This is a genomic window from Streptomyces sp. HSS9-12, assembly GCF_054963655.1.
Genome location: NZ_JBUEGC010000015.1, coordinates 1 through 115343, shown reverse-complemented (window position 1 = coordinate 115343; position 115343 = coordinate 1). Strand labels below are relative to the sequence as shown.

The window sequence follows — 115343 nt, the reverse complement described above, 5'->3', positions numbered from 1 at the left end:
GATGGAAGCAGCGTTCCCGGACCTTTCCCGCGAACAAGAAGACGGCCGCGCGGGCGTACCAGCGCAGCCAGCGCGCGGCTGTCGACGAGGGACGCGACCCCTTGCCGCACAGGAGGCAGCGGGGCAGGAAGACTCCGACGATCGCCGGAGAGGCTCCTGCGGGAGCACGAGCTGCGGGGCCGGACGACGGAGGCGTACGGCTACCGGTTGCGCGGTCATGTGGTCCCCGCCCTCGGGCATCGCCCGATCACCGAGGTACGGCGCCCGGAGTACAAGAAATTCTTCGCCGAGCTGAAGGCCGACGGCATGACGGACGGGCACCGGTCCCGGGTGAAGAAGGCGCTGTCGGCGATGCTGTCGGCATCGCTGGGCGATCGGGAGTTCGGGCACCTGATGCCCGGAAATCTGGTGATCGGCATTCAAGGTGCCTGCCGGGCGCGGAGGAAGGCCCGGCTGGCGTGGGCGCACGTCGTCGCGCTCGCCGAGGAGATCATCAGATCACGGTGGACCGCTACGGCCGCCTCACTCCCGGCGACCTGACGGCAGCGAACGCTGCCGTCAGGTCGTCGAGGAGATCTTCGGTGAGCACATGCTCAGCGGATTCCCAGCTGCGCGAGCGCACGGCGCTGAGTTGGTGCTGGGTTAGCCGGCCAGTAGAGGTAGCAGATACCTCCTGTACCGCTTCTGACCTTGCCGTTCGCGTCGTAGCGCTTCGTGCGCAGCCAGATGTTCTCGAACTGCCGCCGCTTGTAGACGTGGCGGACCTTCTCGTTGTCCGCGCTCGCCGGGTCGTTGGCGATCACATCGCCGGCAGCCGTGAAGCCGACCAGGCACATCAGATGGCCGGAGGTCCCGTAACCCGCGCCGTCGAGTTCCGAGGCGAGGAAGGACTGGGACGTTATCACCGGGATTCCGGCGCCGATCAGCTTCTCGACGTCGTTCAGGGATCCCAGGCGCGTGATGATGCCCTGCATGCCCCGGTAGGTGGCGGCGTACGCGGCGTTGAAGGGCCAGTTGCCGCAGCCCTGGTACTGGTGGTCGTACGTGAAGCGCGCCGCGTGGCAGACCTGGGGGTCGGTGAAGTCCGGGTTGACCCAGGCCAGGTCCTCCTTCGTGGGCTTACGGCCCCAGTACTCGATGACCATCTGCGAGGAGGTGGGGCTGCACCAGGCCTCGCCGCCGTTGTCGTACTCCGGGTACTGGCCCTTGTGGATCTCCTGGGAATAGCGCGGGACGTCGAGCTCCCGGCCCACCTCCCCGGGCATCGAGGCGGGCACCTCGAAGCGGTCGGGGATGTCGGATGCCATCGCTCCCAGCCGCCACACCTTCGGGCTGCTGCCGCTGCCGGGCTTGCGGTAGAGCGTGAGCCGCAGCCGGTACGAGGCCAGGCGCAGCCCGCTCGCGGTGTCGTCGATGGAGAAGGTGTCGGTCCAGATGCTGCTCTTGCCGTCCTTCTGGTCGTCCACCGAGGTGCGCTTGATGTCGCCGTCGCCCGCGGCCCAGCGGCCCAGCACGTACCAGGGCGTCTGGGTGCCGTCGGTGTACGTACCGCGCAGCTCCACCTGGAGCCAGGTGCCGCTCGGGGTACGGGCGTTCCAGGAGGCGACGACCTCGCTGGCGGGGGTGGCGAGGGAGCGCACCGGACCGGTCCAGGTGGCGTACTCCCACGTGGTGGTGGTGCCGGTGTGCGGATCCAGGTAGTCGGTGCGGCCGAGCGGGCGGTCGATCACCACCCCGGGCCGCGCCCCGGCCACGACCCGAGTGCCGCGGGCGCCCCCACTGCGCCAGTCGGTGTAGGTCGTCCAGCCGTGGTAGTCGACGCGGGCTACCCCCTTGGTGGAGCCGGTGCCCGCGGTGGTTCCCGGTGCGGTGCGGGAGGAGGCGGCGCCGGAAGCATTGGCGCCGGCGGACGCGCCCGGCGCGGCGAAGGCCGGGTGGGCCGCCGCGGTGCCCGCGGCCGCCGCGATCGCAGCGGCCAGGAGGGTGCGCCGTGGGGTGGGTCTGGTCATGGCGGAAGGTCCCCCAGTCGTCGTAGGAGCGCCTGCAGGTGCACGACAGGTGCACAACTATCTCCGGTTCATGCCCTCTTCGGCCAGAGCTTCCCGGCGCGTCGACGCACCAATATTGGTCCAGTCCACTGGCACGCGCGTCCAGGGGCGGGGCGGGGGAGCCGTAGGGTGTGCGGGTGGAACACCCGACTGCCCTCGACCCCGCCCTCGACGCGATCGCCCGGCGGTTGCGCGCGCTGCCCCCGTCCTGCGGCCCGGTCCGGCTCGTCTCCGTCGACGGGCACGCCGGCTCGGGCAAGACCACCTTCACCGGCAGGCTGGCCGGTGCCCTCGGCGGCGCACCGGTGGTCCACCTGGATGATCTGGCCACGCACGAGGAGCTGTTCGAGTGGACGGGGCGGCTGCGCGGTCAGGTGCTCCTGCCGCTGTCCCAGGGCCACACCGCCCGGTACGGCATGTACGACTGGGTGCGGCGGCGCTTCACCTGCCAGGAGGAGCTGCCGCCCGCGCCGGTCGTCCTCGTCGAGGGCGTCGGCTCCGGGCGCCGTGCGCTGCGCCCCTATCTCGCGTGCCTGCTGTGGATGGAGATGCCCGAGGCCACGGCCTGGGAGCGCGGCCGCCGTCGCGACGGTCCCGGACTGCACGGATTCTGGGAGGGCTGGACGCGCGCCGAGCAGAAACATTTCGCCGCCGACCCCTCGCGGCCCTACGCGGATCTTTTGGTACTGCAGCGACCAGAGGGTTATCTGGTGCTGAACGGGCCTGCTGCGGCTGCCTAACCGGCCCAGTGCCTCACGCTGGGTGACCTTCACGCCCGCCCGTGCGCGTCTTTCGCATACCGGGATAAATGGAACAGCTTCAACTCGGCTTGACCTGGGGGCCGTCGAGGTCTTACGTTCTCAATGTGCGGTCTTACGGGATCGCCCACAGATGCGAAGCCCCCGGTTGTTCCCCCGTGATCGGGGGCTTCGTTCTGCCCAGGCTCCGCCCAGGGAGTGCATTTCGGGCGCATCGCCCCGCAGAGTCCTCACCCTCGGTCACCTTCCATGCGCCCCTTCGATGCGCCGAAGACCGTACACCTGCTCCCCCGTTCCACCGATCAGCACCGCGCTACTCTTCGGTGCCCAGCGATGCCGCAGGTACGATCGGTGCGGGACAATTTCGGAGCGGAGTGGGCAACTCCCCTTCATGGCACGGCAGTTCGGCAAGGATGCCGACAGGCGGACACCCGCCTGCGGCACACCACGGGGGCACTGTTTCTGGGGGCGCGATGGACTTCGGCACGCAGGGCTCGGACACCCCCGCCGATTTGGCCTGGCTGCGCGCCGTCGACGCGTACACCGTGGGGGCGTACGCCCAGGCCGAGGAGGAGTTCCGGTCCGCGGTCCGCAGCGACCCCGGCATGGCCGACGCCTGGCTCGGCCTGCACACACTACGCGTCGACACCACGAACGCGCTGCTGCGGATGTACCGGCACCGCGACCGCTTCGGCGAGCAGCGCGCCCGCCACCGCCGGCCGCTGAACTCCTGGTACTGGCTGGGCTGGTGGGTGCAGCCCGTTCTGGAGAGCCCGCGGGACCTGCTCCTCGCGCACGCCTCGCACTGGCTCGACGGCCGGCACGTACCCGAGCTGGACCGGGCGCTGGCCGGCTGCCCGCCCGTGGACACCGATCCACAGGTCCGCTTTCTGCACGCCTGCCGCGCCTATCTCGTCAAGGACTGGGAGCAGCTCGTACGGCACACCGAACCGCTGCTGGACGACCCGCTGCTGGGCATCGAGGCACGGCTGTTCGGCGGCATGGCCCGGGTACGGCTGGAGATGTACGGCCAGGCCGAGCCGCTGCTGTCGGGCGCCCTGATGCGCTGCCGCAGCGAACAGCCACAGCGCAAGGAGCTGCGCTACTGGCTGGCGCGCGCCTATGAGGGCACCGGGCGCAGTGCCGCCGCGCTACCGCTCTACCGGGCCGTCCACCGGGTCGACCCGGCGTTCATGGACACCGCCGCGCGGCTCGCGGCCATCTCCGAGAGCGACGGCCTGGACGAGGCCGGGGATCTGGCCGCGGTCACCCTCGCGGGGGTTGGCCAGGACACCCTCGATGCCACCGCGAACGACCCCGACCCGCCGGCTGCCCCCGCTGACGCCGGTGAGGCCGGCCGGGAGCTCCAGCCGGGCACGCCCGATCCGGACGGGCTCATCCCGGGCACCGCCCCCGTGGACGCCGACTCCATCCGCGAGAAGGCCGTCGTCCCGATCCGGCCGGCGCCCCCGCTGCTGCCCGCGGGCCCGCCCGATCCGGTGCTGCTGGCGGAGGCGCTCGGCGAGCTGGAGCGGATGGTGGGCCTGGAGCCGGTGAAGCGGCAGGTGCGGGCGCTGTCGGCCCAGCTGCACATGGCGCGGCTGCGCGCCGGCCAAGGCCTGCCCGTCCAGCCGCCGAAACGGCATTTCGTCTTCTCCGGGCCGTCCGGGACCGGCAAGACCACTGTGGCCCGGATCCTCGGCCGGGTCTTCTACGCGCTCGGGCTGCTCGGCGGCGACCATCTTGTGGAGGCCCAACGGGCCGATCTCGTCGGCGAGTTCCTCGGGCAGACCGCGGTGAAGGCGAATGAGCTGATCGACTCGGCGCTCGGCGGGGTGCTGTTCGTCGACGAGGCGTACAGCCTGTCCAACACCGGCTACAGCAAGGGCGATGCGTACGGCGACGAAGCGCTACAGGTGCTGCTCAAGCGCGCCGAGGACAACCGCGACCGGCTCGTGGTCATCCTCGCGGGCTACCCGGAGGGCATGGACCGGCTGCTGGCCGCCAACCCGGGGCTCAGCTCCCGCTTCACCACCCGCGTGGACTTCCCCAGCTACCGGCCGCTGGAGCTGACCGCGATCGGCGAGGTGCTGGCCGCGGAGAACGGCGACTGCTGGGACGAGGAAACCGTCGAGGAGCTGCGCAGCATCAGTGGCCATGTCGTGGACCAGGGCTGGATCGACGAGCTGGGCAACGGCCGCTTCCTGCGCACGCTGTACGAGAAGAGCTGCGCCTACCGCGATCTGCGGCTGTCCGGCTACAGCGGCACCCCGACCCGCGAGGATCTGTCGACGCTGCGCCTGCCGGATCTGATGCAGGCGTACGGCGAGGTGCTGTCCGGGCGCGGGCCCAGAGACCGCGGCCCGCAGGACCCGCCGTTCATCTGACGGTGGCCCTCGGCTGCGCCGCACGATCCGCGGTTGCATGCGCGCTGGCGGGCAGCGGGGGACGTCCGGCCCGTCGTCGGTCACCGCTTCACACTGGACATGCGGAGCTGGGGGCTCCAGCCGTTCGAGGTCATCGCGGTCGAGCCGGAGCGGATGATCCGCTACAGCTTCGCCGAGGGGGCGCTCGACACCACGACTGGCGGCTCGAACCGGAGGGCGACGGCACACGGCTGTTCCTCGAGCACACCGGATTCGATCTTGACTCCCCCATGGGCAAGGCGGCCTTCGACGGCATGGGTGAGGGCTGGCCCGGCGTCCTGCGCCGCATCGATCCGGTCCTGGCGGGCCTGACGACCTGACCCCACCGGCAGCCGCTTCGTACGAGAACGTCGGCCTCCACGACCGGTGGTCGCGGAGGCCGACGTCATGCGCAGCAGGGCGGCGTACGCAACGTCCGCCCGGCAGCGTTCACTTCACCGCAGGCCCGAGAAGTGCGGCCCGTCTCCGCGGTCAGCCGGCCGCAGCGGGGACGGACGTTTCGGCAGCGGCCGACGCGGTGCCCCTGCGCTCTGCCACCGACGCGGCCTCGTCGGCCGCCTGCGCGCCCTCGTCGGCCGCAGGCGCGGAGGCCTGCGTGTCATCGGCGGCTCCCGGGCGCTGGGACGCCACCCGGGTCTCCGCCTGCCCGGCGGGCCGCGGCGGACGCCGGTGCGACGGGTCGCGGACCTCGCCGACCAGCATCTCCAGGACGTCCTCAAGGGCGACCAGGCCCAGCACCCGGCCGGAGGCGTCGGCCACCTCCGCGAGGTGGGTGGCGGCCCTGCGCATCACCGTAAGGGCGTCATCCAAGGGCAGTTCGGCGCGCAGGGTCGTCATCGGACGCCACACGCGCTGCGGCACCGCCCGGTCCCCGTCCTCCAGCTCCAGTACGTCCTTCACGTGCAGATAGCCCATGAAGGCCCCGTCCGAGGCGACGATCGGGAAGCGTGAGTAGCCCGTTCGTACGGTCAGTTCCTCGACCTGCCGGGGAGTCACCGACGGGCCGACGGTGACGAGCGCCGCACGGTCGAGCAGCACCTCGGTGACCGGGTGGCTGCCCAGCTCGAGAGCGTCCGCCAGCCGCTCCTGCTCTCCCGGCTCCAACAGGCCCGCCTGCCAGGAGTCCTCCACCAGATGCGTCAGCTGCTCGCTGGTGAAAGCCGCCTCCACCTCGTCCCTGGGCTCCACCCGGAACAGCTTGAGCACACCATGAGCACAGGCGCCGAAGAAGGCCGTGACCGGCCGGCAGAGACGGGCGAAGGCCACGAGGGCCGGGCTCAGCCACAGCGCGGTCCGCTCCGGTGCGGCCATGGCGAGGTTCTTCGGCACCATCTCGCCGATGACGAGATGGAGGAAGACCACCACGGCTAGGGCGATGGCGTAGCCGAGTGGATGGATCAACTCGTCCGGCACATGGGCGAAGTGAAAAACGGGCTCGAGCAGGTGAGCGACGGTGGGCTCGGCCACCGCACCGAGGGTCAGTGAGCAGACGGTGATGCCGAACTGGGCGGCGGCCATCATCTGCGGCAGGCTCTCCAGCCCCTGTATGACCGTACGGGCCCGGGCCGAGCCTTCTGCGGCCAGTGGCTCGATCTGGCTGCGCCGTACGGACACCAGCGCGAACTCGGCACCGACGAAGAAGCCGTTCGCCAGCACCAGAAGGGCAGCGAACAACAGTTGCAGCACGCTCATCGCCGGTCCGCCTTCGCGCTCTCGGCCTGGACGCAGTCGGCGCTCTCCGTACGTATGATCCGGACCCGTTCGGCCCGGTGGTGCTCGACCATCCGGACCTTCAGCCGCCAGCCCGGCAGCTCGGCGGTGTCACCGGGGGCCGGGATGCGTCCCAGAAGGTCGGCGACCAGCCCGGCCACCGTTTCGTACGGGCCCTCGGGCGCCTCCAGACCGATCCGCCGCAGGGTGTCCACCCGGCAGCTGCCGTCGGCGTCCCAGGCGGAACGTCCCTCCTCGGCGGGGGCGACGGCCAGTTCGGGCGGATCGTCGTCGCCGTCGTGCTCGTCACGGACCTCCCCGACCAGTTCTTCGACGATGTCTTCCAGCGTGACTACCCCGGCCGTGCCGCCGTACTCGTCGACGACGACGGCGATCGGCTGCTCGCTGCGCAGCCGTTCCAGCAGCAGCTGGACGGGCAGCGTCTCGGGGACCAGCAGCGGGGGCACGGCGACCCGGCTGACGGGCGTGCGCCGGCGCTCCTCCGCGGGTACGGCGAGGGCGTCCTTGAGGTGGACCATGCCGACGACCTCGTCAAGCCGGTCCCGGTAGACGGGGAAACGCGACAGGCCGGTGGCGCGGGTGAGGTTGAGCACATCCTCGGCGGTCGCGGTGGACTGCAGGGCGCTGACTCGCACCCGCGGGGTCATCACATGCTGGGCGGTCAGCTCGCCGAGGGACAGTGTCCGGACGAACAGGTCGGCGGTGTCCTGTTCCAAGGCGCCGGCACGGGCCGAGTGGCGGGCGAGGGAGACGAGTTCGTCGGGGGTGCGGGCGGAGGCGAGTTCCTCGGTCGGCTCGATGCCCAAGGCCCGTACGAGCCGGTTCGCGACATCGTTGAGCAGAGCGATGACCGGCCGGAAGAAGCGGGAGAAGGCGTGCTGCGGGCCCGCGACGAAGCGGGCGACCTGCAGGGGCCGGGACACCGCCCAGTTCTTCGGCACGAGTTCGCCGATCACCATCTGGGCCGCGGAGGCGGTCAGCATGCCGACGACCACGGCGACGCCGGATACGGCGCCGGCCGGGAGTCCGGTGGCGGCGAACGGGCGGGCCAGGAGCTGGGTCAGGGCGGGCTCGGCGAGCATGCCCACCACCAGCGAGGTGATGGTGATGCCGAGCTGGGTTCCGGAGAGCTGGAAGGAGAGCTCGCGCAGGGCCTTCACCACGGTGTGGGCGCGGCGGTCGCCGGCCGCGGCGGCGCGTTCGGCGGCCGCTCGTTCCACGGTGACCAGGCCGAACTCGGCGGCCACGAAGAATCCGTTGGCGAGGATCAGAAGCAGGGCCGCGGCGAGCAGCAGCAGGGGGGTGGTCATGATGCCGCCGCCTCACGGAAGGGGGCGGCGCAGGTACTACAGGACGATCCGTCCATTGCCGGAGGGTGTCACTCCTCGGTTCGCAGGTGCCCCGCGGGGCCGGGCTGGCGCGCGGCTCCACCAGTGCGGGGCGGCGGCGCCTGTGGCACCGCCGGGACAAGAGTAATCACTGAGGTTTTCTGTGCGAAGCCAGCGTGCCCGATGGGGTGCGGGTCACGCTGACGCCGCGGGCGATCCCGTGCCGTACGCCTCGGCGAGGGCGCGCAGAGCCCGGGCGTCGTGGATGGCCCGGGCCTTGGCGACGCCGGGCTGGATGCCCATGGCGGGCAGGCTGGTGCCGTCGGCCAGGTCGAGGTGGACCCAGGCGTCGCCGGGGCGGAGGTTGACCCGTACGATCTCCGCCCAGGCCAGGCGGCGCCGGGTGGTGAGATTCACAACGGTGACGCCCCCGGTGTCCGCGACGACCTTGGGGCGGCTGAGCAGCAGCAGCACGCCGGAGAACAGCAGTCCGGTGACGAAGAAGCTCACCTGCTCCCCCGCGCTCATGGGCAGCAACAGCGCGATCACCACCAGGACGGCGAACAGCATGGCTCCGACCGTGAGCAGGACGACCCGGGTACGGGTGGGCCGGAAGGTGACCGGCAGTCGCGGCACTTCCGGCAGGCCGGGCTGAGGGGCGGGGGCGGGCACGTCGTCGGTCTTCCGTTCGGGCGTCGTGGAGGCGGGCCGGTCAGAGGCGACAGGCGTGGATGTTGGTGGTGAGGATCGCGCGGGCGCCGAGGTCGTACAGCTCGTCCATGATGCGCTGCGCGTCCTTGGCCGGGACCATGGAGCGGACGGCGACCCAGCCCTCGTGGTGCAGCGGGGAGACGGTGGGCGACTCCAGGCCGGGCGTGAGCGCCACAGCGCGCTCCACCTGCTCGACGCGGATGTCGTAGTCCATCATCACGTAGCGCCGGGCGACCAGGACGCCCTGCATACGGCGGAGGAACTGCTGCACCTTGGGGTCGTCGGCGGGCGCGCCGATGCGCCGGATGACCACGGCCTCGGACTCCAGGATCGGCTCGCCGATGATCTCCAGTCCGGCGTTGCGCAGGGTGGTGCCGGTCTCGACGACATCGGCGATGATCTCCGCGACGCCGAGCTGGATCGCGGTCTCCACGGCGCCGTCGAGGCGGACCACCTCGGCGTCGATGCCGTTGTCGGCGAGGTGCTTGCCGACCAGTCCGGCGAAGGAGGTGGCCACGGTCATACCGCCGAACTCGCTGACGTCCTTGGCGGTACCGGGCCGGGTCGCGTAGCGGAAGGTGGAGCCGGCGAAGCCGAGTTGCATGATCTCCTCGGCGTTCGAACCGGAGTCCAGCAGCAGGTCGCGCCCGGTGATGCCGATGTCGAGCTTGCCGGAACCGACGTACACGGCGATGTCGCGCGGGCGCAGGAAGAAGAACTCGACGTCGTTCTCGGTGTCGACCAGAACCAGCTCGCGACGGTCCTTGCGCTGCTTGTAGCCGGCCTCATGCAGCATCGCCGACGCAGGCTCGGACAGTGAACCCTTGTTGGGGACGGCGATGCGCAGCATGGGAGTGGGTTTCCTTCGCTCTGGGATGGGGTGCTGGGGTGACTGCGGAGCGCGCGGGCGGGCGGTGGCGCCCTGCCCGCGGTCCGATGTGCTCACAGATGAGCGTATACGTCCTCGAGGGAAATACCGCGGGCGACCATCATCACCTGCAGGTGGTAGAGGAGCTGCGAGATCTCCTCGGCGGTGCGGTCCTCGCCCTCGTGCTCGGCCGCCATCCACACCTCGGCGGCCTCCTCCACGACCTTCTTGCCGATCGTGTGCACCCCCGCCGCCACCAGCTCGGCGGTGCGGGAGGTGCTGGGGTCGCCGGTGGCGGCCTTGCGCTGGAGCTCGGCGAAGAGCTCCTCGAATGTCTTGTTCGCCATGGTGCCCCTTAACTTACCGGGTCGGCCTCACCCGCTGTTCAGCGCCATGGTTCGGCGACGGTGCGCAGCAGGGCCGCGGTCGCGACGGCGGCGGTGGCGGCCTCGTCGCCCTTGTCCTCGCTGGAGCCTTCCAGTCCGGCCCGGTCCAGCGCCTGCTCCTCGGTGTCGCAGGTCAGCACGCCGAATCCGATCGGGACACCGGTGTCGACGGACACCTGGGTCAGACCCTGGGTGACGCCCTGGCACACGTAGTCGAAGTGCGGGGTTCCGCCCCGGATGACGACGCCGAGAGCGATGATCGCGTCATAGCCGCGGCCGGCGAGGGCCTTGGCGGCGACGGGCAGCTCGAAGCTGCCGGGCACGCGCAGCACAGTGGGCTCGTCGATGCCCAGCTGGTGCAGCTTGCGCAGGGCGCCGTCGACCAGTCCGCCCATCACCTTCTCGTGCCACTGGGCGGCGATCACGGCCACCCGGAGGTCGCCGCAGTTCTTCACCGTCAGTTCGGGGGCGCCCTTACCGCTCATGATCTCTGTGTCTCTTTCCTCGTGGTGCTGATCTGGTACCTGGGTGGATGCCGGTTGCTCACTGAGGGGTGTGCCCGGCGTCCAGCCACGGCAGGTCGTGGCCCATCCGGTCCCGCTTGGTGCGCAGGTACCGCACGTTGTGCTCGCCCGCCTCGACCGGCATCGGCTCCCGCCCCGTGACGCGCAGCCCGTGCCGGAGCAGGGCATCGGTCTTCTCCGGGTTGTTGGTCATCAGCCGGAGGCTGCGGACGCCGAGGTCGGTGAGGATCTGGGCGCCGACGGCGTAGTCGCGGGCGTCAGCCGGCAGGCCCAGCTCGAGGTTGGCGTCGAGGGTGTCCCGGCCGCGCTCCTGGAGCTCGTACGCCCGGAGCTTGGACAGCAGCCCGATACCGCGGCCCTCGTGCCCGCGGAGGTAGATCACCACACCCCGGCCCTCGGCGCTGACCCGCTTGAGGGACTCCTGCAGCTGCGGGCCGCAGTCGCAGCGCAGCGAGTGCAAGACGTCGCCGGTCAGGCACTCGGAGTGCACACGGACCAGTACGTCCTCGCCGTCGCCGAGGTCCCCCTGGACGAGGGCGATGTGCTCGACGCCGTCCACGGTGGAGCGGTAGCCGTACGCCTGGAATGCGCCGAAGGCGGTGGGCAGCCGGGTCGCGGCCTCACGGCGGACGGTGGGCTCGGAGCTCCTGCGGTACGCGATCAGGTCCTCGATGGAGATGATCGACAGACCGTGCTTGCGCGCGAAGGGCACCAGCTCGGGCAGCCGCATCATGGTGCCGTCCTCGGCCGCGATCTCGACGATGGCGGCGGCGGGACGCAGCCCGGCGAGCCGCGCGAGGTCGACGCCGGCCTCGGTGTGGCCATTGCGGGCCAGTACGCCGCCGGGGCGGGCGCGCAGCGGGAAGATGTGGCCGGGGCGGACGAAGTCGCCGGCGATGCTGTCGCCGGAGGCGAGCAGCCGCAGGGTGGTGGCGCGGTCGGCGGCGGAGATGCCGGTGCTGACGCCGTGGGCGGCGGAGGCGTCCACGGTGATGGTGAACGCGGTCTGCATCGACTCGGTGTTCGTCTCGACCATCTGCGGCAGCTCGAGCCGGTCGAGGTCGTCGCCCTCCATCGGTGCGCAGATCAGGCCCCGGCACTCGCTCATCATGAAGGCGACGATGTCGGGGGTGGCCTTCTCGGCGGCGATGATGAGGTCGCCCTCGTTCTCGCGGTTCTCGTCGTCCACGACGACGACCGGCCGGCCCGCGGCGATGTCGGCGATCGCCTGCTCGACGGGGTCGAGGCGCAGGTCCTCGTCGTCGTACCAGTTGTGCGTGTTCTCCGTGGCGATCGCGGTCATGCCGCGCCCCTTTCGTTCTCCCCCAGAGCTGTCGCCTGGGTGGTGCCCCCATCTCCGCCTGCTCGGCGAAGGCGCGCGCTGAATTCCGTCTGCGGTCCGGCGGCCTCGCATGCTCCCGCTGGGGGTACCCCCACCCGGGCCGTCAGGCCCAGGGGGACTATCGCTGGGAGGTGGCTCCAGCTCACGGGAGAGCTCCTTCCAGGGCGGCTTCACTCGTACGGGAGCGCACCCACCAGTCGCGCATGCCCCACAGGACGAGCACGAAGTAGACGACGTAGACGAGGCCGGAGAAGGCCAGGCCGCTGCTGAAAGCGAGCGGGACGCCCACGAGGTCGACCAGGACCCAGGCGAACCAGAACTCGACCAGCCCGCGGGCCTGGGCGACCATCGCGGCAAGCGTGCCGACGAAGATGTACGCGTCCGGCCACGGGTTCCAGGACAAGTCGGGGACCGCGGTGAACAGAGCGCCGACGGCGAGCGTGCCCGCGGCCGTGGCGGCGGCCAGCACACCGCGCTCGCGCCAGGAGGCGAACCGTACGGCCACCTCGCCGCCGTGGTCGCGACGGCCGCGCTGCCACTGGGTCCAGCCCCAGACGGCCACGCCGATGACCAGGAGCTGCTTGCCGACGCCGCCGCTGAGGTGGGCCGAGGCGTAGGCGGCGACCAGGATCAGGCCGGAGAGCAGCTGAGCGGGCCAGGTCCATATGGACCGGCGCCAGCCGAGGGCGAGGGCCACCAGCCCGAGACTGTTGCCGATCAGGTCGGACCAGATGATGCGCTGGTGGAAGGCTTCGAGCGCCGGGCCGTTCAGCCAGTCGAGGGCACTCATGCGGCCGCCTCCTGCGGACCGTTGCCCAGCAGCCGCTCGACGTACTTGGCGAGGACGTCCACCTCGAGGTTGACCGGGTCGCCCGGCTGCTTGATGCCGAGCGTGGTGAGCGCCAGGGTGGTCGGGATCAGGCTGACGGTGAAGTGGTCGGGGCCCGCGTCGACGACGGTGAGGCTGATGCCGTCGACCGTGATGGAGCCCTTCTCCACGACATAGCGGGACAGGCCGGCGGGGAGCGAGATCTTGACGATCTCCCAGTGCTCGGCGGGCTTGCGCTCGACGATGGTGCCGGTGCCGTCGACATGGCCCTGGACGAGGTGACCGCCGAGGCGTCCGCCGAGCGCCATGGGGCGTTCGAGGTTGACGCGGGAGCCGGGGGTCAGGACGCCGAGGCTGGAGCGGTTCAGGGTTTCCGCCATGACGTCCGCGGTGAACTCGCCGTCCGCGGTGTCGACGACGGTGAGGCAGACGCCGTTGACGGCGATCGAGTCGCCGTGCTTGGCGCCTTCGGTGACGATCGGGCCGCGCAGTCGGAAGCGGGAAGCGTCGCCGAGATCCTCCACGGCGATGACCTCACCCAGTTCTTCGACGATTCCGGTGAACACGTCAGCTCTCCTGAGGGGTGGTGGGAACGGCGGTGATGCGGAGATCGGGACCGAGCCGGGTGGTCTCCGTTACGTCGAGGCGCAACGCCTGCGCGATGGTGGCGATCCCGGCGTCGGCGAGGGCGGCGGGCCCGGCTCCGAGCAGTGCGGGAGCGAGATAGCCGACCACCTGGTCGACGGCGCCTGCCGCGATGAAGGCTCCGGCGAGAGTGGGGCCGCCCTCCAGCAGTACGGAGCGCACGTCGCGCTCGTACAGGGCCCTCAGGAGGGCCGCGATGCTCAGGCCCGGGCCGTCGGCGGCGGCGCGCGGCAGCCGTACGAGGGGCGCGAGTCCTTCGAGGTGCGCCGCGTCGGCGTCCTCGGCGACGGCGATCAGGGTGGGCGCGGTGCCGTCGAGGACGCGGGCGCCGGGCTTCACGGCGGTGGCGTTGCTGTCGACGACGACGCGCAGCGGCTGGATGACCTCGTTATCGAGCAGGTCGAGCATGTCGAGGTGGCGGACGCCGAGTTGGGGATCGTCGGTACGGGCGGTGCCGGAGCCGACGACGACGGCGTCGGCCAGGGCGCGCAGCCGGTGCACGTCGGCGCGGGACTCCGGCGAGGAGATCCAGCGGCTGGTGCCGTCGGCGGCGGCGATCCGGCCGTCGAGCGTGGCGGCGTACTTCCACAGGACGAACGGGCGGCCGAGGCGTACGGAAGTCAGCCACGCGACGTTGCCCGCCTCGGCCTCCTCGGCCAGCAGTCCGCCTTCGACCTCGACGCCTGCGGCGGCGAGCGTGGCGGCGCCGCCCGTGGCGGTCGGGGTGGGGTCGGCGACGGCGTACACGACGCGGGCGATCCCGGCGTCGAGCAGGGCCTGCGCGCAGGGGCCGGTGCGGCCGGTGTGGTTGCAGGGCTCGAGGGTGACGACCGCGGTGCCGCGGCGGGCGCGCTCGCCGGCCGCGCGCAGGGCGTGGATTTCCGCGTGCGGTCCGCCGGCGCGCTGGTGCCAGCCCTCGCCGACGATCCGTCCGGAGGCGTCGAGGATCACACAGCCGACGACGGGGTTGGGGCTGGTGGAGCCGAGGCCGCGGGCGGCAAGCGCGATGGCGCGACGCATGGCGTCACGCTCGATCGATGCTGCGGTGGCCACCGGGTCCTCCTGCCTCTTCGGGCACGGACTCCGGGGCTGTCGAGATGACATGAGCGGAACGAGACACCGGGGGAACGCCGCGTAGGGGACGCGGGCCGCCGCGGGAGGCGGCCGCTGGACAGCGGCGCACCGGTGATCGCCCGCCGCGCACTGCCTCCCATCCGGACTTTAACCGTCGGCCCAGGAATTTCACCTGGTCAACCGGCCGCTGGATGCGACCGGGTCGCGGACTTTAACCGCCGGTTCGGACTTTCACCGACCCCGGAGTGCGCTGACGTCACTGGTACGGCTCCAGTGTGCCATGCCGGATCGCGATCTATACCGGGCGGCCGATGTGGCTTGGCTCACAGAACACGCCGTATGCGTCACGCACAGCAGCCCGGCGGCTGCGGTGATGGGCGCACAAGCCGCGCCAACTGCTGCGGGCGCTTGGGACGTTCTCGCTGGACGAGGTCAACCGGCCAGGCCGCGAACGTGTTTTTCCAGCTGCCGGACAGCGTGGTGCCTGTGCGGGTGCTCAACCTGTGCGCAGCGCGTACGTGTTCGCCCGCTGCGTCACCCGATACGGCCGGAGCGGCGCCCATCTCCGTCGGCACCGGGCCGCGCAGGCCCCGTAGGCCGACCCGGTGTCGTGGCCCCCCGCGCTGCGGGGCCATGGCGGGGTCGCCGGCGCGCGAGCGCGTTGCCACCGGCGCGGCGGGCGTGCCCTGGACCAGCAGCCGGCCTGAACTATCGGCGCTGCACGCCGGCGCTTCCTCCCGCCCACCTGCCCGTTCAAGGGGCAGGGGGCGGAGAAAGCCGCGCCGGAGGCGCGGGCTGGCGGCGGGCCGCGCCGGTCGCGCACCCGGCACGGGTGGGGGCTCTTGCCGCCGGGGGAATCGCGGTTGATGGCCCACGTCGTGCTGGGAGACGCTTACGGCCTGGGACGGCACGCTTCCGGGAGGGCTCGCAGGATGAAACGCACCAGTGCGCAGGGCACGGTCTCCGGGCCGGAAGCGGCAGCCGAGCCCGGCACTGCCCAGCGGCGGTTGCGGCGGGCGCACCTGGCCGTCGCCGCCGTGTTCGCCGTGCACGGGGCCGTCACCGGCAACTTCGCGACCCGCGTGCCCTGGATCCAGGAGCATACGGACCTCAGCGCCGGTCAGCTGGGCCTCGCCCTCGCCTTCCCCGCGATCGGAGCGTCGGTCGCGATGCCGCTGGCGGGCCGTATCAGCCACCGCTTCGGCGCCCGTGCGGCGCTGCGCGGGCTGCTGGCCCTGTGGACGGCCAGCCTCGTACCGCCCGCCTTCGCCCCCGGCCTGCTGACCCTGTGCCTGTCGCTGTTCGTCTTCGGTGCCACCTCGGGCATGGCCGACGTGGCCATGAACGCCCTGGGCGTGGAGATCGAGGAACGCCTCGGCCGGTCGATCATGTCCGGGCTGCACGGCATGTGGAGCGCGGGTGCGCTGGCCGGTTCCGCGGCGGGCACGGTCGCCGCGCACGCCGATGTGGACGCCCGGGTGCACCTGGCGGCCGCGGCGGCCGTCCTGACGCTGCTGGGTGTTCTCGCCTGCCAGTGGGTGCTCGATCTGCGCAGCGCTCCGGAGGAGCACCCGCCGCCGCGCTTCGCGCTGCCCCCGAAGTCCGCCCTCGCGATCGGTCTGGTCGGCTTCTGCGCGGTCTTCGCCGAGGGCGCGAGCCTGGACTGGTCGGCGGTCTACCTGCGGGACGTCCTGGAGACCTCTGCCGGTGTGGCCGCCGGCTCCACCACCGCGTTCGCCTGCACGATGACGGCGGCCCGGCTGGCCGGGGACGCCGTGGTGGGGCGCTTCGGGCCCGTACGCACCGTCCGTGTGGGCGGGGTGCTGGCGACGGCCGGCGGAGGGCTGGTCGTCGCGGCCGTGCATCCGGTGATGGCCATGGCAGGCTTCGCGCTGATCGGACTCGGTGTCGCGGTGGTCGTCCCGCTGGCCTTCGCCGCGGCCGGCCGGAGCGGGCCCGCGCCGAGCCAGTCGATCGCGGGTGTCGCGACGATCACCTACACCTCGGGGCTGGTGGCCCCGTCCGCGATCGGTTCGATCGCCAACGCGACATCGCTCACCGTGTCGTTCGGCCTGGTGACGCTGCTGGCTCTGGGGCTGGTGCTGGGTGCCGGCATGCTGCGGCCCGCTGCCCGCACGGCAGCGGAGGCCGCTCCCGCAGCCGTACCACAGCCGACCCGGGCCGAGCAGGGATAAGCCCGTCCAGGCCGGCCCGCCGTGCGGGGCCGCTGGTGTTCCACCAGCCCCTGGGCGGCCCAGGTGGGACAGGAGCGTCGCACACTCAGCGCTCCCAGATCTTGAAGGCGCGAATCTGGTACGGCGCCCCGACGACGTCGGCTTCGCGGACACGCGGGGCGGGGCGCGGCGCGCCGGGCCGGCGGGCCCCGACCAGCTACTCAGTCTTGGGCGCAGCCCTCTCCTGGCCGGTCGGCGGCTTCTCCCCTTCCCGCTTCTTGGCGTTCAGCGGGCATTCGGGGTTGCGGCACGGCCCCGGTCCCCACACCGGCACCACAGCCCCGAGCACCTTCCGCCGCTTCACCACGACGGGCTCGACGGGGTGCCCGCACACGGGACAGACGAACGAGGCCGCTGTCTCGCTCTGCCGCCCTGTGTCCTTGTCCATGCCTCCACGGTAGGTCTGAGCACGCCCACCGGCCAGGCCCGGCACCACAGGCGAGCCGCCGGGACTGCGCTCAGCCGCGCCCCGTCTGCCCGTGCCTCTGGCGCGGGCCGCCCGACGCGGCCGGCCGCGCGCTGATGTCGCCGACCAGGGCGGCAGCCAAGCTCTGTGACCTGCGAGCACCGTCTCATCAGGCACCCGGTTACGCCGTTCCGGTCATGCGGCGGGCATCGTCCCCAGCCTCAGCGGACCGGGCTGACACCCTGTGCCCCATGACGACGACTCGCCCGTCCGCGGCGGCGGACCTGGATGACGTGGCGGAGCGGATGCGCGCACTCGATGCGGAGCTGCCGGAGCGCGACGGGGTGGCCGTGTTCAACCAGGTGTATCTGTCGGTCACGAAGGAGATGGTCCGCCGTGGGGCGACGGGCTTCTTCCAGCACCCCTCGGCCGCACGGGAGTTGGCGGCGCGCTTCGGCAACCGCTATCTGGCGGCGGTCGAGGCGGCCGCGACCGGGCACCGTACGCCGGACTGCTGGCGGCCGCTGTTCCAGGCCCGGCGCCATCCGGGGGTGCGGCCGCTGCAGTTCGCGCTGGCGGGCATCAACGCCCATGTCGGGCACGACTTGGCCTTGGCCGTGGTCGACACCTGCACCGGCCTGGGCTGCGAACCAGCGGCGCTGGAGACGGACTTCGAACGGGTCGGGGATGTGCTCACCGCGCTGGAGGAGCGGATCCGCGAGGAGTTGATGCCCGGGCCCGACCTGCTGGAGGTGGCCGATCCGCTGACGCACCTGGTGGGTTCGTGGAGCCTGGAGCGAGCGCGGGACTCCGCGTGGGCCGCGTCCCGGGTGCTGTGGGGACTGCGGCACACCGACGACCTGTACGACGCGTTCGCCGGGCGACTGGACGCTGCTGCGGGACTGGTCGGCCGTTTTCTGCTCACCCCGCTGCGGACGGGTTGAGCGCGCCCGTTGGCGGACCGGCATGGATGCGGGCCGCCGCCGCGCTCTGAGCACTCACAAGCAGCACGGCGGCGGCCCGGGGCTGGGGCCGGAGCGAGGCCGGATCAGTCCTCCGGCAGCTCCACCGGGGCGATCTCGTCGTACACATCGCCCGGACCGGGGTTGGACGGGTCGGTGGCGCCACCGAAGTGCTTCATGACGCCCCACACGGCGTTGAGGGCGGTCTGCACGGCGCCCTCGGCCCAGCCGGCGGTCCAGGAGATGTCGTCACCGGCGAGGAAGATGCCGCGCTTGTCCTCGGGGAGCCGGTCCTGCATGAAGTGGGTGAACAGGCGGCGCTGGTAACGGTAGTGGCCGGGCAGGTTCGCCTTGAACGCGCCCATGAAGTAGGGCTCGTTCTCCCAGGAGACGGTGACCGGGTTGCCGATGATGTGCTTGCGGATGTCGACCTTCGGGTAGATCTCCGAGAGCGACTTCAGCATGACCTCCATCCGCTCGTTGGCATTCAGCGGCAGCCACTTGAGGCTGTCGTCGCACCAGGTGTAGGAGAGGCAGATCACGGCGGGCTTGTCCGGGCCGTTGTCCAGCAGGTACGTGCCGCGGGTCATCCGGTCGGTGAGCGTCATGCTCATCACGTCCCGGCCGGTCTCCTCGTCCTTGTCCAGCCAGAACGGCCGGTCGACGGGCACGAAGAGCTTGGAGGACTCCATGTAGTGGGTGCGCTCGATCGCCGTCCAGTGGTCGATGGGGAACAGCGAGTCGTCGCACTGGATCTTGCTGAGCAGCATCCAGCTCTGCGCGGTGAAGATCGCCGCCTGGTACGTACGGATGTCGCCGTGGGCGTCGGTGACCGTGATGCGGTTGCCCGCGGTACGGCCCAGCCGGGTGACGGCCGGGCGCGGCTCGCCGCCGTGCAGGGACTTCAGCGAAGTGCCGTACGGCCAGTGGACGATCTTCTCCGGCTCGCGCTCCCACAGCCGCAGCGGAAGCTGCTGGCTACCGCCGACGATGCCGCGGTGGTGATCGTCCGCCTCGGTGTAGACGACGCGCAGGATCTCCAGGATGGAGTTGGGGAAGTCGGTGTCCCAGCCGCCGGTGCCGAAGCCGACCTGGCCGAAGATCTCCCGGTGCCGGAAGGACTTGAAGGCCTTGGAGTCGCAGAGGAAGCCGTAGAAGGTCTGGTTGTCGAGCTTCTCGACGAGCCGGGCCCAGATCTCGCGGATGCGCGGGACATCGCGCTCGCGGATGGCGCGGTTCATGTCGGAGAAGTCCGCACCCTCCTCCAGACAGGCGTTCCACGCGTTCGCCACGTCGCGGTAGACCTGCGGCAGGTCGTCGAGCGTCTCGGCGTAGTGGGTCTCGCCCTTGAGGTCGATGACGGTCGAGGGAGTCTCCGGCGCGAGCGGGTTGGGGAACGGCTTGGTCTCCAGGCCCACCAGGTCGATGTAGTGCTGGAGGGTGGTGGAGGACGGCGGGAAGCGCATGGCGCCCATCTCGGCCGTCAGCTCCCCCTCGTCACCTTCGGCGGCACAGCCCTCGAAGCCGACGGTGCGCAGCCGGCCGCCGATCTGGTCCGCCTCGTACACGACGGGCTTGAGGCCCATCTTCATCAGCTCGTACGCGGCGACGATGCCGGACAGGCCACCGCCGATCACCGCGACCTCGGTGCCGTGCGCGGTGGCGGGAATCGAGCCGAGGCCCGCCGGGTGGGCGAGGAAGTCGTCGTAGGCGTACGGGAAGTCCGGCCCGAACATGGTGACGGGCGGCTGGGGTTCCCCATGCCGAAGGCCAGGGGAAGGCTGGGCGCTCGTCTCAGGAACGGCGGTGGGCACCGTGGACGTCATCGACTGGACTCTCCTACGTACGGACTTGGGTGGTGGGGCGGCTGCGTCGGCGCTCAGCCGAGGGATGCGTACAGCTCGGGGCGGCGGTCGCCCAGGTAGCTGTTCTCGGCGCGGCAGGCCTTCAGGAACTCCGGGTCGACGTCGGCGACGATCCGGTCCGCTTCCGTGCCGGCGCGAGCCCGTACGGTCCCGTCGGGGGCCGCGAGGCAGCTGAGCCCGGCGAAGTGGAAGTCGCCCTCGGGGCCGCAGCGGTTGGCGTAGGCCACGTAGAGCTGGTTCTCCCAGGCGCGGGCCGGGAGGATCGTCTGGGGGACGATCTCGTACGGCCGCATCAGCGCGGTCGGGACGAGCAGCAGTTCGGTCCCGGCGAGGGCATGCGCCCGTACGGTCTCCGGGAACTCGACGTCATAGCAGATCAGCAGACCGATCCGGACACCGTCGAGGTCGGCCTGGACGACCGCCTCGTCGCCCGGCCTGAAGTACGTGTGCTCGAACTCGCCGAAGAGGTGCGTCTTGCGGTAGTTCGCCAGCCGCCCGCCGTCAGGGCCGATCAGCTGGACCGAGTTGTACACCGCGCAGCCTTCGCGCTCCGGGTAGCCGTAGGCGATGGCCAGGCCCTGCTCGGCGGCGATCTCCGCCACGCGCTGGGCGCCCGGACCATCGGCGGACTCGGCGAGCTCGGGCACGGCGCTGCCGATGGCGTAGCCGGTGAGGTACAGCTCGGAGGCGAGCAGCAGCCGGGCACCGGTGCCGGCGGCCCAGCGGGCGGCATCGGCGAGCGCGGCGAGGCTGTCCTCGGTGTGGCTGGGAACGCCACAGGGACCTTGGAACAGCGCGGTGCGCAGCGACGCCATGGGACCTCTTCGCTGGGACGTGCGGAGCCTGCCGGAGACGACCGGGCAGACGTTTGGGGAACGCTTCGACGGTACGGTCGGGCTCGGGGCCGGACAAGGCGCGTCCGTTGCGCGCCGATGGGGCTTTCGTTGCGCGTTACCCGCCCTTCCGGCGAATTCATTGCGCCGCCATCTCGCGGCCACGCACCCGACCGCTCCCCGGCCGGCTTCTCAGCGCTCCCACGACCGGCTGGTCAGCGCTCCCACGACCGGCTGGTCGGCGCTCCGCTGCAGGTCACCGCGGCCCCACTGCTGGTTCCCGCCGCCCCTTCCGCTCCCGCCGGTGGCCGTCACAGCTTGCGCAGATGCGCCAGGACCTCTTCCAGCAGCTCGGTGTCCGGCTGGTCGGCGCGGGCCGCCGGAAGGCCGATCCGGACGAGTCCGGCGTCGAGGAGGTCACTGAGCAGGACCCGTACGACGGTGAGCGGCAGGTCGGCGTCGGCGGCGAGCTCGACGATGGGCCGAGAGCCGCGGCGTACCAGTGCGAGGAGGGACATCCGGGCATGGTCGAGCGCCAGCCGTGGGTCGGCCGCGTCCCCGGCTCCGCCCACCGCCGTGACCCGGGCCATCAGATCGAAGGCGTGCTCCTTGGCGGGGCGGGTGCGGCCCCGTGTCACGGTGTACGGGCGCACCATCGGCCCGGTTTCGTCCTCGTACCAGTGCGCCTCCTCGTCGTCCCTTCCTGTCATCCGTCGGCGCCCTCAGGCACCGATCGTGCCGGGGACGCCATGTGCCGCCCCGCCCGTTTGACGAGCAGCGACATCTCGTAGGCCAACTGCCCGACGTCCGTCCCCGCATCGGCCAGCACGGCGAGGCGGCTGCTCTCGCCGGCCTCGGTCACGAAGAGGTACCCGTCCTCCAGCATGACCATGGTCTGGCGTACGGCACCGGCCTCGAACCGTTCGCTGACGCTCTCGGCGAGACTGTGGAAGCCGGAGCAGACCGCGGCGAGGTGGTCGATGTCCTCTTCGCGCATGCCCTGGGACGCGCTCGTCGCGAAGCCGTCCGATGACAACAGAAGGGCTTGCCGGACGCTGTCGGTGCGGGCCACCAGCTCTTCCAGCAACCAGTCGAACTCGCCCGTACGCACTCCGGTTCCGGTACCGCCGTTGTCCTCGCGTGTCACCGTCCGCTCCCTCGCTCCTGCTCGGTGTCCGACCGCCGCGGCTCAGAGCCGCGCCCACGCTCCAGGCCACGCTGGAACGCTCCGAAGATAGCGCCCATTTGCTCAGGTGTGACCTCGTCGCGGTCACCGCCGGACGATGAGTGCAGGGGCTCCTGGCCATCGGTGCGCAACTGGGGCGCGATGCTCGCCTGGCGCACACGTGTGGGCAGCTTGGCCAGCCCCTCCCCCGGACCCTGCCCACGCGTCGGCAGCCCGCCCGGGCCGTCCGCCCCGCGACCCTCGTGGGAGGGCCGGGCGCTCGAGCCGTCCACCGCCCCACGCCGACGGGAAGGCAGCGCCGGCAGGCGGTCCGTCGCGCCGCCCTCACGCGAAGGGGGCCCGTCTGCGCCCTGCATGGCGTCCGGCTCCGTGACGTCCGGCTCCGGCATCCGCGCCTTGGCCACTCCCCCACGAGTCTCCTCCTCCGCGGCACGGGCCTCGGGCACTCTCGTACGTGCCGGGAGCGCGGGAAGTTCAAGCTCGCGCCGCGCCGTTCGCCCGTCCGGGATCTGCCCGGGTGCCACGGCCGTGGGACCGGCCATGGAGTCGGCCGTGACCTCGGCCAGGATGGCGTTGGGCAACAGAACGACCGCCGTGGTGCCGCCGTACGGGGACCGGGTGAGGGTCACGTCGATCCCGTGGCGCGCGGCGAGGCGCCCGACGACGTAGAGGCCCAGCCGATCGGTCTGCGTCGGGTCGAAGTCCTCCGCGCGGCGGAGGGTTTGGTTGGCCTCCGCCAGCTCGGAGCCGTCCATGCCGAGACCGCGGTCGTCGATCTCCACCACGAAGCCCTTCCGGGCGTCGCCCACCCGCATGGTGACCATGGTGTGCGGCGGGGAGAACGTGGCCGCGTTCTCGACCAGTTCGGCGATCAGGTGGACGATGTCCGCCACCGCGTCGCCGACGATCCCCACCGTGGGCATCGGCGGCACGACCACGCGCGCGTACTCCTCGATCTCGCCCACCGCCGAGGCGACCACGTCCACCACGGGCACCGGGTTGCGCCAGCGGCGGCCGGGTGTCGCGCCGGAGAGGATGATCAGGCCCTCGGCGTGGCGCCGCATCCGCGTCGTCAAGTGGTCGATACGGAAGAGGTCGTCCAGGACGTCCGGGTCGTTCGTGCGGCGCTCCAGGGTGTCCACCAGCTTCAGCTGACGGTGCACCAGCGCCTGGTTGCGGCGGGCGATGTTGAGCAGCACAGCGAAGACACCCCGGCGCAGACTCGCCTGCTTCACCGCTGCCTCCACCGCCGCCCGGCGGGCGGTGTTCAGGGCGTTGCCGACCTGTCCGATCTCGTCCTGGACCGCCGCGTCATCCCCGTATGAGAGCGGCGGTGCGGCCGCGGCCGCGTCGACCTGCTCCCCCGCGCTCAACCGCCGCATCACCTCCGGGAGCTGACGGGAGGCCAGCATGTCGGCCGCGTCGCGCAGGTCTTCGAGCCGCCGGGAGATGCGCCGGCCGGCACGGGCGGAGAGCCAGACCGACAGGACGACGGCGGCGAGGCCCAGGGTGCCCGCGGTGCCCGCGTGGAGCAGCTCGCTCTTGGCGAAGGCGCGGCCACGCGCGGCGGCGTTCTTCGCCGACTGGGTGCACATCAGCATGTAGCGCTTGACCGCCCGGTCCACGGTGGTGCGCCAGGAGTCCTCGGCGACCACCTTCCCCGCTCCCTTCTCGCCCGCCCGCAGCAGGGCGTCCTCGCCCTTGGTGAGAGCCTGGAATTCGCTGCCCGCCTGGAACTTCTCGAACAGCTGCCGCGAGTTGTCCGGAAGCGCGCGGACGTATGTCCGCTGGAAGACCCGGCGGTCCTCGATCGTCGCGGTGAGGGCGCGGTAGGACTCCGCGTCGAATCCGCCGGCGGCCCGGGCCCCGGCCACCAGGGCGTCCTCGCGGGAAACGAACTCCCGGACACGTACCAGCTCCACGACGACCTGGGCCTCACGGGCCAGACGGCCGGCCTGGAGCGCGGTCAGGGCCGACTGCACGGCGAAGGTCGGCTGGACGATGTCGGTGTAGTCGTCGACGGCACGGCCCCAGGAGATCTTCCGGCCGAGTACGCGCTCGCGCAGCGCGGGGAGTTTGTCGGCGGCGGCGAGCATGTCATGCAGGGCCTTGCGCTGGTCGTCGCTCAGATCGTCCCGTCGCTCGGGATGGGCCGTCGCGGCGCGCATGGCCCGTACGGCGTCGTCGGTGGAGCGCTGCTGCGTCGTCAGGGCGCCGAGCCGGCGGGTGCTGTCGGGCGCGGCCAGGTACGCGGCCGACAGCCGCCGCTCGATCTGGATCTGCCCGACGGCCGTGTCCACGGGTGTGCCGTACCGCACGTACACCCCCTGCAACCGGATCAGGGCCCGTAGGTCTCCGGTCATCGACACCATGCCGGAGGCCCACAATGTGAGCAGGGCAATGGTCGGAATGAGGGTCAGGGTGACGATCCTCGTACGGATCGTGCGGCCAGAACGCCGGCGCATGGTCTCCCCGGAGGCAAGGGCGAAGGCAGGTGACCGGGCCGGTGGTCGTCCGGATCCCGGTCGCAGGAGGGTAGCGGGCCGGAGGCGGACGGCTCCGGTGCGGAGCGAAGAATTGACGTATGTCACACCGCACGCGGTCGGCAAGTTCCCCCGAGGGAATCTTTGTCCGCATATATCGCCGCCGCCTCCGGATGCCACCCGGGGCGCCGGGGCGGGGTCCCGCGGCGACCACTGTCCGGACGTTCAGTAGCCGGACCCGCTACGCGGGCGAGCCGGAGCTATAGCGCCGCAGCAGCGGCGAGAGCACCAGCACCGACTTGGTGCGCTCCACGAACGGCTCCCCCGCGATCCGCTCCAGCACCCGCTCAAAGTGCCGCACATCCGAGGCGAAGACCTGGACGATGGCGTCCGCCTCACCGGTCACGGTCGAGGCGGACGCCACCTCCGGATACCGAGCCAGACCGCGGTGGATCGACTCGGGCGAGGTGTTGCGACGGCAGTAGATCTCGATGAAGCCCTCGGTCTCCCAGCCGAGCGCCGCCGGGTCGACCCGTACGGTGAACCCGGTGATGGCGCCTTCGGCGCGCAGCCTGTCCACGCGCCGCTTGACGGCGGGCGCGGACAGGCCGACCTCCGCGCCGATGTCGGCGTAGGAGCGGCGGGCGTCCTCGGCGAGGGCGTGGACGATGCGTTCGTCGAGATCGTTCAGTCGCACTGCGAGTAGGTCACTTCTGTGCTTCGGCCAACTGGGAGCGGCGCATGCCGTAACCGAAGTAGATCACAAGGCCCACGACCATCCAGGCTCCGAAGACCACCCAGGTGATGACGTCGAGGCTGCCCATCATCCAGACGCACAAGGCGAAGCCCACGACCGGCAGCAGCGGGGACAGCGGCACCCGGAAGGTGCGCGGCATCTCCGGACGGGTCTTGCGCAGCACGATCACCGCCACGTTGACCAGCGCGAACGCGAACAACGTGCCGATGCTGGTGGCGTCGGCGAGCTGGCCCAGCGGGATGGCGGCGGCCAGGACGCCACAGAACAGCGACACGATGACGGTGTTGGCGCGCGGAATGCCGCTCTTGGGGTTCACCTTGGCGAACACCTTCGGCACCAGGCCGTCCCGGGACATGGCGAACAGAATGCGCGTCTGGCCGTAGAGCACGGTCAGGACGACGCTGGCGATGGCGATCACGGCGCCGGCGGCAAGCAGCACGGCCCAGAAGTTCTGCCCGGTGACGCTCTTCATGATCCCGGCGAGGGCGGCCTCGGAGCCCGCGAACTTCTTCCACGGCAGTGCGCCGGTGGCGACGGCCGCGACCAGGACGTACAGCGCGGTGACGATGATCAGGGACAGCATGATCGCGCGCGGCAGGTCACGCTGCGGGTTCCTGGCCTCCTCACCGGCCGTGGAGGCGGCGTCGAAACCGATGTAGGAGAAGAACAGCGTGGCGCCGGCGGCGCTGACGCCCGCCATGCCCATCGGCATGAACGGCGTGTAGTTGCCGGCGCGGATGCCCTGGAAGGCGACGGCGCAGAACAGCAGCAGCGCGCCGATCTTGACCGCGACCATGATCGTGTTGGCGCGGGCGCTCTCGCGGGCACCGCCGAGCAGGAAGGCCATCGACAGCAGCACCACGAGCAGCGCGGGCAGGTTGAACAGTCCGCCGTCGCCGGGCGGGGCCGCGAGCGCGTCGGGGATGGTGATGCCTATGGTGCCGCCGAGGAGTTCGTTGAGGTACTCGCCCCAGCCGACCGCGACGGCCGCCACGGAAACGCCGTACTCGAGGATCAGGCACCAGCCACAGACCCAGGCGATCAGCTCGCCCATGGTCGCGTACGCGTAGCTGTACGAGGAGCCGGAGACCGGGATGGTGCCGGCCAGCTCGGCGTAGGAGAGGGCCGAGAACAACGCGGTGAGACCCGCGATGATGAAGGACACCGTGACCGCCGGTCCCGCGTCCGGCACGGCCTCGCCGAGCACGACGAAGATGCCGGTGCCCAGGGTGGCCCCGATGCTGATCATGGTCAGCTGCCACATTCCGAGGGAACGCCGGAGGCTGCCGCCCTCGCCCTTGCCGCCCTCGGCGACAAGCCGCTCGACGGGCTTGCGCCGCATAAGGCGGGCACCGGGGCCGGGCGCCGGTTGCTGGGTCGCCGTGCGCTCGGCTTCTGCAACGGGTGGCGCTGCGCCGTTGTCCAACACTTGGGTGGCTCCTTATCGCTGCCAAGGACAGGCGGCGGCGACCGACGACGGCCCACGGCGGCAGGGCCTTGAGGAGCCTGCGCAGGGAGGGGGCCGTCGAGCAGGCGGTCTCCGCCTCTCCACGTAATGCGCATGACCCTACGAGCTACGCGAGGGGGCCCGTAATGTACGAACCTTGCGTATCGGCGCATTTTCGTTGCGCCGAGGCCGTACGCACGGGAAATCGTTGCAGGTCACTGCCGCAAACGACAAATTCGGATGCCAGGGCTCGAGTCGAGCCCGGGTGGCGATGCGCCGTGATCCCGGCCTCTGAAAGCCCGAGGCGCGCTGGTGCTCACGCGCCGTCCACCAGGCTCCGGCCCGTGGCCTCCGTCCATTTCTCGGGGCCGCCGCCGACCAGGACGGCCAGGTCCCGGTGGCCTGCGCGCTGCAGCAGACTGGCGGCCGTCATGGCGCGCTCGCCGCGTCCGCAGTGCACCACCGCGCCCTCCGGTGCCTCCCCCAGCCGCTTCGGGAGCTCGCCGAGTTCCATGTGCTCGGCCCCGGGGATGTGCCCGGCGGCCCACTCGGCGTCCTGGCGTACGTCCAGCACGCGGCGGCCCTCGACGCCCTCACCGCCGACCGTCTCCAGGGTCTGGACCGGGCCGCCGTCCGCCCGCCAGGCGTCCATGCCCCCGGCGAGCTGCCCGGCCAGCCGCTCGTAGCCGAGCTTGAGGGCTTGCCACGCGACTTCACCGGCGTCCTGGCCGGGCCCCAGGACGAAGACCAGCGGGACGTCGTCGGGCAGCAGCCAGCCGAGCCAGGTTCCGAACAGCTCGCGCAGCGAGATCGAGATCGCGTCCGGAATGTGGCCTGCGGCGAATGCGGTCACGGGCCGTACGTCCACCACGTACGCTCCGCGCATGAGCAGGCCGCGTACCTCGGCGGGCGTGAGCGGATCCAGGCCGGGAGCGGCGCTGATACGGGCGGGGCCGCGGCGGTTGATCTCGGCGAGGCGGTCGAAGTACGCCGGATAGGACCCCACGGAGCCCAGCAGTCGGCGCACGAAGGCGTCCTCGTCAGCCGCGGCCAGCAGGGCGTTGCGGGACCTCTCCCGTCCGATGGTGGTGGTCCGCTCCTGTCCGGGCGGGCTGGAGCAGAAGGATCCGGCGCCATGGGTGGGCCAGACGGGGGTGGAGTCGGGCAGCGCCGCGAGGCGGTGTACGGACCGGTACTGCGCGCGGGCCAGCTCCTCCGCGCGCTCGGCGCCGAGGAGGTCGGTACGAGCGGCCGAGCCGACGATCAGCGAGCCGCCGGTGAACGCCCCCAGCACCTCGCTGCCGTCCAGAAGCAGGTAGGACAGGTGCTCGTCGGTGTGGCCGGGGGTGGCCAGCGCGCGCAGGCGCAGGCCACCGAGGTCCACCTCGTCTCCGTCGGCCAGCGCCGTGTGCGGGAAGGCGCGGTGCCCGGCGGCGGAGGCGAGCACGGTGGCGTTGTCGTCGGCGGCGAGCTGGAGTGCGCCGGTGAGGAAGTCGGCGTGCAGATGGGTGTCGGCGGCGAATGCCACGGTCAGACCCCGCTGGTGGGCCGCTTCGCGCAGGGCACGCAGGTCCCGAGAGGCGTCGACGGCCAGGGCGCGGCCGCCGCCCAGGTCGACCAGATAGGCGCTGTTACCGAGGCCGTTGTCGACCAGCGGGATGAGGTGCTCGTCGGCGATACCCATGGCTTCCTCCCGGAGACTGGCCGGTACCCCACCATCCCCCCGGCCATTCTCGGCCCAGCCGACACCGGCCCGCCTCCGCTACGCGGACAGCCTTCATGCGGGCAGGCTTCATACCGAGGGCAGCAGCGGCAGGTGCGGCTCCGCTCACACGCGTACCGCCGCGAAAACAGCCCCGCCCACCCGGGGCGGGTGGGCGGAGAACCGCGTCAGTTCCAGCTGGCGTGCAGCGGCTTGCCCTCGGCGTAGCCCGCCGCGCTCTGGACCCCGATGACGGCCCGCTCGTGGAACTCCTCCAGCGAGGCCGCACCCGCGTACGTGCAGGCGCTGCGCAGGCCCGCGATGATCGAGTCGATCAGGTCCTCAACGCCCGGCCGCGCCGGGTCGAGGAACATCCGGGAGTGGGAGATGCCCTCCTCGAACAGGCCCTTGCGCGCCCGGTCGTAGGCCGACTCCTCGGCGGTGCGGTTCTGCACCGCACGCGCGGAGGCCATGCCGAAGCTCTCCTTGTACGGCCGCCCGTCGGCGGTGTGCTGCAGGTCGCCCGGGGACTCGTACGTACCGGCGAACCAGGAGCCGATCATGACGTTGGACGCACCGGCGGCCAGCGCCATGGCGACGTCGCGCGGGTGCCGCACACCGCCGTCCGCCCACACGTGCCTGCCGAGCTTGCGGGCCTCGGCGGCGCACTCCATCACCGCGGAGAACTGCGGCCGGCCGACGCCGGTCATCATGCGGGTAGTGCACATCGCGCCCGGTCCGACACCGACCTTGATGATGTCGGCTCCGGCCTCGACGAGGTCGCGTACGCCCTCCGCGGAGACCACGTTGCCGGCCACGACCGGCACCTTCGGGTCGAGGCCGCGCACCGCCTTCAGGGCGCTGATCATCTGCTCCTGGTGGCCGTGCGCGGTGTCCACGACGAGAGTGTCCACACCGGCGTCGAGCAGCGCCTTGGAGCGGCCCGCGACATCACCGTTGATACCGACGGCGGCGGCGACGCGCAGCTTGCCGTCCGCGTCGGTCGCAGGCCGGTAGAGGGTGGCGCGCAGCGCGCCCTTGCGGGTGAGGATGCCGACCAGCCTGCCGTCCTTGTCCACCGCGGGGGCGAACTTGCGGTGGGCCGCGTCAAGGCGGGTGAAGGCCTCGCGGGGGTCGATGTCGGCGTCGAGGACCAGCAAGTCCCGGGACATGACCTCGGACAGCTGGGTGAAGCGGTCCACACCGGTCAGGTCGTGCTCGGTGACGACCCCGACCGGGCGGCCGTCCTCCACGACGACGCCCGCGCCGTGCGCCCGCTTGGGCAGCAGGGACAGCGCGTCGGCCACGGTCGCGTGCGGGGAGAGCACGATCGGGGTGTCGAAGACGAGGTGCCGCTGCTTGACCCAGCTGACGACATCGGCGACGACCTCGAGCGGGATGTCCTGCGGGATGACGGCCAGGCCGCCGCGGCGGGCGACGGTCTCCGCCATCCGGCGGCCGGCGATCGCGGTCATGTTGGCGACCACGAGCGGGATGGTCGTGCCCGTGCCGTCGGGGGTCGACAGGTCGACGCCCAGGCGGGAGCCCACCGCGGAGCGGCGGGGCACCATGAACACATCGTCGTACGTCAGGTCGTAGGGCGGCTTCTGGTCATTGAGGAAACGCACGTGCAGAACATCCAGTCGTTCGGAGGAAACCCTCGGTCACGGACGGTTCACCGAGGAAACGCACGTACTTCATTCTCCCATCCCGAGGCCTGAAACCGCCCCGGGACGATCACCCAGGCACTGGACCGGTGCCCTTGTTCGATCCTCCAGATCAGCTGCCGTATCAGGCGCCGTCGGGGTCGACCCGGTCGAGGGCGGGCCGCGGTCCGGGAGCGGTCTCGTGCAGCAGGTAGTCGGCGGCGGCCGTGTCCGTGACCAGGCTGGTGACCAGTCCCGAGCGCAGGACGGCGCCGATCGCCTCGGCCTTGCGGTGGCCGCCGGCGATCGCCACCACCTCCGGGATACGGCGCAGCCGGTCGGCCTCGACGGTGATGCAGCGCTCGCCGAGGTCACGGCCGATGCGGCGGCCGTCGATGTCGAAGAGGTGCGCGGACATCTCGGCGGCGGCGCCCAGCGACTCGTAGTGGGCGCGCTCTTCCTCCGTCAGCATGTCGTAGACGGTGGAGATGCCCGGCGCCCAGGAGCCGATGGAGACACAGGCGACGGTGACCTTGTCGAAGTACTCGAAGGCGCGGGCGATGCCGGTCTGGCCGCGCAGCGCGGATGCCGTGGCCGAGTCGGGCAGGAGCATCGGCGCGTAGATCGGGTGCGCCTCGCCGCCGGAGACCTGGGCAGCCCGGCGGACGGCCTCGACCGAGCCGCGTTCGGCGGTGCCCGCGTCGTACACGCCCGTCAGCTGGACGACGGTGCAGGGCGGCAGCCGGTGCAGGGCGGCCGCCATGTGGATGGTGGAGCGGCCCCAGGCCAGGCCGAGGACGTCGCCTTCGGTGACGAGTTCGCCGAGGAGGTCGGCGGCGACCTCGCCCAGGTTCTCCGGGTCGGGCGCGTCCGCGGCGTCGGCCGGGGACTCGACGACGACCGCGTGCCGTAGCCCGTAGCGGGCGCGCAGCGCGTCGGAGCGCTCCGCGTCCAGCTCGGCCGGGACGCGGATCTCGATGCGTACGAGATCGCGCTCGAGTGCGGTCTCCAGCACCCGGGCGACCTTGAAGCGGCTGACGCCGAACTCCTCGGCGATCTGGATCTTGGACTTGCCCTCGAGGTAGAAGCGGCGGGCCATGGCCGCCGCTTGCACCAGCTCAGCGGGTCCCATCCGCATGGCTGTACGGCCCGTCGACACCGCGGATCTCCTCACTGCTCAACTGCTGGACCCTCCCCCAGCTACCAGCTCATCCTGTCAGACGCAGCGGATGCTGATCAGCCCCTTTGCCCGCGCGTTCACCAAGCAGACGTTTAGTGGTCGCATGCCCACGCCGCGGTGGCGGTGGCCTGCTGGGCCTGAGCGCGCAGGTTACGGACAGCGGCCGCCGGGTCCTCGGTGCCGTAGACCGCCGAACCGGCGACGAAGACATCGGCCCCCGCCTCGGCGCACCGCTCGATGGTGGAGGCCGAGACCCCGCCGTCCACCTGCAGCCACAGCTGCAGGCCGTGCTTGGAGATCAGCTCCCGGGTCCGGCGGATCTTCGGCAGCATGATGTCGAGGAAGGGCTGGCCCCCGAAGCCCGGCTCAACCGTCATGATCAGCACCATGTCCAGCTCGGGCAGCAGATCCTCGAACGGCTCGATCGGGGTGGCGGGCTTGAGCGCCATCGAGGCGCGGGCGCCCTTGGCCCGGATCTGCCGCGCCAGCCGTACGGGGGCGGCGGCGGCCTCGACGTGGAAGGTCACCGAGCCGGCACCGGCCTCGATGTACGCGGGAGCCCAGCGGTCCGGATCCTCGATCATGAGGTGGCAGTCGAGCGGGGTGGCCGTCACCTTGGCCAGCGATTCGACGACGGGCGCGCCGAGCGTCAGGTTGGGCACGAAGTGGTTGTCCATGACGTCGACATGGAGCCAGTCGGCGCCCTCGACGGCCCTCGCCTCCTCCGCCAGGCGGGCGAAGTCGGCTGAGAGCATGCTGGGATTGATCTGCACGGCCATGCCTCAAGAGTGTCAGATGAGCTCCGCCGATCGGGAGCGGCCCCGGCATCTTCTGGTCCGCGGACGCGGATTACCCGATCAGGCCGTGCGGCGCAGCAGGGCCAGGTACATCGCGTCCGTGCCGTGCAGATGCGGCCACAGCTGGACGTCCGGACCGTCGCCCAGCGCCGGCACCCCGGGCATCAGCGGCCGGGCGTCGATCCACTCCGCGGACACCGCGCCGCGGCCCTTGAGTACGTCCTCGACCACTGCGCGGGTCTCGGCCAGATGCGGCGAGCAGGTCGCGTAGCCGACCACACCGCCGACGCGTACCGCGCGCAGCGCCTCCCGCAGCAAGCCGCGCTGCAGCGGCGCGAAACTGTCCAGGTCCTCCGGGCGCCGCCGCCAGCGCGCCTCCGGCCGCCGACGCAGGGCACCGAGGCCAGTGCACGGCACGTCCACCATGACCCGGTCGAAGCTGCCGGGCCGCCATGGCGGGCGCGTGCCGTCCGCCGCGATCACCTGGTACGGACCGGGGTTGCCCGCCAGAGCACGCGCCACCAGGCGTGCCCGGTGCGGCTGCTTCTCGGAGGCCAGCAGCGCGGCACCGCGCTCGGCGGCCAGTGCGCCGAGCAGTGCCGCCTTGCCGCCGGGCCCGGCGCAGCCATCGAGCCAGCGGGTGTCCGGCCCGTCCAGCGGGGCGTTCGCCAGCGCGAGGGCGACCAGCTGACTGCCCTCGTCCTGCACCCCCGCGCGCCCCTCGTGCACCGCATCGAGAGCCCCCGGCTCGCCGCCCTCGGCGAGCCGCACCGCGTACGGGGACCAGCGCCCCGGTACCCCGGAGTCCGGACCGACCTGGGCCAGCAGCTCGTCGGTCGTGGACCGTCCCGGCCGGGCGACCAGGGTCACCTCCGGCCGTTCGTTGTCGGCTTCCAGCAGGTCCTCGATGCCGGCCCGGCCGCCGCCGAGCGCGTCCCACAGGGCGGAAACGATCCACCGTGGATGGGCGTGGACGACCGCGAGGTGCTCCTCGGGGTCCTTGTCGTACGGCGGGGCGACCCGTTCCAGCCAGCCGTCGAGGTCGTCGGCGGCGATCCTGCGCAGCACCGCGTTGACGAACTTCGCCCGCCCGTCGCCCAGCACCACGCGGGCCAGCTCGACGCTCGCGGAGACCGCCGCGTGCGTGGGGATCCGGGTGCCGAGCAGCTGGTGTGCGCCGAGGCTGAGCACGTCCAGCACTGGCGGGTCCACCTCGCGCAGCGGCCGGTCCACGCACGCCGCGATGATGGCGTCGTAGGTCCCCTGGCGGCGCAGCGTCCCGTACACCAGCTCGGTCGCCAGCGCCGCGTCCCGGGCGTCGAAGTCCCCGCGCTCCCGGGCCTTGCGCAGCAGCGGCGGGAGGACGAGGTTGGCGTACGCGTCGCGCTCGTCGACGGCGCGCAGGGCGTCGAAGGCGAGGATCCGTACGGGGTCCTTCTGCGGGCGGCGGTACGGCTTGCCGGGACGCCCGGGACGGCGACGACGGGGCTGGTCGTTCACAGGGAATGTGCTCCGGAGACTGAAGTGGGCTGCAAAGGGCCAGCCTACGTGCCGTGCTCCCCGCCTTGTTCAGGGCAGCGGGTCCAGGGCAGCGGGCAGGGGAGCAGCGGCCGGCTTGTCGAACTGGGTCCGGTACAGCTGCTCGTAACGGCCGCCGGCGGCGAGCAGGTCAGCATGGGTGCCGCGCTCCACGACCCGCCCGTCCTCGATCACCAGGATCAGGTCCGCGGCGCGGACGGTGGACAGCCGGTGGGCGATGACGACGGCCGTGCGGCCCTCCAGCGCCTCGCTCAGGGCTTCCTGTACGGCCGCCTCCGAGGTGGAGTCCAGGTGGGCGGTGGCCTCGTCGAGGATGACCACGCGCGGGCGGGCCAGCAGCAGCCGCGCGATGGTCAGCCGCTGGCGCTCGCCGCCGGAGAGCCGGTAGCCGCGCTCGCCGACGACGGTGTCCAGGCCGTCGGGCAGCGATGCGACCAGGCCGTCGAGCCGGGCCCGGCGCAGCACCTCCCACAGCTCCTCCTCGGTCGCGTCGGGGCGGGCCAGCAGCAGGTTCGCGCGGATCGAGTCGTGGAAGAGGTGCCCGTCCTGGGTCACCATGCCGAGCGTCTCGCGGATCGAGTCGGCGGTCAGGTCCCGGACGTCCACGCCGGAGAGCCGTACGGCGCCGCTGTCGGTGTCGTACAGCCGGGGCAGCAGCTGCGCGATGGTCGACTTGCCGGCGCCCGAGGAGCCGACGAGCGCCACCATCTGCCCGGGTTCGGCGCGGAACGACACCCCGTGCAGCACCTCGACGCCGCCGCGGGTGTCGAGTTGGGCGACCTCCTCCAGGGAGGCGAGGGAGACCTTGTCGGCGGACGGATAGGCGAAGCGCACGTCGTCGAACTCCACGGACACCGGGCCGTCGGGCACCGGGCGGGCATCCGGCTTCTCGGTGATCAATGGCTCGAGGTCCAGCACCTCGAAGACCCGCTCGAAGCTCACCAGGGCGCTCATGACCTCCACACGGGCGCCGGCGAGGGCGGTGAGCGGCGCGTAGAGGCGGGTCAGGAGCAGCGCGAGGGAGACGACCGCACCGGCCTCCAGCTGACCGCGCAGCGCGTAGAACCCGCCGAGGCCGTAGACAAGGGCGAGGGCCAGGGCGGAGACGAGGGTGAGGGCGGTGACGAACGCCGAACTGACCATGGCGGTGCGTACGCCGATGTCCGCGACCCGCCGGGCCCGCGCGGCGAACTCGGCGGACTCCTCGGCCGGCCGGCCGAAGAGCTTGACCAGCGTCGCGCCGGGGGCGGAGAAGCGCTCGGTCATCTGGGTGCTCATGACCGCGTTGTGGTTCGCCGCCTCGCGCCGCAGCTGTGCGAGCCTGCCGCCCACCCGCCGCGCGGGCAGCAGGAACAGCGGCAGCATCAGCAGGGCGATCAGGGTGATCTGCCAGGAGATCCCGATCATCACGCCGAGCGTGAGCAGCAGGGTGACGAGGTTGCCGACGACGCCGGAGAGCGTGTCGCTGAACGCTCGCTGCGCGCCGATGACATCGCTGTTGAGCCGGCTGACGAGGGCGCCGGTGCGGGTGCGGGTGAAGAAGGCGATGGGCATGCGCTGGACGTGGTCGTAGACCGCGGTGCGCAGGTCGAGGATCAGGCCCTCGCCGATGTTCGCCGACAGCCGGCGGGTCAGCAGCCCCAGTCCGGCCTCGGCGAGTGCGATGGCGGCGATGAGGCCGGCCAGTCCGAGGACCACGGCCTGGGAGCGATGGTGGACGATCGCGTCAACGGCCCGGCCCGCGAGGAGTGGCGTCGCGACCGCCAGCCCGGCCGTGACGACGCTGAGCAGCAGGAACCACACCAGCTTGCCGCGGTGCGGGCGGGCGAAGCCGCCGATGCGCCGCAGGGTCGCCCGGGAGAAGGGGCGGCGGTCGTCCCGGGCGTACGCGGCGGTGTGGAGGGAGTGCCACGCGGTGACTTCCATGTCCATGTGCGACCTCCGAGGTCTCCGGGTGCCGCCCCGGCGTCGTTGTCGATGCGCGCATCGGCGGCACGACAGGACCGTAAGACCTCAACCAAATATGAGGTCAATCCCTTACCGCAGGCCGGTCAGTCACCCAGTCGCTGCCCCGCGGCGATCCGCACTCCCCGCGCCCAGTCCGCCGCCTTCATCGGCTTCTTGCCCTGCGGCTGCACCCGGTGCAGCTCGACCGCGTGCGAGCCGGTCCCCGCGTACACCGCGTTCTTGGTGACGGACAGCTCCCCGGGGGCCAGGTCGTTGCGCTCGGGCAGCAGCGCCACCGACATGATCTTGAGCCGCTCACCACGGAACACCGTCCACGCACCTGGCGCGGGCGCGCAGGCCCGTACGACCCGGTCGACGCGCAGGGCGGGCGCCGACCAGTCGATCCGGGCGTCCTCGACGCTGATCTTGGGGGCGAGGCTGACGCCCTCGGCCGGCTGCGGCACGGGCCGGAGGGTGCCGTCCTCGATGCCGTCCATGGTGGCGGCGAGCAGGCCGGCACCGGCCAACGCGAGCCGGGTCAGCAGGTCCCCGCTGGTGTCGGTGGGCCGTACCTCCTCGGTGACCACGCCGTACACCGGCCCGGAGTCCAGGCCCTCCTCGATCAGGAAGGTGGAGGCACCGGTCACCTCGTCCCCGGCCAGCACCGCGTGCTGGACGGGCGCGGCACCCCGCCAGGCGGGCAGCAGCGAGAAGTGGAGGTTCACCCAGCCGTGGGCGGGGATCTCCAGCGCGGCCTTGGGCAGCAGCGCGCCGTAGGCGACGACGGGGCAGCAGTCCGGGGCGATCTCGCGGAGCCGGGCCAGGAAGTCCTCGTCGCGCGGCTTGACCGGCTTCAGCACCTCGATCCCGGCCTCTTCGGCGCGCTCGGCGACGGGGCTGGCCACCAGCCGGCGGCCCCGCCCGGCGGGCGCGTCGGGCCGGGTGACGACGGCCGCGACCTCGTGCCGGTCCGACGCGATCAGGGCGTCCAGGGCGGGTACGGCGACCTCGGGGGTGCCGGCGAAGACGAGCTTCATCGGTGCTGCGCTGCCTCTCAGGCGGGATCGGGGTGCGGTAACGGTGCAGGTACGAAGCGCTCCAGTCTATGGGCCGCTCCACCGGGGGGTGTACGCGCCGTTGTGCGCCCCTCGACCGGCACATGTAACCGCCACAACCGTGACCGCAGGACACATGCCGCGTTGGTCAAGTGGGATTGACCGAAATCGGGCCGCCGCTACGGCCCGGTCCTCTGCAACACCGGTTCGAGAGGCTTGTTCATGGCCGACCACGCAACCCACGACGCCCAGGCACGGGCCAGTCTGCACCTGCTGGTGCGGGACATCGAGCGGGTCCGACGACAGGTGGACGCACTGCGCACGCTGACCGCCCAGCTGGGCAACGTCTACCGCCCACGGCGCACCGGCCCGTCGGCGGGCTTCGTCGTGTACGGCAGGGCGCCCGCCCCCACCGTGCGCCTCGCCCAGGAATTGCGGGACAGCGTAGAGACCCTGGTCACGGCCGCCGTGGACTTCGACCGCTCGCTGGGCTTCTCGTGGGACGCGGTGGGCTCGGCGCTCGGGGTCACAAAGCAGGCGGTGCACCGCCGTTACGGGGCTCGGCGAGCGGCCGCGCAGAGCGCTCCGGAGGGCGAATCAGCACCGGCACAGGAGGTCGCGCCATCCTCCCCGGGACTGCGGCACGGCGCGGCCCAGCCCGCGGTGCCCGCGGCGCGCTCGATCGCGGGCTCCGTCCCAACCCCGTCAGCGGTACGCGAGGACCCCCGCCCCAGCCCCAGCCCCGTCCCCGGCCCCCGCCACGGCTGAGCCCACCCGACCCACCGTCGCCGCAGCTTGATGCCCCCTTGGGGCTCTTTTGGCAACCCTGCGAGGCCGATGGGCCGGCCGCCCACCAACATCAAGGAGGCGGGAGACCCACCAGGCACGGCTTGCCTGCGCGGTTCGGACACCCTGGGCATCGAGGAGCCCCCGGGCGTGCCCGGAGAACGGCCTACGGACACGGGGGGGGCGGGTGTCGGTGGGGTTCCCCATGCCGAAGGCCACGGGCGGGTGGGGGCCTGGACGTAAAAGCTCCGCGACCGCTGGGAGGTGCCCCCACCCAGGGCCGCCAGGCCCGAGGGCGCGCAGTCCACCCCCACCCCGGAGGCCCCGGCCCCCGGCCCACGCCACGGAGGTGGCGCACCCCGTCGCGGAACGGCCCGCCCGGCGAGGGCACCGTCACCCAAGATCCGGCGGATCGATACGGATCCGTACCGCCTCCCCCTCCCGCCGAACCGCCCGCGCCGCCTGAGCCGCCTTCAGCGCAGCCGCCAGCGCCGCCCCGTTGCCGGGGCGGACCCGGAGCAGCACCCGCTCCCAGGCCTCACCGGGCGGCGGATCGCCCGGCCGACGCGGCCGCCCGGGCTCCGGCACCGGCAGTGAAACCGGCCCCAGCACCTCCGTCCCCGCAGGCAGCTCAGCGGTCCGCACCAGATCCGTCACGTCATCCGGGCGTCCGACCACCGCCGCCATCCGGGACACCGGCGGAAAGCCGAGCTCAGCCCGCTCCGCGAGTTCCCGCACCGCGTGCCCCGCCGGGTCCCAGCGGACCAGTGCCTGTACGGGCCTGAGCGTCGGCTCCGCGACGACGACGACCGTCCCACCCTCGTCCTGCCCCCGCACCAGCGCCGCCGCTCCCAGCCAACGGCGCAGCGCTTCCTCGCCTGCCCGCAGGTCGGGGCGCCCCAGCATGGCCCAGCCGTCCAGCAGCAGCGCGGCCGCGTAGCCGCCCTCGGCGACCGGCTCGGCACCCGGCGTGCTGACGATGAGCGCGGGCCGGTCGGGGACCGCGTCGAGTACGTGGTCGCGGCCTGAGGTGCGCACGGGAACCGCCGGGAAGGCCCGGCCCAGCTCTTCGGCGGTGCGCCGCGCACCGACGATCTGCGCACGCAGCCGAGCGCCCCCGCACTCGGGGCAACGCCAGTCCCCCTCCGTGCGCCCGCACCACCCGCACCGCAGCACACCCGCGTCCTGCGCCTCCAGCGGCCCGGAGCAGTGCCGGCAGCGCGCGGGCGTGCGGCACCGCTCGCATGCCAGCCGCGGGGCGTACCCCCGGCGCGGGACCTGGACGAGTACGGGCCCCGTACGCAGCCCCTCCCGGACCGTCTGCCAGGCCAGGGTGGGCAGCCGGGCGGCGCGCGCGGCCTCGTCACGCGCCTGGTCGAGGTCACCGACGGTACGGATCAGGGGCGCCGCCGAGCGCACCTGCTCGCGGGCGGCCGCGAGCGGCAGGGCCCAGCCCGTGTCGACGAGCTGCGCCGCCTCGACCGTGCAGGACAGCCCGCCGAGGAGGAAGCCCGCCTTCTCGTGCGCGGCGCGCAGCAGCAGGACCTCGCGCGCGTGGGGCTGCGGGGCGTGCTGTTCGCTGTGGCTGGAGTCGCCGTCGTCCCAGATTGCGGCGAGGCCGAGGTTGCGTACGGAGGCGAACATGGCGGCCCGGGTACCCACGACGGCTCGTATGGAGCCGCGGTTGACCGCGAGCCAGCGGCGGTAACGCTCCTCCGGCCCGCAATCGGCGGTGAGCAGCACATGCCGGCCCGGGCCGATGAGGCCGGTGAGCGCCGCGTCGACCCGCGCGGCGGTACGGCCGTCCGGTACGACGACGAGCGCGCCGCGCCCGGAGGCGAGAGTGGCGGCGGCGGCCCGCGCCAGCTCCTCCGGCCAGTGCGGGCCGGGCAGCGCTGTCCACACGGCCCGCGGTATGTCACCGCGCGCGAGAGCCTGCAGATACCCGGGGCCGCTGGGATAGCGCGACCAGCTGCCGGGCCCGGGCACCGGGGGCGGCGGGAGCGGCTCCGACCGTGGTTCGGACTCGGGCCGGGCCCGGCGCGGGGGCACGGCCAGCTGCACCACGTCGGCCAGCGAGCCGGCGTACCGGTCGGCGACCGCACGGCACAGCGCGAGCAGGTCGGGGCCGAAGACCGGCTCTGGGGAGAGCACCTGAGCGATGGGGGCGAGCGGTCCGCGGTAGTCGCTCTCGGGCAGCCGCTCCACGATGAAGCCGTCGTGGAGCTCCCCGCCTTCGCGGCGGCCCTTGACCACCCGGGCCCCGAAGCGGACGCGGACGCGGACCCCGGGTTGGGCCTCGGCGTCCATGGCGGCGGGGACGGCGTAGTCGAAGAACTGGTCGAGGTGGATCAGTCCTTTGTCGACGAGCACGCGGGCGACGGGCAGCTGCTCGGCGAGCGCGGCCCCGCGCCATGTACGGGGCTTGGCCCGGGGAGCTTTGGCCTTGCGGACGGTCTCGCGGATGAGCGCGAGTTGCTCGCCCCCTTGCGGCTCCGCCGCCTGGGGTGACTGCGCCGGATCCCGCTCCGACCGCCCGTTCCCGCTGCTCACAGCTCAGTCCTACCAGACAGCTCCGACACCGGGCCGCGCCTGGACACACCAGGCACCCGGGGCCGGCACGCTACGGACGCAGCTCCGGCAGACAGCCAGGCAAGCCGCTCACCGCCGGGAGAGCCGCCGATGCAAGGAGGCGCCCCCCGCCAAGCGGGGGGCGCCTCCTTGTGGCCCATGGGCCCGCCGGGCCTACAGCCCCACGGCCTTGCGCAGGGCGTCCACGCGGTCGGCGCGCTCCCAGGTGAAGTCCGGCAGCTCCCGGCCGAAGTGCCCGTACGCGGCGGTCTGGGCGTAGATCGGCCGGAGCAGATCCAGGTCGCGGATGATCGCCGCCGGGCGCAGGTCGAAGACCTCGCTGATCGCCCGCTCGATCTTGTCCACGTCCACCGTCGCCGTACCGAAGGTCTCCACGAACAGACCCACCGGCTCGGCCTTGCCGATCGCGTACGCCACCTGCACCTCGCAGCGCGCGGCCAGACCGGCCGCGACCACGTTCTTGGCGACCCACCGCATCGCGTACGCCGCCGACCGGTCGACCTTGGACGGGTCCTTGCCCGAGAAGGCACCGCCACCGTGCCGGGCCATGCCGCCGTAGGTGTCGATGATGATCTTCCGGCCGGTCAGGCCCGCATCACCCATCGGACCGCCGATCTCAAAGCGGCCGGTCGGGTTCACCAGCAGCCGGTAGTTGTCGGTGTCCAGCTTGATGCCTTCCTCCACCAGCTGCTGCAGCACATGCTCGACAACGAACTCACGGATGTCCGGCGCCAGCAGCGAATCCAGATCGATGTCGCTGGCGTGCTGCGAGGAGACCACCACGGTGTCCAGGCGGACCGCCTTGTCACCGTTGTACTCGATCGTCACCTGCGTCTTGCCGTCCGGGCGCAGGTAGGGGATGGTCCCGTTCTTGCGGACCTCGGTCAGCCGGCGCGAGAGCCGGTGCGCCAGGTAGATGGGCAGCGGCATCAGCTCGGGCGTCTCGTCGCACGCGTAGCCGAACATCAGGCCCTGGTCGCCCGCGCCCTGCCGGTCCAGCTCGTCGTCATCGCCCTCGACCCGGGACTCGTAGGCGGTGTCCACACCCTGGGCGATGTCCGGGGACTGCGCGCCGATGGACACCGACACGCCACACGAGGCGCCGTCGAAGCCCTTCTTCGAAGAGTCGTAGCCGATCTCAAGGATCTTGTTGCGTACCAGCGTCGCGATGTCCGCGTACGCCTTCGTGGTCACCTCACCGGCGACGTGCACCAGACCGGTGGTGATCAAGGTCTCGACCGCCACCCGCGAGGTGGGGTCCTCCTTCAGCAGGGCGTCGAGGATCGAGTCACTGATCTGGTCAGCGATCTTGTCGGGGTGGCCCTCGGTCACGGACTCCGAGGTGAACAGGCGGCGGGACACATCGCTCCCTGGGGTTGCAGCGGCTGCTGGCTGATCATGGCCGGATCGCACGGGAGCTGCGCCCGGCGCGATCCGCGACCAGTTTATCGGGCCCATCCTTGGGCCCGACACGGTATCTCAGTCTTTGGGGGCCCTGTGACCTGCGACACCGCAGCCGCGAATGGTGACTTCGCGGACTGCGCCGACGCGAACGCCGGGCGTGTCGCCGAGGCCGGCGCCCCACAGGCCAGGGGAACATATCAGCGGAGGCGGGCCCTCACCAGGTCCCACAAGGTGTCGGCCAAGGCCTCCTTGGGCCCGTACGGCACCGGGGTCTCGGTGCCGTCCGCGCCGAGCACGACGGCCTCGTTCTGCTCCGAGCCGAAGGTCTTGCGCTCCCCCACCTCGTTGACAACCAGCAGGTCACAGCCCTTGCGAGCGAGCTTGGCGCGGCCATTGGCGAGGACGTCATCGGTCTCGGCGGCGAATCCCACGATCACCTGGTCCGGCCGGGCGCGCTCCGCGGAGAGCTCGGCGAGCACATCGGGGTTACGGACCAGAGTGATCGGCTCGGGCTCCTGGCCCTCCTGCTTCTTGATCTTGCCTGACGCGTAGTGGGCGGGCCGGAAGTCGGCGACGGCGGCGGCCATGACCACGGCGTCCGCCTCGGCGGCGGCCTTCAGCACCGCCTCGCGCAGCTGGACCGCCGTGCCGACCCGTACCACGTCCACCCCCGCCGGGTCGGGCGAGGTGGTGTTCGCGGCGACCAGGGTGACCCGGGCGCCGCGTGCGACAGCCGTACGGGCGAGGGCGTAGCCCTGTTTGCCGGAGGAGCGGTTGCCGAGGAAGCGGACCGGGTCCAGCGGCTCGCGCGTACCGCCCGCGCTCACGACGACATGCCGGCCCCGCAGGTCGCGCCCCGGGCCCTCGGGCCCGTGGGCCAGAACACGGCGGCACACCTCGAAGATCTCGCCGGGGTCGGGCAGCCGGCCCTTGCCGGTGTCCACACCGGTGAGACGGCCGACGGCGGGCTCGATGACGACGGCGCCGCGGCGGCGCAGCGTGGCGACGTTCTCCTGGGTGGCCGCGTGCTCCCACATCTCGGTGTGCATGGCGGGCGCGAAGACCACCGGACATCGGGCGGTGAGCAGGGTGTTGGTGAGCAGATCGTCGGCCAGGCCGTGGGCGGCCTTGGCGAGCATGTCGGCGGTGGTGGGGGCGACGACGACAAGGTCGGCGGCCTGGCCGATCCGTACGTGCGGCACCTCGTGGACGGTTTCCCAGACCTCGGTGGAGACCGGGTTCCCGGAGAGTGCGGACCAGGTGGCGGCGCCGACGAAGTTCAGCGCGGATGCCGTGGGCACGACGCGTACGTCATGTCCGGACTCGGTGAACAGGCGCAGCAGCTCGCACGCCTTGTAAGCGGCGATCCCGCCGCTGACTCCCAGGACGACCTTGGGCCGGTCCATCTCGCCCTCCTGCGACGCCGTATGCGTACGAACATACGTCCCCATGACCGTACGTCCTCATGACACACCACGGGTCCGGCAGCCGCGCTGCCGGACCCGTGGTGATGGAAGCTGTGGTTCCGTGCTGCCTCGATGCGCCTTACTGCGCAGAGCCCTCGGCCGCTTCGGCGGTCAGCAGGCCCGCGTTGATCTCGCGCAGCGCGATCGAAAGCGGCTTCTCATGCACGTGGGTGTCGACCAGGGGGCCTACGTACTCGAGCAGGCCCTCGCCGAGCTGCGAGTAGTACGCGTTGATCTGACGCGCGCGCTTGGCCGCGTAGATCACGAGGCTGTACTTCGAGTCGGTGGCCTCGAGCAGCTCGTCGATCGGCGGGTTGATGATGCCCTCGGGCGCGGTGATGGAAGAGGACACGCTCTACCTTCCGAAAGGGGTGGAAAAAGATCAGCAGTCGTGCATCAAGGCTAGCAGCTCGCGCGTGACATCCTCGACGGAGGTGTTGACCAGGGTCGCATCGAACTCCGACTCGGCGGCGAGCTCGATCTTCGCGGCCTCCAGCCGGCGCTCGATGACCTCGGGAGCCTCGGTGCCCCGGCCGGTGAGCCGGCGGACCAGCTCCTCCCAGCTGGGCGGGGCGAGAAACACCAACTGCGCGTCCGGCATGGACTCGCGGACCAGTCGGGCGCCCTGGAGATCGATCTCCAGCAGGACGGGCTCACCCGCCTCCAGCCGGTCGCACACCGCCCGCCGGGGGGTGCCGTACCGGTTGCCCGCGAACTCGGCCCACTCCAGCAGCTCACCGTTGGCGATGAGCTTGTCGAATTCCTCGTCCTCGAGGAAGAAGTACTGGACGCCGTGCCGCTCGCCGGGTCGCGGCTTGCGGGTGGTGGCCGAGACCGAGAGCCATACCTCGGGATGGACCTTGCGCAGATGGGCGACGACCGTGCTCTTGCCGACCCCGGAGGGGCCCGAGAGCACGGTCAGCCGCGGACGTTCGCTCATGAAGCGATTATCCAGGTTCCCGGGACTGGCCGGAAACTCAGGCGGCGCCGCCGCCGAACTCACGCTCCAGAGATGCGATCTGGTTGGAGCCGAGGCCGCGCACGCGACGGCTCTCGGAGATGCCGAGCCGCTCCATGATCTGCTTGGCGCGGACCTTGCCCACGCCGGGCAGCGACTCGAGGAGGGCGGAGACCTTCATCTTTCCGATGACGTCGTTCTCCTGGCCCTGCTTGATGACCTCGTGCAGCGAGGCGCCGGAGTGCTTGAGTCGATTCTTGACCTCGGCCCGCTCCCGGCGAGCCGCGGCGGCCTTTTCGAGCGCGGCTGCGCGCTGTTCAGGGGTAAGGGGCGGAAGAGCCACGCCTACGTCACCTCGGATGTCGAACTGTCGGATACGGACCGGTGAGGAACCTAGTCGCCCCACACCAGGGGAGCAACGAGCAACGCGCTTACACGTTCGCTCTCGACGGAGACTAGCGGCCTGGAGGGCTCCAGTCAGCGAGAACGAACGAAAAGTCCTGGTCAGACTCTGTTGACTTGGACATTTAGGGCATATGGCCCCTGGTTTTCGGTCCACATTGGTCAACAAGTCCGGCCTTCAGCCCCCGACAGCACTCCGTACCTCGTCAGCGAAGCGTTCCGCGGCCTCCCGCAGCCCGGCCGGATCAGGCCCATGCCGGAGCACCCCGCGGCTGACACTCGGCACCACATTGGCGACGGCCGGGCCGAAGACTCCCGGGAGATCGGCGGGCGTGGCCCCCTGGGCACCGATGCCGGGTGCGAGCAGCGGGCCGTTGATCGCCAGGTCGGCCCGCGCGTCGCCGAGGGTGGCGCCCACGACGGCGCCGACGGAGCCCAGCGGCTCGGCGCCGGCGTTCTCCGCCGCGATGTGGTCGAGCATCACCTGTGCGAGGGACTTGCCGTTCGCTGCGGTGGACCGCTGCACCTCGGCGCCCTCGGGGTTGGAGGTGAGGGCGAGGACGAACACGCCGCAGCCGTTGAGGACGGCGGCGTCCAGGGCCGGGCGCAGCGAGCCGAAGCCCAGGTAGGGGCTGACGGTGACGGCGTCGGAGAACAGCGGGCTGCGCGGGTCGAGGTAGGTCGTCGCATAGGCGCCCATGGTGGAGCCGATGTCGCCGCGCTTGGCGTCCATCAGCACCAGCGCTCCGGCGGACCGGGCGTCGGCGACGGCCCGCTCCAGGACGGCGATCCCCCGGGAGCCGAAGCGCTCGAAGAAGGCGCTCTGCGGCTTGAGGACGGCGACCCGGTCGGCGAGGGCGTCGACGACCGTACGGGTGAAGCGCTCCAGCCCAGCGACGTCGTCGTCCAGGCCCCAGGCGGTGAGCAGGGACGCGTGCGGGTCGATGCCGACGCACAGGGGACCGCGGGTGTCCATGGCGCGGCGCAGGCGTGCGCCGAATGTCTCGACGGTGTCGGTCACAGGGTTCCTCCGGTGGTGTGGGCTCGTCGTCGCGACGCCGCGCCTGGGGGCACCCCCTGCGGTGGTCCCCCTGGGCCTGACGGCCCGCGGGGTACCCCCAGGGGGAGTACCCCCAGGGCCGGCTTGCGCCGGCGGTCACGGCAGCGCTGACGGCGGCGGGCCAGGACCTCATGCCGCCTGCTTGGGGGCAGCAGCCCCCACCGCGTCGGCGAGGGTGGCGTACGGGCTCGCCTTGAGGCGCTGGGCGAGGCCGCGGTGGAGGCGGCGGCACCAGAAGGGGCCCTGGTAGATGAAGGCGCTGTAGCCCTGGACGAGGGTGGCGCCGGCCAGGATTCGCTGCCAGACGTCGTCGGCGGTCTCGACTCCGCCGACGCCGACCAGGGTGATCCGGTCACCCACGCGCGCGTACAGGCGCCGCAGGACCTCCAGGGAGCGCGCCTTCAGCGGCGCGCCCGACAGACCGCCTGCGCCGATCTCCTCGATCGTGGCCTTGTCGGTGGCGAGGCCGAGGCCGTCGCGGGCGATGGTGGTGTTGGTGGCGATGATGCCGTCCAGGCCCAGCTCGACCGCGAGATCGGCGACCGCGTCGATGTCCTCGTCCGCCAGGTCCGGCGCGATCTTCACGAGGAGGGGAACGCGGCGGTCGGTGACCGTACGGTCCGCGGCCTCGCGGACGGCTGAGAGCAGCGGGCGCAGGTGCTCGACGGCCTGAAGGTTGCGCAGGCCGGGTGTGTTGGGCGACGAGACGTTGACGACCAGGTAGTCGGCGTGGGCGGCGAGCCGCTCGGTCGAGGTGACGTAGTCCGCGACGGCTTCCGCCTCCGGGACGACCTTGGTCTTGCCGATGTTGACGCCGACGGTGGTACGGAAGACGGGGTTACGGGCGGCGAGGCGGGCGGCGACCGCGGCGGAGCCGTCGTTGTTGAAGCCCATGCGGTTGATCAGGGCCCGGTCCGGGACCAGGCGGAAGAGCCGCTTTTTGGGGTTGCCGGGCTGCGGCTGGGCGGTGACCGTGCCGATCTCCACATGGTCGAAGCCCAGCATGCTCATGCCGTCGATGGCGGCGGCGTTCTTGTCGAAGCCCGCGGCCAGCCCGAAGGGTCCGTGCATCCGCAGGCCGAACGCCTCGGTCCGCAGCTCCTCGTGCCGAGGGGCGAGAACGGCCGCGACGAGGGTCCGCAGCAGCGGGATACGGGCGGCGCGGCGGATCCAGGAGAAAGCCAGATGGTGGGCCCGCTCGGGGTCCATCCGGCGGAAGATCAGGTTGAAGATGAGGGAGTACAGCATCGGGCCTTCTACGGAGGGGGCAGGGGGCTGGCGCGCCGAGGGGACACGGGCCGGGTTCCGCGCGACAGCGGGAGCCGGGCGCGTGTCCCCCTCGGGCGCCTCACGCCGCGCGCGTGGCGTTCAGATGTTCGGCGTGTTCCTGCAGCGACCGGACGCTGACGTCGCCACGTGTCAGGGCCTCGATGCCCTGAACGGCGGCCGCCAGGGCCTGGACCGTCGTCAGGCACGGCACACCGCGGGCGACGGCCGCGGTGCGGATGTCGTACCCGTCGAGGCGGCCGCCGGTGCCGTACGGCGTGTTGACGATCAGCTCCACCTCGCCGTCGTGGATGAGCTGGACGATGGTCTTCTCACCGTTCGGGCCCTCGCCCTCGCTGTGCTTGCGCACCACGGTGGCGTTGATGCCGTTGCGCTTGAGCACCTCGGCCGTACCCGAGGTGGCCAGCAGCTCGAAGCCGTGGGCGACCAGCTCACGGGCCGGGAAGATCATCGCCCGCTTGTCGCGGTTGGCGACGGAGACGAAGGCGCGGCCCTTGGTGGGCAGCGCGCCGTACGCCCCGGCCTGCGACTTGGCGTAGGCCGTGCCGAAGACCGAGTCGATGCCCATGACCTCACCCGTGGAGCGCATCTCCGGGCCGAGGACGGTGTCCACACCCCGGCCGGAGGTGTCCCGGAACCGGCTCCACGGCATCACGGCCTCCTTGACGGAGATCGGCGCGTCCAGCGGCAGGGTGCCGCCGTCGCCGGTCTTCGGCAGCAGGCCCTCCTCGCGCAGCTCGGCGACGGTCGCGCCCAGCGAGATACGGGCGGCGGCCTTGGCGAGCGGCACGGCGGTGGCCTTGGAGGTGAACGGAACCGTACGCGAGGCACGCGGGTTGGCCTCGAGGACGTACAGGATGTCCCCGGCCAGCGCGAACTGGATGTTGATCAGGCCCCGGACGCCAACGCCCCGGGCGATGGCCTCCGTTGAGGCGCGCAGCCGCTTGATGTCGTAGCCGCCGAGGGTGATCGGAGGCAGCGCGCAAGCGGAGTCGCCGGAGTGGATACCGGCCTCCTCGATGTGCTCCATGACGCCGCCGAGGTAGAGCTCGTGGCCGTCGTAGAGGGCGTCGACGTCGATCTCGATGGCGTCGTCGAGGAAGCGGTCGATGAGGACCGGGTGCTCGGAGATCAGACCGGCGTGCCGCTCGAGGTACTCGGCCAGCGACGGCTCGTCGTAGACGATCTGCATGCCGCGGCCGCCCAGCACATACGAGGGGCGCACCATGACCGGGTAGCCGATCTCGGCGGCGGTCTTCTTGGCCTCCTCGAAGGAGAACGCGGTGCCGTACTTCGGTGCGGGCAGGCCCGCCTCGGTCAGTACGCGGCCGAAGACACCGCGGTCCTCGGCGGCGTGGATGGCCTCGGGGGAGGTGCCGGCGATCGGCACGCCGTTGTCCTTGAGCGCCTGTGCCAGGCCCAGCGGGGTCTGGCCGCCGAGCTGGACGATGACACCGGCGACCGGGCCGGCCTGGGTTTCGGCGTGGACGATCTCCAGGACGTCCTCCAGGGTGAGCGGCTCGAAGTACAGCCGGTCGGAGGTGTCGTAGTCGGTGGAGACGGTCTCCGGGTTGCAGTTGACCATCACGGTCTCATAGCCGGCATCGCTGAGCGCGAAGGAGGCGTGGACGCAGGAGTAGTCGAACTCGATGCCCTGGCCGATGCGGTTCGGGCCGGAGCCGAGGATGATCACCGCGGGCTTCTCGCGCGGCGCGACCTCGCTCTCCTCGTCGTAGGACGAGTAGAAGTACGGGGTCCGGGCGGCGAACTCGGCTGCGCAGGTGTCGACCGTCTTGTAGACGGGGCGGATGCCCAGGGCGTGCCGCACCTCGCGGACGACGTCCTCACGCAAGCCCCGGATCCGGGCGATCTGGGCGTCGGAGAAGCCGTGCCGCTTGGCGTCGGCCAGCAGCTCCGGGTCGAGCCTGCCGGCCGCCGCGATCTCGTCGGCGATCTCCTTGATCAGGAAGAGCTGGTCGACGAACCACGGGTCGATCTTGGTGGCGTCGAACACCTCCTGCGGCGTGGCGCCGGCGCGGATGGCCTGCATGACGGTGTTGATACGGCCGTCGGTGGGCCGACGGGCCGCCACCAGCAGCTCGGCCTTGTCCCCCGGGTCGCCGGTGAAGTCGAACTGCGAGCCCTTCTTCTCCAGCGAGCGCAGCGCCTTCTGCAGCGCCTCGGGGAAGTTGCGGCCCAGCGCCATGGCCTCGCCCACCGACTTCATGGTGGTGGTGAGGGTCGGGTCGGCGGCCGGGAACTTCTCGAACGCGAACCGCGGCACCTTGACCACGACGTAGTCGAGGGTGGGCTCGAAGGACGCCGGGGTCTCCTGGGTGATGTCGTTGGGGATCTCGTCCAGGGTGTAGCCGACGGCCAGCTTGGCAGCGATCTTGGCGATCGGGAAGCCGGTGGCCTTCGACGCCAGCGCCGAGGACCGGGAGACACGCGGGTTCATCTCGATGACGATGACCCGGCCGTCCTCGGGGTTGACCGCGAACTGGATGTTGCAGCCGCCGGTGTCGACGCCGACCTCGCGGATCACCGCGATGCCGATGTCCCGCAGGATCTGGTACTCGCGGTCGGTCAGCGTCATCGCCGGGGCGACGGTGATCGAGTCACCGGTGTGCACGCCCATCGGGTCGAAGTTCTCGATGGAGCAGACGACCACGACGTTGTCGTGCTTGTCGCGCATCAGCTCCAGCTCGTACTCCTTCCAGCCGAGGATGGACTCCTCCAGGAGCACCTCGGTGGTCGGGGAGAGCGCGAGGCCCTGGCCGGCGATGCGGCGCAGCTCGTCCTCGTTGTGGGCGAAGCCGGAGCCGGCACCGCCCATGGTGAAGGAGGGGCGGACGACGACGGGGTAGCCGCCGAGCTGCTCGACGCCCTCCAGCACCTCCTCCATGGAGTGGCAGATGACCGAGCGGGCGGACTCGCCGTGGCCGATCTTGGCGTTGACCGCCTCGACGACCTCCTTGAACTGGTCGCGGTCCTCGCCCTTGTGGATCGCCTCGACATTGGCGCCGATCAGCTCGACGCCGTACGTGTCGAGCGTGCCCGCCTCGTGCAGGGCGATGGCGGTGTTGAGCGCCGTCTGGCCGCCGAGGGTCGGCAGCAGCGCGTCGGGGCGCTCCTTGGCGATGATCTTCTCCACGAACTCCGGGGTGATCGGCTCGACGTACGTGGCGTCGGCGATCTCCGGGTCGGTCATGATCGTGGCCGGGTTGGAGTTGACCAGAATCACCCGCAGGCCCTCGGCCTTGAGCACGCGGCAGGCCTGGGTGCCGGAGTAGTCGAACTCGGCGGCCTGGCCGATGACGATCGGGCCGGAGCCAATGACCAGAACGGACTGGATGTCGGTGCGCTTAGGCACGCTGGCCCTCCATCAGGGAGACGAAGCGGTCGAACAGGTACGCGGCGTCGTGCGGGCCTGCGGCGGCTTCGGGGTGGTACTGGACGCTGAATGCCGGCTGGTCGAGCAGGTGGAGGCCCTCCACGACGTTGTCGTTGAGGCAGACGTGGGAGACCTCGGCCCTGCCGTAGGGGGTGTCGGAGACCTTGTCCAGCGGGGCGTCGACGGCGAAGCCGTGGTTGTGCGCGGTGACCTCGACCTTGCCGGTCGTACGGTCCTGCACCGGCTGGTTGATGCCGCGGTGGCCGTACTTCAGCTTGTAGGTGCCAAAGCCCAGCGCGCGGCCCAGGATCTGGTTGCCGAAGCAGATGCCGAACAGCGGGGTCCCCCGCTCCAGCACACCCTGCATCAGGGCGACCGGGTGGTCGGCGGTCGCAGGGTCACCGGGGCCGTTGGAGAAGAACACACCGTCCGGGTTGACCGCGTAGATCTCGTCAACCGTCACGGTCGGGGGCAGGACGTGCACCTCGATGCCGCGCTCGGCCATGCGGTGCGGGGTCATGCCCTTGATGCCCAGGTCGACGGCCGCGACGGTGAACCTCTTGGTCCCGATCGCGGGGACGACGTACGGCTGGCCGGTGGCGACCTCGCCGCACAGGTTCGCGCCCTTCATCTGCGGGGAGGCCTGCACCTTGGCGAGCATGCTCGCCTCGTCGGTGAGGGCGTCGCCGGAGAAGATGCCCACGCGCATGGCGCCGCGCTCGCGCAGATGGCGGGTCAGCGCGCGGGTGTCGATGCCGCTGATGCCGACGACGCCCTGGGCGACCAGTTCGTCGTCGAGGCTGCGGACCGAGCGCCAGTTGGAGGGCACGCGGGCGGGGTCGCGGACGACATAGCCGGAGACCCAGATGCGCTCGGACTCGGGGTCCTCGTCGTTGACGCCGGTGTTGCCGACGTGCGGGGCGGTCATGACGACCACCTGCCGGTGGTACGAGGGGTCGGTCAGGGTCTCCTGGTAGCCGGTCATGCCGGTGGAGAACACGGCCTCGCCGAACGTCTCCCCCACGGCCCCGTAGGCGCGGCCGCGGAAGGTGCGGCCGTCCTCCAGGACGAGTACGGCGGGGGCCTTTGCCCCGCGGGCGGAGGTCGTCATCGTGCGCCTTCCTCGTCGTGCGTGTCGGCGACGACGCTGTCGCCGGAAAGTCGGTTGATGGTGTCCACCCAGGCGGCGTGCTCGGCCGCGCGGTCGGAGCGGAAGCCGGAGTCGATCAGCTTCGTCCCGTGCTCCCAGGTGATCACCAGCAGGCCGCCCTCGGTGAGGACCTTGCCCGCGATGCCCTTGTCCAGGCGGGCTCCGCGCAGCGCGGCGGTGGGCACGAAGAAGTCCCGCGCCCCGGGCCGTACCACGCCCAGCCCCGCGTCCGTCAGCGTCAGCTCGGCCCGGCTGCGGGTGCCGAGGCCGTGCGCGACGATCCGGTCGAGCCACTGCCCGGCGGTGGTGGAGCCGTGGTACCGGCCGGTGAGTGTGAGCAGCGGCGGCTTGCCGCCTCCGTTGAGGGTGGTGGTGGGCGACGGGTGGGCCTTGGAGGCCCCGGGATCCTCGGGTGCCTCAGGCAGCTCCGGCAGGTCCGACTGCAGCAGCTCACGCCACTTCCAGCCCTCACGCATCAGCCAGTAGACGAGCGCGACGAAGAGCAGCAGGCCGACGACCCAGCCGATGCGCGCGGGCCAGTTGGTCACGTCCTGGGACTTCTGCTCGGCCGCGAGGCTGAGGCCCGCCGCCAGGATTGTCGTCGGTGTCACGCCAGCTTCCTGTCCACGACCGTCGCCCGCCCCCGCAGGAAAGTGTGCGTCACGCGGCCCGGCAGCTCGCGGCCCTCGTACGGGGTGTTACGGCTGCGCGAGGCGAACCCCACAGGGTCCACCACCCCACGGTAAGCCGGATCGACCAGGGTCAGGTTCGCGGGTTCACCTGCCTCGACGGGCCGTCCGTGGTCCGCGAGGCGGCCGATGGCAGCCGGGCGGAAGGACATCCGGTCGGCGACCTGCGCCCAGTTCAGCAGGCCGGTGTTGACCATCGTCTGCTGCACGACGGACAGCGCGGTCTCCAGCCCGACCATGCCCATGGCGGCGGCGCTCCACTCGCAGTCCTTGTCCTCGTGCGGGTGCGGAGCGTGGTCGGTGGCGACGCAGTCGATGGTGCCGTCGGCCAGTGCCTCGCGCAGCGCCATGACGTCGGCCTCGGTGCGCAGCGGCGGGTTCACCTTGTAGACGGGGTTGTACGAGCGGACCATCTCGTCGGTCAGCAGCAGGTGGTGCGGGGTGACCTCGGCGGTGACGTTCCAGCCCTTGGACTTGGCCCAGCGGACGATCTCCACCGAGCCGGCGGTCGACAGGTGGCAGATGTGCACCCGAGAGCCGACGTGTGCGGCCAGCAGAACGTCCCGGGCGATGATCGACTCCTCGGCGACGGCGGGCCAGCCGAGCAGGCCCAGTTCGGCGGAGACGATGCCCTCGTTCATCTGGGCGCCCTCGGTGAGGCGCGGCTCCTGCGCGTGCTGGGCGATCACGCCGTCGAAGGCCTTCACGTACTCCAGCGCCCGGCGCATGATCACGGCGTCGTCGACGCACTTGCCGTCGTCGGAGAAGACGCGGACACCTGCCGCGGAGTCGTGCATGGCACCGAGCTCGGCGAGCTTCTTGCCCTCCAGGCCGACGGTGACGGCACCGACCGGCTGAACGTCGCAGTAGCCGGACTCCTTGCCGAGCCGCCAGACCTGCTCGACGACGCCGGCGGTGTCGGCGACCGGGAAGGTGTTGGCCATGGCGTGCACGGCGGTGTAGCCGCCGACAGCGGCGGCCTGCGTACCGGTCAGGACGGTTTCGGAGTCCTCGCGGCCCGGCTCGCGCAGGTGGGTGTGCAGGTCGACCAGGCCGGGCAGCAGGACGCGGCCCTCCGCCTCGACGACGGTGGCGTCACCGGCTTCCAGTCCCGTACCGATACGGGCGATCGTCTCGCCCTCGATCAGCACGTCCTGCGGCTCGCCACCGAGGATCTTCGCCCCGCGGATCAGGGTCTTGCTCATTTAGTTGCTCTCCTCGGTACGCGGGGTTGCGGCGGGGGTTTCGTCCAGCACGGCACCGCCGAGCAGCAGGTACAGGACGGCCATGCGGATGCTGACGCCGTTGGCGACCTGTTCGACGGCGGTGCAGCGGACGGAGTCGGCGACCTCGGCGGTGATCTCCATACCGCGGTTCATCGGGCCGGGGTGCATGACGATGGCGTGCTCGGGCATCCGGGCCATCCGGTCGGCGTCGAGGCCGTAGCGGCGGGCGTACTCGCGCTCGGTGGGGAAGAACGCGGCGTTCATCCGCTCCCGCTGCACGCGCAGCATCATCACGGCGTCGGACTTCGGCAGGACGGCGTCCAGGTCGTAGTTGACCTCGCAGGGCCAGGTCTCGACACCGATGGGCAGCAGGGTGGGCGGCGCGACCAGGGTGACCTGGGCGCCGAGGGTGTTCAGCAGGAGCACATTGGAGCGGGCGACACGGCTGTGCAGTACGTCGCCGACGATCGTGATGCGGCGCCCCGCCAGGTCGCGGCCGGTGCCGTCGCCGATGCCCTGGTGGTACGTCGGGCCGCCGTCGGGGGCCCCGGCCAGGTGGCGGCGCATGGTGAAGGCGTCGAGGAGCGCCTGGGTGGGGTGCTCATGGGTGCCGTCGCCCGCGTTGACCACGGAGCCGTTGATCCAGCCGGAGGTGGCGAGGCGGTGCGGGGCGCCGGAGGCGTAGTGCCGGATGACGACGGCGTCCGCGCCCATCGCCTCGAGAGTCAGCGCGGTGTCCTTGAGCGACTCGCCCTTGGATACGGACGACCCCTTGGCCGAGAAGTTGATGACGTCGGCTGAGAGCCGCTTGGCGGCGGCCTCGAAGGAGATGCGGGTGCGGGTCGAGTCCTCGAAGAAGAGGTTGACGACGGTGCGGCCGCGCAGGGTGGGCAGCTTCTTGATCGGCCGGTCGGCGACCCGGGCCATCTCCTCGGCGGTGTCGAGGATCAGGACGGCGTCGTCGTGGGTGAGATCGGCGGCCGAGATGAGGTGGCGCTTCATCCTTAAGGCTCCGTGGGAGAGGGAGGTATTGGCGTGTGGGCGGGCAGGGGCCGCCCATGCCGATGGCGAGGGAAGGCGGGGCGCGGCCCGGGGTCTCCGGGTCCGTACGCGGGCGCTACCGCTCGCCGGCCGGGGCGGTCTCGCGCTGGCCGAGGAGCACGCTGTCGCGGCCGTCCTCCTCGGTGAGCTGGACCTTGACCGTCTCCCTCAGCGATGTGGGGAGGTTCTTGCCGACGTAGTCGGCGCGGATCGGCAGTTCACGGTGGCCGCGGTCGACGAGGACCGCGAGCTGGACGGCGCGGGGCCGGCCGATGTCGCCCAGCGCGTCGAGCGCGGCGCGGATCGTACGGCCGGAGAAGAGCACGTCGTCGACGAGGACGACCAGGCGGCCGTCGATGCCGTCACCGGGGATGTCGGTGCGGGCGAGCGCACGGGCCGGGCGGAGCCGCAGGTCGTCGCGGTACATGGTGATGTCGAGGGAGCCGACCGGGACTTTGCGGCCGGTGATCTCCTGGAGCTTGTCGGCCAGCCGGCGGGCGAGGAAGACGCCACGGGTGGGGATGCCGAGGAGCACCACGTCGTCGGCGCCCTTGGCGCGCTCGACGATCTCGTGTGCGATACGGGTCAGGACCCGCGCGATGTCCGATGCCTCCAGCACGGGACGGGCCGGGCCTTGGCCTGCGCTATGGGACCTGTGTGCGTCCATACGAAACGGACCTCCTTCTCCGCCTCACGGGACGGACCTTAAAGGACGTCGGGAATGTGCGCGATCCACGGTACCAGGGCCAAACGACACGGCTGCCGCCGCCCCCCAGCCGGCCATGGCGGTCTTCCTGATCTCCCAAGGGACCGACGGTCTGCACCGTTCCGCTTGACGAAGTCAGATTACGCTGCGTAACCTCACAGTGAGTTACCAGTCTTCGTCCGGGGAGCTTTATGTCCAGCGAATACGCCAAACAGCTCGGAGCCAAGCTCCGCGCCATCCGCACCCAGCAGGGCCTCTCCCTTCACGGTGTCGAGGAGAAGTCGCAGGGCCGCTGGAAGGCCGTGGTCGTCGGCTCGTACGAGCGTGGCGACCGTGCGGTGACCGTGCAGCGCCTCGCGGAGCTTGCGGACTTCTACGGCGTCCCGGTGCAGGAGCTGCTGCCCGGCACCACGCCGGGCGGAGCCGCCGAGCCGCCGCCGAAGCTGGTCCTCGACCTGGAGCGGCTGGCCCATGTGCCGGCCGAGAAGGCGGGCCCGCTGCAGCGGTACGCCGCGACGATCCAGAGCCAGCGCGGTGACTACAACGGCAAGGTCTTGTCGATCCGCCAGGACGACCTGCGCACGCTGGCCGTCATCTACGACCAGTCCCCATCGGTGCTGACCGAGCAGCTGATCAGCTGGGGCGTGCTGGACGCGGATGCGCGGCGGGCGGTGCAGCACGAGGACGCCTGACGCTCGCGCGTCAGTCTTCGACGACCACAACAGCCTGCAGAAACGTACCGCCGGGGGTCGGTGGAACCTGTGGTTCTACCGACCCCCGGCGCTTTGCACAGCCTTCGGGCCCTGGACTCCCCCAGCTACAGCTGGGGGTGCCCCCAGAAGGTGGCCCCAAGCGTCCCGGGCCCGAAGGGTCGCGTGCGGCTCAGCCCCGACGGAGGGAGGGCTTGAGCTCCTTGAGCCGGCCCAGCAGGCCGTTCACAAAGGACGGCGACTCGTCCGTGGAGAACTCCTTGGCAAGCTGCACCGCCTCATCGATCACCACGGCATCCGGAACCGCGTCCTCCCAGATCAGCTCATACGCGCCGAGCCGCAGGATGTTGCGGTCCACCACCGGCATCCGGTCGAGCGTCCACCCGACCGAGTAGGTGGCGATCAGCTCGTCGATCCGCTTGGCCTTGTCGGCGTAGCCCTCGACCAGCTGCATCGTGTATTCGCCGACCGGCGGCTGCCGGTCGTCGGTCCGGGCCAGCCGCATCCAGTCCGCGAGCACGTTCTGCACGGAGCTACCGCGCTGATCGGCCTCGAAAAGTATCTGAAAGGCGCGCTTGCGGGCCTTGTTGCGTGCAGCCACGGTGGTTACTTCACCCGGCCGAGGTACTCGCCGGAGCGGGTGTCGACCTTGATCTTCTCACCCGTGGTGATGAACAGCGGAACACCGATCTCGTAGCCGGTCTCCAGGCGGGCCGGCTTGGTGCCACCGGTGGAGCGGTCGCCCTGGACACCCGGCTCGGTGTACTCGATGGTGAGCTCGACGGAGGCCGGGAGTTCGACGTACAGCGGGGAGCCCTCGTACATCGCCACGACGGCCTCCTGGCCCTCGAGGAGGTAGTTGGCCGCGTCGCCCACGGTCTCGGGGTTGATGTGCAGCTGGTCGTAGGTCTCCGTGTCCATGAAGACGAAGTCGGCACCGTCCTTGTACGAGAACTGCATGCCGCGCTTGTCGACGTTGGCCGTCTCGACCTTCACACCGGCGTTGAAGGTCTTGTCGACCACCTTGCCGGAGAGCACGCTCTTCAGCTTCGTACGGACAAAGGCGGGGCCCTTACCGGGCTTGACGTGCTGGAACTCGACAACGGACCAGAGCTGGCCCCCGTCGAGCTTGAGCACCATGCCGTTCTTGAGGTCGTTCGTGGTGGCCACGGTTGCGGAATCTCCTGGACTGGCTTGGAGCGGAGACCGAGGCTGCGCGCCCGAGTGCGTGGAGTGCCTACAGCGCGAGCAGTTCCTTGGTCGTGATGGTGAGTAGCTCAGGTCCGCCGTCCACCTCGGGGCGGACGACGAGCGTGTCGTCGATCCGGACGCCGCCCCGGCCCGGGAGGTGAACCCCCGGTTCGACGGTGACCGGCACACAAGCGTCCAGTTTACCCATGGCAGCGGGCGACAGCTGAGGGTCCTCGTCGATTTCGAGGCCCACACCATGGCCGGTCGACGGTGCCAGCCGCTCCCCGTGCCCGGCCGCGTCCAGGATCTGCCGGGCCGCGCGGTCCACGTCGCGGTACGGGGTTCCCGGCGCCAGGGCCTCGCGCCCGGCCCGCTGCGCCGCGAACACCAGGTTGTATAGCTCGATCTGCCAGGAGTCGGGCGAGGTGCCGATGACGAACGTACGACCCAGCTCACAGCGGTAGCCGCGGTAGTTCGCCCCCAGGCAGACGGACAGGAAGTCGCCCTCCTCCACCCGGCGGTCAGTGGGCAGATGCCCGGCGGCACCGGAGTTGGGCCCGGTGGCGACCGAGGTGGGAAACGCCGGGCCGTCGGCGCCGTGGTCGACCAGGCGCCGCTCCAGCTCCAGCGCGAGGTGCCGCTCCGTACGCCCGACCAGGATCGACTCCAGCAGCTCACCGAGGGCCTGGTCCGTGATCTCCGCCGCGATCCGCAGACAGGCGATCTCCTCGTCGTCCTTGACGAGCCGCAACTGCTCCACGGCGCACCCCAGATCCGCCAGCCGCAGCGGCGGGGTCACCGCTCCGATGGCCCGGTGCCGGGCGACGGTGAGGTGGTGCTCCTCCACGCCCATCGTCTCGGCGCCGGCCGCGGTGGCGAGCTCGGCGGCGACGACAGCGGCGTCGTCGCAGCGGTCCGGTAGCACCAGCATCCGCAGCTCCTCGGCGAGGCGGCCCTCGGCCGGGTCCCCGGACGGGGCGGCCGTGCACAGCAGTACGTCCTCAGCCGGGCCGATGAGAAGGGCCGCGCCGGGCGGAGCGCCGCCGGCGAGATAGCGGACGTTGGCGGGGCGTGTGACGAGGATGGCAGCGCTCCCGGCAGCCGACGCGCATCGATCGCGCAGCTGCGAACGGCGGGCCGCGTGCACATCGGACATGTCTCGAGCGTACGTGCGGGCGCCCGGCCTGGCAGTTCAGGGCGTCCGACCGGGCGGCGCGCTCGGTGGGTGGCTCGGCTCGCCTCCGGGCTCCCCCAGAGCTTCCCTCGGCTCGCTCGCCTCCGGGCCTCGCGGCGGGACGGCCTACCAGGTGGGCGGGCTGGCGATGCTGCGGGCGAGGACCTCGTCGAGGATCCGGGCCGTGGTGGCCACGTCGTGCTGGGAATTGTCGATGATCGGCAGCCCGGAGCTGTACCAGCCGGCCATCCGGCCGTGGATACGGGCGACCTCCTCGTCGCTGAGCCGCCGGTTGCCCGTGCGCTCGGCGTTGCGCGCGAGCACGGTCTCCAGGCCGGGCAGCAGCACCACCGGCAGCAGCCCGGGCCCGACGTGCCGCTTCCAGCCCCCGAGGCCGACGATCGGCCAGTCCGGGAAGACGGCGTCGTCGAGGATGCAGGAGATGCCGTTGGCGAGAAAGTTACGGGCGGCGAAGCCGCAGGTGCGGCGGGCGAGCCGGTACTGCGCCTCGGAGTGGTCGTTCCAGCCGGACTGGGGGTCCGCGAAGCCGGACCGCACCCACTCGCGGACGTCGTCGAGGCTGATGTGCGCGGTCGGAGCCCGCCGGTGGTCGGCCCAGTACCGGGCGACGGACGTCTTGCCCGCCCCGGCGGGGCCTATGAGCAGGACGGCGATCGTGGCGTGGGCGGTGTCGTTCGCGGCGGCGGCGGTGTCCGGTACGGGGACGGGGCCGCCGGGCGGGAGCTGGATGTGCCCGGTGGTGTCAGGGGACGGCGGGGCCGGTGCGTGCTGCTGCGGGGCCGGGCCCGTCCAGCCCGGCGCCGGGGGCGCGGGCGGCGCCGGGTGGTGGGCGTGCGGGTGCGGCTGCGCCTGCGGCTGTGCGTTCGGGTGCGGGGTGGTCCAGCCCGGACCGGTGGACTGGTGCGGTCCGTGGGGCGGTGGCAGCGGAGCCCCCACTTCGTGCTGCATCCGCTGACTCTCCGTCTCGTTGCAGGCTACTGGCGCGGTTTGAACGGCCGTGAGGCCGGTCTCCCCCTGGGGTCCCCCCTGCCGCAGGCCAGGGACTTCAGCGTGGGAGTCCCCAGCGGAACGTTACCCCCCAACTACCGCTGGGGATGCCCCTACCCCGGCCGTCGCAGTGTGGAACAGCCGGGGACGGTCAGGAGTGCCAGGCTCCTGGGGCCTGTTCAGGGGTGGGTCAGCCGGACAGCTCGTCGGCCAGCGCCCGCAGCGCCAGCCGGTAGGAGCCGATGCCGAATCCGGCGATCGTCCCCGAGGCCACGGCCGCGACGACCGAAGTGTGCCGGAATTCCTCCCGGCTGTACGGGTTTGAGATGTGCACCTCGATCAGCGGGGCGGTGCGCTGGGCGGCCGCGTCCCGCATCCCGTACGAGTAGTGCGTGAAAGCAGCCGGGTTGAGAACGACCGGAATTGAACCGTCCGCGGCCTCGTGCAGCCAGCGGATCATCTCGCCCTCGTCGTTGGTCTCCCGGACCTCGACCTCGAAGCCCAGCTCCCGGCCGAGCTTCGTGCACTCCTCGACCAGCCCGGCGTACGAGGTGGAGCCGTAGACGTCGGGCTCGCGGCTGCCCAGGCGCCCCAGGTTCGGGCCGTTCAGCACGAGAACGCGTCGGGTCACTGGGAGACCTCTCCGTAGGCGGCGAGAAGGACGGCCGGGTCGGGCCCCTCGAGCACGGTGGGCTTGGCCAGTCCGTCCAGGACGATGAAGCGCAGCAGGTCGCCGCGCGACTTCTTGTCCACCTTCATCGTCTCCAGCAGCCTGGGCCACTGGTCGCCGCGGTAGGTCAGCGGCAGGCCGACGGATTCCAGCACGGTGCGGTGCCGGTCGGCGGTGGCGTCGTCCAGGCGCCCGGCGAGCCGGCCCAGCTCGGCGGCGAAGACCATGCCGATGGAGACCGCCGCGCCGTGCCGCCACTTGTAGCGCTCGTTCTTCTCGATCGCGTGGGCGAGGGTGTGCCCGTAGTTGAGGATCTCCCGCAGGCCCGACTCCCTGAGGTCGGAGGAGACCACCTCGGCCTTGACGCGGATGGAGCGCTCGATGAGCTCGGCGGTGTGCGGGCCGGCAGGCGTACGGGCCGCGGCCGGGTCGGCCTCGATCAGGTCGAGGATCACCGGGTCGGCGATGAAGCCCGCCTTGATGATCTCCGCCAGACCGCTGACGTACTCGTTGACGGGGAGCGAGTCGAGGCTGGCGAGGTCGCAGAGCACGCCGGCGGGCGGGTGGAAGGCACCGACGAGGTTCTTGCCCTCGGCGGTGTTGATGCCGGTCTTGCCACCGACCGCCGCGTCCACCATGGCCAGCACGGTCGTCGGCACCGCGATCCAGCGCACGCCGCGCAGCCATGTCGCGGCGACGAATCCGGCGAGATCGGTCGTCGCGCCGCCGCCGACACCGACGATCACATCGGTACGCGTGAATCCGGTCTGGCCGAGCGCCTTCCAGCAGTACGCGGCGACCTCGGCGGTCTTGGCCTCCTCCGCGTTGGGCAGCTGGATCGCGATGGCCTCGTAACCCTGCTCCGCCAGGTCCTCGCGCAGCGCCTCGCCGGTGGCGGCCAGCGCCTCCGGGTGCAGCACGGCGACCCTTTGCACATCGCCGTGGCGCGCAGCGCCTCGGTTGCGGGTGGCGGTGGGTGACGGGCGGGAGTTCGTGCCGATGAGGCCGGGGAGTTCAGCCAGCAGCTGACGGCCAATCAGGACCTCGTATGGGTCCGTGCCGGCGGTGCCGGCCACCTGAATACGGGTGACGGTCTCGTCGCTCATGCGTTCTTCAGCTCCAGTGCGTCGAGGACGGCTTCGGCCACGTCGTCCGGGGTCCGGCCGTCGGTCGCGACGACGACACGGGCGACTTCGGTGTACAGCGGACGGCGCTGCTCCATCAGCTCACGCCAGCGCTGCCGCGGGTTGATGGCCAGCAGCGGGCGCGGCGCGTTGAGGCCGACACGCCTCATCGCCTCCTGGACGCCCACGTCGAGGAAGACGACGGGCAGCCCGGTCAGCAGGGCGCGGGTGCCCTCGTCGAGGATGGCGCCGCCGCCCAGGGCCAGGACGCCGGTGTGCTCGTCGACCGCGGTGCGGACCGCTTGCCGCTCCAGCTCACGGAAGTACGGCTCGCCCTCGTCGACGAAGATCTCGGAAATCGGCTTGCCGGCCGTCCGCTCGATGTCGGCGTCGGTGTCCCGGTAGCCGAGCCCGAGCCGCTGCGCGAGCAACTCCCCGATGGTGGACTTGCCGACCCCCATCGGCCCGATAAGAACAACAGCGGGGCCGCGCAGTGCCTGATCACTCGCTTCCCCGCCCGCTCGGCGAAGGTGCGCGTCGGAATTCGTTTGCGGCCCGGCGGCCTCGCGTGCGTCGTTCATGGGAGGGCTCATCGGATCGCCAGGTTGTCGAGGTAGCTCTGCACGTTGCGGCGGGTCTCGGCAACGCTGTCGCCGCCGAACTTCTCCGCCACCGCGTCCGCCAGCACCAGCGCCACCATCGCCTCGGCGACGATGCCGGCAGCCGGCACCGCGCACACGTCCGAGCGCTGGTGGTGCGCCTGCGCGGCCTCGCCCGTGGTGACGTCGACCGTGGCCAGCGCCCGCGGCACGGTGGCGATCGGCTTCATCGCCGCCCGGACCCGCAGCAGCTCGCCGGTCGACAGGCCGCCCTCGGTACCGCCCGCCCGGCCGGAGCTACGGCGGATGCCCTCCTCGGTCGCGACGATCTCATCGTGCGCCTTGGAGCCGGGAACGCGGGCCAGCTCGAAGCCGTCGCCGATCTCCACGCCCTTGATGGCCTGGATGCCCATGAGCGCGCCGGCCAGCCGGGCGTCCAGCCGCCGGTCCCAGTGCACATGCGAGCCCAGCCCGACCGGCACCCCGTAGGCGAGCACCTCGACCACGCCGCCGAGGGTGTCGCCGTCCTTGTGGGCCTGGTCGATCTCGGCGACCATCGCCTCGCTCGCCTGCGGATCGAGGCACCGCACCGGGTCGGCGTCCAGTTTCTCCACATCCGACGGCTTGGGGTAGACACCGTACGGGGCCTTGGCCGAGGCCAGCTCGATCACGTGGGAGACGATCTCGATGCCGGTCGTTTCCTTCAGATACGAGCGCGCGACCGTGCCGAGCGCGACGCGGGCCGCGGTCTCCCGGGCGCTGGCGCGCTCCAGGACCGGGCGGGCCTCGTCGAACCCGTACTTCTGCATACCGGCGAGGTCGGCGTGGCCGGGCCGGGGGCGGGTCAGCGGGGCGTTGCGCGCGAGGTCGGCCAGTTCGGCCGGGTCCACCGGGTCGGCCGCCATGACCTTCTCCCACTTCGGCCACTCGGTGTTGCCCACCATGATCGCCACCGGGGAGCCCAGTGTCAGGCCATGCCGCACACCGCCGAGGAAGGTGACCTCGTCACGCTCGAACTTCATCCGAGCACCGCGGCCATAGCCCAGCCGCCGCCGCGCCAGCGCGTCCGCCACCATGTCGGTGGTGATCGGGACGCCGGCGGGGAGACCCTCCAGCGTCGCGACGAGTGCGGGGCCGTGCGACTCCCCCGCGGTCAGCCAGCGCAACCTGCTCAACGGTGCTCCTCTTGATCCACCTCGGACGTACGGCGCGACCTGGGGCACTCCCCAGGCGAAGCTCTGGGAGGCGCGGCCGTGGCCCGCCACCTCTGATCCTCCCACGTCCGGGTGGCGTGACCGGTCGCGGTCCACAAAGCGGACGGTCTGCCCACGTCTCGGACGGCTCCGGCCGACCACAGGGCGGGTGGGTGGGCGAATGCCCGGCGCGAAGCGCCGGGCATTCAGGGCGCGCCTCAGGTCTCGGTGCGCTCCGCGAGTGCCCGCTCGCCGGCGTCCCGCATGGCCGCCAGCGGTGCCGGGGCCCGTCCGGTCATCTGCTCGACCTGGAGGACGGCCTGGTGGACCAGGAGGTCCAGCCCGCCGACCACAGCGCCCCCGCGCCCGGCCCAGGCGGCGGCGAGCCGGGTCGGCCAGGGCTCGTACAGCACGTCGAACAGCGTGCCGGGCCGCTCCGGGACGGCCGCGGCGAGGGCGTCGGTGGTACCGGCCGGGGTGGTGGCGATCACCAGCGGGGCGGTGAACGCCTCGGCGGCATCCGCCCAGTCCGCCGTCCGCACTTGCACCCCCAGCCGCTCGCCCCACTGCCGCATCTGGGCGGCGCGGGCTTCGCTGCGTACGTACGCCGTCACCTCGCCCGAACAGATCCGGGAGAGCGCGGCGAGCGCGGAGGAGGCGGTGGCCCCGGCGCCGAGCACGGCGGCACGCTCGACCTTCTCGACGCCGCGCTCGCCCAGCGCCGCGACCATGCCCGGGATGTCGGTGTTGTCGCCTGTACGGCGGCCGTCCGGCTGGAAGACGACCGTGTTGACCGCCTCGACGGACGCGGCTGTGTCACTGATCTCGTCGAGCAGCGGGATCACGGCGCGCTTCAGCGGCATGGTCAGGGACAGTCCTGCCCAGTCGCCCGCCGGAGGGTCGCCGAGGAAGCCGGGCAGGGCGGCCTCGTCGACCTCGAACCGGTCGTACGTCCAGCCCGCCAGACCCAGCGCCTCGTACGCCGCCCGGTGCAGGACCGGCGAGAGGGAGTGGGCGATCGGCGATCCGAGGACCGCCGCGCGTCGTGCCGTGCTCATCCGTTCTTGTGCTCCCGCTGGTACTTGTTGAACTCCGCCACGTTCTTCTGGTGCTGGGCATCGCTGGCGGTGAAGCGGGTGTCGCCGGGCTTGACGGTGACGAAGTACAGCCAGTTGCCCGGTGTCGGGTTGAGCGCGGCCTCGATCGCCTGGTGCCCGGGGTTGTCGATCGGCCCCGGCGGCAGGCCCCTGTGGAGGTAGGTGTTGTACGGGGAGTTGAACTTGGTGTCCGCGATGGTGGTGTCCAAAGTCGACCGGCCCTTGGCGTAGTTGATGGTCGAGTCGAAGCCGAGCGTCATGTTCTGGTTCAGGCGGTTGTAGATGACCCGCGAGACCTTGCCGAACTCGTGCTTCTCCTGGGCCTCCGCCTGGATCAGGCTCGCTATCACCAGCACCTGGTACGGGTTCTTGCCCGCCTTGCGCGCCTGGGCCTCGAGGTCGTCCTTGGCGAACTCCGCCTCGGCACGCTTGACCATCTCCCGGAGGATGGCCTCGGGCTTGGTGCCCTCGCCCACGCTGTAGCGGCTGGGGAAGAGGAAGCCCTCGGGGTTCCCCTTCGCCCACGACGGCAGGCCGAGATCGGCCTTGTTGGCCACCTTCGCCGTGGTGCCGTCGGCCAGCTTGAGCTTGGCGTCGATGGCCTGGTAGATGTCCGAGGCCCGCCTGCCCTCCGGGATGATGAGGGCGTTGAGCGCCGAGGGATCGACCATGGCCTTGACCGCAGCGGCCGCCGACATGTGCTTCCTGAGCGTGTAGAAGCCGGGCTGGATGGCGCTGCCCTTGGGGTTCTGGGCGGCGGCCTCGGTGAAAGCCCCGACGCTCTTGACCACCCCGGCCTTCTTCAGGATGTTGCCCATCTCCACCCCGCTCGCGTCCTGCGGGATCTCGACCTGGACCTCACCGCTGCCCTCGCCCGCGTAGTCCGGCGCCGGGCCGAAGTGCTCCTGCCAGAACTGGTAGCCGAACCATCCGGCCCCGCCGACGCCACCGAGCAGCACCACGGCGGCGATCAGGCAGGCCGTGCCGCTGCGGCGCTTCTTGGGGCGGCGGTCTTGACCGCCGCGATACGCGGGCTCGTCGTCGGCGTCGTCATCGTCCTCGCGCCACTCCCGCTGCCGGGCCCGGTCCGGGCTGTCCGCGAAGAAGGGGTGCTCGGGTTCGTCGGGCTCCGACGCCCAGGGCGCCGCCTCTTGCTGCTCCGGCTGCCGGCGCTGCTCGTGGTACTGCTGCGGCTGCCGGTACTGCTCCTGGTACTGCTCCTGGTACTGCTGCGGATGCTGGTGGGCCGGCTGCTGCTGCGGGTAGCCGGGCCGGCCACCGTAGTAGCCGGGGGGCTCGCCGCCGTACGGCCCGGCGGGCTGGTGGCCGTACGGATCGCGGGGTTCCGCCCCGTACGCCGGCTGCCCGGCCGTCTGCGAGGGATCCCAACCGTACTGCTGCTGGTGCCCGTACTGGCCGTCCCACTGCGGTTGCTGTGGCTGCGGCTGCTGCTGCGGGTGTCTGCCGTACGGACCGTGACTGTACGCGGGCTGCTGTCCGGTCGACCCCGGATCCCCGTAGAGAGGGTCCTCGGGATGCCACGCTTGGGAGCCTTGGCCCCGGCCATACTCAGTCATCGATCCCCTAGAGCCACGAGGCGGCTCCCGGTGCGCATGTCTGTGGGGCGCAGGTGTCCGGTCCGCCTCATCCGCACGGCGGTAATCGAACGCCGCCGCATCGCGCGGAACGCTACCGTACCGCGATCACATGGCCACTTCGACGCCCTCGCCCGGAGCTTTACCCAAGGCTCGTTCGGTCTCGAGGGCGTTCTGGAGGATGACCACGGCCGCGGCCTGATCGACGACCCTGCGGCCCTTCTTGGTGCTGACGCCGGACGCGCGCAGACCCTGAGCTGCGGTGACGGTGCTCATCCGCTCGTCCACGAGCCGGACCGGCACCGGCGCGATGCCCTTCGCCAGGGTCTGCGCGAAGGCCCGGACCTTGGCCGCGGCCGGTCCCTCCCCGCCACTGAGGGAGCGGGGCAGACCGACCACGACCTCGATCGGCTCGTACTCGGCGACGATCGCCGCCAGGCGCCGCTGAGCGGCTGGAACGTCCTTGCCCGGCACGGTCTCCACCGGCGTGGCCAGGACCCCGTCGGGGTCGCACGAGGCGACCCCGATCCGGGCGTCCCCGACGTCGATGGCGATGCGCCTGCCGCGTCGCATTGCGAGAGCCTCCTGAGCGGTTCCTTCGGTCGCCGTCACGCCTTCTCGGCGACCAGGCGCTCGACGGCGGCGATGGCCTCGTCGATGGCGGCCGGGTTCTGGCCGCCGCCCTGGGCGACGTCGTCCTTGCCGCCACCGCCGCCGCCGAGGGCCTTGGCGGCGGTACGGACCAGCTCACCGGCCTTGATCCTGCGTTCGCGGGCCGCCCCGTTGGTGGCGATCACGGTCAGCGGACGGTCCTTGGCCACGGTGAACAGGGCGACGACGGCCGGGCGTCCCTGGATCCGGCCGCGTACGTCGAGGACGAGCTTGCGCAGGTCGTCGGCGCTGGTGCCGTCCGGCACCCGCCCGGTGACCACAGCGACGCCCCGTACGTCCTTGGCGCTCTCGGCGAGACCCGCGGCGGCCTGCAGGACCTTCTCGGCCCGGAACCGCTCGATCTCCTTCTCGGCGTCCTTCAGCTTGGCGAGCATGCCGGCGATCTTCTCCGGCAGTTCCTCCGAGCGGCCCTTGACCAGCTGGGTGAGCTGGGACACCACGGTGGCCTCGCGGGCGAGGAAGTTGTACGCGTCCACGCCGACGAGGGCCTCGACGCGGCGCACACCCGAGCCGATGGAGGACTCGCCGAGCAGCTTGACCAGGCCGAGCTGGGCGGTGTTGTGCACATGCGTGCCACCGCACAGCTCCTTGGAGAAGTCGCCGATGGTGACGACGCGCACGCGCTCGCCGTACTTCTCGCCGAACTCGGCGATGGCGCCCTGCTTCTTGGCCTCGGCCATGCTCATCACCTCGGCGGTGACATCGAGTTCGCGGGCCAGCACCTCGTTGATCTTCTGCTCGACGTCGCCCAGGACCGAGCCGGGGACGGCGGTCGGCGAGCCGAAGTCGAAGCGGAAGCGGCCCGGCGAGTTCTCCGAGCCGGCCTGGGCGGCGGTCGGGCCGAGGGCGTCGCGCAGCGCCTGGTGGGTGAGGTGGGTGGCGCTGTGGGCGCGGGCGATGGCGCGGCGGCGCGAAACGTCGATGGCGGCGTACGCGGCGGCCCCGACGGTGACCTCGCCCACCTGGACGACGCCCTTGTGCACGCTCACGCCCGGCACCGGCTGCTGGACGTCGCGGACCTCGACGACGGCACCGGTGTCGAGCTTGATCCGGCCGGTGTCGGCGAGCTGGCCGCCGCCCTCGGCGTAGAACGGGGTGCGGTCCAGGACGACCTCGACCTCGTCGCCCTCCTGGGCGGCGGGCGAGGGCACGCCGTTCACCAGCAGGCCGACGACGGTGGACTCACCTTCGGTGTCGGTGTAGCCGGTGAAGACCGTGGCGCCGGAGGTGTCGGCGACCTCACGGTAGGCGGACAGATCGGCGTGGCCGGTCTTCTTGGCCGCGGCGTCGGCCTTGGCCCGCTCCCGCTGCTCCTTCATCAGGCGGCGGAAGCCCTCCTCGTCCACGGACAGGCCCTGCTCGGCGGCCATCTCCAGGGTGAGGTCGATCGGGAAGCCCCAGGTGTCGTGGAGCAGGAACGCCTTGTCGCCCGGCAGGACGGTGCCGCCGGCGGCCTTGGTGTCCGCGACGGCGGTGTCGAGGATGTTGGTGCCGGTCTTGAGGGTCTTGAGGAACGCGGCCTCCTCGCCGAGCGCGACGGTCTCGATGCGCTTGCGGTCCTCGACCAGCTCCGGGTACTGCGGGCCCATGGCCTTGATGACGGTGTCGACCAGCTCGCCGACGACGGGCCGGTCGGCGCCCAGCAGGCGCATGTTGCGGATGGCGCGGCGCATGATGCGGCGCAGGACGTAACCGCGGCCCTCGTTGCCGGGGGTGACGCCGTCGCCGATCAGCATCACGGCGGTGCGCAGGTGGTCGGAGACGACGCGCAGGGAGACGTCCGAGTCATGGGCGGCTCCGTAGGGCACACCGGTGAGCTCGGTGGCCTTGTCGATGAGCATGCGCGAGGTGTCGATCTCGTACATGTTCTCCACGCCCTGCAGGATCATCGCCAGGCGCTCGAGGCCGAGGCCGGTGTCGATGTTCTTGCTGGGCAGCTCGCCGAGGATCGGGAAGTCCTCCTTGCCCGAGCCCTCGCCGCGCTCGTACTGCATGAAGACCAGGTTCCAGATCTCCACATAGCGCTCGTCGTTGACGGCCGGGCCGCCCTCGGCACCGAACTCCGGGCCCCGGTCGTAGTTGATCTCGGAGCAGGGTCCGCAGGGCCCCGGGACGCCCATGGACCAGTAGTTCTCCTTCATCCCGAGGCGCTGGATGCGCTCGGCGGGGACGCCGATCACATCGCGCCAGATCTGCTCGGCCTCGTCGTCGTCCTTGTAGACGGTGATCCACAGCCGCTCGGGGTCCAGGCCGTAGCCGCCGTCCGCCACGGGGGTGGTCAGCAGTTCCCAGGCGAGCTTGATGGCGCCCTCTTTGAAGTAGTCGCCGAAGGAGAAGTTGCCGCACATCTGGAAGAAGGTGCCGTGCCGGGTGGTCTTGCCGACCTCCTCGATGTCCGGCGTGCGCACGCACTTCTGCACGCTGGTGGCGCGCGGGAACGGCGGCTTGACCTCACCGAGGAAGTACGGCTTGAACGGCACCATGCCCGCGGGGACCAGCAGCAGCGTCGGGTCGTCCGCGATGAGCGACGCCGACGGCACGACGGTGTGCCCGCGCTCTTCGAAGAAGCGCAGCCAGCGGCGACGGATTTCAGCCGACTCCATCAGTGGTCCTCATTCCGATTGTGCGAGTTGGAAGGCTTGTGCGGGTACGTGGTGCCCAGTGCGGCCGGACGGCGCGGCCCGGGCAGCTGTGGGTGCCGGTCGTGGTCGTCGTCCCCGGGAGTGAGGCCCAAGGCGTCGTTCAGCTCGTCCTCGCGCTGGGCCATCCCGGCCTTGACGTCGAGGGCGAACTCCTTGAGCCGGTGGCCGGCCGCGATGGCCCTGTCAGCGGCCTGCGCGGCCAGACTCTCCGGGGTGAGTTGCCGAAGCTTGCGGTTGACCTTGGTGGTGGCCCACACGCCGGCCGCGGCGCCGGCGGTGAACCAGAAAGCGCGGCGGAACATCTGCGTCAGCCCTTTCCACCGCGGAAGCGCCAGCCGCCCCGCCGGGCGGGCGGCACGGCAGGGCCTACGATCACGGTACGGCGGGGAGCCGCCTGCTGCGCATCCTTCCGGCCGCTCATCGCCCGGCGCACGCCGTAGCCGAAGGCCGCGACCTTGACCAGCGGGCCGCCGAAGGTGGAGGCGACGGTCGAGGAGAGCGCGGAGGCGTTGGAGGTGACCTCCTGCACATCGGTCGCGATCGCGTCGACCCGCTCCAGCTGCGTCTGCGCCGACCGTACGGTCGCCGATGCCTCGCCGAGCAGCGGGACCGCCTGTTCGGAGACATCGGCCACCAGCTTGGTGGCTGCTCTGAGCACCTGCGCGAGCCTCACCAGCACCACGGCGAGGAACGACACCAGGATGGCCCAGAAGACGGCCACCAGGATCCCGGCCACCTCTCCACCGGACACGTTGCACCGCTCCTTGTAGACGTTTCGGACCTCGGCTCGGCTCACCTCCGGTCTCCTCCCGGGGGTACCTCCCGGGCCGTTGGGCCCGGGAGACTACCGCTGGGAGGTGCTCCCAGACCCGGTGTCGGCTCCCCCAGCGGTAGCTGGGATCGCAACACCGGCGCCCTTTGGCTCGCTCGCCGGCCACCGCCGGTCACGGGCGGTCATCTCCGGGATCGGGCGGCAGGAGTACGACCCTATCGCGCCGAGGCTGGGGGCCCGTAACGGATTGTGCGGTGGCGGGGGCTTCCCGTACCCCGTGCCGGGGGCCGTTTCACCAAGTTGCTGTACGGTCCGCATGCGGATGAGTACGCTCCGTGTGCCATGCGACATTCCATGCCCCTCGACCGCGGCGGTGACTGTTCCGCCGCGCTCCCGCCCGCCCCCGGCAACCTGCCGGCGGAGCTGAACCGGTTCGTGGGTCGGACGGCCGAACTCGCCGGGCTGCGGGGGCAACTGGCCACGGCCCGGCTGGTGACCGTGACGGGCCTCGGCGGGGTCGGCAAGACCCGATTCGCCCTGCATGCCGCGATACGGGAGCAGGAACGCTTCTCTGATGGCGCGTGGCTGGTGGAGCTGGCCGCCCTCACCGGCCCGGAGCTGTTGGAACACGCGGTCGCCAAAGCCCTGGGACTGCCCGACCAAGCCGGCCGGCAGCGGCGTACCGCCCTTGGCGACCGGCTCGCCGACCGCCGGCTCCTGCTCGTCCTGGACGGCTTCGAGCACCTCGTCGAGCAGTGCGCGCAACTCGTGTGCGACCTGCTGCGCCGGGTTCCGGGGCTGCGGGTGCTCGCCGTCGGGCGGCGGCCGCTCGGGATCCCGGGCGAGCAGACCTTCCCGCTCGGCCCGATGCCGGCCCCCGCTCCGGCCCGCTCGTCGAAGGCCCCGGCCGTCCCTCTGGGGGATGCCGCGCTGCTCTTCGCCGACCGCGCCGCCGCCGTCCTCCCCGGCTTCGCCATCACCGAGGAGAACCGCTGGGATGTCGCGGAGCTGTGTCACCAGCTCGACGGGATCCCGCTCGCCCTGGAGCTGGCGGCCGGCCGGCTGCTGGCGCTGTCCCTGGACCAGGTGCTGCAGCGGCTGGACGACCGCTTCCGCCTGCTCACCGGCGGCTGTCGGGGCACCCTGCCCCGGCATCAGACGCTGCGGACCGCGATCGGCTGGAGCCACGAGCTGTGCACCCCGCGGGAGCGGCTGCTGTGGGCGCGGTTGTCGGTGTTCGCCGGCCAGTTCGACCTGGAGGCGACGGAGTACGTCTGCTCCGGGCCCGATCTGCCCGCGGAGGAACTGCTCGATGTGGTCGCCTCGCTGGTGGCGCAGTCCGTGATCGTCCGCGAGGACTCCCCCGCCGGGGTCCGGTACCGGATGCTGGAGACCGTACGGGCGTACGGGGCGGGATGGCTGGACGCGACGGGTGACACCGCGGCCATGCGCCGCCGGCACCGCGACTGGTACATGGGCCTGGCCACCTGGTGCGAGCTGGACTGGTTCAGCCCCCGGCAGGCCGAGGTGGCGGCCCGGATCGATGCCGAGCTGAGCAATCTGCGGGTGGCCCTGGAGTTCAGCTTGGAGCCGGGCGAGGACGCCCGGATGGGGCAGTACCTCGCGGGCACCCTGTGGTTCTACTGGGTCGGCTGCGGCCGGCTCGCCGAGGGCCGCCACTGGCTGGAGCGCGCCCTGGAGTTGGAGAGCGACTATGACGACTCCAGGCTCAAGGCGCTGTGGGTGGCCGGCTACGTGGCCGTTCTGCAGGGGGACACGGTGGGCGCGATAGGGGCACTCCAGGAGTGCCAGGAGGAGGCCGAACGCGTCGGCAACGCGACGGCCGCCGCGTACAGCCTGCACCGCACCGGCTGCCTGGCGCTGGTCACCGACGACATGCCGCGCGCCGAGCAGCTGATCCGCTCGGCGCTGGAGCGCTACCGCGAGATCGGCGAGCTGAACAGCAACGTGCTCATGGGCCAGGTCGAACTGGCCATGGCGGTGGCCTTCCAGGGCGATCTGGCCGGTGCGGTGGCGCTGTGCGAGGAGGTCCGCCGGGTCTGTGAGGACCACGGCGAACGCTGGACGCTGGCGTACGCGCTGTACGTGCTGGGCTACGCGGCCTGGACCCGCGGCGACGTCGAGGAGGCGCGGGAGCTGCTGGAGGAGTGCCTGGGCATCGACCACGCGTTCAACGACCTGGTCGGGGCGGTCCTGGCGATCGAACTGCTGGCGCTGATCACAGCGGGCGAAGGCGATCCGGAGGAGGCCGCGGTGCTGCAGGGCGCGGCCGGGCAGATCTGGCGCTCGGTCGGCCTGCCGCTGTTCGGCTCCCAGCACTTCAACGCGCCGCACGCCCTGTGCGAGGAGCGGGTGCGTGAGCAGTTGGGCGAGGAGGCGTACGAGGCGTCGCTGCACGCGGGGGCCCGGCTGGATCTGGACGCCGCCGTGGCCCGGGCACTGCGCACGGACCCGCCGCTCCCCCGGCCGAGAACGGCGGAGAGACGGCGGGCCGAGCCATGTGTGAGTGACGCGCCGGGTCAGCGGGCGTAGTACTCGACGACGAGCTGCTCGTCGCAGATCACCGGGACCTCCTTGCGGAGCGGCTCCCGGTCGAGGCGGAAGGCGAGGGCCTGCAGGTTGACCTCGAGGTAGCGCGGGGTCTCACCGTCGGGCGAATAGCCGCCTTCGCGCGCCACCTGGAAGGGGTGCTTGTCCCGGCTGCGCTCGCGGACCATCACGACGTCGCCGGGGCGGACCCGGAAGGACGGCTTGTCGACCTTGCGGCCATTGACCTCGATGTGGCCGTGAACGACCATCTGGCGGGCCTGGTAGATGGTGCGGGCCAGGCCGGCCCGCAGAACGAGCGCGTCCAGACGGCGCTCCAGCTCGACGATCAGGGCCTCGCCCGTCTTGCCGGTGACCTTCCGAGCGCGGTCGTAGGCACGGGCCATCTGGCGCTCGCTGATGTCGTACTGGGCGCGCAGCCGCTGCTTCTCCAGCAGACGGACCTTGTAGTCACTGTTCTGCTTGCGGCCGCGGCCGTGCTCGCCGGGCGGGTAGGGACGCGCCTCGAAGTACTTGACCGCCTTCGGCGTCAGGGCGATGCCGAGTGCGCGCGACTTCTTGACCTTGGGACGCGACTGGTTCACGTGGAACGAACCTCCGTGTAAGTTAGGTGAGCCTTACCTTAGCCGAGGAGAACGCATGTTTCGACCTTGGAGCCCCGTGCCCAACGCAGGCCGCACCGCGGAAACGACGATGCGGAGCGCCGACGACGGTCAGCCGCGCCCCTGGGAAACCGACGCCCGGCAGCCCACGGCCGCCGAGCGCGTACGAACCCTCGTGGAGTCGAACGCCTCAGCCACACTCGGTATTCCGAGTGCGGATCTGGACGAACTGGGCGCAACGACGCCCGCGGCACGCACCGTCACTGCGGACGGCGACGTGCTTCTGCTGATGCCTGGGGACTCCCCCGCGGCTCGCGCCGCGGCCCACGCGCAGGACGACGACCTGGCCGCCGTGATGGAGCTCACGGATGTCGCGCCGGTCGCCGTCCCCCATCGTATCCGGGGCCGCGCGTGGGTCGCCGGGTGGCTGACACCCGTACGGAACGCCGAGCGTGCGGCGTGCGCGATGCTGCTTGCCGAGCGGCACCCGGTCGGTGAACTGCTGGGCCTCGGCGAGGAACTGCGGCCGGACCCGAGGCCCGGCGAGTACGGGCGGCCCGCCTGGACGCTGCTGAAGCTGGAGGTGGGCGAGGCGAGCGTCGATGACCTGTGGGGCGTGCAGTCCGTGGAACCGGATGAGTTCGTGGCCGCCGAGCCCGACCCGCTGGTCGTGCACGAGGCGGAACTCCTGCAGCACCTGGCCGCGGCACATGGCGATCATGTGCGAGGTTTGTGCGGTCTGTTGGACGAGCGGGCGGAGCGGGTGTGCGGACTGCGGGACCGGGTGGTGCCGGTGGCGCTGGACCGCTTCGGCCTACGGGTGCGGTTCGTGGGCGGCGGCCGGGCCCTTGACGCCCGCTTCGACTTCCCCGAGCCGGTCCGGGACATCGTCGAACTGCGCCGCGCCATGCACGCCCTGTTCGAGGCGGCCCTCACATCCGACTGACCGGCGCTCTGCGCAAGGGCCGCCGCGCGCGGGGGCTTTGGCGTCCGAGGGTGAGCCGGCCCCTGCCCGAGGGGACGAAGGACAGGGGCCGGCGGTCAGGGTGCGTGGCAGCGGGTCAGCCCGCGGGCATCAGCACTCGGGTGGCACCCTCCTGGCTGTTGTGCCGGTCCGCCCGGCTCGTCAACGCCGTACGGCGCGCGTGGTCCAGGTGCCGCAGACCGAGCAGGTCCAGTTCGATGTGCCGGTCCTTCGGCAGCGCTTCGAGGGTGTCCAGCACGCCAGGCAGCCGCAGGAAGGTCGCGTTGCCGCACAGCACCACCCTGATGGGCTCGGTCCGGCCGGGATTGTCGTCGACGTGAATATGGATGTGCGAGGTCTCCCACGCGGCCTTGGCCACCGCCAGCACCAGGCCGGCCAGTACGCCCTCGAACATGCTGGTGGCGACGATGGCGACCGCCGTGGCCACCAGGATCAGGGCCTCTCCGCGGTGCTGCCGCCACAGGGGGCGCAGCTGCCGCAGCGGGATGAGTTTATGGGACCAGCCGGGGCGCCCATGTCCCTGTCGGGCAGCGCTCACCCCGGCACCCCGCGCCCGTGTGGCCTCGGCACTTGGCGCCCGGTTGCGCCCATCGCTCCGGAGGCGCCGGCCACGGGTACGGGCGCAGCCGCTCAGCTTGCGCCCGGAGGGTCCTCGCCGGACGGCGACGCCTCGGCACCCCCGGCATCCGCGGGGCGGCGCGCCTCCGGCGGGCGGGACACCTCGGCGCCACGCGGCTGCTCCCCCCTCAGCCGTGGGCGGACCCGCTCGACGACGTCCGCGTAGCGCGCTTCCGCGCCAAACCGCGTCGGCTCGTAGTAACGCTTTCCGTGTACCGCGTCCGGGGCGTACTGCTGCGCGGCGATGCCGCCCGGCACATCGTGCGGATACACATAGCCCTGCGCATGGCCGAGCTTCTGCGCGCCCTTGTAGTGACCGTCCCGCAGATGCGGCGGGACCGGGCCGGCGAGGCCCGCGCGGACGTCCGCGAGGGCCGCGTCGATCGCCTTGTAGGCCGCGTTGGACTTTGGCGCGAGGGCGAGTGCGACCACGGCCTGGGCAAGGGTGATCCGCGCCTCCGGGAAGCCGATCATCGCCACGGCCTGGGCGGCGGCGACCGCGGTCTGCAGCGCCGTCGGGTCCGCCATGCCGATGTCCTCACTCGCGGAGATCATCAGCCGCCGGGCGATGAACCTCGGGTCCTCCCCGGCCTCGATCATCCGGGCCAGGTAGTGCAGCGCCGCATCCACGTCCGAGCCGCGGATGGACTTGATGAGCGCGCTGGCGACGTCGTAGTGCTGATCGCCGTCGCGGTCGTACGTCACCGCCGCGCGATCGACCGCCTCCTCCAGGGACTCAAGGGTGATCTCCGCTTCGCCCTTGGCGATGGCCGCACCGGCTCCGGCCTCCAGCGCGGTCAGCGCACGGCGCGCGTCGCCGCCCGCGATCCGCAGGAGATGAGCCTCGGCGTCCTCCGGCAGCCGCACCACCGCGCCGAGCCCCCGCTCGTCCGCCACCGCCCGGCGCAGCAGGCCCCGCAGATCGTCGTCGCTCAGCGGCTCCAGCGTGAGCAGCAGCGACCTGGACAGCAAGGGCGAAATGACCGAGAAGTACGGGTTCTCGGTGGTGGCCGCGATCAGGGTCACCCAGCGGTTCTCCACCGCGGGCAGCAGGGAGTCCTGCTGGGCCTTGCTGAAACGGTGGATCTCATCGAGGAAGAGAACGGTCTCCTTGCCGAAGCCCCCGGAGGCGCGGCGCGCGCCGTCGATGACGGCCCGCACCTCCTTGACGCCGGCCGTGATCGCCGACAGCTCGACGAAGCGCTTGTTCGTCGCCTGGCTGACCACATACGCCAGGGTCGTCTTGCCGATGCCGGGCGGCCCCCAGAGGATCACCGAGGAGGGGCCCGCCGGGCCTCCGTTCCCCTCGCCCACAAGCCGGCGCAGCGGTGAGCCGGGCCGCAGCAGATGCTGCTGCCCGACGACCTCGTCGAGGGTGCGCGGGCGCATGCGTACGGCCAGCGGACTGCTCGCCGGGTCCTTCAGCTGGCGGTCCTCGGCGGCGGCGGTGAACAGGTCGGGCTCCACGTCCCAGGAGCCTATGTCACCGGACTGACAATGCCGCGTGGTGCTCGAGAGGCGAACCCCCAGGCTCGCCGGCTCAGCCGGTCCGGGTGCCGGGTCAGCTGGTCCAGAAGTCCCACCAGCGCGTCAGGATCAGCATGCCGATGACGCCGATCCACAGCACCGGAGGCACCCAGGCGAACTCCAGCAGCCCGTTCCGTACGCCTTCCGGCGCCGGCAGGAAGCGGTGCCGGACGTTGTGCACGGTGACGTAGCAGAACATCACGATGGTGGCCACCCAGGCCAGGGAGCACCACAGGCACAGCGAGCCGATGACGTACAGCGACTGGTACTGCAGCCAGGTGCAGAACCCGACACCGAAGAGCGTGCCGGCGTTCAGCCCCAGCCAGAACCAGCGGCGGAAGCGGGCACCGGCCAGCAGGCCCATGCCGATGGCGATCACGATGCCGTACGCGACCAGGCCCAGCATCGGGTTGGGGAATCCGAACGCCGCGGCCTGCTTGCTCTCCATGATGTTGCCGCAGGAGACGATGGGGTTGAGGCTGCAGCCGGGGGTGAAGGTCTTGCCCGCGACCTTCGCCTCGAGGATCTTGAACTTGTCGATCGTGATGACCCACGCGGCAAGCAGCCCGGCGGCTCCGGTGATCACCAGCAGCAGAGCGAAGGCGCGACTGCCGCCCACAGCGCCGCCGGTAGCGACCTCGCCGCCCTGGTCGTCAGTGGTCACTTCGTCAAGCGCTGTCATCGTCATATCGCCGTTCCGTCGCTTCCGGGGGATTCGCCCTGCCGAGCACGGCCAATTGTGCCGCAGCGAGTCCCGCGACTGGCCGCTGTCGACCGAATGAGGGACCTTGGTCCCTCATTCGGCGGGATTCCGGCGCTGAAGGGCCCGTTGGGCCCGGGACGCAGGGCCCGTTGGGCCCGGGACGCAGGGCCCGGGACGCAGGGGCCCGAGCCTCGGACCCCGGTCCCGTGCCTGCGCCCTCAGGCCAGCTTCTCCCGGAGCTCCGCGACCACGGCGTCCAGGGCGACCGGCTGCTGCTCGCCGGATTCCAAGTCCTTCACCTGGACGACGCCCTCGGCGAGATCACGCTCACCCGCGATCAGGGCGTACCGCGCGCCCGACCGGTTCGCGGACTTCATCGCGTTCTTCAGCCCCTTGCCGCCGTACGCGAAATCCGTGGCGACCCCGGCCCGCCGCAGCTCGGTGACCAGGCCGAACAGCACCCGCCGGGCCTCCTCGCCCAGCGGGACGGCGAACACCTCGGTGGCCGAGGGCAGTTGGAGCTCGACGCCCTCGGCCTTCAGCGCCAGGACCGTACGGTCCACGCCGAGCGCCCAGCCGACCGACGGCAGCGCCGGGCCGCCGATCATCTCGGACAGGCCGTCGTAGCGGCCGCCGCCGCCCACCGCGGACTGCGAGCCGAGCCCGTCGTGGACGAACTCGAACGTGGTCCGGGTGTAGTAGTCCAGGCCGCGCACCAGTTTCGGGTCGTCCTCGAAGGCGACGCCCGCCGCCGTCAGCAGCTCGCGCACCTGCTCGTGGTAGCTCTTGCACGCCTCGCACAGGTGGTCGCGCATCATCGGCGCACCGACGAGCTGCTTCTGCACCGCCTCGCGCTTGTCGTCGAGCACGCGCAGCGGGTTGATCTCGATCCGCCGGCGGGTGTCCTCGTCGAGCTCGAGGCCGCGCAGGAACTCCTGGAGGGCGGCCCGGTAGACCGGACGGCACTCCTTGTCGCCCAGCGAGTTCAGCAGCAGCCGGAAGTTCTTCAGGCCGAGCGACTTGTACGCGTCAACCGCCAGGATGATCAGCTCGGCGTCCAGCGCCGGATCCTCCGTACCGATGGCCTCGGCGCCGACCTGCGAGAAGTGCCGGTAGCGCCCGGCCTGGGGCCGCTCGTAGCGGTAGTACGAGCCGGAGTACCAGAGCTTGACCGGCAGGTTCCCGGCCTTGTGCAGGTTGGCCTCGAGCGCGGCGCGCAGCACGGAGGCGGTGCCCTCGGGGCGCAGCGCCAGCTGGTCGCCGCCCTTGGTGGTGAGGGTGTACATCTCCTTGGTGACGATGTCGGTGGACTCGCCGACACCGCGCGAGAAGAGCTCCACCTGCTCGAAGCCGGGGGTCTCGATATAGCCGTAGCCCGCGCCTTTCAGCGGAGCGGCGATGGCGTCCCGGACGGCGAGGTAGGCCGCGGAGTCCGGCGGGATCAGGTCGTACGTGCCCTTGGGGGCCTTGAAGGTGCTCACGGAAGAGTTCGTCACATTCCTCGTCGTGGAGCCGAGAGGTCGTCGGCTCCCAGGCCGGCGGCCACCTGCCGCAGGTACGGGTTGGTGGCGCGCTCGCGGCCGATGGTCGTGTGCTCGTTGTGGCCGGGCAGCACCACGGTCGAGTCGTCGAGCGGCAGGCACACACGGGCCAGGGACTCGAGCATCTCGGCAGGGTCGCCGCCGGGCAGGTCGGTACGTCCGATGGAGCCGGCGAACAGCAGGTCGCCCGAGAAGAAGATCGACGGAACATCGGCCTGCTCGGGCAGCCGGAAGGTCACCGACCCCTTGGTATGGCCGGGCGCGTGCGCGACGGTGAACTCCAGCCCCGCCAGTTTCAGCACCGCGCCGTCGGTCAGCTCCCTCAGGTCGTCGGGCTCTCCCACACTGAGCTCGCCGAGCAGCTGTGCGCCGATGGCACGGCCGAGCGCCTTCTCCGGGTCGGTCATCATGTAGCGGTCCGCGGGGTGGATCCAGGCCGGCACGCCGTGCGCACCGCAGACCGGGACGACCGAGGCAGTGTGGTCGAGGTGGCCGTGGGTGAGGACGACGGCGACGGGCTTGAGCCGATGCTTCTTGAGTGCCTCTTCGACTCCCGGGGCCGCCTCGTGGCCCGGGTCAATGATCACGCACTCCTCACCCGCGGCGGGGGCGACCAGGTAGCAATTGGTCCCCCAGGCCCCGGCGGGGAACCCGGCAATAAGCACGATCGTCCTCAACAGTCGTCCAGCGGAAGGATCTGAGCAGTTCAGAGCCTACCGGCGCGGGCCTGGCGACAGCGAACCCGTATACCGTACGGCCGAGCCTCACAGTGCACGCCCACGGCGGGCGGCAGACACCTCGGCACAAGGAGACGAAGCGGTGGTCACGAAGGACCAGCGGCGGCGGCAGCTCGCCCGGGAGAAGTTCGAGCGTCAGCAGCGGCGCAGAGTCGAGCAGCGCCGCAAGACGCGCCGCCGCGCTGTGTTCGTGGTCGGAGTCGCCGTCGTTCTCCTGTCGTCCCTCACGGCCTGGTACGTCATCGCGAGCCCCGGAGCCGACACGGGCGAGGACCTCGCCAAGCCGAGCGCGTCTCCCACCAGCAAGGCGCCGGACCCCTGTGGCAAGCCCGCTGGGGGCTCCCCCGGCACCAAGCAGTGGCAGCAGGAACCGAAGCTCGCCATCGACACCAAGGCCACGTACACCATGCGGCTGCAGACCACCTGCGGCGACATCGACATCGAGATGGACGCGGCCAAGGCCCCGCATACGGTCAACTCCTTCACCTTCCTCGCCGGCCAGGGATTCTTCGACCACACCAAGTGCCACCGGCTGACCGACGGCGGTATCCATGTGCTGCAGTGCGGCGACCCGAAGGGCACCGGCAAGGGCGGACCGGGCTACACGATTCCGGACGAGAATCTGAAGGACCCGAAGCTCAAGGGCAATGTCTATCCGGCGGGCACGGTCGCGATGGCCAACAAGTACAACGCACAGACCGGCAAGGGGCGGAACACCGGCGGCAGCCAGTTCTTCCTCGTCCACCAGGACAGCCAGTTGCCCCCGGACTACACGCCCTTCGGCACCATCACGGGTGGCAAGGACGTGCTGAAGAAGATCGCCGGCGCCGGTGCCGCGGCGCCGGACGCGACGGGCAACACCGCGCCGCATGCCACCGTCGTGATCGACAAGGCGACGGTCACGAAGTCCTGAGGCCCCCGAACGTGAAATTTCGGTCGCGCTGGATGCGGACAGCCGACCCACGGTTCGCCTATGTTGGCGTTGTGTAGGGTGCCTGCTCCGACGGCTGCCACCCTGCAGCATCAACGGGAGAACCAGCAGCTCGTCGGACGGTTCGGGCATGGCCCGGCCGGACTGGAATTGTGGACGATGCCCGCGGGCCGCGCGCCCGCTTCGGCATCATGTGGAGGAGGCGCTGTGAGCAGCGACCCATGGGGCCGCGTCGACGAGGCGGGGACCGTGTACGTGCGGACGGCTGAGGGCGAGAAGGTCGTCGGATCGTGGCAGGCGGGAACTCCCGAGGAGGCCCTCGCCTACTTCGAGCGCAAGTACGACGGACTGGTCGTCGAGATCGGCCTCCTCGAGCGCCGGGTGCGGACCACCGACCTGTCCGCGAAGGACGCGATGACCGCCATCGACCATCTGCGCCAGCAGGTCGACGAACATCACGCCGTCGGCGACCTGGACGCGCTGCGCAAGCGGCTCGACCAGCTCACCAGCGAGGTGGAGATGCGGCGCGAGCAGCGCAGGGCGGCGAAGGCACGGCAGGCCGACGAGGCCCGCCACGCCAAGGAGGCACTGGTCGCCGAGGCGGAGGAGCTGGCGGCCAGCGAGCAGTGGCGGGCGGCCGGGGAGCGGCTGCGTGCCCTGGTCGACACCTGGAAGGGCCTGCCGCGCCTGGACCGGAAGACCGACGACGAGCTGTGGCACCGCTTCTCGCACGCCCGCTCGGCTTTCTCCAAGCGCCGCAAGGCGCACTTCGCGGCGCTGGACGCGCAGCGCGAGGAGGCCCGTAAGGCCAAGGAGAAGCTGGTCGCCGAGGCCGAGACGCTGTCGGACTCCACGGACTGGGGTCCGACAGCCGCGCGGTACCGCGAGCTCATGAGCGAGTGGAAGTCCGTCGGCCGCGCCCAGCGGGAGGCGGAAGAGGAGCTGTGGAACCGCTTCCGCGGTGCGCAGGACATCTTCTTCCAGGCCCGCAGCCAGGTGTTCGCCGAGCGCGACGCCGAGCAGCGGGAGAACCTCACGCGCAAGGAGGAGCTGGCGGCCGAGGCCGAGAAGCTGCTTCCCGTGACCGACCTGAAGGCGGCCCGCTCCGCGTTCCGCTCGATCAACGAGCGGTGGGAGGCCATCGGCCATGTGCCGCGGGACGCCCGGCCGCGGATCGAGGGCCGGATGCACGCGGTCGAGCGCGCCATCCAGGATGCCGAAGAGGCCGAGTGGCGGCGTACGAACCCTGAGGCGCGGGCGCGCGCGGCGGGGCTGACCGGGCAGCTGCAGGCGGCCGTCGACAAGCTGCGCGAGCAGATCGACGCGGCCCGCGCGGCCGGGAACAACGCCAAGGCCGACAAGCTGGCCAAGGAGCTCGAGGGCCGGCAGGCGCTGCTGGACCAGGCGCTCAAGGGCCTCCAGGAGTTCGGCGGCTGAGACCCCGCACTCCCGTACGCCAAGCGGCCCCAGTACCTTCCGGCGGTTTCCAGGGTCGTTGCAACACCGGGCTGGTTTGATCAGGCCGTGAGCGGTTTATGCAGGCGCTCGGCTGGGGTTTCCCAGCCGAGCGTTTTGCGTGGGCGGCCGTTGAGCTCGGCGGCGACGGCGTCGACCGGGGCCGCTCCGCTGTCGCCTGCTACGGCCGGCGGGCCGAGGTCACGCGGTAGACGTCGTAGACGCCCTCCACGCCCCGTACCGCCTTCAGCACATGGCCGAGGTGCTTGGGATCGCCCATCTCGAAGGTGAAGCGGGAGGTGGCCACCCGGTCGCGGGAGGTCTGCACGGCCGCGGAGAGGATGTTGACGTGCTGGTCGGACAGCACGCGCGTGACGTCCGACAGCAGCCGCGAGCGGTCCAGCGCCTCGACCTGGATGGCGACGAGGAAGACCGACGACTGCGTGGGCGCCCACTCGACGTCGAGGATCCGCTCGGGCTGCTGCGTCAGCGAGTCGACGTTCACACAGTCCGCACGGTGCACCGAGACGCCGCTGCCGCGGGTGACGAAGCCGATGATCGGGTCTCCGGGGACGGGTGTACAACACCGGGCCAGCTTGACCCACACATCGTCGACGCCCTTGACGACCACACCGGGGTCGGCGCTGGAGCGCCTCTTGGAGCGGCGGCGCAGCGGCGGCGCGGTCTCCGCGATGTCCTCGTTCGCGGCTTCCTCGCCGCCAAGCGCCTGGACGAGCTTCTGGACGACGTTCTGCGCGGAGACATGGCCTTCGCCGATGGCCGCGTACAGCGCCGAGATGTCCGGATAGCGCATCTCATGGGCGAGCGTGACGAGCGAGTCACCGGTGAGGATGCGCTGGATCGGCAGGTTCTGTTTGCGCATCGCCCGCACGATGGCGTCCTTGCCCTGCTCTATGGCCTCGTCGCGCCGCTCCTTGGAGAACCAGGCGCGGATCTTGTTACGGGCCCGTGGGGACTTGACGAAGCCGAGCCAGTCGCGGGATGGACCGGCGCCGGGCGCCTTGGAGGTGAAGACCTCCACCAGGTCGCCGTTGTCCAGGGTCGACTCCAGCGGTACCAGCCGCCCGTTGACCCGGGCCCCTATCGTGCGGTGGCCCACCTCGGTGTGCACGGCGTACGCGAAGTCCACCGGGGTGGCGCCCGCGGGCAGCGCTATGACATCGCCCTTCGGCGTGAAGACGAAGACCTCGTTGCGGGAGAGGTCGAAGCGCAGCGACTCCAGGAACTCACCCGGGTCCTCGGTCTCCTTCTGCCAGTCCAGCAGCTGCCGCAGCCACGCCATGTCGTTGATGGCGTCGTCCTTGCCGGCCTTGCCCCGCGGCACGTCGGTGCGCACCTTGGAGGCACCGGCGACGGCCTCCTGCTTGTACTTCCAGTGCGCCGCGATGCCGTACTCGGCGCGGCGGTGCATGTCGAAGGTGCGGATCTGCAGCTCGACCGGCTTGCCGTTGGGCCCGATCACCGTCGTGTGCAGCGACTGGTACATGTTGAACTTGGGCATCGCGATGTAGTCCTTGAACCGCCCCGGCACCGGGTTCCACCGCGCGTGGATGGTCCCGAGCGCCGCGTAGCAGTCGCGGACGGTGTCGACGAGGACGCGAATACCCACCAGGTCGTAGATCTCCGCGAAGTCCCGTCCGCGGACGATCATCTTCTGGTAGACGGAGTAGTAGTGCTTCGGGCGGCCGGTGACGGTGGCCTTGATACGGGCGGCGCGCAGGTCGCCCTGGACCTGGTCGGTGACGATGGCCAGATATTCGTCGCGCTTGGGGGCCCGCTCGGCGACCAGCCGCACGATCTCGTCGTACATCTTGGGGTAGAGGATCGCGAAAGCGAGGTCCTCCAGCTCCCACTTGATCGTGTTCATGCCCAGCCGGTGCGCGAGCGGGGCGTAGATCTCAAGGGTCTCGCGGGCCTTTTTCTCCTGCTTCTCCCGCTTGAGGTAGCGCATGGTGCGCATGTTGTGCAGGCGGTCGGCCAGCTTGATGACCAGGACGCGCGGGTCCTTGGCCATGGCCACGACCATCTTGCGTACGGTCTCGGCCTGCGCGGCCTCACCGAACTTGACCTTGTCCAGCTTGGTGACGCCGTCGACGAGCAGGGCGACCTGCTCGCCGAAGTCGCGGCGCAGGTCGTCCAGGCCGTACTCGGTGTCCTCGACGGTGTCGTGCAGCAGGCCCGCCATCAGCGTCGCCGGGTCCATGCCCAGCTCGGCGAGGATCGTGGTGACCGCGAGGGGGTGGGTGATGTACGGGTCGCCGCTCTTGCGCTTCTGGCCGCGGTGCCAGCGCTCGGCGACCTGGTAGGCCCGCTCGATCTGGCGCAGCGTCGAGGTTTCGATCTTCGGGTCGTTGCTGCGGACGATCCTCAGCAGGGGTTCGAGGACCGGGTTGTACGGGCTGGAGCGCTGCACGCCGAGGCGGGCGAGACGGGCGCGGACACGGTTGGAGGACGCCGGTCCGGGCTTGACGGCGGGAGTCGGCTTGGCCAGCGGCTTCGCTGCCTCGGGGGTCTTCTTGGCAGGCGTGCCTGTGGCCGCCGCGGCCTCGGCAGTGGGCTTCTCGGGTTGCGCGGCGGTGAGCGGCTGGGCCTCGTCTGGCAAAAGCACTCCTCGTGTGGGCCCCGGCGCCAAGGTCCCCTGGCGCGGGAGGGAGGATCCGGCCCCCCGACAGGTCCGGAGATGCCATGGTAACGATCCAGACCGCCAGTCTCTTCCGTGGCCGGGGAACCGGTGTACGAAGCGGGGCGGGCACCCGGTCCTCCCGGGTGCCCGCCCCCTCGTGGATCACGCGGATGGTGCCGATGACGCGGACGGCTCAGACCGTTATCAGGGCCTCCAGCGGGGAGCCTCCCAGCGCAGGCTCCAGCCGCTGCCGCCCGGCGAGGAAGCCCAGCTCCAGCAGGACCGCCAGACCGGCGACCTGGGCCCCGGCCCGCCGGATGAGCTCCAGCGACGCCTCCGCGGTGCCGCCGGTCGCCAGCACGTCGTCGATCACCATGATCCGGTCGCCGTCCGCCACGTCCTCGGCGTGCACCTCGATCTCGGCGGTGCCGTACTCGAGCTCGTACGCCTGCGACAGCGTCGCCCCGGGCAGCTTGCCCGCCTTGCGGACGGGGATGAAGCCCAGCCCGGCGCGGATGGCGACCGGCGCGGCCAGGATGAAGCCACGCGCCTCCAGGCCGACGACCTTGGTCGCGCCGTGCCGGACGCACAGCTCTGCGAGCGCGTCGGTGAGGGCCGCGAAAGCCACCGGGTCGGCGAGCAGGGGGGTGATGTCCTTGAACATCACCCCGGCCTTCGGGTAGTCCGGCACATCCCGGATCCTCCCGAGCAGCAGGCTCCGCAACTCCCGCTCAGAGACAGCGGTCATCGGCGCTTCCCCGACGGGCGGCCGCGGCCGCGGCTACGGGCGGCGGGCTGGCGGCGCTGGCCGACGACGCCCGCCGCAGCGGCCTCGTCCTCGCCGGCGCCGGCGGGCCCCTCCGCTGGGCCGGCGTCCGGCGCCTCGGCCGACTCGCCCTTGGCCGCCGCGGCGGCCCGCTTGGCGCGCACCCGCTTGGCCAGGGCCTTCATCTGCGGCTCGCGCTCCTTGAGGTCAGCGACGACCGGGGTGGCGATGAAGATCGAGGAGTACGCGCCGGCGGCGAGGCCGACGAACAGCGACAGTGAGATGTCGTTGAGCATGCCGCCGCCGAGCACTCCGCCGCCGATGAACAGCAGGCCCGCGACCGGCAGCAGCGCGACGACCGTGGTGTTGATCGAGCGGACCAGGGTCGCGTTGAGGCTGCGGTTGGCGATCTCGCTGTAGGTGAACCGGGACTGCTTGGTGATGTCCTTGCTGGCTTCCTTCAGGCCGTCGAAGACCACGACGGTGTCGTAGAGGGAGTAGCCGAGGATGGTCAGCAGACCGATGACGGTGCCCGTGGTGACCTCGAAGCCGACGAGGGCATAGATGCCGACGGTGATGGTGAGGTCGTGGACCAGGGCGATGAGCGCGGCGAGCGCCATGCGCCACTCGAAGGCGATGGCGAGGTAGACCACCACCAGCAGCATGAAGATGCCCAGGCCCAGCCACGCCTTGTTGGCGATCTGCTCGCCCCAGCTGGGGCCGACCAGGTCGGCGTTGATGTCCTTGGCCGGGATCTTGAAGTCCTTGGCGAGCTCTTCCCTGATCTGGTCGGACTTCGCGGTATCGACGTTGGGGACCTGGATGCGCAGGCCACCGTTGCCGAGCTTCTGCACGACGGCTTCGTGGCCGGACGCCTCCACCGCCTGGTGGTGGGCGTGACCGACCGACACGCTGGTCTTCGGGGTGGTGAAGACCGCGCCGCCGGAGAACTCGATGCCCATGTTGAGACCCCGCACCCCCAGGCCCACCAGGGCCGTGATGGTGATCAGGATCGAGATGCCGTACCAGATCTTCCGCTTGCCGACGAAGTCATAGCCGACCTCACCGCGGTAGAGCCTGGCGCCGATGCTGCCGAGTCGCGACATCTCACGCCTCCTTCGGGTCGGTCGGGATGACGGGGGCGCGGCGACCGCGGCGCAGCGGCGGCTTGGCACCGAGCCGCTTGGGGTCCAGCCCGGACCAGGGATGCCCGCTCGCGAAGAACTTCCGCCGGGCGAGGAGCGTCATCAGCGGCTTGGTGAAGAGGAAGACCACCACAACGTCCAGCAGCGTGGTGAGGCCGAGGGTGAACGCGAAGCCCTGCACCTTGCCGACTGTGACGATGAACAGGACGGCGGCGGCGAGGAACGACACGAAGTCGGACACCAGAATGGTGCGCCGGGCCCGCGGCCAGCCGCGCTCGACCGCCGGACGGAGCGTACGGCCCTCCCGGATCTCGTCCCGGATGCGTTCGAAGTAGACGATGAACGAGTCGGCGGTGATGCCGATCGCGACGATGGCGCCGGTGACGGCGGGCAGGTTCAGCGCGAAGCCGATGCCCGGACCGAGCAGCGTCATGATCGTGTAGGTGAGGGCCGCGGACACTACCAGGCTGAGCACCGCGATCAGGGCCAGGCCGCGGTAGTAGACCACCAGGTACAGGACCACAAGAGCGAGGCCGATGGCACCGGCGATCAGACCGGCGTGCAGCTGCTCGCCGCCCAGCGCCGGGGAGACGGTGGTGACGCTGGACTCGACGAAGCTCAGCGGCAACGCACCGTAGGAGAGCACGTTGGCCAGGGCCTCGGCGCTCTCCTGGGTGAAGCTGCCCGAGATCTCGGCGTTGCCACCGGTGATGGCGGTGGAGACGCTGGGCGCGGAGACCACCTGGCCGTCGAGGACGATCGCGAACTGGTTCCGCGGCGGCTGCTGGGTGGCGAGCTTGCCGGTCGACTGGGCGAACTTCTTCGCGCCCTGGTCGTTGAAGCCCAGCTGGACGATCCAGCCGGAGCCCCGCTCGCTGTCGAAGACGGCCTTGGCGTTGTCGACGTCGACGCCCTCGATGTCGGCGGGGCCGAGCGCGTACTTCGCCTTGCCGTCCTCGCTGCACGCCACGGTGTAGTCGCTGGGCTTGGCATTCTGTCCGGCCCGGGTGCGCTGATCCGGCTTGGAGCAGTCCAGCGCGTCCAGCTTCTTCTGCAGCTGCGGGGGGATGTCGGCGCCCGGCTGCGGGACCGGGGGCTGGGTGGGCTGCGGTGACTTCGAGGCGTCGGCCTTGCCGTCCTTGCCGGTCGGAGTCGGCTGCGGCGACTTGGACGCGTCGGCCTTCAGGCCGTCGGTGACGGCACGGCCCTGGGTGGTGGGGGTCGCGGACGGCTTCGTCGAGGATGTGGTGCCGGGCTTGACCTGGTCCCCGGTCTTACCGGCGCCGGCGGAGGGGCTGGCCGTCGGCTTGGGGGCCGGGGTACCGGCGGCTACGGACAGCACCGGGCGGAAGTACAGCTGAGCGGTGGTGCCGACCTGCTCCCGGGCCTGCTTCTCGTTCGTCCCGCGGGGGATGTTGACGATGATGTTGCGGTCGCCCTGGGTCTGAACCTCGGCCTCCGAGACTCCCAGGCCATTGACGCGGCGCTCGATGATCCCGACCGCGGTGTTCATGTTGGTCGGGTTGATCGCGTTCTTCTCGCCCGGCTGTTCCTTGGCCGTAAGGGTGATGCTGGTACCACCCGCGAGGTCGATACCCAGTCGCGGCGTGGTGTGCCCGGAGAGGAACATCCCCCCGGTGAGCGCCACGATGGCGATCAGGATCAGCGCCAGAGCGCGCCCCGGCCTGCCCTGGGCCCCCGAGGGCCTCCGGCCCTTCTTCGGTGCTGCCACCTTCTCGATTCTCCCTGTCCAACCGCCCCGCATCGGTGGTGAGGGGGCGGCCACGAAGTGTAGTAGGGACATGCCCCGGCGACGTGACGACCGTCCCGCGGCCGCGTCGGCCTTTCACCGCCGGATGCCGCCCGAGCCGGGCGGCACCGTGGGAGGCTGCGCGGTCCGCGGGAGGGGCGGACTACTTCGCGTCGGTGTCGTCGTCCTTCTTGGCGTCCTTGGTGTCCTTGGCGTCCTTGGCGTCCTTGGGCTCTTCGACGTCCTGGGGCTTGGAGTCGTCGGCGTCGGTCTTGCCAAGGTCGACGCGGGGCTCGTCGGAGGCGGCGGCCTTGTCGCCGCCGGTGGTCAGCGAGGAAGCGTCGTCCGGCACGATCGAGCCGTCGACCTTGAGGTCACCCGCAGGGCCACCGTGGACGATGCGGTGGTACTCCTCGTCGTCGAGGACGGCGCCGACGGCGTTCTTGGCGTACACGGCGTGGATGCCCGGTGCGACCTCGAGAAGGACCGTGTCGTCCCGAACCTCCTTGACGGTCGCGTACATGCCGCCGATCGTCCGGATGCCGGTGCCTGGCTGCATCCGGTCGCGCATCTGCATGGCCTGGCGCTGCTTGTTCTTCGCCGACCGGGTCATCAGGAACATGGCCCCGATGAGCACGATGAACGGGAGGAGAGTCACGATATCCACGGGACGGAGATTCCTTCGCACGACCGCGTTGTGTGCGGCCTGGTATTTGGGGTCGGTTGGCCGTCCGCACGGACGGCATCGGCGGAGTCTAGGCGAGTCCGCACTGCAGGAACAACGCCCAGCATGTCACTGGGGTTCCAGGGCGGGCGAGCCTCCGCGCCGTGACCGGCCGGTCACGCTCCGAACAGGCCCTGCTGCCCCGCTCCGGGTCCGCCGTGCTGCTGTGGCGGGGTGAGCCCCATGTGGGTCCAGGCGGCGGGGGTCGCGATCCGCCCCCGCGGGGTACGGGCCAGCAGCCCCTCCCGTACCAGGAACGGTTCGGCGACCTCCTCCACCGTCTCACGCTCCTCCCCCACCGCGACCGAGAGGGTGGACAGGCCGACCGGACCGCCGGCGAAGAGGTTCAGCAGCGCCCCGAGCACCGCCCGGTCGAGGCGGTCCAGGCCTCGGCTGTCGACCTCGTAGACGGCCAGGGCCGCGGCGGCGACCTCGCGGGTGACCACACCGTCCGCCTTGACCTGGGCGTAGTCCCGGACCCGGCGCAGCAGCCGGTTGGCGATACGCGGGGTGCCACGGGACCGCCCGGCGATCTCCGCGGCACCCTCGGGCTCGGTCTCGACCTCCAGCAGCCGGGCGGAGCGGTGAATGACCCGCTCCAGCTCGGCGGGTTCGTAGAACTCCATGTGCCCGGTGAAGCCGAAGCGGTCCCGCAGCGGGGGCGGCAGCAGCCCGGCCCGGGTGGTGGCGCCGACGAGCGTGAAGGGCGGCAGCTCCAGGGGGATGGCGGTGGCGCCGGGGCCCTTGCCGACGATGACATCGACGCGGAAGTCCTCCATCGCCATGTAGAGCATCTCCTCGGCGGGGCGGGACATGCGGTGGATCTCGTCGAGGAAGAGCACCTCGCCCTCGGTGAGGGAGGAGAGGATCGCGGCGAGGTCCCCGGCGTGCTGGATGGCGGGGCCGGAGGTGATACGGATCGGGGCGCCCATCTCCGCAGCGATGATCATGGACAGGGTGGTCTTGCCGAGGCCGGGGGCGCCGGAGAGCAGGACGTGATCCGCGGTGCCACCGCGCTGTCGCGCCGCTTTGAGGACGAGGTCCAACTGCTCGCGGACCCGCTCCTGGCCGACGAACTCGTCCAGCGCCTTGGGGCGCAGGGCGGCCTCGATGGTCTGGTCCTCGGCGTCGGCGGCTGCGCCTACCAGCCTGTCGGCGGCGGCCGACAGGCCGTTCGCGGTCGCGGGTGCGGACTCGTCGTCCCAGTTCACTACGGGTTGCCTCACGGAGGTCATGGCGGCCAGGCCGCCGGCCTAGGGGTGGCTGCGAGGGCGCACGGCCTGTGCCGCACGCCTTCGCCGTCATCGTGCCGTACGGCACCGACACCGGTCACGCGCATGGCAGCCGGGTGCCGTCCGGCGCGGCGAAGTGGCGGCTCATCTCGCACGGTTGAGGGATTGCAGGGCGGCACGCAGGAGTTGCGGTACGGGCGGGGTGACGCCTTCGGCCGCGGCGGCCTCGGCCTGCGGGGCGACCGCGTCGACCGCGTCGTCGGCCTCGCGGGAGGCGTAGCCGAGGCCGACCAGGGCGGCGTGCAACTGGTCGCGCCAGCCTGCGGCGGCGGTGGCCGGGGCGCCGGTGTGCACGGCGGGCCCGACCGGCTCGCCCAGCCGGTCCTTCAGCTCCAGCAGCAGCCGCTGGGCGCCCTTCTTTCCGATGCCGGGCACAGCGGTGAGCGCCTTCTCGTCGCCCTGCGCGACGGCGCGCCGCAGCGCATCCGGGCTGTGCACGGCAAGCATCGCCTGGGCCAGCCGCGGCCCAACTCCGCTCGCGGTCTGCAGGAGTTCGAAGACCTGGCGCTCGTCGTCGTCGGCGAAGCCGTAGAGGGTGAGCGAGTCCTCGCGGACGACGAGGGAGGTGGCGAGCCGGGCCGGCTGGCCAACGCGCAGGCCGGACAGGGTGTTCGGGGCGCACTGTACGGCCATGCCGACGCCACCGACCTCGATGACCGCGGTGTCCGGGCCGAGCGCGGCGACCGGGCCGCTGACAAAGGCGATCATCGGATGCTGGTGCCCTTCGGGGGGTGTGCGAGCGAATGACCGTGGCGGGCGGCGGCATGCGCCTGCTGCAGACGCGTGAGGGCCGGGGCGCGCCAGATGTGGCAGATGGCGAGCGCGAGGGCATCGGCGGCGTCGGCCGGCTTGGGCGGGGCGTCGAGCCGCAGCAGCCGCGTGACCATCGTGCCGACCTGGGCCTTGTCCGCCCGGCCGCTGCCGGTGACGGCGGCTTTGACCTCGCTGGGGGTGTGCAGGGCGACCGGCAGTCCGCGCCGCGTGGCACAGAGCATCGCGACGGCGCCGGCCTGCGCGGTGCCCATCACCGTACGGACGTTGTGCTGGCTGAACACCCGCTCCACGGCGACGTAGTCGGGCCGGTGCTCGTCCAGCCACTGTTCGATGCCGCGCTCTATCCGGACCAGCCGCTCGCCGATCTCGGCGTCCGCGGGAGTGCGGACGATGCCGACCCCGACCATGGTCAGGCGCCGGCCCGCGTCGCCGTCGACCACGCCGATCCCGCACCGGGTCAGCCCCGGGTCCACGCCCAGCACCCGCATCCGGCCCCTCCCGCTTGCCACTTCGGTTGACTGTTCCTGCAGGTTATCGGCTGGCACCGACAACGCCGACGGGCCGGCGGGTGGGAGTGTCCCACCCGCCGGCCCGACCGGCGAAGGCGAATCAACGCGACCTGGTGTGGCCCGCTACTGCCGCGCGTCAGCCGACGGCGGCCATCACCTCGTCCGAGACGTCGAAGTTGCTGTAGACGTTCTGCACGTCGTCGCTGTCCTCGAGCGCGTCGATCAGCTTGAAGATCTTCCGCGCGCCCTCCTCGTCCAGCTGAACCTGCATCGTGGGAACGAAGTTGGCGTCGGCGGAGTCGTAGTCGATGCCCGCCTCCTGGAGCGCGGTGCGGACCGCGACCAGGTCGGTGGCCTCGCTGATGACCTCGAAGTTCTCGCCGAGGTCGTTGACTTCCTCGGCACCCGCGTCGAGGACGGCAGCGAGCACGTCGTCCTCGGTCAGCTCACCCTTGGGGACGATCACGACGCCCTTGCGGTTGAACAGGTACGACACCGAGCCCGGGTCGGCCATCGAGCCGCCGTTGCGGGTCATGGCGACACGTACGTCGGAGGCGGCGCGGTTGCGGTTGTCGGTGAGGCACTCGATGAGGACCGCGACACCGTTCGGGCCGTAGCCCTCGTACATGATCGTCTCGTAGTCGGCGCCGCCGGCCTCCTGGCCGGAGCCGCGCTTGACCGCGCTCTCGATGTTCTTGTTCGGCACCGAGCTCTTCTTCGCCTTCTGGATGGCGTCGTAGAGCGTCGGGTTGCCGTCCGGGTCACCGCCACCGGTGCGGGCCGCGACCTCGATGTTCTTGATCAGCTTCGCGAAGAGCTTGCCGCGCTTGGCGTCGATCACGGCCTTCTTGTGCTTCGTCGTAGCCCATTTAGAGTGGCCGGACATCCGCCTGTCTCCTTCACGTCACCAAGTGCTGTACGAACGGTTGCGATCCTACCGGGAACGGATCAGGGCACCGTGCGCTCCGCACGATGCCCACAGCGTCCCCCCAGACTTCGTCCGGGGGACCCCAGCGCCCCGAACCGCCCACCCGTCACCCACCACCACCCTCAAACGAGCGCTACGCGCCCCGAACCAGTTCTACGAACAGCTTGTGCACCCGGTGGTCCCCGGTCAGCTCCGGGTGGAAGGACGTCGCCAGCAGGTTCCCCTGCCGGACCGCGACCGTGTGGCCCGCGGCGGGGCCGGACGGCACCGTCGCCAGCACCTCGACGCCGCCGCCGACGGACTCCACCCACGGCGCGCGGATGAAGACGCCCTCGACCGGTCCGCCCTCGACACCGGTGATGTCGATGGCAGCCTCGAACGATTCGTTCTGCCGGCCGAAGGCGTTGCGGCGCACGATCATGTCGATGCCGCCGATGGTCTCCTGGTCCTCGCGCCCGTCCAGGATCTTGTCCGCGAGCATGATCATGCCCGCGCAGGTGCCGTACGCGGGCATGCCGGCCCGTACGCGCTCGCGCAGCGGCTCCAGCATCCCGAAGACGATCGCGAGCTTGGACATGGTGGTGGACTCGCCGCCGGGTATCACCAGGCCGTCGATCTCGGCGAGCTCCTCGGGGCGGCGAACCGGACGGGCCAGGGCGTCGGCCTCGGCGAGCGCGGCCAGGTGCTCGCGGACGTCGCCCTGGAGGGCGAGGACGCCGATCACGGGGGTGGACACGGTGATACCTCTCAGCACATCGGGGAGTGAACGGCCGGTGGACGGCCTGCGGACTTCCGCGGACCGTCCACCTGGGTTCTCGGATCGACCTACCAGCCGCGGTTGGCGTAGCGCTCGGCCTCGGGGAGAGTGTCGCAGTTGATGCCGACCATGGCCTCGCCCAGGTTGCGGGAGGCGTCCGCGATGACCTTCGGGTCGTCGTAGAAGGTGGTGGCGCGGACGATCGCGGCGGCGCGCTTGGCCGGGTCGCCGGACTTGAAGATGCCGGAGCCGACGAAGACGCCCTCGGCGCCGAGCTGGCGCATCAGCGCGGCGTCGGCCGGGGTGGCGACACCGCCCGCGGAGAACAGCACGACCGGCAGCTTGCCGAGCTCGGCGACCTCCTTGACCAGCTCGTACGGGGCACGCAGCTCCTTGGCGGCGGCGTACAGCTCGTGGTTGTCCAGGGCGCGCAGCTTGCCGATCTCGTTCTTGATCTGGCGCAGGTGGCGCACGGCCTCGACGACGTTGCCGGTGCCGGCCTCGCCCTTGGAGCGGATCATGGCCGCACCCTCGGCGATCCGGCGCAGGGCCTCGCCCAGGTTGGTGGCGCCACAGACGAAGGGCGTGGTGAAGGCCCACTTGTCGCTGTGGTTGACCTCGTCGGCCGGGGTGAGGACCTCGGACTCGTCGATGTAGTCGACACCGAGCGCCTGGAGGACCTGGGCCTCGACGAAGTGGCCGATCCGGGACTTGGCCATGACCGGGATGGAGACGGCGTTGATGATGCCCTCGATCATGTCCGGGTCGGACATCCGGGCGACGCCACCATCCTTGCGAATGTCGGCCGGCACGCGCTCGAGGGCCATGACCGCCACGGCACCGGCGTCCTCGGCGATCTTCGCCTGCTCCGGGGTGACGACATCCATGATCACGCCGCCCTTGAGCTGCTCGGCCATGCCGCGCTTGACGCGCGCGGTGCCGGTCTCGGGAGCCCCGCTGGAAGCAGTGGCAGACGTGCTGGGGGTCGTGCTGGACACGGTTGACCTCACTCGATGACGAAACGGGCGATGAGCCCATCGTAGGGCTGTTCGATACCTATGCCTGACCGGCCATCCGGTCCAGATAGGCCGTTGCGTTGCTACAGGATTGACAAAACCGCGAATGGCCGCCGGGTTACAAGGGCCAATCCGGGACCGGTGGATCGTACGGGTTCCGCCATGGGCCCCAGCCGCGGGTCCCGCCTGGCCGTCAGGCGCCGCTACGGTCCGCCAGCGCCGCCGGGGGCTCGTCGTCCATCTCGAAGGCGAGCGGGAACGGCGCGTGGCCGGCCAGCCGGAACCAGCGCACCGTGCGGTGCCGTCGTACGGCGCGGGCCGCCCGCACCGCATCGTTGTGGAAACGGCGCGCCATCGGAACCCGGCGCACGGCGGCGGCCAGCTCCCCCGCGGCCTCCTGCCCGCCAGGCGCCGCGCGTACGGCCTCGACCTGCGGGGCATCGTCGAACACCGCCCGCAGCGCCTGGCTCAGCTCGCTCTCGGCGACCTCGCGCTGCTCCTCCTCGGCCTGCCGGGCGTCGTGGGCCGCCTGATAGAGCACCATCGACGCGGCCGGGTCGAGGACGCCGGAGGTCGCGAGCTCCTGGGTGACCGAGGCCCGGCGCAGCAGCTGCGCGTCGAGCGCGGCGCGGGCGGCGTCGATACGGGCGTGGAGCCGGTCCAGCCGCCCGGCGGTCCAGCTCAGGTAGACGGCGATAAGGAGCAGACAGGCTGCGATCCAGATCAGTGTGGTCACGGCCGGTCACAGTACCGGCCGCCGCTGCGCCTGCCACGCCCGGCTGCGGCACCGCTCGTACCCGTCCGCGGCCGGGGCCGGTGTGCCGGGCTCCGGGGCCGGTGTGCCGGGCTCCGGGGCCGGTGTGCCGGGCTCCGGGGCCGGTGTGCCGGGCTCCGGGGCCGGTGTGCCGGGCTCCGGGGCCGGTCGCGACCAGGACAGCCCACCGGCCGCCGCCTGCTCTTCATGAGTCTGGCCGCGGGACGAGCGGCGGCAGGCGCGTCACCGGGGCGCGGAGGGGTTCCGCGCCCCGGTGGTCGGCGGCCCCCGGTGGCCGGAAGCCTCAGCTCTGGGTGCCGGCGAGTGAGGCGTACACCACCACGTTGTCGGCGTAGTGGTGGTTGGCCTGGGAGAACTCGCCACCGCAGGTGATCAGCCGCAACGCGGCGTGGTCCACATTGCCGTAGACCTTCAGGGTGGGAAAGTCGTCCTTCGGGTACTGGTCCAGCCGGTCCACCGTGAAGACGGCGGTGCGGCCGTCCTTGCGCTCGACCTCGATGCGGTCACCGCGCTTGAGCGTGCTCAGCTTGAAGAACACCGCCTTCGCCCCGTTCCACGTGACGTGCCCCGCGATCACCGCGGGTCCGGTGGCTCCCGGCGTGGGGCCGGGCGTGTACCAGCCGGCCTTGTCGGGGTCGCGCGGTGTCTCCATCGCGCCGCTCGCGCCCTTCCCGAGCCGTTCCAGGGTCGAGGAGACCTGAAGCGAGGGAATCGAGATCCGCGTGGGCTCGGATGTCCCCAGAGCCTTGGCCGACGACCCGGCCGGGCTCTCGCCGCCCTGCCCCGCCCCCCCGTCCTTGGCCGCCGCCAGGGGCGGAGGCGCCGCCCCGCTCGAGGAATCCTCTCCGCTCATCCCGCACCCCGCCAGCGCAGCGAGGAGGACGGCAAGAGCCGCGCATCGGACGGCGACGACCTTGCGGCGCCCCGACCCGCGCCAGGCGGCCGGCCTGCCTGTGAACGAGTCACTCATGCCCGCCCCCATTCAGGAACCCTCCCCGGCGGACTGGGTGCGGCGCCGGCGCATGACGACCGCCGTGCCCGCCACACCGGCGAGCACCGTCGCGGCGCCCGCGAGCGTCGCCGACGACTCCAACGGCTGGGTCCCGCCGCCGGTCTCGACACCGCCCACCGGCATGGAGCCGATCGCGGCACCCATCACCATGCCGCAGATCCCGGGTGCGGTGGCTTCCTGCGGAAGCTTGGGGTCGAGTTCGCTCTTGCCCGCGCCGAAGTCGAACTTCTTGTTCTTGTTGGGGTCGATCCCGTGCTCCACGATGTGCAGGTCCTGGATGTGGTCGACCACGTCCTGGGAGACGGCGATGGTGCGCTCGTACGACACGTGTCCCCGGGCGTCCGCCTTCGGCATGCGGTCCACGGCCAGACCGCTGTCCGGGGAGGTGTCTCCCTCGGTGGTCAGGGAGATGTTGATGTCCCCGTACGTCGGCGTCGCCTCGGTGTTGGAGACGATGCCGTCGCCGTCCTTGTCCGCGCTCTGGTCCGGGCAGTGGAAGTCGATGCCCTTGGTGGAGCCGTGGATGTGCTGGGCACTCGGCTGGTTCGGTACGAGGCCGTCGGACTCGATCTTCACCGTCAGGTTACGGCCCTCGATGCTGAGCATGGCCGTGCCCTTGGCCCCCGTGTTGTTCATCTGGCTCAGATCGACCTGGAAGGCCTTTCCTTCGGCGGCCGTCGCCGGGACCGAGGCGGTCAGAAGCAGAGCGGCGGGCAGAGTGGCGAGCGCCGCCAGTCGAGTGGTGAACCTGGCTGTCACGGACGAACATCCCCTTTCGCACGGCCCCGCACGGTGCGGGGCCGCACAGCACCTGGTGAGGTCTGTGGTCAGCCGTGCCGCACGGGCGCGGGAGTCCGGCTCCCGGCAACCGGCCGTGGGAACGGCGTTGTTGACCTGCATTCGGAGCCGGGGCGGAAGCGGATTGGTGGAATTTCGCGGCGAGTTTTCGGAGGGGATGAAGGCCCGCGCTCACGGCCCGCGGACATCCGTACGGCCTGGGGCTTCGCACCCGAGCGGCGGGGCCTGAGAGTTCCTGGCGGCGGGGCCCGGGACCCTCTAAGTCCCGCCTGTCCCGCGACGCCTGGCACGCACACTTGCTGCGTTGTCGGGATTGCCCAAGTATGCCCGGCACGAGGGCGACCCTCCGCCTTGCGGTCGCACGCACCAGACGCCGCGGTCCCGCCCTTCGGGCGGACGGCCTACTTTCGAAACAGGCCCTCGTCGCGCGCGAGGCCCCAGCGGGCGCGCAGCCCCGTGCGTTCGTCCGCGGCGACCGATGCCGCGCCGTCCGTCACCGTCTCGTACACCGCGAGGATGTCCGCCCCGACCGTGGACCAGTCGAAGCGCCGCACATGCCGGCTGCCCCGCTCACGCAGCTCGGCGAGCCGCTTCGGGTCGCTCAGCAGCCGTACGGCGGCCTCGGCGAGCGCGTCCGCGTCCTCGCCTGCGAACAGCTCCCCCGCCTGTCCCCCGTCCAGCACCTGGGCGAAGGCGTCCAGATCGCTGGCGAGCACCGGCGCGCCCGCCGACATCGCCTCGACGAGGATGATGCCGAAGCTCTCGCCGCCCGTGTTCGGCGCCACGTACAGATCGACGCTGCGCAGCAGCCTCGCCTTGTCCTCGTCGCTGACCATGCCGAGGAACTCGACCCGCTCCCGCACCTCGGCGGGCAGCCCGGCCACGGCCTCGTCCTCGTCGCCGCGCCCCGCGACCAGCAGCCGGGTCTCCGGCCGCTCCGCGAGGATTTTCGGCAGCGCCTTCATCAGGACCGGCAGGCCCTTGCGGGGTTCGTCGATACGCCCGATGAACCCGATCGTCGATCCCTGCCACTCCGCCTTCGGCTCGGCCTTCTCGAAGAAGCCGACATCGACGCCGTTGGGGATCACCACCGCGTCGCCGCCCAGGTGTTCCACGAGCGTGCGCCGGGCGTACTCGCTCACCGCGATCCGCGCGCTGATCTTCTCCAGCGCGGGCTGCAGGATCGGATACGCGGCGATCATCGCCCGGGAGCGCGGGTTGGAGGTGTGGAACGTGGCGACGATCGGCCCCTTCGCCGTCCAACAGGCCAGCAGCCCCAGCGAGGGCGAGGCGGGCTCATGGATGTGGAGTACGTCGAACGCGCCGTCGTGCACCCAGCGCCGCACCCGGGCGGCCGACAGAAAGCCGAAGTTGAGGCGGGCGACCGAGCCGTTGTACGGGACGGGCACGGCACGGCCGGCCGAGACGACGTACGGCGGCAGCGGCGTCTCGTCGTCCGACGGCGCCAGGACGGACACCGTGTGGCCGAGCCGGATCAGATGGTCGGCGAGGTCGCGGATGTGGAGCTGGACGCCGCCCGGTACGTCCCACGCGTACGGGCAGACGATGCCGATCCTCACGCCTTCTCCGTTCCGGAGCCGCCTGGCTCTCCCGAGGGAGCCGTACGGGGCTCCAGGTCGGCCAGCCACAACCGCTGCAGCATGTGCCAGTCCTCGGGATGCTCGGCGATCCCGGAGGCGAACACGTCCGCGACCGCCTGCGTCATCGCGGCGGTCTGCTCCGTGCGGGTCCCGCTCTCCGGCACCTCCACCGGCGGGTGAACCCGTCCCCGCATCACCGGCGACTGGTCGTACCAGAGGGTGACCGGCAGCAGCAGCGCCCCGGTCTGCTGGGCCAGCAGCGCGGGCCCGGCCGGCATCCTTGCCGTCTCGCCGAAGAACTGCACCTCGACGCCGGCGGCGGACAGGTCGCGGTCCGCGACCAGGCACACCAGCCCGCCGTCCCGCAGCCGCCGCGCCAGCGCGCCGAAGGCGCTCCCGCCGGTGTGCGGCAGGACCTCCATGCCCAGGCCCTCGCGGTAGGCGACAAACCGGTCGTAGAGCGATTCGGGCTTGAGGCGCTCGGCGACGGTGGTGAACGGCACGCCGAGCTGGGTGGTGACCCACGCGCCCGCGAGATCCCAGTTCGCCAGGTGCGGCAGTGCGAGTACCACGCCGCGGCCAGTGGCCAGCCCCTCCTCGAGGAGGTGGATGTCCTTGGGTTCGAAGGCGGCCGCGATGCGCTCAGCGCTCCACGCCGGCAGCCGGAAGGACTCCATCCAGTAGCGCAGGTACGAGCGCATGCCGACGCGGGACAGCTCGGCGAGCCGCTCCGGCGAGGCGCCCGGCACCACACGCGCGAGGTTGGACTCCAGCCGCAGCACGTTCTTGCCCCGCTGCCTCCAGGCGGCGTCGGCGATCTGCTGGCCCAGCGTTTCGGCCACGGGCTCGGGGAGGTGCTTGACCGTGGCCCACCCCAGCCCGTACAGCGCGTCGGTGATCCGCTGCTTCATGTCGCCTCGCTCCCCTGCGCGGCGGTCGCGGCGTCCGCCTCGGCCGCCTCGCGGCGTACGGTCACCATCCGCTGCCCGAGCGTCACCGCGCTGCCGACGGCAACGATCCACAGGGCGATCGGCAGCAGGACGTCGATGTGCGGTACGCCGAACTTGTGCAGCCCCGCGAGGCCCGCGGCGACCAGCGAGATGACCAGCCGTTCCGCGCGCTCCACGAGCCCGTTCACGTTCACCGGCAGTCCGATGCTCTCACCGCGCGCCTTGGTGTACGAGACCACCTGCCCGCTGGCCAGGCAGAAGATGCTGATCGCGCAGAGGGTGAGGTCGTTGCCGCCGCCCGCGTACCACAGCGCCAGGCCGCCGAAGATCGCGGCATCGGCGACCCGGTCGAGGGTGGAGTCCAGGAAGGCGCCCCAGCGGCTGGACCTGCCCAGCTGCCGGGCCATGTTGCCGTCGACCAGGTCGGAGAAGACGAACAAGGTGATCACGACCGTGCCCCAGAAGAACTCGCCCCGGGGGTAGAAGGCCAGCGCACCGGCCACCACTCCGGCGGTTCCCACGAGGGTGACCGCGTCGGGGCTCACCCCGAGGCGCACCAGCAGCGCGGCGAACGGTGTGAGAACACGCGTGAAAAACGCACGCGCGTACTTGTTCAGCATGGCCTTCCCAGCGGGTCGGTGCCGTGCGGCCCCTGCGGCCGCCGGCGGGCCCATCGTAGCCAGCGGCACATGTTCCGGGGGGCCTGGGCACCCGTACTGGGCCGACGCGGGTTGTCCGTCGTATGGACGGAGCATGACGGCGGTGGAAAGCTCGAAGAACGCAACAGGTGCAGACCGGGAGGCGAGGCACATGGGCGACAAGGCGCAAACCCACTCCGGGGCCGCCGGCAGGGCGGCAACGGCCGACCGGCCCTCCTCGATCAGGAACGTGGTGCTGGTCGGCCACAGCGGATCCGGGAAGACGACTCTGGTCGAAGCCCTCGCCCTGGCGGCGGGAGCGGTGAACCGGGCGGGCCGTGTCGAGGACGGCGGCACGCTCTCCGACTACGACGAGATCGAACACCGGCAGCAGCGGTCGATCCAGCTGTCACTCGTGCCGGTGGAATGGAACGGAATCAAGATCAATCTGCTGGACACCCCCGGATATGCCGACTTCGTCGGGGAGTTGAGGGCCGGTCTGCGCGCTGCGGACGCGGCCCTTTTCGTCGTCTCGGCGGCGGACGGCGTGGACGGTGCCACCAAGATGGTGTGGGAGGAGTGCGCCGCGGTCGGCATGCCGCGCGCGCTGGTGGTGACGCACCTGGAGTCGGCGCGCGCCGACTTCGGCGAGATGACGGCGATGTGCCAGCGGGTCTTCGGGGGCGACGACCCGGACGCGGTCCTGCCGCTGTACCTGCCGCTGCACAGCGAGGAAGCGCCCGACGGGCACGCGCCGGTCGCTGGGCTGATCGGCCTGCTCTCCCAGCGGACCTTCGACTACTCCTCGGGCCGGCGGGTCGAGAAGGCTCCGGACCCCGAGCATCTGCCGCGCATCGAGGAGGCCCGCAACCGGCTCATCGAGGGGATCATCGCCGAGAGCGAGGACGAGACCCTCATGGACCGGTATCTCGGCGGCGAGGAGGTCGATGTCAAGACCCTGATCGAGGACCTGGAGCGGGCCGTGGCGCGGGGCACCTTCCACCCGGTGCTCGCCGCCGCTCCCGCCGCCGAGGGCTCCAGGCAGGGCATCGGCACCGTGGAACTGCTGGATTTGATCACCGGTGGCTTCCCGACCCCGCTCGAGCGCGAGATACCCGCGGTGACCACGCCGGACGGCAGGCCACGGCCGGCGCTGGAGTGCGACCCGGACGGGCCGCTGGCCGCCGAGGTCGTCAAGACCACCTCGGACCCGTACGTGGGCCGGATCAGCCTGGTGCGGGTGTTCTCCGGAACACTGCGCCCGGACGAGACGGTGCATGTCTCGGGCCATGGCCTGGAGGACCGCGGTCACGAGGACCATGACGTGGACGAGCGGATCGGCGCGCTCTCCGGCCCCTTCGGCAAGCAGCAGCGGGTCGTGCCGCACGCCATCGCGGGCGATCTGGCCTGCGTGGCCAAGCTGAGCCGGGCCGAGACCGGTGACACGCTGTCCGCCAAGGACAACCAGCTGCTGATGGAGCCGTGGGTGATGCCCGACCCGCTGCTGCCGGTCGCCATCCAGGCGCACAGCAAGGCCGACGAGGACAAGCTCTCACAGGGCCTGTCCCGGCTGGTCGCCGAGGATCCGACGATGCGGCTGGAACAGAACCAGGACACCCACCAGGTGGTGCTGTGGTGCCTGGGCGAGGCCCATGTCGACGTGGCGCTGGAGCGGCTGCGCAGCCGGTACGGCGTACAGGTCGACGCCGTACCGCACAAGGTGTCGCTGCGCGAGACGTTCAGCGGTAGGGCGGCGGGGCGCGGCCGCCACGTCAAGCAGTCGGGCGGGCACGGCCAGTACGCGATCTGCGAGATCGAGGTGGAGCCGCTGCCGGAGGGCTCCGGAATCGAGTTCGTGGACAAGGTGGTCGGCGGTGCGGTGCCGCGGCAGTTCATCCCGTCGGTCGAGAAGGGCGTACGGGCCCAGGCCATTCGGGGCGTCGCCGCCGGGTACCCGCTGGTGGACGTCCGGGTGACCTTGCTCGACGGCAAGGCGCACTCGGTCGACTCCTCCGACGCGGCCTTCCAGACGGCGGGCGCGCTGGCGCTGCGCGAGGCGGCCGGGCAGTCGACGATCCATCTGCTGGAGCCGGTCGCGGAGGTGCAGGTGCTGGTCGCGGACGAGTACGTCGGTCCGGTGATGAGCGACCTGTCGGGGCGGCGGGGCCGGGTGGTCGGCACCGAGCAGGTGGTCGGCGGACGCACGCTGGTGCGGGCCGAGATCCCGGAGATCGAGATCGGCCGGTACGCGGTGGACCTGCGGTCGCTGTCGCACGGCACGGGGCGGTTCAGCCGCTCGTACGCGCGACATGAGCCGATGCCTCCGCAGCTCGCCTCGAAGGTGCGCGAACAGGCGCTGAGCGGCGCCTAGTCGGTGGGCCGCCCGTCCAACTGCCGTGCGGCGGGCGGCACTCCGCCGATACGCTTGGCTTCGGTTCTGCAGTTGTGCAGTTCTGCACGTGTGAAGGTGTGCCGGACGCGGTGGTCGGGAAGAGCCGCAAGCACAGGGTGCTCGCGCGGCATTGGGGGCGGCAGTGACAAACGGGTTCGACTTCTCTCCGGGGGCACAGGTTCCGCTGTTCGGAGCGGCCGGACAGACCGCGGCCACGAACGCGCTCGCCTCGGCCGCGTACCGTGACGGCCCCGCCAGTCAGCTGCTCAAGGCCAACAGCGAGTGGCACAAGTCCCAGGTCTCGAAGCCCCGGCTGTCGCTGTTCGAGCCCAATCTCGGCGAGGCGTTCGCACGCGCCGTACAGGTACGGATGATCGGCGGTGCCCGTAACGCGTTGATCCAGTCCTTCGGGATCGAGCCGCAGGTCGTCGTGGAGCACTGTCTGGCGGCGAACCGCATCCGCAAGGAGCGTGACGCCAAGCTCACCGTGGTGATGGCCGTCTTCGGGCTGCTGTTCCTGCCCGGACTGCTGCTGTGGCTGGCCGCCTTCCAGCTGCGCAAAACCATCAAGGGTCCGCTCGGTACGGCCGTGCTCGTGGCGGCGGCCGGCCTGGCGGTGCTGTTCCTGATCAAGCTGCCCCTGACCGGCTTCTGGGCGGTGTATCTGCGGGTGATGATGCTCGCGCCCGTGGTCGGCTGGATGTGGGCGAAGCGGATCTGCGAGCGCACGGCACAGGATCTGCGGGACCGCTGGGGTGGCCTCCTGAGCGGCGGCGGCGTGGGCGCGAAGGTTCCCGAGGCGGTGCCCCAGAATCCGAACCAGACCGCCGCCGAGCGGCTGCGCCAGGAACTCGCCAAGCTCTCGGCCGAGCAGCAGAGCAACGTCGTCTTCTACGCCGGGCCCAAGGGAATCCTCGGCATGGGCACCCGCTGGGGCAGCTGGCAGCTGGCAGAGGACCTGGTGCCGGCCGATCCGGGCAAGGAGATCAACCCGTTCCGCAGCTGGGATGTGATCCGAGCCGTGCACGACCGGCTGCGGTTGCTGGAGCGCGGTCCGCTGCACACCGGCGGGTTCCCGACCCCCTCGGTGACGCACTGGGTGGTCGCGCCGATCGGCGAGGGCGCGGCTGAGGTGTCCCGGCCCGGCGACACCGACTCCGACGCCTACCAGATCAGGGCCGCGGAGATCCAGCGGATCTGCAACGAGCAGCAGTTCGGCAGCGGCAACCGGCACTACCTGGGCGTGCAGTTCGTGCTGTGGGACGGGCAGCTGGTGATCACGCTGATGGTGACGGTGACGGTGCTGCACGAGACGCTGCGCATCGAGGTGACCGGGCATGCGCTGGGCCCGGTGCACTCGCTGTTCACCACCGCGCCGGAACCGCCCACCGAGGAGGTACCGAAGGCCGTCAAGTTCTGGGAGACCCGGACGCGTAACCTCCCGCTGGTGACCACCAAGGAGGTGGTGCGGCTGGCCGCGCGCGCCCCCCTGACCTGGTTCCCGCCGATCCTCGACTACCTGGGCGGCACCGTGACCCTGCCCGAGCCGTTCGGCCTCCGGCACGCCTGGGCGGACAAGCCGTGGCGGCACCGGTTCATGGCGGACGACGCGCTGCGGGCCGCCACACCGGTGCTTCGGGTGGTGCATCAGGCGGCGATCCACGTGCTGAAGGAGAACGGCGTGGACACCTCGCGCTTCGGCGAACGCTCTCTGGTGCTCAGCGGCACGGTCCAGGAAGTGAGCCCGAGCAAGGCGGACGTCTACGACGCGTAGCCGCCTCCGGCGCGGTTCTGTGGAGGTCCCCGCCAGCGCGTCCTCGATGAGGCGGGTGATGGCGGCGGCCGGCCCGGAGGCGTCGCCGAGGGGATCCAGCAGTCGGTCCTCACCGTGGCTGGTGATCTCTTTCGGTCCCGGGGGAGTCGAAGGCTGGGGCGAGAGCAGGTGAGGCCCCGGCACGGTGCCGCAGCCGATCCCGCTCAGGCGCCCGGCCCTTTCCAGGGACCGGGTCGGGAAGCGAGCCGAGCTGGAGCGCGCGGGGCTGAGTGCGCGGGGCCCGGGCGCCCCGGGGAGGTCAGTCCTCAGGCCAGGCTTCCGCGAGCATCCGGCGGGTGTCGGCGAGCAGCTGCGGCAGCACCTTCGTGTGCCCGATCACCGGCATGAAGTTGGTGTCGCCGCCCCACCTCGGCACCACGTGCTGGTGCAGGTGAGCGGCGATACCGGCACCGGCGGCCGCGCCCTGGTTGATCCCGATGTTGAAGCCGTGAGCCCCCGACGCCGTCCGCAGCGCGCGCATGGCCGCCTTGGTGAGCTCGGCGAGTTCCGCGGTCTCGGCCTCGGTCAGGTCGGTGTAGTCGGCGACGTGCCGGAACGGGACCACCATCAGGTGCCCGCCGTTGTACGGGTAGAGGTTCAGGACCGCATACACGGTCTCGCCGCGGGCGACGATGAGCCCGTCCTCGTCGGACTTCTCCGGAATGCTGCAGAACGGACAACCGTCGTCGGCCCCCGGGCCGGTCGGCTTGTTCTCGCCCTGGATGTAGGCCATCCGGTGCGGGGTCCACAGGCGCTGGAACGCGTCTTGCGTCCCTACTCCGATCTGCTGCTCCGGCTCACTCGTCATGTTGTGCAGCATATGGCTTCACCCGTCCGCAGCGGGTCGCTGGGCCGAAGCGGCGGCTCGAGGCAGCGACGCGCAAGGCCCCCGGAGCAGCGGCAGCGACGCGCAAGGCCCCCGGAGCAGAGGCAGCGACGCGCAAGGCCCCCGGAGCAGCGGATGGCACCGCTCTCCGGGGCCTCGACCCACGGAATCACCCGCTGACGCGGGCCCGACGTCACACCTGGATCCGGCGCTCCACCGCATCAAGGATTTCGGCGATGGCCTGGTCACGAGGCACGCCGTTCTTCTGCGAGCCGTCGCGGTAGCGGAAGCTCACCGCACCGTTCGCGATGTCCTCGTCGCCCGCGATGATCATGAACGGCACCTTCTGCTTCTGCGCGTTCCTGATCTTCTTCTGCATACGGTCGGACGACGCGTCCACCTCGACGCGCAGGCCCTTCGCCCTGGCGTCGGCGGCGAACTCCTGGAGGTACGGCACATGGTCGTCGCCGATCGGGATGCCGACGGCCTGGACCGGGGCGAGCCACGCCGGAAACGCACCCGCGTAGTGCTCCAGCAGCACCGCGAAGAACCGCTCGATCGAGCCGAACAGCGCACGGTGAATCATGACCGGGCGCTGGCGGGAGCCGTCGGCCGCGGTGTACTCGAGGTCGAAGCGCTCGGGCAGGTTGAAGTCGACCTGGATGGTCGACATCTGCCAGGTGCGGCCGATCGCGTCGCGCGCCTGGACGGAGATCTTCGGCCCGTAGAAGGCGGCGCCGCCCGGGTCCATGACCAGCTCCAGGCCCTGCTTCTCGGCCGCCTGCCGGAGGACCTCGGTGGCCTCCTCCCACACCTCGTCCGAGCCGATGAACTTCTCCCGGTCCTTGGTGGACAGCTCGAGGTAGAAGTCCTCCAGGCCATAGTCGCGCAGCAGGTTCAGCACGAAGGTCAGCAGCGAGTCGAGCTCGTCCGCCATCTGCTCCTTGGTGCAGTAGATGTGCGCGTCGTCCTGGGTGAAGCCGCGGGCCCGGGTCAGGCCGTGCACCACACCGGACTTCTCGTAGCGGTACACCGTCCCGAACTCGAACAGGCGCAGGGGCAGCTCACGGTACGAACGCCCCCGCGCGTCGAAGATCAGGTTGTGCATGGGGCAGTTCATGGGCTTCAGGTAGTAGTCGATGCCCTCGTCGAGCTGCATGGGCGGGTACATGCCCTCGGCGTACCAGTCCAGGTGCCCGGACTTCTCGAACAGCTTCCCCTTGGTGGCGTGCGGGGTGTAGACGAACTCGTAGCCCGCCTCCTCGTGCCGCCTGCGCGAGTAGTCCTCCATGACCCGGCGGACGATGCCGCCCTTGGGGTGGAAGACCGCGAGGCCCGAGCCGATCTCCTCCGGGATGGAGAACAGGTCCAGCTCGGCACCGAGCTTGCGGTGGTCGCGCTTCTCGGCCTCGGCGAGGAAGTCCAGGTACGCCTTGAGCTCGTCCTTGGTCGGCCAGGCGGTGCCGTAGATCCGCTGCAGCTGCTTGTTCTTCTCGCTGCCGCGCCAGTACGCCGCGGCCGAGCGCATCAGCTTGAAGGCCGGGATGATGCGGGTGGTCGGCAGGTGCGGACCACGGCACAGGTCCTTCCAGCACAGCTCGCCGGACTTCGGGTCGAGGTTGTCGTAGATGGTCAGCTCACCGGCGCCGACCTCGGCGGACGCGCCCTCGGCGGCCTCGGCCGCGGAGCCCTTGAGACCGATCAGCTCCAGCTTGTACGGCTCCCCCGCCAGCTCCTCGCGCGCGGCCTCGTCGGACACCGGGCGCCGCGAGAAGCGCTGACCGCGCTTGACGATCTCCTGCATCTTCTTCTCGATGCGCTTGAGGTCGTCCGGGGTGAACGGGGTCTCGACGTCGAAGTCGTAGTAGAAGCCGTCCTTGATGGGCGGGCCGATGCCGAGCTTGGCCTCCGGGAAGAGCTCCTGCACGGCCTGCGCCAGGACGTGGGCGGTGGAGTGCCGCAGGATGTTGAGGCCGTCCTCGGAGGTGATCGCGACGGGCTCGACCTCGTCGCCCTCGGCGACCTCGTACGCCAGGTCCTTGAGCTGCGCGCCCACCCGCGCCGCGATGACGCTGCGGTCGCCCTCGAAGAGCTGCGCGGCCGTAGTACCCGTGGTCACCACGCGCTCTTCCCGCTCGGAATCGCGTTTGATGATCACACGGACGTCTGACACCGGTCTCTCCTGACTCATGGGTGCTGCTACAGCGGACGCTGTGCCCGTGAATCGTACCGAGCCACGGGGGGCGACCGCGAAATGGTTGAGGTGTATCAAAACAACCTACTGTGACTGATACCGGACCCGGCAGCGGTGACCACGATCGCCTGGCGGCTCGGGCACGTCATCGTCCGGCTGCTGGGCGCACGCGTCCCCCGACGCCGGCTGCTCCGGCCGGCATCCTCAGGGCTCGTCGCCCGTGCACGCCTCCTCGAAGAAGTCGAGGTTCTCCTGCAAGGACTTCACCAGCCGGTCCCGCTCCGCCTCCTCGACCTGCACCGGCACCACATCCGAGGCAGCGGTGACGCGGCGGAAGCCGCCCCGGCTCTCGAGCCGGCCGCTGACCCGGACCGGCAGCCCCACCAGGTGCGCCTGGCCGGCGATCCGGTACGCGTCCTCGTCCAGCACCATCCGCACCTGCGCGACGTCCGCTCCGGCGAGCACCCGCAGCCGTACGGTCCCCGGTCCGCTCGGCGTCGAGCGGCGCATCCGCTCCACGGTCCCCGTGATCCGCACCGGTACCGACGGCTCACCGCGTACGTACCGCGCGCCCGCCTCCCGGAGGGCCGGAAGGTCGCCGGGCGAGAACTCCACGGGTTCGGGCCGGGCCGCCAGCCCCTCGGGCGCACCGGCGCCAGGTGACCACTCCAACGCGATCCGGATCCCCTCCGAGCCGCGGATGAGCGCGACGAGCGCCTCGGTCAGCTCGTGGCAGACGCCCAGTTCGACCGCGGCGTCGAAGGCCTCCATCCCACCGGTCGCGCGCTGGTAGTCCGCGGCGTCGCGGGCCGCGTGCAGGGCGCGCAGGAGCGTGGTGACGGCCTCGCGGCCGGTCGAGACGGGCACGAACACCGTCAGCTGCCGGCCTGCCCCCGGCGCCGGGCCGATCAGAATCTGTTCCAGGGTCGCCTCGGCGTGCCGCCGGTGCCGGGCGCCGTGAAAGCCGGCCCGGGCGCGGGAGGCGAGGGCTCCGGCCAGCAGCATCGCCCGCGCCCCGGCCCGCAGCCGCTCCTGGGCCGGCCAGGCCACGGCACCGCTTTCGGCGGCCTCCGCGTCCGGGACGTCGCGCCACCAGCGGATCTCGTCGCTGGGGACGGCCAGACCGATGAGTACGTCACGCGCGGCCGGGTCGGCGCTGCGGCTCAGCGCGGTCAGCGCCTCGGCCAGCAGGTCCGAGCTGTCGGAGAACCCGCGGGACTCGGGGACGAGCAGGCTGGTCCCGGCGCCGGCGGGTCCCGGCGGGGTCCAGCGGCTGTAACGCCCGGTGGCACCGCCCCGCCGCCGCCAGCCGTGCCGGGCCAACAGGGCGCCCAGAACGGCCGGGTCGATCTGCGCGGGGTCCAGACCCCCGCCGCCCGGCAGCCGGGAGCCGGAGTCGTGCGGCCGCGGTTTCAGGGGCGGTTGGTGTCGTACGGACTCGTCGAACGGCCGGTGCATCAAGGTCTCCCTCCCCGCCCGACCTGCGTCATGATCTCGCAGAGGGCTCGGGCGTCGAAGATCCGCGAGGTCGGGATCCGCACGGTGGTCCTGCGTCTGCCGGTCACCGGGTGGCCGGCCAGGTTGGTCCAGTAGCAGCAGTGCCGCAGTTCCAGGCTGTCGTGACTGACCCGCAGCCACTCCTCGGGCGACCGCGGTACGAGCATCACGACCAGGATCTTGTGCACCGACACGGGGGTGCGGGCGAGCTTCACCAAGTGCTCGTTGTCGAGCGTGAAGGAGAACGCCGGTCCTGCCGGGTGCGGGGGGATCTGGTACGTGCTCTTGAGCTGCACCTTGATCGTCACTTCGTCGTCAACGGCATGGCCGGGCGCGGTGTGGCTGACGTGCCAGTCGATGCCGTTGTCAGGGAAGGGCTGGGCCAGCGAGCAGCCCGCGGCCGCGGCGACCGCGTGGAGATATCCGACCTGGAGGGTCTCCATGCAGGCCGTTACGGCGAGTCCACCGCGCAGCGGTGCGATCCGCTCGGGAAGCAGCCCTCCCCCGTAGCCTCCGGCACGGGTGGTGCTCCCAGGTTCCGGCTGCGCGACTGCCATGTCGGAGCGCCTTCCGGGCCTTGCCGATTGATGTGTCCCCGTTTCGGGCCGGCCGACCGCGTCGGTCGCGTGAGAAGTCAACGGCCCGTCACCTGTGTTCTCTCCGCACGGCGTAGGGGGCAAACTGTCCGGGTATCACCAGCTCGGCGGGGCCGTTGCCCATCTTCCGTGACTGCCCGAGGAGTTGCTGACATGCCGTGCTGGTTCGAGGGCCAACTCGCCGCATTCGACACGGAGACCACCGGGGTGGACGTCGAGCGCGACCGCATCGTCTCGGCTGCCCTGGTGGTGCAGAGCGCGCCGGGCGGGGTGCCGCGTGTGACGCGCTGGCTGGTCAATCCGGGAATTCCGGTGCCCGCGGAATCCACCGCCGTACATGGGCTGACCGAGGAGCATCTGCAGCGCAACGGCCGCTGGCCGGCGCCGGTGATGGAGGAGGTGGCGCGGGCCCTGGCCGCGCACTCCACGATCGGCACCCCACTGGTGGTGATGAACGCGCCCTTCGATCTGACGCTGCTGGACCGGGAGTTGAGGCGGCATCGGGCGCGCAAGCTCGCGGACTATCTGGGGCGCTCATCGCTGTGCGTGCTCGATCCGCGGGTGCTCGACAAGCATCTGGACCGCTACCGCAAGGGCCGTCGCACACTGGCTGATCTGTGCGCGCACTACGGCGTGGAGCTCACCGGTGCGCACGACGCCGCGGCGGACGCGCTGGCCGCCCTGGAGGTCGTACGGGTGCTGGGCCGCCGGTTCGCCGCCCGGCTGGAGCGGCTGACCCCGGCCGAACTGCACGCGCGCCAGGCGGTGTGGTACGCGGGGCAGGCGCGCGGCCTGCAGGCGTGGTTCGCGCGCAACGGCTCGGAGGAGGCCGTCGACCCGGCCTGGCCGCTGCGGCCGGAGCTGCCCGCGGCGGCCTGAGGACGCAAGGCCCGTTACTGGGCCACAACGGCGGAGGCCGGCCCGCCTCTTGGCGGACCGGCCTCATGGGGTGGGCGATACTGGGATCGAACCAGTGACCTCTTCGGTGTGAACGAAGCGCTCTCCCGCTGAGCTAATCGCCCCCTTGCGCTGCGGAATGCCCCGCGGCACGGCGTGAACAATACAGGGCCCGGGAGAGTTCCTTCAAACCCCATCCGCGAGCCGGCGGCGCAGTCCTTGGCGGCCACCGCGCATCATCAGGGCGTGGTTGGCCCTGAAGAGCGGACGGCAGGGCACGGCGAGGGCGCGCATCAATCTCCGGTGGACGGTCACCTCCTGCTCGAAGCGGGCGCGCGTGCCGCCGTGGTGCGCCCCTACCGTCCACCGTGCCCACCCCTCGAGGTCTCCGGTCAGGGAGACCTCGAGGATCCCCGCGGCGGGGTCGCGCCGCGCCTCCCGGGCCATGATGTGCAGGTCGTAGGGCAGTACGGAGCGGAAGCGGGCCGTCCCCGTCCGGTCGTCGATGCGCACGACCTCCCGGACCTGCGGCCACCACTGCGGGTAGGCGGCGATGTGCTGCAGGACCGCGTAGACGGTGGTCGGAGCGGCGTCGAGGTCCCAGACGCTGTGGAAGCGGTAACGGCTCCAGTCCATGGCTCCAGTGTCGTTCCGGGGCGACGTTCCGCTCTGCCGTTTCCGGACCTGCCGCGGTACTCAGCGCCGAACTGAGTAGCCGTACCCATGTCCTGGGGCGCCCGCCACGGCCACACTGCGGTCCATGGAGAACGTGCCGCCCTCCGTGGAACTGCAGCAGCTCGACCTGGCGCTGGCCCGTGTGGAGGCGGAGCGCGTCCGGCTGCTGACCCGCCGGGCCCAGTTGCTGGCGGTCCTGCAGCAGACCGCGCCGGCCCCCTGGGCCCAGGGCCCTGCGAACTGGGCGCCGCCGACCGTGATGCCCGCGCAGTCGGCTGCGGCGCGGCGGGAGTCCAGGCCGCCGACGGTGCAGAACGTGCTGCTGGCGCTTGGCGGCGTGCTGCTGGCGGTCGCCGTGACCGCCTTCACCCTCGTCAGCTGGGGGCACATGGGCCTGGCCGGCCGCGCCGCCGTACTGGGCGCCCTGACGCTCGCCGCCCTGGGCGTACCCGCGCTGCTGCTGCGGCGCTCGCTGTCCGCGACCGCCGAGGCGGTGGCCGGCCTGGGGCTGGTGCTGCTGGTGCTGGACGCGTACGCACTGTGGCGAGTGGTGCTGCCGGCGACCGACGGCGTGAGCTACGGGGCCTGGGCCTCTGCGGCGCTCGCGGCGGTGTGGGGGGCGTACGGGCTCCTGTTGCGCCCCCGGGAGGCTCCGGCGGTCCCGGCTGAGAGCGGCACCGCCGTGGCCACGGGCGCGGCACTCTTCTCGGACCCTGGCCAGGCCATGGACGCCCAGGCCGACGGCCCATCGCGCCTCGCGGCGAGAGGCGACGGCGGAGAGACCGGCGACGGGAGGGCCCGTAGCGGGCTGCGCCTGCCGCTGCCCGTCGCGATCGCCCTGGCCCAGGTTCCACCGCTGCTGTGGGCGGCCGCGGCCTCGGCCGGTCCTTTCGGCTTCGCCGCCGCGCTGCTGGCCACCGCGGCGCTCGACGCCACCGTCGTTCTGCGGTCCAGGACCTCGGGCATCCAGCTGACCGCCGTGGTCTGCGCACTCGTGACCGGGCCGGCCGGGCTGCTGGCCGCCCTCTCGCTCTCCGTCATCGCGGAAACCGTTGCCGTGGCGGGGCAGGCCGCCGTTCTGCTGCTGGCTGCGGCCGCCGGCCTGATCCTGATCGCCACCCGCCGAACGGCAGCGGTGCCGCAATCGCCGAGTGCGACGGATTCCCGGACCGATGGCCCGGCCTCTTCGCCCCCGGCCGCGAATCCGCCGGACGCGTCACAGGGCGCTGTCGGATGGGCGATGCCCGAGACCTGGGTCGCCGGGGCGGGCGGGCTCGCGGTCGTCGCCGCGTTCGGCGGGCTGCTGCGGATCGGGCTGCCGGATGCATGGCCCGTCGTCGGATATCTGCTGTGCGGCTCGGCGCTGCTGGCGTCGGCCTGGGCTGTCGCGGGCCGCCGCGCGGCGGCTGCGGCCCGTACACCGCTGTCGCTCGGCCTGGCCGGAGCAGCCGCCGCCGTGCACGCCGGAGCCGTGCTCTGGGCGGCTCCCGCGGTCGCCGTGGCGGTACTGGGGCCGGTGAGCTGGGCCGGGGCCGTGTGGTCCGGGGCTCCCGGCGGGGCTCGCCAGGCCATCGGTCCGGATGTGTCCTGGCCGGGCAGCCTCACCGTGCCGGCTGTGCTCGGCCTGGTCGCCGCCGTGCTGCTCGCGGTCCACCGCCACGCCGCTGGCCGCCCCTGGCGTACGGCCGTATTGTGCGGGGCGGTGGCCTGCTCGGCAGCGGCGGCGGCAGTGCTCCCCGTCGCCCTGGACCTGCCGTTCCCGGTCGCCGTCGGGCTGCTCGTGGCGCAGGTCGTGGTGCTGCTCGTGGCCTCGGGAACGTTGAGCTCGCCCGCGGCGTCGCGCATGGCGCTGTGGTGTGCCCTGGCGGTGTCCCTGACCGCCGCGTTCTGGGCGCTGGCCGACCAGTCGGTGACGTTCGGCGTCCTGGGGGCCTTGCTGGTGGCGTACGCGGTCACCACGTCGTCCGCGGACCGCGTACGGCAGCCTGTCGCGGCGTGCGTGGCCGTGGTGTGCGCCGTTGCCCTGGCGGTCGCGGTGCCGGCCGCCGACGGTCTCCCGGCGCACCGGACGGCCTTCGCCGTCCTGGGCGTCGCAGCGGCCACCGCGCTCGTCGCGGCCCGGGTGCGCGAGCTGCCCGCTGGGCTGCCCGTGGAATGCGCCGGCTACGCCGCAGTCGTGCTCGCCATCGGGCTGGCCACGGCTGACGCACCCACGCTGGCCACCGTGCTGGCGCTCGCGGGCGTACTTGCCACGGGCACGGCCCTGCGCCCGGACCGCAGGGCCGCCGCCCTCGTGGCGACGGCCCTGTTCATCCTGGCGACCTGGGTGCGGCTGGCGGCGTCGGACATCGACACGCCGGAGGCGTACACGCTGCCCGTGAGCGCCCCCGCGCTGTTCATCGGACTGCGCCGCCGGCGGCAGGATCCGGCCGTGTCCTCCTGGGCGGCGTACGGCCCCGGGCTCTCGGTGACCCTGCTGCCGAGCCTGCTCACGGCCTGGGGCGACAGCCACTGGCTGCGTCCGCTGCTGCTGGGAACCGCCGCCCTGGCTCTCACCCTGTCGGGCGCCCGGCACCGGCTGCAGGCGCCCCTGCTGCTGGGCGGGGCCGTGCTGGCCCTGGTCGGTCTGCACGAGCTCGCCCCGTACATCGTTCAGGTCGTGGGCGCGCTGCCCCGCTGGCTGCCGCCCGCGCTGGCCGGGCTGCTGCTGCTCGCGGTCGGTGCGACGTACGAGCAGCGGCTGCGAGACGCGCGGCGGGTACGCGACGCGCTCGGTCGAATGCGGTGAGTACGCGCCGGACCGGCGCCGAAAGGGCGAGGCCCGACCCGCCACACCGGGACTGCGACGCTTCGCACCGCGTTGTTCCCCTCCCAGCCACCCCAAACGCAAACGGCCGTGGGGCCGCAGGCTGTGCGCGCGGCCCCACGGCCGGTGGCCCGGGGGTGCGGGTGACGAAGCCCCCGCCGTGCGCGGCGAAGCCACGCGAAAAGGGCGAAGTGGTTCGCGTTTTCCGCGAACCGCTTCGCCTTCGAACTTGTGGGCGATACTGGGATCGAACCAGTGACCTCTTCGGTGTGAACGAAGCGCTCTCCCGCTGAGCTAATCGCCCGGGCGCAGAGCACACATTACCGCATGTCAGGACGCGCCCTTGACCACCAGCGGCTCACGTGCGGACCTTCCACGGCATCTCGAAGCCGAACTGCCACGTGTAGACCGCCAGCACGACCGCGATGATCACCAGCCCCACCGTCGTGAGAATGATGTTGCGTCGGCGCACGTGGGGTTCGAAGGCCCGCTGGGCCGCCGCGGTCACCTTGCGCTTGGTCCAGCGCAGCACCAGCTGCGCCCAGACGAATTCCGTGGCCCACACGGCCATACCGGCGAAGATCACCAGCCAGCCGGGCCCCGGCAGCGGCAGCATCACCACGCCGCCCGCCACGATGGCCAGGCCGACCAGGAAAACACCCACCTGCCAGCTCAGATGCAGCGGTCTCGACGCCCGGATGAACCGCGGCGCCCGCGAGCCGAGCAGCGCGCCTCCCTCGCCACCGGCCGTCTTCGACCCGATCGCCGTCGCCCCGGCGGCTCGCGCATCCGCCGCGTGCGTACCGTCCCCCGTGACAGCGCCGGCGGCCACCGTCTTGGCGGCCTTGCGCTGCTCGTCACTCTCCGCGTTCATACGCCCCAAAGTACCCGAACTGATGGATCACCGGCATGGACGTTGAGGATGATAAAGAACTCCCCCGTACGAGGTACCTGAACAACCCCAAAACGGTCAGAGGGGTTTACAACGACACCGTAGGTGGCATGTCGATTTCGCCGACGTGCGAATCCCCGAGCGCACACTGAGCGAAAGGCCATGGCGCTTATGAACACCACGGTCAGCTGCGAGCTGCACCTGCGCCTCGTTGTGTCGAGCGAATCCTCCCTGCCAGTCCCGGCAGGCCTGCGGTATGACACGGCCGATCCCTACGCCGTGCACGCCACTTTCCACACCGGAGCCGAGGAGACCGTCGAGTGGGTGTTCGCCCGCGACCTCCTCGCCGAGGGGCTGCACCGGCCCACCGGCACCGGCGACGTCCGCGTGTGGCCGTCCCGCAGTCACGGCCAGGGCGTCGTCTGCATCGCCCTGAGCTCACCGGAGGGCGAAGCCCTGCTCGAGGCCCCGGCGCGGGCACTGGAATCGTTCCTGAAGCGAACCGACGCCGCGGTGCCGCCCGGCACCGAACACCGGCACTTCGACCTCGACACCGAGCTCTCGCACATCCTGGCGGAGAGCTGAACCAGCCCGGCATCCGAGAGGCGCTCAGACACCCACAGCCCCCCAACGCTCACAAACCGTAGCCGTCCGACTCGGGGAGACGGTACGGATCCGGACAACCTCATACCGCAGACACCGGCGCCCTCGCCGCGGAGCACTCCGCAGCGAGGGCGCCGATGCGTAGGTGACGCTAGAGTCGGCCACCACCCGACAGGACGCCGCTCGAACCGACCACCAGCGCCAGGGAGCGAACCGTGTTGATCAACCACGACACCCGGTGCGCCCTCGACTGCGTCGTCGACCTGATCAACACGGCGGGCGACGGTGTGGGGGCGTCCCCGGCGGAACGGGGAGGCGAGCCCGATGCACTGCCGGACGTCACGGCGCTGCGCCGCTTCGTGGAGCGCAACGCCATCAGCGACGTCGGCGCGCTCGACGAGCGGGACCTGATCGCCGTACGGTCCGTGCGCTCCCGCTTCGCCGAGGTCTTCGCCGCCACGGACACGCGCCAGGCGGTGGAGCTGCTCAACGCGATGGTGGCCGCTGCCGGCACCACGCCCCGATTGACCGACCACGACGGTTACGACTGGCACGTGCACTACTTCGCGCCGGGCGCGTCCCTCGCCGACCACCTGGCGGCCGACGGCGGCATGGCCCTGGCCTTCCTGGTCGTGGCCGGGGAGCGGGAGCGGCTACGGCGCTGCGAGGCCCCCGACTGCCGGCGCGCGTTCGTGGACCTGTCCCGGAACCGCTCGCGGCGCTACTGCGACAGCCGGACCTGCGGCAACAGGCTGCACGTGGCGGCGTACCGGGCGCGGCGCCGGGAGGCCGGTGACGCGGCGGACTCCGCGCGCGCCGCGGCTGACGGGCCCTGACGCGTCACCATCGCAGCAAGTCGTGCAGGGCCGTGATCAGCAGCAGGCTGCCGATCACGGCGAGGAACAGCATGAGCGGGGGCTGCGAGAGGGCGAACAGGCAGCCGCGCGACTCGGCGGCTTCGGCACCCGGGGAGGCGAGGTCGTCGTTCATGTCGCGCTGATCATGGCGCAGCCACGGCGCCGTATCTGCTCAACACGCCCATATGAGTGGGTAGTTCGTCAGATTCCTTGACTTTTGGAAGGATCGACT

At 71.4% G+C, this 115343-nt stretch carries 100 protein-coding genes, 2 tRNA genes, 1 pseudogene and 1 riboswitch; of the genes and pseudogenes, 17 read left to right on the top strand and 86 right to left on the bottom strand.

The annotated features are described in order from the left end of the window. Positions 1-207 precede the first annotated feature (207 nt). A complete protein-coding gene (locus tag ACY34J_RS10950) occupies positions 208-540 on the top strand; it encodes a hypothetical protein (RefSeq protein WP_462726278.1) in 333 nt (110 codons plus the stop codon). 53 nt (positions 541-593) lie between these two features. Here the strand turns inward: ACY34J_RS10950 and ACY34J_RS10945 are convergent, their stop codons facing one another. Continuing rightward, positions 594-2009 carry a peptidase C39 family protein gene (locus tag ACY34J_RS10945; RefSeq protein ID WP_462726277.1) on the bottom strand — a complete coding sequence of 472 codons (1416 nt, stop codon included), beginning with the start codon at positions 2007-2009 and terminating at the stop codon, positions 594-596. A gap of 176 nt (positions 2010-2185) precedes the next feature. On the opposite strand from ACY34J_RS10945, the gene ACY34J_RS10940 reads away from it, so the two are divergent. Further along, positions 2186-2788: a uridine kinase family protein gene (locus ACY34J_RS10940; protein ID WP_462726276.1), complete on the top strand. Its 603-nt coding sequence runs from the start codon at positions 2186-2188 to the stop codon at positions 2786-2788. A gap of 491 nt (positions 2789-3279) precedes the next feature. Beyond that, the gene (locus ACY34J_RS10935) at positions 3280-5193 is read left to right on the top strand and encodes an AAA family ATPase (RefSeq protein ID WP_462726275.1); all 1914 of its coding nucleotides are present in this window, start codon (positions 3280-3282) and stop codon (positions 5191-5193) included. Positions 5194-5703: 510 nt separating this feature from the next. On the opposite strand, the gene ACY34J_RS10930 is transcribed toward ACY34J_RS10935, so the two are convergent. From ACY34J_RS10930 to ribD, 10 genes are all read right to left on the bottom strand, one after another. Beyond that, positions 5704-6924 (bottom strand): hemolysin family protein, encoded by a 1221-nt coding sequence (locus ACY34J_RS10930; protein ID WP_462726274.1) that lies wholly within the window; start codon positions 6922-6924, stop codon positions 5704-5706. After that, complete coding sequence (locus tag ACY34J_RS10925; RefSeq protein ID WP_462726273.1) at positions 6921-8273, bottom strand: hemolysin family protein; 1353 nt, start codon at positions 8271-8273, stop codon at positions 6921-6923. Before ACY34J_RS10925 ends, ACY34J_RS10930 begins: the two co-directional genes overlap by 4 nt. Before the next feature lie 213 nt (positions 8274-8486). After that, the gene (locus ACY34J_RS10920) at positions 8487-8963 is read right to left on the bottom strand and encodes a PH domain-containing protein (RefSeq protein WP_462726272.1); all 477 of its coding nucleotides are present in this window, start codon (positions 8961-8963) and stop codon (positions 8487-8489) included. 40 nt (positions 8964-9003) lie between these two features. Then, a complete protein-coding gene (gene hisG, locus ACY34J_RS10915) occupies positions 9004-9852 on the bottom strand; it encodes an ATP phosphoribosyltransferase (RefSeq protein ID WP_462726271.1) in 849 nt (282 codons plus the stop codon). Between the two features lie 92 nt (positions 9853-9944). Beyond that, positions 9945-10217 carry a phosphoribosyl-ATP diphosphatase gene (locus tag ACY34J_RS10910; RefSeq protein WP_462726270.1) on the bottom strand — a complete coding sequence of 91 codons (273 nt, stop codon included), beginning with the start codon at positions 10215-10217 and terminating at the stop codon, positions 9945-9947. A gap of 38 nt (positions 10218-10255) precedes the next feature. Continuing rightward, positions 10256-10741, bottom strand: coding sequence for a 6,7-dimethyl-8-ribityllumazine synthase (ribH, locus tag ACY34J_RS10905; RefSeq protein WP_462726269.1), 486 nt, complete (start codon positions 10739-10741; stop codon positions 10256-10258). 58 nt (positions 10742-10799) lie between these two features. After that, the gene (locus ACY34J_RS10900; protein WP_462726268.1) at positions 10800-12083 is read right to left on the bottom strand and encodes a bifunctional 3,4-dihydroxy-2-butanone-4-phosphate synthase/GTP cyclohydrolase II; all 1284 of its coding nucleotides are present in this window, start codon (positions 12081-12083) and stop codon (positions 10800-10802) included. Positions 12084-12264: 181 nt separating this feature from the next. Further along, on the bottom strand, positions 12265-12912 hold the full coding sequence (locus tag ACY34J_RS10895) for a nicotinamide mononucleotide transporter family protein (protein ID WP_462726267.1): 648 nt from the start codon (positions 12910-12912) through the stop codon (positions 12265-12267). After that, the gene (locus tag ACY34J_RS10890) at positions 12909-13517 is read right to left on the bottom strand and encodes a riboflavin synthase (RefSeq protein WP_462726266.1); all 609 of its coding nucleotides are present in this window, start codon (positions 13515-13517) and stop codon (positions 12909-12911) included. The genes ACY34J_RS10895 and ACY34J_RS10890 overlap by 4 nt, the downstream gene beginning before the upstream one ends. Before the next feature lies 1 nt (position 13518). Next, positions 13519-14649, bottom strand: coding sequence for a bifunctional diaminohydroxyphosphoribosylaminopyrimidine deaminase/5-amino-6-(5-phosphoribosylamino)uracil reductase RibD (gene ribD, locus ACY34J_RS10885; protein WP_462726265.1), 1131 nt, complete (start codon positions 14647-14649; stop codon positions 13519-13521). 143 nt (positions 14650-14792) lie between these two features. Beyond that, a riboswitch (FMN riboswitch) is annotated at positions 14793-14923 on the bottom strand. Positions 14924-15602: 679 nt separating this feature from the next. Here ribD and ACY34J_RS10880 point away from each other — a divergent pair. Continuing rightward, positions 15603-16865 carry an MFS transporter gene (locus ACY34J_RS10880; RefSeq protein ID WP_462726264.1) on the top strand — a complete coding sequence of 421 codons (1263 nt, stop codon included), beginning with the start codon at positions 15603-15605 and terminating at the stop codon, positions 16863-16865. 196 nt (positions 16866-17061) lie between these two features. Here ACY34J_RS10880 and ACY34J_RS10875 read toward each other — a convergent pair whose 3' ends face one another. Next, positions 17062-17292 carry a hypothetical protein gene (locus ACY34J_RS10875; RefSeq protein ID WP_462726263.1) on the bottom strand — a complete coding sequence of 77 codons (231 nt, stop codon included), beginning with the start codon at positions 17290-17292 and terminating at the stop codon, positions 17062-17064. Between the two features lie 269 nt (positions 17293-17561). Here ACY34J_RS10875 and ACY34J_RS10870 point away from each other — a divergent pair, with 269 nt between their 5' ends. After that, positions 17562-18254 carry a DUF5995 family protein gene (locus ACY34J_RS10870; protein WP_462726262.1) on the top strand — a complete coding sequence of 231 codons (693 nt, stop codon included), beginning with the start codon at positions 17562-17564 and terminating at the stop codon, positions 18252-18254. 104 nt (positions 18255-18358) lie between these two features. On the opposite strand, the gene ACY34J_RS10865 is transcribed toward ACY34J_RS10870, so the two are convergent. The 14 genes from ACY34J_RS10865 to fmt all read right to left on the bottom strand — a co-directional run bounded on the left by ACY34J_RS10865 (position 18359) and on the right by fmt (position 36691). Continuing rightward, positions 18359-20098, bottom strand: coding sequence for a flavin monoamine oxidase family protein (locus tag ACY34J_RS10865; protein ID WP_462726261.1), 1740 nt, complete (start codon positions 20096-20098; stop codon positions 18359-18361). Positions 20099-20151: 53 nt separating this feature from the next. Next, positions 20152-20952 (bottom strand): carbon-nitrogen hydrolase family protein, encoded by an 801-nt coding sequence (locus ACY34J_RS10860; RefSeq protein WP_462726260.1) that lies wholly within the window; start codon positions 20950-20952, stop codon positions 20152-20154. A gap of 329 nt (positions 20953-21281) precedes the next feature. Next, entirely contained in the window at positions 21282-21680 is a 399-nt protein-coding gene (locus ACY34J_RS10855; RefSeq protein WP_462726259.1) for a DUF742 domain-containing protein, read from the bottom strand. Further along, positions 21677-22117, bottom strand: a complete 441-nt coding sequence (locus tag ACY34J_RS10850) for a roadblock/LC7 domain-containing protein (RefSeq protein ID WP_462726258.1) — start codon at positions 22115-22117, stop codon at positions 21677-21679. The genes ACY34J_RS10855 and ACY34J_RS10850 overlap by 4 nt, the downstream gene beginning before the upstream one ends. Then, positions 22114-24621 carry a sensor histidine kinase gene (locus ACY34J_RS10845; RefSeq protein ID WP_462726257.1) on the bottom strand — a complete coding sequence of 836 codons (2508 nt, stop codon included), beginning with the start codon at positions 24619-24621 and terminating at the stop codon, positions 22114-22116. The genes ACY34J_RS10850 and ACY34J_RS10845 overlap by 4 nt, the downstream gene beginning before the upstream one ends. Positions 24622-24880: 259 nt before the next feature. Continuing rightward, positions 24881-25336, bottom strand: a complete 456-nt coding sequence (locus ACY34J_RS10840) for an Lrp/AsnC family transcriptional regulator (RefSeq protein WP_462726256.1) — start codon at positions 25334-25336, stop codon at positions 24881-24883. A 10-nt stretch (positions 25337-25346) separates the two neighbouring features. Further along, positions 25347-26825: an amino acid permease gene (locus tag ACY34J_RS10835; RefSeq protein ID WP_462726255.1), complete on the bottom strand. Its 1479-nt coding sequence runs from the start codon at positions 26823-26825 to the stop codon at positions 25347-25349. A 334-nt stretch (positions 26826-27159) separates the two neighbouring features. Continuing rightward, the gene (locus ACY34J_RS10830; protein ID WP_462726254.1) at positions 27160-28527 is read right to left on the bottom strand and encodes an MBL fold metallo-hydrolase; all 1368 of its coding nucleotides are present in this window, start codon (positions 28525-28527) and stop codon (positions 27160-27162) included. 206 nt (positions 28528-28733) lie between these two features. Further along, positions 28734-30173: a GuaB1 family IMP dehydrogenase-related protein gene (locus ACY34J_RS10825; protein ID WP_462726253.1), complete on the bottom strand. Its 1440-nt coding sequence runs from the start codon at positions 30171-30173 to the stop codon at positions 28734-28736. A gap of 163 nt (positions 30174-30336) precedes the next feature. Next, positions 30337-31323 carry a sugar-binding transcriptional regulator gene (locus tag ACY34J_RS10820; protein WP_462726287.1) on the bottom strand — a complete coding sequence of 329 codons (987 nt, stop codon included), beginning with the start codon at positions 31321-31323 and terminating at the stop codon, positions 30337-30339. 140 nt (positions 31324-31463) lie between these two features. Next, positions 31464-32150, bottom strand: a complete 687-nt coding sequence (gene rpe, locus ACY34J_RS10815) for a ribulose-phosphate 3-epimerase (protein WP_462726252.1) — start codon at positions 32148-32150, stop codon at positions 31464-31466. 78 nt (positions 32151-32228) lie between these two features. Then, complete coding sequence (locus tag ACY34J_RS10810) at positions 32229-33668, bottom strand: RsmB/NOP family class I SAM-dependent RNA methyltransferase (protein ID WP_462726251.1); 1440 nt, start codon at positions 33666-33668, stop codon at positions 32229-32231. A gap of 69 nt (positions 33669-33737) precedes the next feature. Then, entirely contained in the window at positions 33738-35639 is a 1902-nt protein-coding gene (locus ACY34J_RS10805; protein WP_462726250.1) for an ABC transporter ATP-binding protein, read from the bottom strand. 119 nt (positions 35640-35758) lie between these two features. Next, on the bottom strand, positions 35759-36691 hold the full coding sequence (gene fmt / locus ACY34J_RS10800) for a methionyl-tRNA formyltransferase (protein WP_462726249.1): 933 nt from the start codon (positions 36689-36691) through the stop codon (positions 35759-35761). A gap of 240 nt (positions 36692-36931) precedes the next feature. On the opposite strand from fmt, the gene ACY34J_RS10795 reads away from it, so the two are divergent. Further along, positions 36932-37477, top strand: coding sequence for a hypothetical protein (locus ACY34J_RS10795; protein ID WP_462726248.1), 546 nt, complete (start codon positions 36932-36934; stop codon positions 37475-37477). Between the two features lie 411 nt (positions 37478-37888). On the opposite strand, the gene ACY34J_RS10790 is transcribed toward ACY34J_RS10795, so the two are convergent. The 14 genes from ACY34J_RS10790 to pyrR all read right to left on the bottom strand — a co-directional run bounded on the left by ACY34J_RS10790 (position 37889) and on the right by pyrR (position 54831). After that, positions 37889-40048, bottom strand: a complete 2160-nt coding sequence (locus ACY34J_RS10790; protein ID WP_462726247.1) for a primosomal protein N' — start codon at positions 40046-40048, stop codon at positions 37889-37891. A 192-nt stretch (positions 40049-40240) separates the two neighbouring features. Further along, positions 40241-41449: a methionine adenosyltransferase gene (gene metK / locus ACY34J_RS10785; protein WP_462726246.1), complete on the bottom strand. Its 1209-nt coding sequence runs from the start codon at positions 41447-41449 to the stop codon at positions 40241-40243. Between the two features lie 239 nt (positions 41450-41688). Then, positions 41689-42897 carry a bifunctional phosphopantothenoylcysteine decarboxylase/phosphopantothenate--cysteine ligase CoaBC gene (gene coaBC, locus ACY34J_RS10780; RefSeq protein WP_462726286.1) on the bottom strand — a complete coding sequence of 403 codons (1209 nt, stop codon included), beginning with the start codon at positions 42895-42897 and terminating at the stop codon, positions 41689-41691. A gap of 139 nt (positions 42898-43036) precedes the next feature. Then, the gene (gene rpoZ, locus ACY34J_RS10775; protein ID WP_462726245.1) at positions 43037-43309 is read right to left on the bottom strand and encodes a DNA-directed RNA polymerase subunit omega; all 273 of its coding nucleotides are present in this window, start codon (positions 43307-43309) and stop codon (positions 43037-43039) included. A gap of 30 nt (positions 43310-43339) precedes the next feature. Then, positions 43340-43897: a guanylate kinase gene (gene gmk / locus ACY34J_RS10770; RefSeq protein WP_462726244.1), complete on the bottom strand. Its 558-nt coding sequence runs from the start codon at positions 43895-43897 to the stop codon at positions 43340-43342. A gap of 37 nt (positions 43898-43934) precedes the next feature. After that, positions 43935-44258 carry an integration host factor gene (locus ACY34J_RS10765; protein WP_005319887.1) on the bottom strand — a complete coding sequence of 108 codons (324 nt, stop codon included), beginning with the start codon at positions 44256-44258 and terminating at the stop codon, positions 43935-43937. A 237-nt stretch (positions 44259-44495) separates the two neighbouring features. Further along, entirely contained in the window at positions 44496-45338 is an 843-nt protein-coding gene (gene pyrF, locus ACY34J_RS10760) for an orotidine-5'-phosphate decarboxylase (RefSeq protein WP_462726243.1), read from the bottom strand. Positions 45339-45506: 168 nt separating this feature from the next. Then, complete coding sequence (locus ACY34J_RS10755; protein WP_462726285.1) at positions 45507-46622, bottom strand: quinone-dependent dihydroorotate dehydrogenase; 1116 nt, start codon at positions 46620-46622, stop codon at positions 45507-45509. 103 nt (positions 46623-46725) lie between these two features. After that, positions 46726-50037: a carbamoyl-phosphate synthase large subunit gene (gene carB / locus ACY34J_RS10750; protein ID WP_462726242.1), complete on the bottom strand. Its 3312-nt coding sequence runs from the start codon at positions 50035-50037 to the stop codon at positions 46726-46728. After that, on the bottom strand, positions 50030-51169 hold the full coding sequence (gene carA, locus ACY34J_RS10745; protein ID WP_462726241.1) for a glutamine-hydrolyzing carbamoyl-phosphate synthase small subunit: 1140 nt from the start codon (positions 51167-51169) through the stop codon (positions 50030-50032). Before carA ends, carB begins: the two co-directional genes overlap by 8 nt. Next, positions 51166-51819 (bottom strand): PH-like domain-containing protein, encoded by a 654-nt coding sequence (locus tag ACY34J_RS10740; RefSeq protein ID WP_462726240.1) that lies wholly within the window; start codon positions 51817-51819, stop codon positions 51166-51168. The genes carA and ACY34J_RS10740 overlap by 4 nt, the downstream gene beginning before the upstream one ends. After that, complete coding sequence (locus ACY34J_RS10735) at positions 51816-53102, bottom strand: dihydroorotase (protein WP_462726239.1); 1287 nt, start codon at positions 53100-53102, stop codon at positions 51816-51818. The genes ACY34J_RS10740 and ACY34J_RS10735 overlap by 4 nt, the downstream gene beginning before the upstream one ends. After that, complete coding sequence (locus ACY34J_RS10730; RefSeq protein WP_462726238.1) at positions 53103-54125, bottom strand: aspartate carbamoyltransferase catalytic subunit; 1023 nt, start codon at positions 54123-54125, stop codon at positions 53103-53105. Positions 54126-54240: 115 nt separating this feature from the next. After that, on the bottom strand, positions 54241-54831 hold the full coding sequence (pyrR, locus tag ACY34J_RS10725) for a bifunctional pyr operon transcriptional regulator/uracil phosphoribosyltransferase PyrR (protein ID WP_462726237.1): 591 nt from the start codon (positions 54829-54831) through the stop codon (positions 54241-54243). Between the two features lie 230 nt (positions 54832-55061). On the opposite strand from pyrR, the gene bldD reads away from it, so the two are divergent. After that, entirely contained in the window at positions 55062-55562 is a 501-nt protein-coding gene (bldD, locus tag ACY34J_RS10720) for a transcriptional regulator BldD (RefSeq protein ID WP_004948690.1), read from the top strand. Positions 55563-55752: 190 nt separating this feature from the next. Here bldD and nusB read toward each other — a convergent pair whose 3' ends face one another. The 14 genes from nusB to ACY34J_RS10650 form a co-directional block, all read right to left on the bottom strand. Next, complete coding sequence (gene nusB / locus ACY34J_RS10715) at positions 55753-56181, bottom strand: transcription antitermination factor NusB (RefSeq protein WP_462726236.1); 429 nt, start codon at positions 56179-56181, stop codon at positions 55753-55755. A gap of 5 nt (positions 56182-56186) precedes the next feature. Next, positions 56187-56750: an elongation factor P gene (efp, locus tag ACY34J_RS10710; RefSeq protein WP_462726235.1), complete on the bottom strand. Its 564-nt coding sequence runs from the start codon at positions 56748-56750 to the stop codon at positions 56187-56189. A gap of 67 nt (positions 56751-56817) precedes the next feature. Continuing rightward, positions 56818-57927 carry an aminopeptidase P family protein gene (locus tag ACY34J_RS10705; RefSeq protein ID WP_462726234.1) on the bottom strand — a complete coding sequence of 370 codons (1110 nt, stop codon included), beginning with the start codon at positions 57925-57927 and terminating at the stop codon, positions 56818-56820. Between the two features lie 144 nt (positions 57928-58071). Continuing rightward, positions 58072-58914, bottom strand: a complete 843-nt coding sequence (locus ACY34J_RS10700) for a Pro-rich N-terminal domain-containing protein (protein ID WP_462726233.1) — start codon at positions 58912-58914, stop codon at positions 58072-58074. A gap of 229 nt (positions 58915-59143) precedes the next feature. Further along, complete coding sequence (aroQ, locus tag ACY34J_RS10695; RefSeq protein WP_462726232.1) at positions 59144-59584, bottom strand: type II 3-dehydroquinate dehydratase; 441 nt, start codon at positions 59582-59584, stop codon at positions 59144-59146. Beyond that, complete coding sequence (aroB, locus tag ACY34J_RS10690) at positions 59581-60729, bottom strand: 3-dehydroquinate synthase (RefSeq protein ID WP_462726231.1); 1149 nt, start codon at positions 60727-60729, stop codon at positions 59581-59583. Before aroB ends, aroQ begins: the two co-directional genes overlap by 4 nt. Further along, complete coding sequence (locus tag ACY34J_RS10685; RefSeq protein ID WP_462726284.1) at positions 60726-61241, bottom strand: shikimate kinase; 516 nt, start codon at positions 61239-61241, stop codon at positions 60726-60728. The genes aroB and ACY34J_RS10685 overlap by 4 nt, the downstream gene beginning before the upstream one ends. A 95-nt stretch (positions 61242-61336) precedes the next feature. After that, positions 61337-62521 carry a chorismate synthase gene (aroC, locus tag ACY34J_RS10680; protein ID WP_462726230.1) on the bottom strand — a complete coding sequence of 395 codons (1185 nt, stop codon included), beginning with the start codon at positions 62519-62521 and terminating at the stop codon, positions 61337-61339. Between the two features lie 236 nt (positions 62522-62757). After that, a complete protein-coding gene (locus ACY34J_RS10675; protein ID WP_462726229.1) occupies positions 62758-63597 on the bottom strand; it encodes a shikimate dehydrogenase in 840 nt (279 codons plus the stop codon). After that, the gene (gene mltG, locus ACY34J_RS10670) at positions 63594-65213 is read right to left on the bottom strand and encodes an endolytic transglycosylase MltG (RefSeq protein ID WP_462726228.1); all 1620 of its coding nucleotides are present in this window, start codon (positions 65211-65213) and stop codon (positions 63594-63596) included. Before mltG ends, ACY34J_RS10675 begins: the two co-directional genes overlap by 4 nt. Before the next feature lie 126 nt (positions 65214-65339). Beyond that, positions 65340-65804 (bottom strand): Holliday junction resolvase RuvX, encoded by a 465-nt coding sequence (gene ruvX / locus ACY34J_RS10665; RefSeq protein WP_462726227.1) that lies wholly within the window; start codon positions 65802-65804, stop codon positions 65340-65342. A 35-nt stretch (positions 65805-65839) separates the two neighbouring features. Continuing rightward, positions 65840-68506: an alanine--tRNA ligase gene (gene alaS / locus ACY34J_RS10660; protein WP_462726226.1), complete on the bottom strand. Its 2667-nt coding sequence runs from the start codon at positions 68504-68506 to the stop codon at positions 65840-65842. Further along, positions 68506-68847 (bottom strand): DUF6167 family protein, encoded by a 342-nt coding sequence (locus ACY34J_RS10655; RefSeq protein ID WP_462726225.1) that lies wholly within the window; start codon positions 68845-68847, stop codon positions 68506-68508. The genes alaS and ACY34J_RS10655 overlap by 1 nt, the downstream gene beginning before the upstream one ends. Positions 68848-68852: 5 nt before the next feature. Continuing rightward, on the bottom strand, positions 68853-69341 hold the full coding sequence (locus ACY34J_RS10650) for a DUF948 domain-containing protein (protein WP_462726224.1): 489 nt from the start codon (positions 69339-69341) through the stop codon (positions 68853-68855). A 318-nt stretch (positions 69342-69659) separates the two neighbouring features. Here ACY34J_RS10650 and ACY34J_RS10645 point away from each other — a divergent pair, with 318 nt between their 5' ends. Then, positions 69660-71870 (top strand): ATP-binding protein, encoded by a 2211-nt coding sequence (locus tag ACY34J_RS10645; RefSeq protein WP_462726223.1) that lies wholly within the window; start codon positions 69660-69662, stop codon positions 71868-71870. Here ACY34J_RS10645 and rpsD read toward each other — a convergent pair. Continuing rightward, positions 71858-72469, bottom strand: a complete 612-nt coding sequence (gene rpsD / locus ACY34J_RS10640) for a 30S ribosomal protein S4 (RefSeq protein WP_462726222.1) — start codon at positions 72467-72469, stop codon at positions 71858-71860. The genes ACY34J_RS10645 and rpsD overlap by 13 nt on opposite strands. Positions 72470-72524: 55 nt before the next feature. On the opposite strand from rpsD, the gene ACY34J_RS10635 reads away from it, so the two are divergent. Then, positions 72525-73433, top strand: coding sequence for a DUF2470 domain-containing protein (locus ACY34J_RS10635; protein WP_462726221.1), 909 nt, complete (start codon positions 72525-72527; stop codon positions 73431-73433). 115 nt (positions 73434-73548) lie between these two features. Here ACY34J_RS10635 and ACY34J_RS10630 read toward each other — a convergent pair. The 5 genes and pseudogenes from ACY34J_RS10630 to ACY34J_RS10610 all read right to left on the bottom strand — a co-directional run. After that, a pseudogene (locus ACY34J_RS10630) lies at positions 73549-73965 on the bottom strand (SulP family inorganic anion transporter); the annotation flags it as partial. A gap of 137 nt (positions 73966-74102) precedes the next feature. Further along, entirely contained in the window at positions 74103-75557 is a 1455-nt protein-coding gene (locus ACY34J_RS10625; RefSeq protein WP_462726220.1) for a replication-associated recombination protein A, read from the bottom strand. Positions 75558-75651: 94 nt separating this feature from the next. After that, positions 75652-76305 (bottom strand): vitamin K epoxide reductase family protein, encoded by a 654-nt coding sequence (locus ACY34J_RS10620; protein WP_462726219.1) that lies wholly within the window; start codon positions 76303-76305, stop codon positions 75652-75654. A gap of 233 nt (positions 76306-76538) precedes the next feature. Beyond that, positions 76539-77801 carry a histidine--tRNA ligase gene (gene hisS / locus ACY34J_RS10615; protein WP_462726218.1) on the bottom strand — a complete coding sequence of 421 codons (1263 nt, stop codon included), beginning with the start codon at positions 77799-77801 and terminating at the stop codon, positions 76539-76541. An 11-nt stretch (positions 77802-77812) separates the two neighbouring features. Continuing rightward, positions 77813-78526 (bottom strand): MBL fold metallo-hydrolase, encoded by a 714-nt coding sequence (locus tag ACY34J_RS10610; RefSeq protein WP_462726217.1) that lies wholly within the window; start codon positions 78524-78526, stop codon positions 77813-77815. 154 nt (positions 78527-78680) lie between these two features. Between ACY34J_RS10610 and ACY34J_RS10605 the strand changes: the two genes are divergently transcribed. Both ACY34J_RS10605 and ACY34J_RS10600 read left to right on the top strand, forming a co-directional pair. Further along, a complete protein-coding gene (locus tag ACY34J_RS10605; RefSeq protein ID WP_462726216.1) occupies positions 78681-79511 on the top strand; it encodes a peptidylprolyl isomerase in 831 nt (276 codons plus the stop codon). Positions 79512-79736: 225 nt separating this feature from the next. Then, complete coding sequence (locus ACY34J_RS10600; RefSeq protein ID WP_462726215.1) at positions 79737-80966, top strand: DUF349 domain-containing protein; 1230 nt, start codon at positions 79737-79739, stop codon at positions 80964-80966. A gap of 199 nt (positions 80967-81165) precedes the next feature. Here the strand turns inward: ACY34J_RS10600 and ACY34J_RS10595 are convergent, their stop codons facing one another. The 17 genes from ACY34J_RS10595 to pgsA form a co-directional block, all read right to left on the bottom strand. Then, entirely contained in the window at positions 81166-83607 is a 2442-nt protein-coding gene (locus ACY34J_RS10595) for a RelA/SpoT family protein (protein WP_462726214.1), read from the bottom strand. Between the two features lie 214 nt (positions 83608-83821). Further along, complete coding sequence (locus ACY34J_RS10590; RefSeq protein ID WP_462726213.1) at positions 83822-84376, bottom strand: adenine phosphoribosyltransferase; 555 nt, start codon at positions 84374-84376, stop codon at positions 83822-83824. Next, complete coding sequence (gene secF / locus ACY34J_RS10585) at positions 84373-85500, bottom strand: protein translocase subunit SecF (RefSeq protein WP_462726212.1); 1128 nt, start codon at positions 85498-85500, stop codon at positions 84373-84375. The genes ACY34J_RS10590 and secF overlap by 4 nt, the downstream gene beginning before the upstream one ends. 1 nt (position 85501) lies before the next feature. After that, positions 85502-87271 (bottom strand): protein translocase subunit SecD, encoded by a 1770-nt coding sequence (gene secD / locus ACY34J_RS10580; RefSeq protein ID WP_462726211.1) that lies wholly within the window; start codon positions 87269-87271, stop codon positions 85502-85504. Between the two features lie 181 nt (positions 87272-87452). Beyond that, a complete protein-coding gene (gene yajC / locus ACY34J_RS10575; protein WP_462726210.1) occupies positions 87453-87956 on the bottom strand; it encodes a preprotein translocase subunit YajC in 504 nt (167 codons plus the stop codon). Between the two features lie 173 nt (positions 87957-88129). Continuing rightward, positions 88130-89224 (bottom strand): Holliday junction branch migration DNA helicase RuvB, encoded by a 1095-nt coding sequence (ruvB, locus tag ACY34J_RS10570; protein ID WP_462726283.1) that lies wholly within the window; start codon positions 89222-89224, stop codon positions 88130-88132. Between the two features lie 165 nt (positions 89225-89389). Then, entirely contained in the window at positions 89390-90013 is a 624-nt protein-coding gene (ruvA, locus tag ACY34J_RS10565) for a Holliday junction branch migration protein RuvA (protein WP_462726209.1), read from the bottom strand. Next, positions 90010-90567 (bottom strand): crossover junction endodeoxyribonuclease RuvC, encoded by a 558-nt coding sequence (gene ruvC / locus ACY34J_RS10560; protein ID WP_462726282.1) that lies wholly within the window; start codon positions 90565-90567, stop codon positions 90010-90012. Before ruvC ends, ruvA begins: the two co-directional genes overlap by 4 nt. A gap of 157 nt (positions 90568-90724) precedes the next feature. After that, the gene (locus ACY34J_RS10555; RefSeq protein WP_462726208.1) at positions 90725-91474 is read right to left on the bottom strand and encodes a YebC/PmpR family DNA-binding transcriptional regulator; all 750 of its coding nucleotides are present in this window, start codon (positions 91472-91474) and stop codon (positions 90725-90727) included. A gap of 175 nt (positions 91475-91649) precedes the next feature. Then, complete coding sequence (gene pdxT / locus ACY34J_RS10550; protein WP_462726207.1) at positions 91650-92252, bottom strand: pyridoxal 5'-phosphate synthase glutaminase subunit PdxT; 603 nt, start codon at positions 92250-92252, stop codon at positions 91650-91652. A gap of 89 nt (positions 92253-92341) precedes the next feature. Next, positions 92342-93271: a pyridoxal 5'-phosphate synthase lyase subunit PdxS gene (pdxS, locus tag ACY34J_RS10545; protein WP_462726206.1), complete on the bottom strand. Its 930-nt coding sequence runs from the start codon at positions 93269-93271 to the stop codon at positions 92342-92344. 211 nt (positions 93272-93482) lie between these two features. After that, positions 93483-94025: a LemA family protein gene (locus ACY34J_RS10540; protein WP_462726205.1), complete on the bottom strand. Its 543-nt coding sequence runs from the start codon at positions 94023-94025 to the stop codon at positions 93483-93485. A gap of 322 nt (positions 94026-94347) precedes the next feature. Continuing rightward, positions 94348-95034: a class F sortase gene (locus tag ACY34J_RS10535; RefSeq protein ID WP_462726204.1), complete on the bottom strand. Its 687-nt coding sequence runs from the start codon at positions 95032-95034 to the stop codon at positions 94348-94350. Between the two features lie 12 nt (positions 95035-95046). Then, entirely contained in the window at positions 95047-95835 is a 789-nt protein-coding gene (locus ACY34J_RS10530) for a hypothetical protein (protein ID WP_462726203.1), read from the bottom strand. Positions 95836-96275: 440 nt separating this feature from the next. Next, positions 96276-97454: a glycosyltransferase family 4 protein gene (locus ACY34J_RS10525; protein WP_462726202.1), complete on the bottom strand. Its 1179-nt coding sequence runs from the start codon at positions 97452-97454 to the stop codon at positions 96276-96278. Next, positions 97451-98386, bottom strand: coding sequence for a phosphatidylinositol mannoside acyltransferase (locus ACY34J_RS10520; protein ID WP_462726201.1), 936 nt, complete (start codon positions 98384-98386; stop codon positions 97451-97453). The genes ACY34J_RS10525 and ACY34J_RS10520 overlap by 4 nt, the downstream gene beginning before the upstream one ends. Next, the gene (gene pgsA, locus ACY34J_RS10515) at positions 98383-99099 is read right to left on the bottom strand and encodes a phosphatidylinositol phosphate synthase (RefSeq protein WP_462726200.1); all 717 of its coding nucleotides are present in this window, start codon (positions 99097-99099) and stop codon (positions 98383-98385) included. The genes ACY34J_RS10520 and pgsA overlap by 4 nt, the downstream gene beginning before the upstream one ends. 136 nt (positions 99100-99235) lie before the next feature. Between pgsA and ACY34J_RS10510 the strand changes: the two genes are divergently transcribed. Further along, positions 99236-101434 (top strand): elongation factor G-like protein EF-G2, encoded by a 2199-nt coding sequence (locus tag ACY34J_RS10510; RefSeq protein ID WP_462726281.1) that lies wholly within the window; start codon positions 99236-99238, stop codon positions 101432-101434. A gap of 163 nt (positions 101435-101597) precedes the next feature. After that, positions 101598-103229, top strand: coding sequence for a hypothetical protein (locus tag ACY34J_RS10505; protein WP_462726199.1), 1632 nt, complete (start codon positions 101598-101600; stop codon positions 103227-103229). Positions 103230-103527: 298 nt separating this feature from the next. Here ACY34J_RS10505 and ACY34J_RS10500 read toward each other — a convergent pair whose 3' ends face one another. The 4 genes from ACY34J_RS10500 to ACY34J_RS10485 form a co-directional block, all read right to left on the bottom strand. Then, on the bottom strand, positions 103528-104088 hold the full coding sequence (locus tag ACY34J_RS10500) for an HIT family protein (RefSeq protein ID WP_462726198.1): 561 nt from the start codon (positions 104086-104088) through the stop codon (positions 103528-103530). A 199-nt stretch (positions 104089-104287) separates the two neighbouring features. Continuing rightward, positions 104288-106267, bottom strand: coding sequence for a threonine--tRNA ligase (gene thrS, locus ACY34J_RS10495; RefSeq protein ID WP_462761951.1), 1980 nt, complete (start codon positions 106265-106267; stop codon positions 104288-104290). Positions 106268-106492: 225 nt separating this feature from the next. Further along, positions 106493-107746, bottom strand: coding sequence for a hypothetical protein (locus tag ACY34J_RS10490; protein WP_462726196.1), 1254 nt, complete (start codon positions 107744-107746; stop codon positions 106493-106495). Further along, positions 107746-108342: a DUF4365 domain-containing protein gene (locus ACY34J_RS10485; protein ID WP_462726195.1), complete on the bottom strand. Its 597-nt coding sequence runs from the start codon at positions 108340-108342 to the stop codon at positions 107746-107748. Before ACY34J_RS10485 ends, ACY34J_RS10490 begins: the two co-directional genes overlap by 1 nt. 192 nt (positions 108343-108534) lie before the next feature. Here ACY34J_RS10485 and ACY34J_RS10480 point away from each other — a divergent pair, with 192 nt between their 5' ends. After that, on the top strand, positions 108535-109260 hold the full coding sequence (locus ACY34J_RS10480; protein ID WP_462726194.1) for an exonuclease domain-containing protein: 726 nt from the start codon (positions 108535-108537) through the stop codon (positions 109258-109260). A 71-nt stretch (positions 109261-109331) separates the two neighbouring features. On the opposite strand, the gene ACY34J_RS10475 is transcribed toward ACY34J_RS10480, so the two are convergent. Then, positions 109332-109403 (bottom strand) — tRNA-Val (locus tag ACY34J_RS10475). Between the two features lie 61 nt (positions 109404-109464). After that, entirely contained in the window at positions 109465-109914 is a 450-nt protein-coding gene (locus tag ACY34J_RS10470; protein WP_462726193.1) for an SRPBCC family protein, read from the bottom strand. 124 nt (positions 109915-110038) lie between these two features. Here ACY34J_RS10470 and ACY34J_RS10465 point away from each other — a divergent pair, with 124 nt between their 5' ends. Next, complete coding sequence (locus tag ACY34J_RS10465; protein WP_462726192.1) at positions 110039-112741, top strand: SCO7613 C-terminal domain-containing membrane protein; 2703 nt, start codon at positions 110039-110041, stop codon at positions 112739-112741. 250 nt (positions 112742-112991) lie between these two features. Here the strand turns inward: ACY34J_RS10465 and ACY34J_RS10460 are convergent. Further along, positions 112992-113063, bottom strand: a tRNA-Val gene (locus tag ACY34J_RS10460). Between the two features lie 54 nt (positions 113064-113117). Next, positions 113118-113633 carry a TIGR02611 family protein gene (locus ACY34J_RS10455; RefSeq protein ID WP_462726191.1) on the bottom strand — a complete coding sequence of 172 codons (516 nt, stop codon included), beginning with the start codon at positions 113631-113633 and terminating at the stop codon, positions 113118-113120. A gap of 189 nt (positions 113634-113822) precedes the next feature. On the opposite strand from ACY34J_RS10455, the gene ACY34J_RS10450 reads away from it, so the two are divergent. Together ACY34J_RS10450 and ACY34J_RS10445 are read left to right on the top strand one after the other, a co-directional pair. Beyond that, the gene (locus ACY34J_RS10450; RefSeq protein ID WP_003959770.1) at positions 113823-114236 is read left to right on the top strand and encodes an SsgA family sporulation/cell division regulator; all 414 of its coding nucleotides are present in this window, start codon (positions 113823-113825) and stop codon (positions 114234-114236) included. Positions 114237-114469: 233 nt separating this feature from the next. Further along, entirely contained in the window at positions 114470-115090 is a 621-nt protein-coding gene (locus ACY34J_RS10445) for a CGNR zinc finger domain-containing protein (RefSeq protein WP_462726190.1), read from the top strand. Positions 115091-115094: 4 nt separating this feature from the next. On the opposite strand, the gene ACY34J_RS10440 is transcribed toward ACY34J_RS10445, so the two are convergent. After that, a complete protein-coding gene (locus ACY34J_RS10440) occupies positions 115095-115244 on the bottom strand; it encodes a hypothetical protein (protein ID WP_462726189.1) in 150 nt (49 codons plus the stop codon). Positions 115245-115343: the final 99 nt, after the last annotated feature.

Bases quoted from the DNA above. Each gene is read 5' to 3' on its own strand.
- ACY34J_RS10480 (WP_462726194.1), top strand. From the start codon at position 108,535: ATGCCGTGCTGGTTCGAGGGCCAACTCGCCGCATTCGACACGGAGACC.
- ACY34J_RS10510 (WP_462726281.1), top strand. From the start codon at position 99,236: ATGGGCGACAAGGCGCAAACCCACTCCGGGGCCGCCGGCAGGGCGGCA.
- ACY34J_RS10465 (WP_462726192.1), top strand. From the start codon at position 110,039: ATGGAGAACGTGCCGCCCTCCGTGGAACTGCAGCAGCTCGACCTGGCG.
- coaBC (WP_462726286.1), bottom strand. From the start codon at position 42,897: ATGGACCGGCCCAAGGTCGTCCTGGGAGTCAGCGGCGGGATCGCCGCT.
- ACY34J_RS10895 (WP_462726267.1), bottom strand. From the start codon at position 12,912: ATGAGTGCCCTCGACTGGCTGAACGGCCCGGCGCTCGAAGCCTTCCAC.
- ACY34J_RS10820 (WP_462726287.1), bottom strand. From the start codon at position 31,323: ATGGGACCCGCTGAGCTGGTGCAAGCGGCGGCCATGGCCCGCCGCTTC.
- ruvX (WP_462726227.1), bottom strand. From the start codon at position 65,804: ATGCGACGCGGCAGGCGCATCGCCATCGACGTCGGGGACGCCCGGATC.
- ACY34J_RS10880 (WP_462726264.1), top strand. From the start codon at position 15,603: ATGAAACGCACCAGTGCGCAGGGCACGGTCTCCGGGCCGGAAGCGGCA.
- ACY34J_RS10700 (WP_462726233.1), bottom strand. From the start codon at position 58,914: ATGCAGCACGAAGTGGGGGCTCCGCTGCCACCGCCCCACGGACCGCAC.
- ACY34J_RS10910 (WP_462726270.1), bottom strand. From the start codon at position 10,217: ATGGCGAACAAGACATTCGAGGAGCTCTTCGCCGAGCTCCAGCGCAAG.
- alaS (WP_462726226.1), bottom strand. From the start codon at position 68,506: ATGGAGTCGGCTGAAATCCGTCGCCGCTGGCTGCGCTTCTTCGAAGAG.
- ACY34J_RS10735 (WP_462726239.1), bottom strand. From the start codon at position 53,102: ATGAGCAAGACCCTGATCCGCGGGGCGAAGATCCTCGGTGGCGAGCCG.
- ACY34J_RS10440 (WP_462726189.1), bottom strand. From the start codon at position 115,244: ATGAACGACGACCTCGCCTCCCCGGGTGCCGAAGCCGCCGAGTCGCGC.
- gmk (WP_462726244.1), bottom strand. From the start codon at position 43,897: ATGAGCGAACGTCCGCGGCTGACCGTGCTCTCGGGCCCCTCCGGGGTC.
- pyrR (WP_462726237.1), bottom strand. From the start codon at position 54,831: ATGGACGCACACAGGTCCCATAGCGCAGGCCAAGGCCCGGCCCGTCCC.
- ACY34J_RS10520 (WP_462726201.1), bottom strand. From the start codon at position 98,386: ATGAAGCAGCGGATCACCGACGCGCTGTACGGGCTGGGGTGGGCCACG.
- ACY34J_RS10450 (WP_003959770.1), top strand. From the start codon at position 113,823: ATGAACACCACGGTCAGCTGCGAGCTGCACCTGCGCCTCGTTGTGTCG.
- ACY34J_RS10705 (WP_462726234.1), bottom strand. From the start codon at position 57,927: ATGTCCGATGTGCACGCGGCCCGCCGTTCGCAGCTGCGCGATCGATGC.
- ACY34J_RS10635 (WP_462726221.1), top strand. From the start codon at position 72,525: ATGTTTCGACCTTGGAGCCCCGTGCCCAACGCAGGCCGCACCGCGGAA.
- ACY34J_RS10645 (WP_462726223.1), top strand. From the start codon at position 69,660: ATGCGACATTCCATGCCCCTCGACCGCGGCGGTGACTGTTCCGCCGCG.
- bldD (WP_004948690.1), top strand. From the start codon at position 55,062: ATGTCCAGCGAATACGCCAAACAGCTCGGAGCCAAGCTCCGCGCCATC.
- ACY34J_RS10675 (WP_462726229.1), bottom strand. From the start codon at position 63,597: ATGAGCACGGCACGACGCGCGGCGGTCCTCGGATCGCCGATCGCCCAC.
- ACY34J_RS10795 (WP_462726248.1), top strand. From the start codon at position 36,932: ATGGCCGACCACGCAACCCACGACGCCCAGGCACGGGCCAGTCTGCAC.
- ACY34J_RS10845 (WP_462726257.1), bottom strand. From the start codon at position 24,621: ATGCGCCGGCGTTCTGGCCGCACGATCCGTACGAGGATCGTCACCCTG.
- ACY34J_RS10590 (WP_462726213.1), bottom strand. From the start codon at position 84,376: ATGACCGCTGTCTCTGAGCGGGAGTTGCGGAGCCTGCTGCTCGGGAGG.
- pgsA (WP_462726200.1), bottom strand. From the start codon at position 99,099: ATGGGCCCGCCGGCGGCCGCAGGGGCCGCACGGCACCGACCCGCTGGG.
- ACY34J_RS10620 (WP_462726219.1), bottom strand. From the start codon at position 76,305: ATGACGATGACAGCGCTTGACGAAGTGACCACTGACGACCAGGGCGGC.
- ACY34J_RS10945 (WP_462726277.1), bottom strand. From the start codon at position 2,009: ATGACCAGACCCACCCCACGGCGCACCCTCCTGGCCGCTGCGATCGCG.
- fmt (WP_462726249.1), bottom strand. From the start codon at position 36,691: ATGAAGCTCGTCTTCGCCGGCACCCCCGAGGTCGCCGTACCCGCCCTG.
- ruvC (WP_462726282.1), bottom strand. From the start codon at position 90,567: ATGCGGGTGCTGGGCGTGGACCCGGGGCTGACCCGGTGCGGGATCGGC.
- ACY34J_RS10830 (WP_462726254.1), bottom strand. From the start codon at position 28,527: ATGGGTATCGCCGACGAGCACCTCATCCCGCTGGTCGACAACGGCCTC.
- ACY34J_RS10730 (WP_462726238.1), bottom strand. From the start codon at position 54,125: ATGAAGCGCCACCTCATCTCGGCCGCCGATCTCACCCACGACGACGCC.
- ACY34J_RS10485 (WP_462726195.1), bottom strand. From the start codon at position 108,342: ATGGCAGTCGCGCAGCCGGAACCTGGGAGCACCACCCGTGCCGGAGGC.
- ACY34J_RS10455 (WP_462726191.1), bottom strand. From the start codon at position 113,633: ATGAACGCGGAGAGTGACGAGCAGCGCAAGGCCGCCAAGACGGTGGCC.
- ACY34J_RS10855 (WP_462726259.1), bottom strand. From the start codon at position 21,680: ATGACAGGAAGGGACGACGAGGAGGCGCACTGGTACGAGGACGAAACC.
- ACY34J_RS10900 (WP_462726268.1), bottom strand. From the start codon at position 12,083: ATGACCGCGATCGCCACGGAGAACACGCACAACTGGTACGACGACGAG.
- ACY34J_RS10860 (WP_462726260.1), bottom strand. From the start codon at position 20,952: ATGGCGTCGCTGCGCACCGCGCTGTTCCAAGGTCCCTGTGGCGTTCCC.
- ribH (WP_462726269.1), bottom strand. From the start codon at position 10,741: ATGAGCGGTAAGGGCGCCCCCGAACTGACGGTGAAGAACTGCGGCGAC.
- ACY34J_RS10535 (WP_462726204.1), bottom strand. From the start codon at position 95,034: ATGAGTGACTCGTTCACAGGCAGGCCGGCCGCCTGGCGCGGGTCGGGG.
- ACY34J_RS10555 (WP_462726208.1), bottom strand. From the start codon at position 91,474: ATGTCCGGCCACTCTAAATGGGCTACGACGAAGCACAAGAAGGCCGTG.
- ACY34J_RS10500 (WP_462726198.1), bottom strand. From the start codon at position 104,088: ATGCTGCACAACATGACGAGTGAGCCGGAGCAGCAGATCGGAGTAGGG.
- ruvA (WP_462726209.1), bottom strand. From the start codon at position 90,013: ATGATCGCCTTTGTCAGCGGCCCGGTCGCCGCGCTCGGCCCGGACACC.
- rpe (WP_462726252.1), bottom strand. From the start codon at position 32,150: ATGGCCGTGCAGATCAATCCCAGCATGCTCTCAGCCGACTTCGCCCGC.
- ACY34J_RS10935 (WP_462726275.1), top strand. From the start codon at position 3,280: ATGGACTTCGGCACGCAGGGCTCGGACACCCCCGCCGATTTGGCCTGG.
- hisG (WP_462726271.1), bottom strand. From the start codon at position 9,852: ATGCTGCGCATCGCCGTCCCCAACAAGGGTTCACTGTCCGAGCCTGCG.
- ACY34J_RS10655 (WP_462726225.1), bottom strand. From the start codon at position 68,847: ATGTTCCGCCGCGCTTTCTGGTTCACCGCCGGCGCCGCGGCCGGCGTG.
- mltG (WP_462726228.1), bottom strand. From the start codon at position 65,213: ATGACTGAGTATGGCCGGGGCCAAGGCTCCCAAGCGTGGCATCCCGAG.
- ACY34J_RS10805 (WP_462726250.1), bottom strand. From the start codon at position 35,639: ATGGACATGGAAGTCACCGCGTGGCACTCCCTCCACACCGCCGCGTAC.
- secF (WP_462726212.1), bottom strand. From the start codon at position 85,500: ATGTCGCGACTCGGCAGCATCGGCGCCAGGCTCTACCGCGGTGAGGTC.
- ACY34J_RS10930 (WP_462726274.1), bottom strand. From the start codon at position 6,924: ATGAGCGTGCTGCAACTGTTGTTCGCTGCCCTTCTGGTGCTGGCGAAC.
- ACY34J_RS10470 (WP_462726193.1), bottom strand. From the start codon at position 109,914: ATGGACTGGAGCCGTTACCGCTTCCACAGCGTCTGGGACCTCGACGCC.
- ACY34J_RS10865 (WP_462726261.1), bottom strand. From the start codon at position 20,098: ATGACGTCCACGGTGCCCACCGCCGTTCCTGAGACGAGCGCCCAGCCT.
- ACY34J_RS10925 (WP_462726273.1), bottom strand. From the start codon at position 8,273: ATGACCACCCCCCTGCTGCTGCTCGCCGCGGCCCTGCTTCTGATCCTC.
- aroB (WP_462726231.1), bottom strand. From the start codon at position 60,729: ATGAGCGACGAGACCGTCACCCGTATTCAGGTGGCCGGCACCGCCGGC.
- ACY34J_RS10870 (WP_462726262.1), top strand. From the start codon at position 17,562: ATGACGACGACTCGCCCGTCCGCGGCGGCGGACCTGGATGACGTGGCG.
- ACY34J_RS10490 (WP_462726196.1), bottom strand. From the start codon at position 107,746: ATGCACCGGCCGTTCGACGAGTCCGTACGACACCAACCGCCCCTGAAA.
- carA (WP_462726241.1), bottom strand. From the start codon at position 51,169: ATGACGACCTCCGCCCGCGGGGCAAAGGCCCCCGCCGTACTCGTCCTG.
- ACY34J_RS10875 (WP_462726263.1), bottom strand. From the start codon at position 17,292: ATGGACAAGGACACAGGGCGGCAGAGCGAGACAGCGGCCTCGTTCGTC.